Origin of the sequence: Kitasatospora phosalacinea, from assembly GCF_030268885.1 — a bacterium.
GTDB lineage: Bacteria > Actinomycetota > Actinomycetes > Streptomycetales > Streptomycetaceae > Kitasatospora > Kitasatospora phosalacinea_C.
In genome coordinates, this window is the sequence record NZ_BSSA01000034.1 from 1 (window position 1) to 96,740 (window position 96,740).

The window sequence follows — 96,740 nt, forward strand, 5'->3', positions numbered from 1 at the left end:
CCCGACAGGTCTCCCACACATTCGGTCCGACCAGATCCCCGGCCCATTCCCCCATCGCCACGAAACGAGTCTGGCCCCACCACTCACGCAGCGGGGCCAGAACCCAACATCTTCATCAGACTTCTAGACGAGTAGTTCCGATGTCGGTCAGTGGTCGTAGGCGATCAGTGAGCGGGTGAAGGGTCGGCCGGTGGTGCGGCTGTGCCAGATCGCGCAGGTCATTGCCAGGATCCGCTGGCCGATTCGGGCTGTGACGCCTTCGATGGTGCGTCCGCCGTGCTGTTCGAGTCCGAGTTGTCCTTTGAGGGTGTCGTTGACGGACTCGATCAGCTGGCGGACGGTTTTGAGCAGGCTCTCGCCGGGACGCGGGGTGCTGGTGCGGTAGGACGGTCGCAGCAGTTGGGTGCCGTACTGGGCGAGGAAGCGGTCGAGTTCGGCGGAGACGTAGCCCTTGTCGGCGAGGATCAGCAGGCCGGGCCGTTCGCGGACGAGGCCGGGTTCGGTCTCGACGAGGGCGGCCAGGACCTCGCGTTCGTCGATTTTCGGGCTGGCCAGGGCCCAGGTGACGGGCAGGCCGGCGGGGGTGCAGACCAGGTGCAGTTTCAGGCCCCAGAACCATCGTGAGTGGGAGCGGCTGTAGCCGTAGCCGGCCCAGCCGGCCAGTGCCGAGCGGCGGACGGTGTCGCGGGAGCGGCCGCACTCCACGGGAGTGGAGTCGGTGATCCACACCGGGTCGGACCACAGGTCGGTCGCCCGGGCCAGATCGCGGATGGCCTGCTGGAGCAACGGGCGTGCCGCGCGCAGACGCTTGTTGTAGCCGGGCCTCTCGGGCAGGTGGGGGAACATGCCGCTCAGGTGGGCGCGGGCGAAGCGGATCCAGCGGGCCTCGGAGTGGAAACCCAGCAGGGCTTGGGCCACGGCCAGGCAGACCAGTTCGGAGTCCGTCAGCCTTGGCGGGCGGCCCAGCCAACGCGTTCGGGGCAGGTGATCATCGATCTGCACGTAGAGTGCCGTCAGGAGGGTGTCCAGCTCTTCGGTCGTCACAACCCGAATGCTGGACACCCTCCCTGCATGCCCGGAGCCGAACGGCCAAAGACACCCGACTTCGGAACTACTCGTCTAGCCCCCCGGGCGGGCGGCGGCCCGGCGGCGCAGCGCCCGCAGCCGCAGCAGCCCGGCCGCCGCGACCGCCGCGCACAGCCCCACCGCCGACCAGGTCACCGGGCCCGGCCCGGAGGCCGCCGCGTGCGCCGCCCGCCCGCTCCCCGGGCCGGGCGCCGCGCCCGAGCTCGCGCCCGTGCCCGGCCCGCCCGCGCTCGGCCCGTCCGCGACCGGCTTCGCGGCGGGCGCCGGGGAGGACTGCTCCGCGCCGCGGTCCTCGGCGAGCACCCCCACCGGCTCGACCCTGCCCGCCGCGGCGAAGCCCCAGTCGAGCAGCGCCGCCGCCTCGTCGTACACCTTCGGGCTGCTCTCCGGGTGCATCACCGTCACCAGCAGCGTCCGCCCGTCGCGTTCGGCCGCGCCCGTGTAGGTGGCGCCCGCGTTGGTGGTGTAGCCGTTCTTCACCCCGATCAGTCCCGGGTACTTGCCCAGCAGCCGGTCGGTGTTGGCGATGCCGAAACTGCCGCGCTGCCCGGTCTTCTTGTCCACCGCGCCCGGGAACTGCGCCGAGCGGGTCGCGCAGTACGCCCGGAACTCCGGATTGCGCAGGCCCGCCCGGGCGAACAGGGTCAGGTCGTACGCCGAGGTGACCTGCCCGTCCATGTCGTAGCCGTCCGGGCTGACCACGTGGGTGTCCCGGGCCTGCAACTGCTCCGCCCGGGCCTGCATGTCGGCGACGGTCTTCGCCACGCCGCCGTTCATGTTCGCCAGCACGTGCACCGCGTCGTTGCCGGAGGAGAGGAACACCCCGCGCCACAGGTCCTCGACCTTGTAGTCCAGGTCCTCCTTGATGCCGACCAGGCTGCTGCCCGCCCCCATCCCCTGCAGCTCCGACCAGGTCACCCGGTGCACGTCGGAGGCGTTGAAGCGGGGCAGCACGGTGTCCGCGAACAGCATCTTCAGGGTGGACGCGGGCGGCAGCTGCGCGTGCGCGTTGAACGAGGCCAGCACCTGACCGCTGCCCGCGTCCGCGACCACCCAGGACTTCCCGGTCAGGTCCTTCGGCAGCGCCGGGGCCCCCGCCGCCACCTGCACCCCCGCCGCGCCCAGCCGCTCCCCGCCGACCACCGCGGACGGCGGCGGCGCGTCCCCCGGCGCGGCGGCCGCGGCGGGCGCGCCGGACAGGACGGGCACCAGCAGCAGGGCGGCAGCGGACGAACCGTGGAGAATCCGGCGGATTATCAGCATTCCGGGAAAGTAACCCGCCCCCTCCCGGTCGCCCGCCGACGCGACCGCGCGCCACCACGAACGTGTACCGCCCGCTGCTCCGATCGGCGGGCCCCGCATACTGGACGGGCACCCCGTCTGCCGCGAAGGACCTCCGCCATGAAGCTCAGCCGCCCGGTCTCCTGGTTCCTCACCGCCTTCGGCGTCTGGTCGGTCTTCATCTGGACCACCTTCGTCAAGAACCTCTGGAAGGACTCCGGCGGCCAGGCCTTCGTGAACGGCGACCACTCCCAGCCCACCGCCTTCTTCTGGGTCCACCTGCTGCTCGCCGTCACCTCCCTGCTGCTCGGCCTCGCCATCGGCTGGATCGGCGTCCGCGGCCTGCGCGCCCTGCGCCGCGGGGCGTCCGCCGCCACCGCCACCGGCACCGCCGCCGAGTAGCCGCGGCCGGGGCCGGGCCAATCCGCTTGCGTCCCACCCCCGTTCCGGAGCAGGATGCGCCGCCGGGCGACGACTCGTACGCCCGCACACCGTCTTCCTGGGGGGTTCCTTGTCCCGCTCCGTCCCGCCGCGGCTGCTCGCCGCGTGCGCCACGGCCGCCCTCGCCACGGGCCTGTTCGCCGCACCCGCGGCGCAGGCCGAACCCGGCCCGGCCGTCACCGGCCCGACCGTCCTGCCCGGCACCTACCTGGACACCGGCCGCACCGACGGCTGCAACGCCACCGGCACGCCCGGCTGGATCGGCATCAGCTACCCCGGCCCCGAGCTGTTCGCGCACACCACGGCGCCCGCCGCCCGCTTCAAGGTGTGGGACGCCACCGGCGCGAAGGTCCTCGACACCACCGCCGACGCCGACCTCGGCGCCGTCCGGACCCCGCTCACCACGCTCCCCGAGGGCGCCGGCTACACCTGGCAGGTCTGGCCGCAGTACCGGCCGGGCTCCGGGCAGCCCACCGAGACCTGCCGCTTCGGCATCGACACCGTCCAGCCCGCGGCGCCCACCGTCCACTCGGACGACTTCCCCGAGAGCGGCGGCGGCAAGTACGCCGGGCAGCCCGGCACGTTCACCTTCTCCGCCTCCGACACCGGTTCCGGCCTGGCCTGCTTCCGCTACGTGCTGGACGGCACGGAGAGCGTCGGCGGCTGCGACCCGGCCGACCGCGACGTGGTCCTGCCGGACGCGAACGGCACCGCCACCGTGACCCTCAAGCCCGCCGGGTGGGGCACCCACGACCTCCAGGTCCAGGCCGTCGACCACGCGGGCAACGTCACCTATCCGGTCCGTTACAGCTTCTACGCGCCGTGGAACCCCAACCCGCCCAAGGCCCTCGGCGACGTCGACAACGACGGCGTCCCCGACATCCTGCTGCCCGACTCCGGGGGCAACCTGCTGGTGATCAGCGGCGACGCCGCGGACACCACCCCCACCACCGTCGTCCCCGCCGCGCGGGCCCCGCTCGACGGCAGCTGGAGCGGCCTGCAGGTGGTCCACAAGGGCTGGGGGAGCAACAGCGAACCGGCCGACACGATCCTCGTCCGCAGCACCGTCCCCGGTGCCGGCGACTACCTCTACATGTACGCCAACCAGGGCGCGTTCCCGATCGGCACGCGCAGCCCCGCCCTGGTCCGGCACCCCAGCTCCTGCACCGACCTCGCCAACCTCCCGACCACCTGCCCGGACGGGCGCAGCACCACCTACCGGGACGTCCAGCAGCTGGTCGCGTTCGGCTCGATCGACCAGGCCCGGCCCTACGGCCTCAACCTGCTGGACGTCGAGCAGGGCGACCTGTGGCTGCAGCGCGACCCCTCCCGGTTCGGCAAGTCCACCCGCCTCACCACCAGCGGCGCCTGGAACGGCTACGACCTGATCGCCCCCGGCCCGGACGCCGACGGCAACCTCGCCCTGTGGTCCCGCGAGCAGTCCACCGGCCTGCTGCGTGCGCACGCCGTGCCGAAGCTCGCCGACGGCGGCTACGACTTCTCCGGCCTCGCCGACCCGGCCGCGGGCACCGTCCTCGGCACCTTCCCGGTCGCCGACTACCCGACCCTCGGCAGCTCCGGCGACCTCGACGGCGACGGGCAGCCCGACCTGTACGCCGTCACCGCCGACCGGCACCTGCTCGCCTACCACGGCGCCGCCGCCCCGAAGGACCGCGGCCCGCTCGCCTGACCTCCGCCGGGGCCCGGGGCGTTCCGCCGTCCCGGGCCCCGGGCCGGGGCCGACCGCCGGAGCGCCGGGCCCCGGCCACTGACGGGTGCATATGCATGCCCTCTTCAAATGGCCGAATCCCGCTGCTAGCCTGCCCGGCACGAACTGTGGGGGAGGGCTTCGGCGTGAGCACCAGTACCACCCTCGACGAGGTGCGCCCGGAGTGGGCGCGGCGCCAGGAGCGGGCGCGGCGGCACCGGCGGGCCAAGTCCCGGCTGCGGCTGCCGTTCGCGGTGGCCGCGGCCTGCTGGGCGGTGCTGCTGCTCTGGTGGGCGGCGGTGTACCCGGCGTACACCGGCCCGGTGCCCGACGGCTCGGCACCGCTGTACGCGGCGGCCGTGCGGGCCGTGCACGCCGGGCCCGCGACGCTGCTGCAGACCGCGGCGGCGGCCTTCGCGCTCGGGTACCTGGTGGCCGCGCTCGCCCGGTTCGGGGTGCGCGGGCGCCACAGCGGACCGGTCGCGCTCGCGCTGGCCGCGCTCCCGCCGACCGCGACCCTGGTGGTCTCGGCCACGCCCGGAGCGGTCGCCACCGTCGCCGCGCTGCTGCTCACCGGAGCGGGGCTGCGGCTGCTGGTCCGGCGGGCCGAGGGCAGTCTGCACCTCGGCGGGCCCGTCCAACGGCTGGATCTGGCCGTGCTGTTCTCGGCCGTCTGCGCCCTCGGACTGACCGGCACCCGGGGCGCCGGGACGGCGCTGGTCGCGGTCGCGGTGCTGCTGCTGGCCCTGCCCGGGGCGCGGGTGCGCCTGGTGCTGCTGGCCTCGTTCGCGCTCGCGGTGCCGATCGCGCTCGGCCTGCTCGGCCACCCCGCCGACCGCGGCGGCGACCTGCACACCCTGCGGGCCGCCGACCTGGCCCTGGCCCAGCACCGCGCCCCCGCCCCGCTCGGCCCCGCCCTGACCGCCGCCGCCCCGCCCGCGGCCTGGGACGCGGCGGGCGCCGACTGCTCCGCGAGCGCCGCCCTCACCGGGCAGTGGGACGCCGCCGCGGCCCGCCGCTCGGAGGGCGAACTCGCCGCCGCCTGGCGCCGGTTGCTGCGCGACCACCCCGACCGGGTGCTGGACGCCCGGCTCTGCCGGGGACGGCTCGCCTGGGGCGTCTGGGCGGGCGGCAGCGGCCCGCACGCCGCCACCGAGGTGCCCGGCCCGGCGGTCGGCTCCCGCGGCCTGTGGCACCCCCTGCACGCCGCCGCGAGCTGGAGCCGCACCCTGCTGCGCGCCCCGCAGCTCGACTGGCTGCTGTGGCGCGGCGCCCTGTGGGCCTACCTGGGCCTGGCCGCCGCCGTCCTGTACGCCTGGCGGCACCGGCTGCCCGCCCTCGTCCCGGTGGCGGGCGCGGCCGTCCTCGGCACCCAGCTCGCGCTCACCGCCTCCGCCGCCGACCAGGACTACCGCACCATGGCCGCCGCCCTGTTCCTCGGCCCGCTGCTGCTCACCCTCGCCACCGTCCGCACCCGCCGCACCGACTGAACGCCCGCCGCACCGTCCGGACGCCCGCCGCACCGCCCGGACGCGCCCGGCAACGCCGCAGGGCCCGCCCGGAGCGCACTCCGGACGGGCCCTGCGGACGGGTCGGACTAGAAGCGGCGCGTGACGAGCGCCCGCTTCACCTCCTGGATCGCCTTGGTGACCTCGATGCCGCGCGGGCAGGCCTCCGAGCAGTTGAAGGTGGTGCGGCAACGCCACACGCCCTCACGGTCGTTGAGGATCTCCAGGCGCTGCTCGCCGCCCTCGTCGCGCGAGTCGAAGATGAAGCGGTGCGCGTTGACGATCGCCGCCGGGCCGAAGTACTGGCCGTCGTTCCAGAACACCGGGCACGAGGAGGTGCACGCGGCGCACAGGATGCACTTGGTGGTGTCGTCGAAGCGCTCGCGGTCGGCCTGCGTCTGCAGGCGCTCGCGGGTCGGCTCGTTCCCCGAGGTGATCAGGAACGGCATGACGTCCTTGTACGCCTGGAAGAACGGGTCCATGTCCACGATCAGGTCCTTGAGGACCGCCAGGCCCTTGATGGCCTCGATCGTGATGGGCTTCTCCGGGTTGACGTCCTTGATCAGGGTCTTGCATGCCAGCCGGTTGCGCCCGTTGATCCGCATGGCGTCCGAACCGCAGATGCCGTGCGCGCAGGAGCGACGGTACGTGAGGGTGCCGTCCTGCTCCCACTTGATCTTGTTGAGCGCGTCCAGGACGCGCTCCTTCGGGTCCATCAGGAGCTGGTAGTCCACCCACACCGGCTCCGGGTGCTCCTCCGGGTTGAACCGGCGGATCCGGAAGGTGACGTTGATCAGCTGGACGCTGCCCGACTCGGCCGCGTCCAGCGCGGCGGAGTGCGTCTCGACGGTCGGAGTGGACATCAGTACTTACGCTCCATCGGCTGGTAGCGGGTCTGCACGACCGGCTTGTAGTCGAGGCGGATGGAGGTGGTGCCGTCCTCCGCCACCTCGCGGTACGCCATGGTGTGCTGCATGAACTTCACGTCGTCGCGGGTCGGGAAGTCCTCGCGGTAGTGACCGCCGCGGGACTCCTCGCGGGCCAGCGCGGAGACGACCAGGACCTCGGCCAGGTCGAGCAGGTTGCCCAGCTCGACGGCCTCCAGCAGGTCGGTGTTGTAGCGCGAGCCCTTGTCCGCGATCGACACGTTCTTGAAGCGCTCCTTGAGCGCCGCCACGTCCTCGAGCGCCTGCTGCAGGGTCTTGCCGGTGCGGTAGACGGACACGTTGGTGTCCATCGACTCCTGCAGCTCCTGGCGGATCTTGGCGACCGACTCGGTGCCGGTGGACTCCCGCAGGCCCTCCACCAGCGCCTCGACCAGCGCGCCCGGGTTCTCCGGGAGCGGCACGAAGTCGTGCTTCTCGGCGTACTCGGCGGCGGCGATGCCCGCCCGGCGGCCGAACACGTTGATGTCCAGCAGCGAGTTGGTGCCCAGGCGGTTGGCGCCGTGCACCGACACGCACGCGACCTCGCCCGCGGCGTACAGGCCCGGGACGACGTCGGTGTTGTTCTTCAGGACCTCACCCTCGACGTTGGTCGGGATGCCGCCCATCGCGTAGTGCGCGGTGGGCTGGATCGGGATCGGGTCCGTGTAGGGCTCGATGCCGAGGTAGGTGCGCGCGAACTCGGTGATGTCCGGCAGCTTGGCGTCCAGCTGCTCCGGCGGCAGGTGGGTCAGGTCCAGGTAGACGTGGTCGCCGTCGGGGCCGCAGCCGCGGCCGGCCCGGATCTCCGAGTAGATCGCGCGGGAGCACACGTCACGGGACGCGAGGTCCTTCATGACGGGGGCGTAGCGCTCCATGAAGCGCTCGCCGTCCTTGTTGCGCAGGATGCCGCCCTCGCCGCGGGCGCCCTCGGTGAGCAGGATGCCCATCCGCCAGATGCCCGTCGGGTGGAACTGGAAGAACTCCATGTCCTCCAGCGGCAGGCCCCGGCGCAGCGCCACGGCCTGGCCGTCGCCGGTCAGGGTGTGCGCGTTCGAGGTGACCTTGAACATCTTGCCGGTGCCGCCGGAGGCGAACACCACGGCCTTGGCCTGGAAGACGTGGATCTCGCCGGTGGCGAGCTCGTAGGCCACCACGCCCGCGGTGCGGCCCTCGTTGATCAGCAGGTCGAGGACGTAGAACTCGTTGAAGAACTCGACGCCGTGCTTGACGCAGTTCTGGAACAGCGTCTGCAGGATCATGTGGCCGGTGCGGTCCGCGGCGTAGCAGGACCGGCGGACCGGGGCCTCGCCGTGGTTGCGGGAGTGGCCGCCGAAGCGGCGCTGGTCGATCCGGCCCTGGTCGGTGCGGGAGAAGGGGAGGCCCATCTTCTCCAGGTCGAGGACGGCGTCGATGGCCTCCTTGCACATGATCTCGGCGGCGTCCTGGTCGACCAGGTAGTCACCGCCCTTGACTGTGTCGAAGGTGTGCCACTCCCAGTTGTCCTCCTCGACGTTGGCGAGCGCGGCACACATGCCGCCCTGCGCCGCGCCGGTGTGGGACCGGGTCGGGTAGAGCTTGGTCAGGACCGCGGTGCGGCTGCGCTGCGTCGACTCGATGGCCGCGCGCATGCCGGCGCCGCCGGCCCCGACGATGACGGTGTCGTACTGGTGAATCTGCATGGGGGTCAGTCGCCTCTGGTGGCTCGTCAGATGTTCGGGTCGAAGGTGAAGATCACCAGGGTGCCGAGGAGGACCGTGAAGACGGTCGCGACGCCCAGGAGACCCTTCAGCCACAGACGAGTGGCGTCCTTCTCCGCGTAGTCGTTGATGACGGTGCGCATGCCGTTGGCGCCGTGCAGCATCGCCAGCCACAGCATCAGCAGGTCCCAGCCCTGCCAGAACGGGGAGGCCCAGCGGCCCGCCACGAAGGCGAAGCTGACCCGGGAGACGCCGCCGTCCAGCATCAGGTTGATCAGCAGGTGGCCGAGGACCAGCACCACCAGGACGACACCCGACAGGCGCATGAACAGCCAGGCGAGCATCTCGAAGTTGGTGCGGGTGCGGCGCGGGGTCTTCCGGGTGCGCGTCCGGGCGGGCTCCACCACGAAGGCGTCGGCGGGGTTGCCGGTGCCCAGGCCCTTGCCGGTGTGGGCGTGGACCGAGGGGACCACCAGGTCGTTGGTGTCAGTGGACATCAGGATCAGCCCCCGAACCAGGTGCGAAGGGTGTGCTCAAGGACGGGGTAGAACGAGCCGGCCATCAGGACGACCCAGATGCCCACGACGGTCCACAGCATCTGCTTCTGGTACTTCGGGCCCTTGGCCCAGAAGTCCACCGCCACGACCCGCAGGCCGTTCAGGGCGTGGAACAGGATGGCGGCCACCAGGCCGTACTCCATCAGGTTCACCAGCGGGATCTTGTACGTGGCGATCACCGAGTCGTACGCCTCGGGCGACACCCGCACCAGGGCGGTGTCGAGAACATGTGCGAACAGGAAGAAGAAGATCAGGACGCCGGTGACTCGGTGAGCCACCCAGCTCCACATGCCTTCCCGGCCGCGGTACAGCGTTCCAGCCGGCACGGAAAACCCTCCGGAAGCGGTTCGGGGGCTCGGCCGGCTTCGGTGTCGGTCAGCCCGGCCGGATACGGTCCACCGGCCGCCAGCATCCTATCGACGCGCCGTCGACAACCGGCCCCGGGGGGCCCTGGTGTGATCAATCAGGCACGCACGGCCTAATCGGGGCGGGAACTGTGACGCAGGGTGACCGTGCGACTGCGCTAAGGTGCGCCTCCCGCTCCAGTCGCCCAGCAGAGAGACCCGCCGTGCGATCCCTGCCCGCCCTCGCCGCCCTCGGCGCCCTGGCCCTCGCGGTCGGCTGCGCGACCGCCCCGCCCGCCCCCTCGGCGGACACCGCCGCCGCACCGCCGGGGTTCGGCACCGGCGCGACGCCCGAGTACGACGCCGCCGCGGTGCGCGCCCTCGCCGTCACCGACGCCGATCTCGCCCCCGGCTGGCACGTCACGCTGATGCAGCCCGGCCAGAACGACATCTCCAGCCCCCCGGAGACCGCCGACGTCCCGGCCTGCCAGCCCGTCCTGGACGCGCTCACCCCCTCCAAGGGCGCGGCCGGGCCGCTCGCCGAGGCCGACCTCGACATCGCCCGCGCCGGGGACGGCCCGGCCGCCCTCTACACCGCGATCCTGGCCTTCCGGCCCGGCCGGGCCGTCGCCGTCCACACCGGGCTCGACCGGGTCCTGGAACACTGCCGGGCGTTCACCTCCACCGCGGGCCGCCACCGGCTCGCCCGGGTCGACACGCCCACCCCCGAAGGAGCCGACGCCGCGACCGCGTTCACCCTCACGGATGAAACCGGCGGCACCACCATCGCCCAGCGCGCCCTGGTCGCCCGCAGCGGCGACGTCCTCGCGGTGTTCACCACCCTCGACGCGACCGGACGCCCGGCCCCGGAGCCGGACCGGGGCGTGGTGCGGGCGCAGCTGGCGAAGCTGAAGGCCCGGTAGGGCCGTGCGGCTCCACCGGGCCTTCGACGGGGGCGGGCTCAGCCCTTCACGGCCACCAGGTGCTCCAGGCGGCTGAGTGCGATCCGCCGCAACTCCTCGGCGGAGACGAGGCGTTCCTCGTCCGGGTCGTTGGCCAGCCGGGTGCGGATGGAGGTCAGCACCGCGTCGAGCATCTCCTCCGGGTCGACCCCGTCGAGGCAGACCACGAAGACGTGCCCGAAGCGGGCCTCGTACGCGGCGTGGGCGGCGCGCAGCGCGGTGCGCGCGGCCTGGCTGCCGGGGGCGCGCATGCCGAGCAGGGGCTGGGGCATCCAGCTCTCGTCGGCGAGGGCCTCCGCGAGGTCCGCCGGGCGCAGGTCGTAGCTGGCCTCGCTGGCCGCGGCGAGCAGGGACTCGATGTCGGGGTACGGGCGGTGGGCGGTGAGGCGCAGGGCCCAGCGGTGGCTGCCGCAGCAGGCGAGCAGCGCCTCCTCCACCGCACCGGAGTCGGCTTCGTTGAATCGGTGAAGTCCCAGGAGGGACGGCTCCGTCCGCACGTCCAGGCGCTGCGGCGGGATGTCGCTGGCCAGCGGATCCTCCTCGTGAGGGCGGGAAGGGGGAATGCTCCAGAGACGGGAGTGAACCCGGGAGGGCGGGGGTGCGGCAATGCCGCCGCTCGGGGCTGACACAGCTCGGCGGGGCAGCGCCTCCACGGTAGTTGAGCACTCATCAGTTGGGGAGGCGGCGGGCCGATTTCACTCGATCGAGCTATCAAGTTGTGACCCGCCGCCCTTTCCGTTCACGCGGAGCGGATCAACTGACCCGGTGCACCTTGTGGTTGGCGGCCTGGGCGCGGGGCCGCACCACCAGCAGGTCGATGTTCACGTGGGGCGGCCGGGTCACCGCCCAGGAGACGGTGTCGGCGACGTCCTCCGAGGTGAGCGGCTCGGCGACGCCCGCGTACACCGCCTCCGCCTTCTCCCGGTCGCCGCGGAAGCGGGTCAGCGCGAAGCCCTCGGACTTCACCATGCCGGGCGCGATCTCGATCACCCGGACCGGCTCGCCCACGAGTTCGAGGCGCAGGGTCTGGGCCACCGAGTGGACGGCGTGCTTGGCCGCCACGTACCCGCCGCCGCCCTCGTACGCGGCCAGCCCCGCCGTCGAGGACATGATCAGCACGGTGCCGTCACCGGTGGCGCGCAGCGCGGGCAGCAGCGCCTGGGTGAGGTGCAGCACACCGAGCACGTTGACCTCGTACATGGTGCGCCAGTCCGCCGGGTCGCCGTGCTCCACGCTGTCCGCGCCCAGCGCGCCGCCCGCGTTGTTGACCAGGACGTCGACCCGGCCCACCTCGGCCGCGAAGGCGTCCACCGCGGCCCGGTCGGTGACGTCCAGGGTGCGGGCGCGGCCGCCGATCTCCTTCGCCAGCGCCTCGATCCGCTCGGTGCGGCGGGCGGTCAGCACCACCTCGAAGCCGTCCGCGGCCAGGCGGCGGGCGGTCGCCGCCCCGATGCCGCTGCTGGCGCCGGTGACCACGGCCACCTTCTGCTCGGTCATGTCGTGCACTCCTCGTGTGTCCGGTCGGTGCACCGATCATCCCAAGGGGTGGGGCGCGGGTGTTGTGAGCAAGCTCCCAGCCGTGGCATCTGTCTGCTCCCGGGGGGCACGACTACATTGCGTATCCAGCTGACCCGTTAATCAGCGCTAACCCTCACTCCTTTCCCGCGGAGGACACCCATGGCAGCCGAGCCCCGCCGCACCGAGTCGGGCCTGCCGATCGAGCCGGTGTACGGCCCCGAGACCCTGGCCGACTTCGACGCCGCGACCCGCCTCGGCGCGCCCGGGCAGTACCCGTTCACCCGCGGCGTCTACCCGACCATGTACACCGGCAAGCCGTGGACGATGCGCCAGTACGCGGGCTTCGGCACCGCCGCCGAGTCCAACGCCCGCTACAAGCAGCTGATCGCCAACGGCACCATGGGCCTGTCGGTCGCCTTCGACCTGCCGACCCAGATGGGCTACGACTCGGACGCCGCGATCTCGCACGGCGAGGTCGGCAAGGTCGGCGTCGCGATCGACAGCGTCGAGGACATGAACGTCCTGTTCGGCGGCATCCCGCTCGGCGAGGTCTCCACCTCGATGACCATCAACGCGCCCGGCTCGCTGCTGCTGCTGCTCTACCAGCTGGTCGGCGAGGCCCAGGGCGTGCCGTCGAACCGGCTCACCGGCACCATCCAGAACGACGTGCTCAAGGAGTACATCGCCCGCGGCACGTACATCTTCCCGCCCAAGCCCAGCCTGCGGCTGATCGCCGACGTGTTCCAGTACTGCCGGGCCGAGATCCCCAAGTGGAACACCATCTCCATCTCCGGCTACCACATGGCCGAGGCCGGGGCGAACCCCGCGCAGGAGATCGCCTTCACCCTCGCCAACGGCATCGAGTACGTCCGCACCGCGGTCGCCGCCGGGATGGACGTCGACGACTTCGCGCCCCGGCTCTCCTTCTTCTTCGTCTCCCGCACCACGCTGCTGGAGGAGGTCGCCAAGTTCCGTGCCGCGCGCCGGATCTGGGCCCGCGTGATGAAGGAGGAGTTCGGCGCGAAGAACCCCAAGTCGCAGATGCTGCGCTTCCACACCCAGACCGCGGGCGTCCAGCTCACCGCCCAGCAGCCCGAGGTCAACCTGGTGCGCGTCTCGGTGCAGGCGCTCGCCGCGGTGCTCGGCGGCACGCAGTCGCTGCACACCAACTCCTTCGACGAGGCGATCGCCCTGCCGACCGAGAAGTCCGCCCGGCTCGCGCTGCGCACCCAGCAGGTGCTCGCCTTCGAGACCGACGTCACCGCCACCGTCGACCCGTTCGCGGGCTCGTACGTGGTCGAGGCGATGACGGACGAACTGGAGGCCGCCGCGCTGGAGCTGATGGCCAAGGTCGAGGACATGGGCGGCGCCGTCGCCGCCATCGAACAGGGCTACCAGAAGGGCGAGATCGAGCGCACCGCGTACCGCATCCAGCAGGAGCAGGACTCCGGCGAGCGCACCGTGGTCGGCGTCAACCGCTTCCAGCTCGCCGAGGAGGAGCCCTACGAGCCGCTGCGGGTCGACCCGGCGATCGAGGCCCAGCAGGCCGAGCGGCTGGCCCGGCTGCGCGCCGACCGCGACACCTCGGCGGTCGACCGGGCGCTGTCGCAGCTGCGCAAGGCGGCGGAGGGCACCGACAACGTGCTCTACCCGATGAAGGAGGCGCTGGCGGCCCGGGCCACGGTCGGCGAGGTCTGCGACGCGCTCCGCGGGGTGTGGGGGACGTACGTGCCGGTCGACCGCTTCTGAGGCGCGCGGCGCCGCGGGAACGGCCGAGGGGCTGCCGGGGAGGTTCCCCGGCAGCCCCTCGGCCGTTGCGGCGCGTTACTTCTTGATGGTGAAGGACTTGAAGAAGTTCTTGCCCGGGGAGCCCAGGCCGGTGGCCGTGTCGTAGCCGCGGTTCGCGGAGAGGCCGTAGTCGGCGCCGATCTTGTAGAGGCGGACGCGGAGCGAGCCGCTCACCACGCCGAGGTCGACGACGTTGCCGCGCTTGCTGTGGTTGGCGTCGTCGTTGACGTCGTGGAAGGCGCTGGTGCCGGCGCGGTCGTAGAGGGCCGGGTTGGCGAAGCCGAGGGCGCGGCCGCCGCGGGACTGGATGGCGTTGGCGAACATCGCGGCGGTCTCCGGGGCGGAGACCGAGGTGCCGCCGTAGCCGCCCTCGCTGTAGGTGCCGCCGTCGGTGTAGCCGACCAGGGTGGCGGCGACCAGGTCACCGCTCATCGCGATGTCGGGGGTGGCGCGCAGCGGGGTCGCGGACTTGGTGCCGTCGGCCGCGGTCTTCGCGATGTCGTCGGAGACGACGCCCTGCTGGTACCAGGGCTGGGCGAAGTCCTTGGAGACACCGCCGCCGCCGCCGAAGTAGAACTTGCCGGGGAACGGGCTCCAGGACTTCTGGTCGGCGGAGAGCACCGAGCGCAGGTCGCCCATCGAGACCTCGCTGCCGTACTTGCCGGACTTGTCGCCCAGCTGCAGCGCGGTGCCGCCGACCGAGGTCACCCACGGGGAGGCGGACGGCCAGTCGGCCTGGGCCTGGTTGGTGTCGGCCTGGCAGTTGACGCCGGTGGCGGCCGCGCCGGGGGAGCTGTCGCCGCAGTCGCCGGAGGAGAAGGTGAAGCCGATGCCGGTCACCGCGCCGAGCTGGAACACCTGGTTGTCGGCCGCGACCACGGCCGGGTCGATGTCGCCCCCGGTGCCGTGCATGATCTCGCCCCAGGAGTTGGAGACCACGTCGGCCAGGTGCTCGTCGACGACCTTGGCCATCGCGTCGTACAGGTCCTCGTCGTAGCAGGAGTTGCCGCCGACGTAGACGACCTGGGCGTCGGGCGCGAGGCCGTGCACCATCTCGACGTCGAGGGCCTCCTCGCCCGCCCAGCCCGCGGGGCCGCCGCACTCGTCCTGGTGGGTCCACTTGTCCGGGGTGACGTACTCGGTGTACTGGCCCGGCTTGAACGGCTGGTCGCCGTGCAGGGTGGAGAAGTGGTTCGCGTCCTGCTCCATGGTGGACAGGCCGTAGGCGTCGATGATCGCGACCCGGGCGCCCTTGCCGGTGACCTTGGCGTCGCTGACGCCGTACGCCTTGCGCAGCTGGGCCGGGACGTACGAGCAGGGGGCGAAGGGCTCGTTCTTCTCGTAGCCGACCGGGGCGCCCTCGGCGGTCTTGGAGCCGTAGCCGTCCTCGGAGCAGGTCGGCACCTCCGGCAGGGTGGCCGGGGCCTTCTTGTCGGGGGTGGCGAGCCGGGAGGCGGCGGCCGCGCGCTCCTCGGCCGCGCGGACCGAGGTGGCGTCCGAGCTGTTCTTGTGGATCGCGTCGGCCAGGCCGGAGACGGCGAGCACCGAGTCGGCCACCGCGGCGGGGACCTTCGCGTCGGAGGCCGGGGCGCGGTGGGTGCCGTCGGCGGTGCGGTAGTTGTGGAAACCGGTGCCGAAGGCCTTGGCCATCGCGGCGGTGGAGCCGGAGACCTGCACGTAGTGCGCGGTGGAGGCCGAGACGCTCAGGCCCGCGCCGGTCACCCAGTCGGTGACGGCCTTGACCTGCTCGGGGGTGGCGCCGAACTTCGCCCGGACCTGGTCGGCGCTGAGGTACTGGCCGTAGGAGGAGGAGTCCGGGTCGGAGACCGCCTTGGCGAGCGCGGCCAGGCCGCTGGCGTCGCGGCCGGCCAGGTAGATCCGGGCGGTGACCGGGGCGGCGGCGTCGGCGGTGCCGGCGTCGGCCTGCGGGGTGGCCCACTCGGGGTGGGTGCCGGGCAGGGTCCGGGCGCTGTCGCCCGCCGGGGTGGCGGCGGAGGCCGGGACGGCCGCGCCGAGGGTGGTGAGGATGAGTGCGGCGGCGACGGTGGCCGGAGCGATGCTCTTGGCGAGCTTGTTGCGCGCGATGGGCACGTCGGTCCCCCCTTCTCGTTCGATGGAGCGTCAGCTGCCCCTCGTGAGGGCGTGACGGGGCGCGCCGCGGGCGGAAGACCCCCCACCGCGGCACCGCAGTTGACTGTGCGAAAGCTGTCTATTCGGACTGATGTACGCCACTCAAGAGCAGGCCCGAAAGCTTTACTCCGGCATGACCCGATCGGGGGGAAACGTTTGGCCGCCGCGCTCCGGGGCCCGCACGGAGCAACCGCCGTGTCCGATCCCCGGTGCAGGTCGTTGCACAGCGCGGAACCCGGAGCCGGAAGGGCGGGGCGAAACGAAATGGCATACCCATCTCAGCGGCCGCTATGCACCCATCCGGTGCGGAGTTCTCCGGAAGCCGGGCCAAATCCCCACCACCGGCCTACCCTTGTCAAGGTGAACGATCCCCAGTCGGCAGCCGCCGCCACCGTCACCGCCGCCCGCCCCGTCGCCGACCTGCGCGCCCGGGTGGCGTCGTACCAGGCCGAGTTGATCGAGCTGCGCCGTGACCTCCACCGGCACCCCGAGCTCGGTCGCCAGGAGTTCCGCACCACCCGCCTGCTGCGCGAGCGGCTGGCCGCCGCCGGGCTGGAGCCCCGGGTGCTGCCGGGCGGCACCGGACTGCTGGTGGACCTCGTTCCGCCGGGCACCGCGCCCGGCACCCCGCTGCTGGCCTTCCGCGCCGACATCGACGCGCTGCCGATCGACGACGCCAAGCAGGACGTGCCGTACCGCTCCACGCTCCCCGGCCGGGCGCACGCCTGCGGGCACGACGTGCACACCGCGGTGGTGCTCGGCACCGGGCTGGTGCTGGCCCGGGCGCTGGCCGCGGGCGAGCTGGCCCGCCCGGTGCGGCTGATCTTCCAGCCCGCCGAGGAGATGATGCCCGGCGGCGCGCTGGACGTGATCGCGGCGGGCGGCATGGAGGGCGTCGGCCGGATCTTCGCCGTGCACTGCGACCCCAAGGTGCCGGTCGGCCGGATCGCGCTGAAGACCGGGGCGATCACCTCGGCCTGCGACAAGGTGCGGATCGCGCTGGACGGCCCGGGCGGGCACACCGCCCGCCCGCACCTGACCACCGACCTGGTGAGCGCGGTCGCCAAGCTGGCCGCCGAACTGCCCGCCGCGCTCTCCCGCCGGATGGACCCGCGCTGGGGCGTCTCGCTGGTGTGGGGCCGGATCGCGGCCGGGTCCGCGCCGAACGTGATCCCGCAGCACGCCGAGCTGGAGGGCACCGTCCGCTGCCTGGAGCTGGCGGGCTGGCGGGAGGCGCCCGAGGTGCTGGAGGAACTGGTCGCGCACCTCGCCGAGACGTACCGCGCCAAGTGGACGCTGGACTACCACCGGGGCGTCCCGCCGGTGGTCAACGAGGCGTCCTCGATCGACCAGCTGGAGGCCGCGATGAACGCCCGGTTCGCCGACGGGCGCGGCCCGGTGGTCGAGCCGACCGAGCAGAGCCTCGGCGGCGAGGACTTCTCCTGGTACCTGGAGCACGCCCCCGGCGCGCTGGCCCGGCTCGGCGTGCGCGGCCCGGACGAGAAGGGCCCGCGGGACCTGCACCAGGGCGACTTCGACGCCGACGAGCGGTCGATCGCCGTCGGCGTGGAGCTGTTCGCCTCGCTCGCCCTGGAGCACGCCCGGATCTGAGCCGGGTCCGAACCGGACCGAACCGGGACGAATGCCGGAGTCCCTCCCGCCGGGAGTTGCTGCGTGGTCGAATCGTCGGCGCAAACGATCACCCAGGGGAGGGACCGAACCATGCACAGCACCCGTCGCGGGCTCCTGTTCGCCGCCGGGGCAGCCGGGGCCGCTGCCGCCGGACTGGCCGCCGCACCGGCCGCGGACGCCGCCGAGGACCCGGCCGCGCCGCCGGTCGACTGGATCAGCGTCAAGGCGCACGGGGCGAAGGGCGACGCCGCCACCGACGACTGGCAGGCGATCACCGACGCCGTCGCGGCCTGCCCGCCCGGCGGGGTGGTGTACTTCCCGGCCGGGCAGTACGTGGTCACCAGGACGCTGTCGGTGCCCGCCCACGTCACGCTGGCGGGCAGCACCGGCAGCCGCTGGTTCGGCTACCTGCCGAAGAACGCCCAGGGCAACCCGGTGCCGCCGGTGTTCATCAAGCCGCTGTGGGGCGGCTTCACCGGCTCCGCGCTGGTCGAACTGACCGGCCACGGCGCCCGGTTGCGCGACCTGGTGCTGGCCTCCGGCCGCGCCACCAGCACCACCGGGGGGAACGTCGACGGCCTGGTCGCCAGGGGGCAGGTCAAGGCCGTCCGGCTGCAGAACGTCGGCGTCTTCAACTTCCAGGGCTACGGCGTGCACACCGACAGCACCGCCGACGGCTTCCCCGGCGGCTGGGAGGTCTCCCACCTGAGCCTGGAGGCCAACAAGCTCGGCGGCTGGCGCTCGGAGAACACCGGCGGGGCGGCCTTCTCCTTCGCCGACTCGGTGCTCGACTCCTGCGAGGCCGGCGCCAACGGCGGCGACGGCTGGTCCTTCGACGGCATCGGCGCCACCGGCTTCGTCGGCGTCCGGGCCACCTGGAACGAGGGCAACGGCTTCCACCTGACCGGCAAGTGCGGGACGGTCGGCTTCACCGAGTGCCAGACCGACCGCAACCGCCGCAACGGCTGGCTGGTCGAGAGCGCCCAGAACGACCCCACCCGCGCGCCCGCCCCGCACGTGGTCACCCTGACCGGCTGCCAGGCCAGCCGCGACGGCCGCAACGACAACGCCGTCCCCGGCGGCTACGCGGGCTTCCGGATCACCGCCCCGGAGGGCGGCGCCGCCCTCCCGGTCGCGCTGACCGGCTGCGCCACCCACGTCTCCGGCGACGACGTGCCCGGCGGCCTGCTCGCCCCCGACTACGGCGTGTACGCCGACCGCGCGCTGCGGGTGCTGCTCACCGGCTGCGTGCTGGTCGGCACGGTGGCCAGCGTGCGCGACGACGCGGGCGCGGTGGTGGACACCGGCACCACCATGCACAACCGCACCACCAAGGACGGCGTGTCCTACGACGTCCCCCCGCCCGCGGTCACCCCGGTCGGCAACGCCCCGCAGCCCGCCGACTCGGGCTACGGCACCTGGTCCTTCGACCCGGCCGTCGCGAGCGACCTGAGCACCCGGCTGACCTCGGGCAACGTCTACCTGGTGCGGGTGGAGACGCACCAGCCGGTCACCGTCTCGGCGGTCTCGGTGCTGCTGGCCGCCCCCGGCGCCGGGTTCACCGCGGGCAACCTGGCCGGCGTGTACGACCGCACCGGCCGACTGCTGGCCCGCACCGCGGACCAGTCGACGGCCTGGGCCGGCACGGCGAACCGGCTGTGCCGGATGCCGCTGTCCGGGCCGGTCACCCTGGGCCGGGGCTTCCACTGGGTGGCACTGCTGGCCAACGCGGCCACCCCGCCGTCCTTCGCCCGCGGCTCGACCTTCCCCGACCCGGGGGCCTTCCTGAACGCCGGGCTCACCCCCGCCACCTACCGGGTCGCCCACCTGGCCGGCTCCGCCGCCGCGCTGCCGGACTCCTTCGGCCCGGCGCAGAACCGGAACACCACGGTGCAGATGTTCTGGGTCGGCCTGAGCTGACCGGCCCGGGGGTGCCGCGCCGACGGGAGCGGCGCGGCACCTTCTCGGCGATCGGGGGGAGGCGTACCGTGGTGGCCCGATACCAGCCGGTAAGGAACACCGGGTTGACCGTGTGTGCGGCTATGTCCGGATTTGCCTGGGCGTACGACCACATTTTGATAACAACCCGGATGCCTCCGCAGGCCGTAACACAACCGTGTTCTACGCGCGTTACGGTGGCGCTCGACCACGCCAACCGGGTGTGTGAGAAGGAGAAACTCCCTTGCGCCGTTCACTCAAGCTCGCCGCGGTCGTGCTCTCGGGTTCCCTGGGCATCGCCTCGCTCGCCGCCTGCGGCGCAAAGAGCACCGACAACAACTCCACCTCGGCCGGTGCCGGCAGCTCGTCGTTCAAGGTCGGCATGGCCTACGACATCGGCGGCCGCGGCGACCAGTCCTTCAACGACTCCGCCGCGCGCGGCCTGGACCGGGCCAAGACCGAGCTGGGCGCGACCATCAACGAGGCCGAGGCCAAGTCCGGCGAGTCCGAGGGCGACAAGGAGCAGCGCCTCAAGTCCCTGGTGACCAGCGGCTTCAACCCGGTCATCGCGGTGGGCTTCGTCTACCAGGACGCGGTGAACAAGGTCGCCAAGGAGAACCCGAACGTCAAGTTCGCGATCATCGACTCCTCCTCGGCCGACCAGCCGGAGAACGTCACCTCGCTCACCTTCTCCGAGGAGCAGGGCTCCTACCTGGCGGGCGTGGCCGCCGCCAACAAGTCGAAGACCAAGCACGTCGGCTTCATCGGCGGCGTGCAGTCCGAGCTGATCAAGAAGTTCGAGGCCGGCTACACCGCGGGCGCCAAGTCCGTCGACCCGAACGTCCAGGTCGAGGTCACCTACCTGACCACCCCGCCGGACTTCACCGGCTTCGCCGACCCGGGCAAGGGCAAGCAGGCCGCCCAGGGCCAGCTCGACAAGGGCGCGGACGTCATCTACTCGGCGGCCGGCTCCTCCGGCTCCGGTGCGATCGAGGCCGTCGCGGGCGCCGGCAAGTGGGCCATCGGCGTCGACTCCGACCAGGCCAAGCAGCCCGCCCTGGACAAGTACAAGGACCACATCCTCACCTCCATGGTGAAGAACGTGGACACCGCCGTCTTCACCTACATCAAGTCGGTCAAGGACGGCAGCGCGCTGACCGGCGTGAAGAACTTCGACCTGAAGGAAGGCGGCGTGTCGCTGGCCACCACCGGCGGCTACATCGACGACATCAAGGCCAAGATCGACGCCGCGACCCAGCAGATCACCAGCGGCGCCACCAAGGTCCCGACCGCTCCGTAAGGCCGATCGGGCCCGCCGCGCCGCCCGTCCGCCGGGCGGCGCGACGGCGGTTCCACCAGATCGCACGGCAGGGGCCCGGACGGAATGCGCCCAGGCGCGTCCGTCCGGGCCCCTGCCGGTTCCGCACCGGTCCGCCCCCTCCCCCCCCCCGGGTTTCCCCCTGAGCCCTCAGCGCGACGAAGCGCCCGACGACCAGCAGGAGATCGCCATCACCCCCTCCGACTCCGTCCCGACGGACGGCACCCCCCGCGCGGGGACGGCGACACCTGCCGTCGAACTGCGCGGCATCACCAAGCGCTTCCCCGGCGTGGTGGCCAACCACGACATCGACATCACCGTGCAGCGGGGCACCGTGCACGCGCTGATGGGCGAGAACGGCGCGGGCAAGTCCACCCTGATGAAGATCCTGTACGGGATGCAGAAGCCGGACGAGGGCACCATCGCCATCGACGGCGAGCAGGTGGAGTTCTCCACCCCGGCGGACGCCATCGCGCGCGGCATCGGCATGGTCCACCAGCACTTCATGCTGGCCGACAACTTCACCGTCTGGGAGAACATCGTCCTGGGCGGCGAGCACCTGCACGGCATCGGCGCCAAGGCCAAGGCCAGGATCCGCGAGCTGTCCGACCAGTACGGCCTGGGCGTGAAGCCGGACGCGCTGGTCGAGGACCTGGGCGTGGCCGACCGGCAGCGGGTGGAGATCCTCAAGGTGCTCTACCGCGGCGCCCGGATCCTGATCCTGGACGAGCCGACCGCGGTCCTCGTCCCGCAGGAGGTCGACGCGCTGTTCGACAACCTGCGCGAGCTCAAGGCCGAGGGCGTCACCGTCATCTTCATCTCGCACAAGCTGCACGAGGTGCTGTCGGTCGCCGACGCGATCAGCGTGATCCGCCGCGGCACCACCGTCGGCGACGCCGACCCGCGCCGGGTCACCGCCCGGCAGCTGGCCGAGCTGATGGTCGGCGCCGAACTGCCCTCCCCGGAGAGCCGCGAGTCGACCGTCACCGACACCGAGATGCTCGCGGTCGAGGGACTGCGGATCGCCAAGCCGGACGCCGAGGGCGTCGAGCGCGTCGTCCTGGACGACGTGTCGCTGCGCATCCGCAAGGGCGAGATCCTCGGCATCGCCGGCGTCGAGGGCAACGGCCAGGCCGAACTGGTCGAGGCCATCATGGGCATGCTCCCGCTGGACGCGGGCACCGTCACGCTGGACGGCACCGACCTGACCGGCACCCTGACCCGGGCCCGCCGCGAGGCCGGGATCGGCTACATCCCCGAGGACCGCCACCGGCACGGCCTGCTGCTGGAAGCCCCGCTGTGGGAGAACCGGATCCTCGGCCACGTCACCGAGCGGCCCAACTCCAAGGGCGTGCTGCTCGACCCGGCCGGCGCCCGGGCCGACACCCAGCGGATCGTCGAGGAGTACGACGTCCGCACCCCCGGCATCGAGGTCACCGCGGCCTCGCTGTCCGGCGGCAACCAGCAGAAGCTGATCATCGGCCGGGAGATGAGCCACTCCCCGAAGCTGCTGATCGCCGCCCACCCCACCCGCGGCGTGGACGTCGGCGCGCAGGCGCAGATCTGGGAGCAGATCCGCTCCGCCCAGCGCGAGGGCCTGGCGGTGCTGCTGATCTCCGCCGACCTGGACGAGCTGATCGGCCTGTCCGACACCATCCGGGTGATCTACCGCGGCCGCCTGGTCGCCGACGCCGACCCGGCCACCGTCACCGCCGAGGACCTGGGCAGCGCGATGACCGGCGCCGCCACCGGCCACATCGAGTCCGACCCGGAGGCCCTCGCCGAGGCCCAGGCCGTCGCCGCCGAGGGCACCGAGGCCGCGCACGCCGCCCCGGCCGACGACGCGCCGTCCGACGCCCCGTCCACCGACACCGCCGACGACGAGCAGGCGGGGGAGTAGCCACATGACCAGTCCCAACCCCCCGGTCGCGCCCGCGGCCAAGCGGTCGCTGCGCGAGCGCATCGACCTGGAGCGGATCGGGCTCGCCCTGGCCGCCCCCGTGCTGGCGGTGCTGCTGTCGCTGATCATCGCCGGCGGCCTGCTGGCGGTCTCCGGCCGCGACCCGTTCGACGCGTTCTCCATCATGTGGAACTACGGCACCGCGTCCGACGGACAGGTCGCCGTGCTGAACAAGGCCACCGTGTACTACCTGGCCGCGGCCGCCGCCGCGTTCGGGTTCCGGATGAACCTGTTCAACATCGGCATCGAGGGCCAGTACAAGCTGGCCATGATGTTCGCCGCGTTCGTCGGCAGCCAGGTCGACCTGCCGGCCTTCCTGCAGATCCCGCTGCTGCTGGTCGTCGCGATGTGCGTCGGCGGCCTGTGGGCGTCGATCGCCGGTCTGCTGAAGGTCTACCGGGGCGTCAGCGAGGTCATCTCGACCATCATGCTGAACGCCATCGCCACCGCCGTGATCGGCGTGCTGCTGGTGCCCGGCATCTTCGCGCCGAAGACCGGCGGCACCACCAACTCGATCCAGACCGAGAAGATCTCCGACTCCAGCCACTTCTTCTCGATCGAGACCCAGGGCGGCACGCTGTGGGGCTTCATCGTGATCGCGGTGCTGGTCGGCGTGGCCTTCCAGTTCACCCTGAACCGCACCCGGTTCGGCTTCGACCTGCGCGCCACCGGGCGCTCGGAGAGCGCCGCCAGCGCCTCCGGCGTCAACGTCAAGCGCATGGTGATCACCTCGATCGTGGTCTCCGGCGCGCTGGCCGGCCTGGTCGGCCTGCCCGAACTCATGCAGAACACCCCGTACTTCGGGCAGAACGTGCAGACCGGCCTCGGCTTCATCGGCATCTCGGTGGCGCTGCTCGGCCGCAACACCCCGATCGGCATCGCGTTCTCCGCGCTGCTGTTCGCCTTCCTGGACGCCTCCGGCGCCCAGCTGCCCACCCGGGGCGACTACCCGTCCGAGATCATCCCGGTGATCCAGGGCACCATCGTCATCTGTGTCGTCGTGGCCTACGAACTGGTGCGCCGCTACGGCCTCAAGCGCCAGCAGCAGAAGGTCGGCGCCGAGCTCGCCGCGCAGGCTGCCGCGGCCGCCCAGAAGGAGGTCGCGGCATGAGCACCGCTGTCGTCGGCAAGCCCAAGTCGCCGGTCGCGTCCGCGAAGCGGACCAAGCTCACCTGGCCGGTGGTGCTGCTGCTGATCGCGCTCGCCCTGGTGCTGTTCGCCGCGGTCGGCGCCGCCACCGGCAACCACGGCCTGACCTCCTCCGGCCAGATCAGCGCCGCGCTGGCCTCCGCCGTCCCGATCGCGATGGCCGGTCTCGGCGGTCTGTGGTCGGAGCGCGCGGGCGTGGTCAACATCGGCCTCGAAGGCATGATGGTGGCCGGCACCTTCTGCGGCGCCTGGGGCGGCTTCCTGGTCAACCCGTGGGTCGGCCTGCTGGCCGGCATGGTCGGCGGCGCGCTCGGCGGCCTGCTGCACGCGCTGGTGACCGTCACCTTCGGCGTCGACCACATCGTCTCCGGCGTCGGCATCAACCTGCTGATCCCCGGCATCTGCGCGTACGTCAACCGGATCTACTACAAGGACTACGTGGCCGACGGCGCCGGCGCCAACCAGTCGCCGCCCTCGGACTCGCTGCCCACCTTCACCTTCCCCGGCCTGTCCGGCTGGCTGGGCGACGTCGAGCAGCACCACTGGTTCCTGGTCTCCGACGTGGCCGGGATCGTCCGCGGCCTGGTCACCGACCTGTCGGTGGTCACCCTGATCGCCGCCGCGTTCCTGGTCGCCAGCTACTTCCTGCTCTGGCGCACCGTGTTCGGCCTGCGGCTGCGCTCCTGCGGCGAGAACCCGACCGCCGCCGAGTCGCTGGGCGTCAACGTCTACAAGTACAAGTACCTCGCGGTGATCTCCTCCGGCGCCTTCGCGGGCCTCGGCGGCGCGTACCTCTCGCTGGTCGCCGCGCACTTCTACCGGGACGGCCAGACCCAGGGCCGCGGCTTCATCGGCCTGGCCGCGATGATCTTCGGCAACTGGATGCCCGGCGGCCTGGCCGCGGGCGCGGGCCTGTTCGGCTTCACCGACAGCCTCCAGCTGCGCGACGCCGACTCGGTGCACGTGCTGCTGCTGGTGGTCGCCATCGCGATGGCGCTGCTGGCCGTCTGGCAGTTCTACCGCCGCAAGCTCACCGCCGGCGTGATCAGCACCGTCGTCGCGGGCGGCGTCGCCACCTGGTACGCCTGCACCGACGAGGTGCAGCGCCCGCTGATCGTCGCCACCCCGTACGTGATCACCCTGGTGGTGCTCGCGCTGGCCTCGCAGCGGCTGCGGATGCCGAAGGCGGACGGCCAGGTCTACCGCAAGGGGCAGGCCAAGTGACGGCGGTCGCGGCCGGGGAGGTCGACTGGGAGGCGCTGCGGGAGGCCGCCCGGGAGGCGATGCGGCACGCGTACGCGCCCTACAGCAAGTACCCGGTCGGGGCCGCGGCCCTGGTCGAGGACGGCCGCACGGTGGTCGGCTGCAACGTGGAGAACGCCTCGTACGGCCTGGGCCTGTGCGCCGAGTGCGGCCTGGTCTCCGCGCTGCACGCCTCCGGCGGCGGCCGGCTGGTCGCCTTCACCTGCGTGGACGGCGGCGGCGAGCTGCTGATGCCGTGCGGGCGCTGCCGCCAGCTGCTGTACGAGCACGGCGGGCCCGAGCTGCTGGTCGAACTGCCCTCCGGGGTGCGGCCGATGAGCGAGGTGCTGCCGGACGCGTTCGGGCCGGACAAGTTGTAGCTGTTCGGACGGTTACGCGCGTAGAGTGTCGCGGGAGGACATCCCGCGGCACTCTTCGCATTTCCCCTCCCACCGCCACCTCTTCTGGAGCACGTGCAATGGACGCCATCTCCGTCATCCGGGCCAAGCGCGACCGGGGCGAGCTGACCGACCCCCAGATCGACTGGGTCATCGACGCCTACACCCGCGGCGAGGTCGCCGACGAGCAGATGTCCGCCCTGGCGATGGCCATCCTGCTCAACGGCATGACCCCCCGGGAGATCAGCCGCTGGACCGACGCGATGATCCGCTCCGGCGAGCGCATGGACTTCTCCTCGCTCGGCGTCCCCACCGCCGACAAGCACTCCACCGGCGGCGTCGGCGACAAGATCACCCTCCCGCTCGCCCCGCTGGTCGCCGCCTGCGGCGCCGCCGTCCCGCAGCTCTCCGGCCGCGGCCTCGGCCACACCGGCGGCACCCTCGACAAGCTGGAGTCGATCCCCGGCTGGCGGGCCCTGCTCTCCAACGAGGAGATGCTCGCCGTCCTGGGCTCCGCCGGTGCGGTCATCTGCGCCGCCGGGGACGGGCTCGCCCCCGCCGACAAGAAGCTCTACGCCCTGCGCGACGTCACCGGCACCGTCGAGGCGATCCCGCTGATCGCCTCCTCGATCATGTCCAAGAAGATCGCCGAAGGCACCGGCGCCCTCGTCCTGGACGTCAAGGTCGGCTCCGGCGCCTTCATGAAGAACCTCGACGACGCCCGCGAACTCGCCCGCACCATGGTCGGGTTGGGCCGCTCCGCCGGCGTCGCCACGGTCGCCCTGCTCACCGACATGTCCACCCCGCTCGGCCTCACCGCGGGCAACGCGCTCGAAGTCCGCGAGTCCGTCGAGGTGCTGGCCGGCGGCGGCCCCGCCGACGTCGTCGAACTCACCCTCGCCCTCGCCCGCGAGATGCTCGCCGCCGCGGGCGTCCACGGCAAGGACCCGGCCGACGCCCTGCGCGACGGCTCCGCCATGGACCACTGGCGCCGCATGATCGCCGCCCAGGGCGGCGACCCCGACGCCCCCCTCCCGGTCGCCCGCGAGCAGCACGTCGTCCCCGCCCCCGCCACCGGCGTCCTCACCGCCCTCGACGCCTACGCCGTCGGCGTCACCGCCTGGCGCCTCGGCGCCGGGCGCGCCCGCAAGGAGGACCCGGTCCAGGCCGGCGCGGGCGTCGAGCTCCACGCCAAGCCGGGCGACCACGTCACCGCCGGCCAGCCGCTGCTCACCCTGCACACCGACACCCCCGAGCGCTTCGGCTACGCCCTGGAGGCCCTGGAGGGCGCCGTCACCGTCGCCCCGGCGGGCACCGCGTTCACCCCGGCGCCGATCGTGCTGGACCGGATCGCCTGACCGCCCGTCGGCGTCCTGCGCACCGCTCAGCCGGAGTAGGTGCGCAGGACGCCGGTGTCGAGGGTCCAGGGGCCGACGGTGATCGGGTCGCCGAAGACGAAGTTCCTGCGGTCGGTGTAGCCCGGTTCGGAGTGGATGACGCCGGTGCCCAGGCGGGGGTCGACCAGGACGTAGAGCGGGATGCCCATGGCGGCGTAGTCGCGGACCTTGGCGTGGTGGTCGGTCTCCGGGCTGTGGGGGGAGACGACCTCGACGACCAGGAGCGGGCGGGCGGCCGGGGCCGGGAGGACGGCGAGGTCGGGGCGGCGCAGCAGGCCCAGGAGCGGGGCTTCCAGGAGCGGGTCCGAATACACCCGTTCGGGGCTCTCGATCCGGGCGACGAGTTGACGGTGGATCAGTTCGACGGTGGCGTCGTGCTGCGGACCCGGGGCGAGCGCGAGGTGGACCATGCTGTCGGCGATCTCCGGGGCCCGCAGGCCCGGCACCGCGGGCAGCAGGTCGGCGATCGCCCGCAGTGCCGGGTGGTCGTCGGTCATGCCCGGACGGTAGCGGTCTCCGTGCGGCGGGCCGTCACGGCGCGGTGGGTGGCGTAGAGGGTGACGGCGGCCGCGCAGGCCATGGCGGTGAGGGCGACGGCGGCGGTGCCCGACCAGCCGGTGGAGTGGTAGGCGTCGGCGCCCAGGGTGCCGCCGAGGCTGTTGCCCAGGTAGTAGGCGATCAGGTAGAGCGCGGAGGCCTGGGCGCGGCCGGTGGTGGCGGTGCGGCCGACGGCGGAGGAGGCGGTGGCGTGGCCGGCGAAGAAGCCGGCGGTGATCAGGACCAGGCCGAGGACCGCGCAGAGCAGGGAACCCGCCAGGGAGAGCAGCAGGCCGGCCGTGGTGGTGGCGATCGCCAGGTAGAGGGTGCCGCGGCGGCCGCAGCGGGCGGTCAGGCGGCCCGCCGAGGCGGAGGACGCGGTGCCGACCAGGTAGACCACGAAGATCGACGCGGCCACCGACTGCGGCAGGTGGAAGGGCGCGGCGGTCAGCCGGTACCCGACGGTGTTGTAGACCGCGCCGAACACCGCCATGAACAGCATCCCCAGCGCGTACAGCCGCAGCAGCAGCGGGTTGCGCAGGTGACCGGCGACGGTCGCGGCCAGCGCCCGGGCGTCCACCGGGGCGCGGCGGAAGTGCCGGGCGCGCGGCACCAGGGCGCGGAAGGCCAGCGCCGCGAGCAGCGCCAGCGCCGCCGAGACCACCAGCCCCCAGCGCCAGCCCCAGGCGGCCGCGGCCCAGCCGGACACCAGCCGTCCGCCCATCCCGCCGATCGAGTTGCCCGCCACGTACAGCCCCATCGCGGAGGCCAGCGCCGTCGGGTGCACCTCCTCGGCGAGGTAGGCCATCGCGGTGGCGGGCAGCCCGGCCAGGGCCGCGCCCTGGAGGGCGCGCAGCACCACCAGCGTGGTGAGGTCCGGGGCGAACGGCAGGGCCACCGCGAGCAGCGCGGCGGCCAGGGTGGACGCCGTCATCACCGCGGTGCGCCCGTAGCGGTCGGACAGGGCGCTGGCCGGGAGCAGGGCGAGGGCGAGGCCGAGGGTGGCGGCCGAGGCCGTCCAACTGGCCTGACCGGGCGTCAGGCCGAGGTCGGCGGAGAGGATCGGCAGCAGGCCCTGGGTGGAGTACAGCAGGACGAAGGTGGCCACGCCCGCCGCGAACAGGGCGAGGTTGGCGCGGCGGAAGTCCCGGCTGCCGGGGCGCAGGCGCAGGTCGGAGGGAGTGCTGACGGGGGCGGGCGCGGACGCCTCGGTACTGGCGGGCTGCATGGTGTCGACGCTAGGACCGGGCGGCCTGATGCGTCCAATGCATCAATGAGCGAGAATCGATGCCGTGACGCATGAGAGCAGCTCCGCCCCCGTCCGGCTCGCCGAACTTGGCCCCGACGCCGATGTGACGCTCCTCGCACCGCAGTTGGCCGAGTTCGCGGCCGTCGCCCGGCTGGAGCACGTCACCCGGGCCGCCCAGCTGCTCGGCATGCCGCAGCCCACCCTCTCGCGCGCCGTCGCCCGGCTGGAGGCCGAGCTCGGCGTCGACCTGCTCGCCCGCCAGGGCCGCACCGTCCGGCTCACCCGGGCCGGCCGGATCCTGCTGGACGCCGTCGAACGCGCCCTCGCCGAGGTCGAGCGCGGTGTCGAGGCCGCCCGCGCTGAGGCCGATCCGGCGGGCGGCCGGGTCGCCTTCGGCTTCCTGCACACCATGGGCAGCGACGCGGTGCCCGCCCTGCTGCGCGGCTTCCGCGCCGGCCACCCCCGGGTGCGCTTCCAGCTCGTCCAGGACTACGGCGCCGCGATGCTGGAGCGCCTGCGCGCCGGCGAGCTCGACCTCTGCCTGGTCTCCCCGCTCCCCGACGCGCCCGACCTGGCCGCCCGCCCGCTCGACGAGCAGCGGCTGTTCCTGGCCGTCCCCGCCGAGCACCGCCTCGCGGCGCGCCGCCGGATCCGGCTCGCCGAGGTCGCCGACGAGAGCTGGGTGACCGTCGAGGAGGGGTACGGGCTGCGGCACATCATGGAGGGCTTCTGCGCCGAGGCCGGGTTCGCCCCGCGGATCGCCTTCGAGGGCGAGGAGGTCGAGACCCTGCGCGGCCTGGTCGCCGCGGGCCTCGGCGTCTCCCTGCTGCCGCCCGCGCTCGTCCCCCGCCCCGGCGTCGTCGAACTGGAGGTCACCGCGCCCCGCACCCGCCGCGCGATCGGCCTCGCCTGGCACGCCACCCGCCCGCTCACGCCGCCGGCGGCGGCCTTCCGCGACTTCGTGCTCTCGCGGCGGGGGAGCATCCTGGCGCACGACTGAGGGCCTCCGCTGCGCCGGGGAGCGGTCGAGTTCGGCGTGGTGGTAGGCAATCTACGCGCGTAGGGGCTATGCTCCGGCAATGGAGAAGCAGATCACTGCGATCGCGGGCACCACGGCCCCGCGCGTTCCCACGTCCGACCAGATCGCCCGGGCCCCGAAGGTGCTGCTGCACGACCACCTGGACGGTGGACTGCGGCCGGAGACGGTCGTCGAGCTCGCCGCCGACTGCGGCTACGAGGGCCTGCCGACCACCGACCCGAAGGAGCTCGGGCAGTGGTTCCGGGAGGCGGCCGACTCCGGTTCGCTGGAGCGGTACCTGGAGACCTTCGCGCACACCTGCGCGGTGATGCAGACCCGGGCGGCGCTGGTGCGGGTCGCGGCGGACTGCGCCGAGGACCTGGCCGCCGACGGGGTGGTGTACGCCGAGGTGCGGTACGCGCCGGAGCAGCACCTGGAGGGCGGGCTGAGCCTGGACGAGGTGGTGGAGGCCGTCAACGAGGGCTTCCGGCTGGGCGAGGCGAACGCCCGGGCGCGCGGGCACCGGATCCGGGTCGGGACGCTGCTGACCGCGATGCGGCACGCCGCCCGTTCGCAGGAGATCGCCGAGCTGGCGAACCGGCACCGGGACCGCGGCGTGGTCGGGTTCGACATCGCGGGCGCCGAGGCGGGCCACCCGCCGACCCGGCACCAGGCCGCGTTCGACTACCTCAAGGGCGAGAACAACCACTTCACCATCCACGCGGGCGAGGCCTTCGGCCTGCCGTCGATCTGGGAGGCGCTGCAGTGCTGCGGCGCGGACCGGCTCGGCCACGGCGTGCGGATCGTGGACGACATCACCGTCGGTGCGGACGGCCGGGTCGAGCTGGGCCGGCTGGCCGCGTACGTGCGGGACAAGCGGATCCCGCTGGAGATGTGCCCGACCTCGAACCTGCAGACCGGCGCGGCGGCCTCGTACGCGGAGCACCCGCTCGGGCTGCTGGCCCGGCTGAAGTTCCGGGTCACCGTCAACACCGACAACCGGCTGATGAGCGGCACCTCGATGAGCCGCGAGTTCGCGCACCTGGTGGAGGCGTTCGGCTACACCCTGGGGGACCTGGAGTGGTTCACCGTCAACGCCATGAAGTCGGCGTTCCTGCCGTTCGACGAGCGGCTGGCGATGATCAACGACGTGATCAAGCCGGGGTACGCCGAGCTGAAGGCGGAGTGGCTGTTCGGCCCGTGCGACCAGTAGGCCGGCGCGGTCGCGGCGTCCACGGTGATGGTCGGACTTATCACTCTCCGGAGTGGTCGGGCTTTGGAGGGTGCGCGGTCCGCTCACTACGGTGGGCCGGTCACTGCTGACTCGGTGTGACGGCGACGTCCCCGACCCCTCGGGCGTCCGCCGGTGCACCGGCCCGACCAGGACTGAGGACGCACACATGAAGCAGGCCACTCTCAAGGCCGCCGGTACCGCCGCGCTCGGCGTCGCCTTCGCCGCGGTCGCCGCGGGCTCCGCCGCCGCCGCGCCGGTCGCTCCCGGCGGCCTCGGACTGCCGACCAGCGCGCTCACCAACCCCGGTGTGACCGGCGCGGCCACCGGTGCGGTGAGCAAGCTCCCCGGCGGCGACCAGCTCGGCACCGTGACCGGCACCCTCAACCCGGCCGCCGGTGCCCCGGCCGCCGCCCCCGCCGAGGAGCAGGCCCCGCCGGTCGCCGAGCAGACCGGCCCGGGCGGCGTGGACCAGGAGCAGGGCGCCCCCGCCGCGGCCAACCGGGTCGGCGGACTGGAGTCCGTCCCCGGCGGCCAGGGCCTGTCCAGGACCCCGGTCGGCGGCGTGGTCGGCACCCTGACCAGCCTCTCCCCGACCGGCGGCGGCGCCCCGGGCCTGCCCAGCCTGCCGGGCCTGGGCGGCTGACCCGGCGGTAGGCGTGCCGGAGGGGCCGTTCCCGCGTGCGGGAGCGGCCCCTCCGGCGTGCCCGGGGGCGGGGGCCGGAACCGCGGGGGGGCAGAGCCGCAGACCGAACCGGTCCGGCAGGCTGCGGGTCCACTCCCGCAGCTCGGGGTGCTCGCCCGCGGCGACGCGCTCCAACGCCCCGGCGAACTCCCGTCGTTCGGCGGCGTCCATCCCGTCCAGGGTGTCGCCGATCTGCTCCAGGGTCTTCAGCGCGATCCGGGGCTTCAGGCCGTCCGGGGCGCCGACGGCGTCCTCCAGGGTGGCGACGGCCGTGCACAGCGCACGCAGGACGTGGTCGGCGGTCATCGGGACGGGCCTCCTCGGGGCGGGGCGCCCCATGCTACGGGCGGCGGCTCACGGCTCCTGCGGGAGCAGCAGCCACAGCGCCAGGTAGATCAGGCACTGCGGGCCGGGCAGCAGGCAGGACACCAGGAAGATGGCGCGGACCGTCCACGGGGTGAGGCCGAAGCGCTGGGCGAGGCCGGCGCAGACGCCGGCGATGACGCGGTTGTGACGGGGACGGGCGAGGCTGCTCATCGTCTCCTCCGAGGAGTGGGCCCGGTGCGGTCGGTCCGCCCGGGTGATGTCTCCATCCTCCCGTCGTGACCTGCGGCTTCGCGTCCGCCGCGAAGCCGATCCGGACCCTGGTCCGCTCCCCGGGCGGGGGGACGCCGGACTCGGGGTCGACTCCGGGACCACCCCGAGTTTGGGCCGGTCCGGCGGGACGGCGGGGCGGGGGCCGGGAGGAGCGACCTCGACGTGCCGGTGCAGGTGGCCGCGCCGAGGGCCGGCCGGGTCGTCGCCCCGGGGTCGTTCGGGGGCGCCGAGAGCTGACCGCTCAGCCGCGCGGCGCGGCCGTCGAGCCGAGCACCGACAGTGCGGGGGCCGGGACGGGGCGCGGACGCGGGCCCTCCCGGCCCTCGGTGCGCCCCGCAGCCGCAGCCGGGGCCGCAGCCGCAGTCGGGGCCGGGGCGGTGGCGGGGGTCGTCCGGTGCCGTTCCAGGGCGCGCAGCGGCGGGACCAGCAGCAGGTGGGCCAGCGCGGCGCCCGCGGTGCCGAGCAGGATGTCGTCCACGTCCAGGACGTGGCCGGGCGCCCAGCCCTCCAGGATCTCCAGTGCGGTGCCGAGCAGCGCGGCCGCGGCGGTGGTGCGCAGGAAGGACGGCAGCCAGGAGCGCGACGGCGAGCCCACCGCCAGCGGCAGCAGCACCCCGATCGGGGCCAGCGGCAGCAGCCCCGAGGCCAGTTGCCGCAGGGCGGTCGCACCGCCGAGGGACAGCGCCTGGTGCACCGAGGCGAACGGGGTGAGATTGGGCGGGCTGGTCCAGGCGGCGGGCACCGGGCGCAGGCTCAGCCAGCCGAGCAGCAGCAGTTGGAGGCCCAGCAGCACCCGGGACGCCGCCCGCCACCGGTACGGCACCGCCCGCCCGTCCGTCGGACGGGAGGCCGTGCGGTCGGCGGTGGCGTGGTCGCTCGGTGCGGTGGTGTGCACACTGCCGGGGACGCAGCTTCCGTCCGGAGCGGTTCCCGGGCCCCGCCCGGGTGGGCGGAACCGGGGCCCGGGTCCGGGGCTCAGGTGCAGTGGTCCGGGGCCGGGGAGGGGGCGACGAAGGCCTCGGCCGGGGAGGCGGAGACGGAGGCAGCGGCGGTGGGGGCCGGGGGCCTGGTGGGGGCGGCGCCCGGGGTCGCGGCGGGGGCGGGGGTGCCCGGGGCCCTGGGGGCGAGGAGCTCGCTGGGGCAGGCGGTACGGCTGGCCGGGGCCCCGGCGTCGACCGGGACCTCGGTGGGGCGGATGCCGCAGCCGGTCAGCAGGGCGGGGGCGAGCAGGCCGCCGGCCAGCAGGGCCAGGGGGCGGAACCGGCGGGTGCTCGGGCGGGCGCTCATCGGGCCTCCTCCGGGCCGGGGGCGGGCGGTTGGGTGAGCGGGAGGGTCAGGGTGAAGACCGCGCCGACGCCGTCCGGGTTGTTGGCGGCGGTGATGGCGCCGCCGTGGATGCGGGCGTTCGCCTCGGCGATGGACAGGCCCAGGCCGCTGCCCTCGGAGCGGGCCCGGCCCTTGTCGGCCTTGTAGAAGCGGTCGAAGACGTGCGGCAGCACGTCCTCCGGGATGCCGGGGCCGCCGTCGGAGACCGAGACGACGACGGTGTGCGCCTCGTCGTCCTGACGGACCTTCACCCTGACCGGGGAGCCGCCGTGCTTGAGCGCGTTGCCGATCAGGTTGGCGAGGACCACGTCCAGCCGGCGGGGGTCGACCACGGCCAGGATGCCGCGCGGGGCGTCGAGTTCGACGGCGTCGTACCAGGCGCGGCCGTCGATGCAGGACATGATCAGGTCGGCCATGTCGACCTCGTCGGCGACCAGCTTGGCGGTGCCCGCGTCGAAGCGGGTGACCTCCATCAGGTTCTCCACCAGGTCGGAGAGCCGCCGGGTCTCGGAGACCACGAGCCGCACGGCCGGTTCGATCATCGGGTCGAGGAGGTCGGCCTCGTCCTCCAGGATGTCGGTGACGGCGGTCATCGCGGTCAGCGGGGTGCGCAGTTCGTGCGACATGTCGGCGACGAAGCGCCGGGACTGCGCCTCGCGTGCGCTCAGCTCCGCGACCTGCTCCGACAGCGACTCCGCGGTGCGGTTGAACGTCCTTGCCAGGTCGGCGAGTTCGTCGTTGCCCTCGACGTCGAGCCGGGTGTCGAGCTCGCCCTCGCCGAGCCGCCGGGCGGCGTCCCCGAGGCGTCGCACCGGCCGCAGCACGGTCGCCGAGGCGGCCTGGGCCAGCAGCGCCGAGCCGACCAGGGCCAGCAGGGTGGCGATGGCCAGCGACCAGCCGAGGGTGTTCAGGTCGGCGCGCTCGTTCTGCAGCGACTTGAACACGTACGCGGTCGGGCCGCCCGGCACCACCTTCGTCCCGCCGACCACGTACGGCCCGGCGAGGTTCACCCGCTGCCAGTACAGGTGGTACTCGTACGGGTTGCCGGGGCCGGTCTCGCGCGGCTTGTTCACCGCGGTGAGCAGGGCCGCGGGCACCTGGCGGACGGTGAACGCGATCGGGTCGGAGGAGGCGGTGCAGCCGGGCACCGAGTCGTCGACCACCACCACGTCGTAGGCCAGCCCGGAGCTGGCCACCTGGGTCGCCAGCGCGGTCAGGTCCTGGCAGGTGGGCTGCAGCGGCAGTTGCGAGACGTTCCGGGTCAGCGACCCCCGGAAGTCGTTCAGGGCGGTGTCCTGGGCGCGCTTGAGCACCGCGTCGCGGTTCAGCCAGTAGGCGATGCCGGACGCGGAGACGGCGGTCACCAGCGCGACCGCGGCGAACACCGCGATCAGCCGGACCCGCAGCGAACTGAGCCGTCGCCAGGACGCCGAACGGGCCCGGCGCGGCGCGGTCTGGAGGTCGGTCAAAAAACTCTCACTGCTCGGAGGGGAGGGGTCACACGGGCGGGTCGAGACGGTACCCGACACCCCGGACGGTGCGGATCAGGGTCGGTGCGGAGGGCACGTCCTCGACCTTCGCCCGCAGCCGCTGGACGCAGGCGTCCACCAGCCGGGAGTCGCCCAGGTAGTCGTGCTCCCACACCAGCCGCAGCAGCTGCTGGCGGGACAGCGCCTGGCCGGGGCGGCGGCTGAGCTCCAGCAGCAGCCGCAGCTCTGTCGGGGTCAGCTGCAGGTCCTGCCCGTCCTTGGTGACGGTCATCGCCGAACGGTCGATCACCAGGCCGCCGTACGCCGCCGAGTCCGAGCTCTCCCGCTCGCCGCGGCGCAGCACCGCCCGGATCCGGGCGTCCAGCACCCGCGGCTGCACCGGCTTGACCACGTAGTCGTCGGCGCCGGACTCCAGGCCCACCACCACGTCGATGTCGTCGGAGCGGGCGGTCAGCAGGATGATCGGCAACTGGTCGGTGCGCCGGATGCGGCGGCACACCTCGAAGCCGTCGATGCCGGGCAGCATCACGTCCAGCACGATCAGGTCGGGGCGCTGCTCCTTGAACAGGCGCAGGCCCTCCTCGCCGGACGCGGCGGCGGCCACCCGGTGACCCTGGCGGGTGAGGGCGAGTTCGAGGCCGGTGCGAATGGCGTCGTCGTCCTCGATCAGAAGCAGGAAAGACACGGGGGTCATTGTGTCCCACCCGGCCACCGGAAGCACCCACCCGGGTGACCTCCGGGGCACCGGGAACCGGAGGGCGCTGCTCCGGCGTCCGCAACCGGGGAGCACCCGAACGCCCCGGAACGGTCGCTGCTGTGACAGCCCTGTGACAGTCGACGGACACCGCCATGACGCGCGGACGGCAGGATTTTCCCTGTCGCCGCGAGAGGCCCCCGGAACACCGCCGGAGCCGCCGCGGCGAGGAACCGCTCGTACCGACCATGGGGGTGCCCGATGACCGCAACGCTGACGACCCGAAACGCCGGGCCGCGTTCCGCCGTCCTCGGCACCAACCGGCCGCGTCACGAGGAGGAGAACTCCGGCACCGTGCTCGTACGGGGGTGCGCGCACAACGCCGGGACCCGCCGCCCGGTCGTGGGGACCAGGAGCGGGGACACCACCCACGGCCGGACGGGGAACCCGGTCGCGGGACGGACGCTGCGGCTCGCGCCGCAGACCTTCCGGGGTGAGCAGGCCGACCAGGGAGGCGCGCAGGGGGAGCACCCGGCCGCCGCGACGGACGAGGCGCGCGACATCGCCGAGTTCACCGCGTACGTGCGCGAGCGCCGCGCCTCCCTGTACGCCACCGCCTACCACCTGACCGGCGACCGGTACGAGGCCGAGGACCTGCTGCAGAGCGCCCTCTTCTCCACCTACCGCGCCTGGGGCCGGATCACCGACAAGGCCGCCGTCGGCGGGTACCTCCGCCGCACCATGACCAACCTGCACATCTCCGCCTGGCGCCGCCGCAAGGTCAACGAGTACCCGACCGAGGAGCTCCCCGAGCAGGCCGGCGACACCGACGCGATGGGCGGCACCGAGCTGCGCGCCGTGCTCTGGCAGGCGCTGGCCAAGCTGCCCGAGAACCAGCGCACCATGCTCGTGCTGCGCTACTACGAGGGCCGGACCGACCCGGAGATCGCCGACATCCTCGGCATCAGCGTCGGCACCGTGAAGAGCTCCATCTGGCGCGCGCTGCGCCGGATGCGCGAGGACGAGCAGCTCAACCGCTCCGGCGACACCGTGCACGCCTTCGGCGAGCTGGTCGCCTGAGGCGGACAGGACTCCCGTCGGGGGACGGGCGGTGGGGGGAAGAGGGGGGACAGGGCACGGGACGCGACGGCCGACTCGGGGGAGACGGCCGCGGGGGGAGTCCCGGGCCCGGACGCGAGGGCGGGGCCCCGGTGCGGGGGGAACGGCACCGGGGCCCCGCCCTTCCGTCGTGCGCGGGCCCGGCGCGCGGGCTCAGTGCGCGTCGGCGGTGTGCAGCACGTCCTGAGCGCGGTTCAGGCCGCGCAGCACGAACGCCTCCACGGCGTCCGCGCAGCGCTCCAGCAGTTCCGGCATCCGCTGCCGCTCCTCCTCCGAGAAGCGCTCCACCACGAAGTCGCTGACCTTCACGCCCTTCGCCGGGCGCCCCACGCCCACCCGCAGCCGGGCGTAGTCCGCGGTGCCCAGCGCCGCGTGCACCGAGCGGGCGCCGTTGTGGCCGCCCGGGCCGCCGCCGCGCTTCAACCGGGCCGCGCCGAACGGGAAGTCCAGGTCGTCCTGCACCACCAGCAGCCGTTCCACCGGCACCCCGTGCCGGCGCAGCAGGGCGGCCACCGGGCGCCCCGACAGGTTGATCGACCACTGCGGCTCGGCCAGCAGCACCGTGCGGCCGTCCAGCTCGAACGAGGCGGTGCGGGTGGTCAGGCCGCGCCAGCGGGCGCCGTGCCGCTCGGCCAGCCGGTCGGCGACCAGGAAGCCCGCGTTGTGCCGCGTCCCCGCGTACCGGCGGGTCGGATTGCCCAGCCCCGCCACCAACCAGCGCTCACCCAACGCCCCGCGCCCCTCTCAGACCAGTTCGGCGGGCAGCTGGCGGGCCACCGCGGCGATCCGCCGCCCCGCCTCCACCCCTGAGCAGGCGTACGAGCCCAGTTCGACCTGCCGGGCGACGATACCCCGTTCGGCCCGCATCAGCCGCACCCCCCGGCGCACCAGGTACGGCACCGACTTGCGGCCCTCCCGGACGTCCCGGCGGAAGCGCCGCCAGGCCGTGGTGGACGGCTTGTTGCGCAGGCACAGCGCGTCGCCCAGCAGCCCCTCGGCCCGGCAGCGGCGCACCAGCTCGGCGGCGAAGATGCCCTCCGCGACGAAGCCCGCCGCGCCGTCCAGCAGCAGCACCCGGCTGCCCGAGCGCCCGTTGTCCGGGATCGAGTACACCGGCACCTCGGCCCACCCCTCGAAGGCCAGCGACCGGATCGCCGCCAGCGCCTGGTCCGCGTGCCAGGACAGCGGCGAGTCCCAGTCCGGGCCGCCCCCCTCCGGCAGCTGCGGCAGCGTCGGGTCGTCGCCGTCCTTGTAGAAGTCGTCCAGCTGCAGCACCGGCAGTCCGCTGCGCTCGGCCAGCGAGGACTTCCCCGACCCCGAGGGGCCCGACAGCAGGATGACGCGGGATATCGGGCGGCGGTTCAGCGGGATGTCACTCACGGGGAACCAGTCTGAGGCATCGGAGGGGCAGCTCGGAACCCGCCGGTCGTCCCCTTCACGCTGCGTGCGGGCATGGGGACGGGCCCGCACCAGGGGGGGAGAAGTGCGGGCCCGTCACGGCCGTCCGGGCCCCGGGGGGGTAGGGCGCTGAGGACGGCCGGTCTGTGTGGAGTTGGCCGGTCGGAGGCGGGCTAGATGCCCATCGGGTGCCAGACCGTCTTCGTCTCCAGGAAGGAGAGCAGCCGCCCGGTGCCGGGCGCGGCCGTCCAGTCCTCCGCGGACGGGTCGGCGGCCGGTCGGACCACTCGCTTCAATGTATCGGCCGCCGCGGCCTCCAGCGCCGCCGCCGCGCCGGGCCCCTCGGGGTCGATCGCCCCGGCCAGGTCCAGCGCGTTGACGTCCTGGTGCGAGGCCAGCGTCGGGGCGAGGTCCGCGGTGCGGCCGGAGAGCAGGTTGACCACGCCGCCCGGCACGTCGGAGGTGGCCAGCACCTCGCCCAGCGACAGCGCGGGCAGCGGGGCCTGCTCGGCCGCCGCGACCACCACGGTGTTGCCGGTGGCGATCGCCGGGGCGACCACCGACACCAGGCCCAGCAGCGAGAAGCCGTACCCGGCCCGCGGCGCCAGCACGCCCACCACGCCGGTCGGCTCCGGCGTCGACAGGTTGAAGAACGGCCCCGCCACCGGGTTGGCGCCGCCCGCGACCTGCGCGACCTTGTCGGTCCAGCCCGCGTACCAGACCCAGCGGTCGATCGCCGCGTCCACCAGCGCCGCCGCCTTCTTCGCGCCGACGCCCTCGGCCGCCGCGACCTCGGCCGCGAACTGCTCCCGGCGGCCCTGCAGCATCTCGGCCACCCGGTACAGCACCTGGCCGCGGTTGTACGCGGTGGTGCCCGACCAGCCCTTGACCGCGGCGCGGGCCGCGAGCACGGCGTCCCGGGCGTCCTTGCGGGTGCCCAGCGGGGCGTTCGCCAGCCACTGGCCCTTCGTGTCGGTCACCTCGTACACCCGCCCGCTCTCCGAGCGCGGGAACTTCCCGCCGACGTACAGCTTGTAGGTCTTGCTGACCTGAATTCGTGCAGGGGTGTCAATGCGCAGGGCAGTCTCAGACATCGAGGTACGCCTCCAGGCCGTGGCGACCGCCCTCGCGGCCGTAACCGGACTCCTTGTACCCGCCGAACGGCGAGGTCGGGTCGAACTTGTTGAAGGTGTTCGCCCACACCACGCCCGCCCGGAGCCGGTTCGCCATCCACAGGATGCGCGAGCCCTTCTCCGTCCAGATGCCCGCGGACAGGCCGTACGGGGTGTTGTTGGCCTTCTCCACCGCCTCGGCGGGGGTGCGGAAGGTCAGCACGGACAGCACCGGGCCGAAGATCTCCTCGCGGGCGATCCGGTGCGCCTGCGAGACGCCGGTGAACAGCGTCGGGCGGAACCAGTAGCCCGCGCCCGGGAGTTCGCACTCGGGGGCCCAGCGCTCGGCGCCCTCCTGCTCGCCCGCGGCGGCCAGCTCGGTGATCCGGGCCAGCTGCTCGGCCGAGTTGATCGCGCCGACGTCGGTGTTCTTGTCCAGCGGGTCGCCGACCCGCAGGGTGCCCATCCGGCGCTTGAGCGCGTCCAGCAGCTCGTCCTGCACCGACTCCTGCACCAGCAGGCGGCTGCCCGCGCAGCACACGTGGCCCTGGTTGAAGAAGATGCCGTTGACGATGCCCTCGACCGCCTGGTCCAGCGGCGCGTCGTCGAACACGATGTTCGCGGCCTTGCCGCCCAGCTCCAGGCTCAGCTTCTTGCGGGTGCCCGCCACCTGCTTGGCGATGGCCCGGCCGACCGGGGTCGAGCCGGTGAAGGCGACCTTGTCCACGTCCGGGTGGGCGGTCAGCGCGGCGCCGGTGCGGCCGTCGCCGGTGACGATGTTCACCACGCCCTTCGGCAGGCCCGCCTGGCGGCAGATCTCGGCGAAGCGCAGGGCGGTCAGCGGGGTGGTCTCGGCGGGCTTCAGCACCACCGTGTTGCCGGTGGCCAGCGCCGGGGCGACCTTCCAGGCCAGCATCAGCAGCGGGAAGTTCCACGGGATGACCTGCGCGGCCACGCCCAGCGGCCGCGGGTTCGGCCCGTAGCCGGCGAAGTCCAGCTTGTCGGCCCAGCCTGCGTAGTAGAAGAAGTGCGCGGCGACCAGCGGCAGGTCGACGTCGCGGGTCTCCCGGATCGGCTTGCCGTTGTCGATCGACTCCAGCACGGCCAGTTCGCGGCTGCGCTCCTGGACGATCCGGGCGATCCGGAACAGGTACTTGGCGCGCTCGCTGCCCGGCAGCGCCGACCAGTCGGCGAACGCCTTCCGGGCCGCCCGCACCGCGCGGTCCACGTCCTCCCCGGTGCCCTGCGCGAACTCGGCGAGCACCTGCTCGGTCGCCGGGTTGACGGTCTTGAGCGCCTCCGAACCGGAGGAGTCGACGAACTCGCCGCCGATGAAGTGGCCGTAGCTGGTGGCGATCTCACCCGCGGCGGCGGGGGACTCGGGGGCCGGGGCGTACTCGAACAGGCCGGATCGCCGCACGGGCCCGGTCGGGGTCTCGGTCTCGGTCTTCTTGGTCTTGGCCATCGTCCTCAGTCCACCGTCACGTAGTCGGGACCGGAGTACCGTCCGGTGCTCAGCTTCTGGCGCTGCATCAGCAGGTCGTTCAGCAGGCTGGAGGCGCCGAACCGGAACCAGTGCGGGCTGAGCCAGTCGTCGCCCAGCGTCTCGTTCACCATCACCAGGTACTTCATCGCGTCCTTGGTGGTGCGGATGCCGCCGGCCGGCTTCACGCCGATCTGCACGCCGGTCGCCGCGCGGAAGTCCCGCACCGCCTCCAGCATCAGCAGCGTCACCGGCGGGGTCGCGTTCACGGCGACCTTGCCGGTGGAGGTCTTGATGAAGTCCGCGCCCGCGATCATCGCCAGCCAGGACGCCCGGCGGACGTTGTCGTACGTCTGCAGCTCGCCGGTCTCGAAGATCACCTTGAGGTGGGCCGAGGTGCCGTCGGGGCGCTCGCAGGCCGCCTTGACGGCCCGGATCGTCTCGAACACCTCCAGGTAGCGGCCGGAGAGGAACGCGCCCCGGTCGATCACCATGTCGATCTCGTCCGCGCCCGCGGCGACCGCCTCCGCGGTGTCCGCCAGCTTGACCGGCAGCCCGGCCCGGCCGGAGGGGAAGGCGGTGGCCACCGAGGCGACCTGGACGCCGCTGCCGCGCAGCGCCTCCTTCGCGGTGGCGACCATGTCCGGGTACACGCAGACCGCCGCGACCTGCGGGGTGGAGCGGTCGGACGGGTCCGGGTTCAGGCCCTTCGCGCACAGCGAGCGGACCTTGCCGACCGTGTCCGCGCCCTCCAGCGTGGTCAGGTCGATCATCGAGATGGCGAGATCGATGGCGAACGCCTTGGCGGTCGTCTTGATCGACCGCGTGCCGAGGGTCGCGGCCCGCGACTCCAGGCCGACCTGATCGACCCCGGGCAGGCCGTGCAGGAAACGGCGCAAGGTGGCCTCGGACGCCGCGACGTCCGAGAGGCCGCCGCCCGCGGCGCCGGGGGCGTTGGCTGCAAGAGTGGACATAGTCACCAGAGCAGCATATCTACGCGCGTAGGAAGCCGGTAGGGCGGGGCGGTTTCGAGTCCTGACCGAAATGTGCCCCGTCCCGCCGGGCGGCTACCGCGGGAAGGGCGCGCGGGCCACCAGCCGCGGCTGCGGCGGGCCGGACGGCGGCGGGGCGTTCAGCTCCACCGGCGGATCGACCAGCAGCACCACCTCGTACCGGCCCGGCTCCGCCCACACCTGCGACCACCGCACCGAGGGGCAGAGCCCGTCGCGCGCGCCCAGCGGCACCCTCAGCGGCGAGTCCGGCGTCAGGTGGTAGACGTAGCCGACCGCGTCCACTCCCGGCTCGTAGCGGTCGCCGGGGCGCTTCAGCACCGGGCCGCCGCCGACCACCACGCCGTCGCGCAGGTACAGCACCTCCAGGTAGTTCGGCGGCGAGCCGATCGCCTCGAAGGCCCGGTCCGTGCGGAATCCGGCCTCGATCACCGGACCCGCGTCGTGGCCCGCCCTGCGGACCGAGGCCACCGACAGGGTGACCCCGTTCGCGGTGGCGGGCCCCGCCAGGGGCGGGCGCCGGCCGCAGGCGTACGGGTCGTCCGACGGGCCGGCGGCGTCGGCCCCGCCGCCGGGGCCGGACCAGCGCACCGCGCCCAGCACCGCCGCGGCCGCCAGCGCCAGCGCCGTGCCGCCGGTCAGCGCCCGCCGGGCCAGGCGGCCGCGGCGGACCCGGCGCACCAGCAGCGCGGTGTCCAGCTCCGGCGGCTCGGCCAGCTCGGCGGCCCCGGGCAGTTGCTCGCGGAGTTCCTCGGGGTTCACGCGCCACCACCTTCCTCGGGCGCCCGTCGGTCCGTCCCCAGCGCCGCGCCCAGGCGCGCCAGCCCGTCGCTGAGGTGCCGCTTCACGGTGCCCTCGCGGCAGCCCAGCCGGTCGGCGACCCCCGCGACCGGCAGGTCCTCGTCGTAGCGCAGCACCACGCAGGCCCGCTGGGCGGGCGAGAGCGCGTCCAGCGCGGTCAGCAGCCGCAGCCGGTCGGCGACCGGACCGCTGTGGTCGGCGTCGGCCTCCGGCCCGGCCACCCGGGGCACCAGCAGGGCGTAGCGCCGCCGCCGCCGGTGCTGGTCGAGGAAGCGGTTGAGCATCGTCCGGCGGACGTACCCCTCCAGCCGTCCGAGCTCCCAGGAGCGGTGCGGCCGGGCGAAGACCCGCACCAGCGCCTCCTGCACCAGGTCCGCGGCCTCCGCCCGGTCCCCGGTCAGCAGGAAGCCGTACCGGTTCAGCTCGGCGCCGCGCACCGCCACCAGTTCGGCGAGCAGGCCCGCCCAGTCCGCCACCGCTTCCCCCTCCGTCGTCCCCCACCCGGTACCACGAACCGGTGGACGGTTTCGTTGGGGGGCGGAGCACGACGGGGGCGGAGCACGGCCCGCGCGGCGGGGACAATGGCGGGATGGACGGCGGAACGAAGGCGCGGGGGCGGCGGCCCGGGGGCGAGGACACCCGGGGGGCGGTGCTGGCGGCGGCCCGGGCGGAGTTCGCGGCGCGCGGCTACCAGAAGGCCAGCATGCGGGCGATCGCCCGCGGCGCGGGGGTGGACGCGGCGCTGCTGCACCACTACTTCGGCACCAAGGACCGGCTGTTCATGGCGGCGCTGGAGTTCCCGCTGGACCCGCGGGCGGTGGCGGAGAACGTGTTCGCGGGCGACCCGGCCACGGTCGGCGAGCGGGTCGCGGGCTTCGTGGTGGGGCTGTGGGAGCAGCCGGAGGTCCGGGAGCGGCTGCTGGCGCTGGTGCGGACCGCGGCGACCGACGAGGAGGTGGCGGCCCTGATGCGCGGCTTCATGGTGGCCGAGCTGGTGGGCCGGGTGGCGTCCCAACTGGAGTGCGCCGAGCCGGAGTTGCGGGTGGAGATGGCGATGTCGCAGATCATCGGGCTGGCGATGGCCCGGTACGTGATCGCGGTGGAGCCGCTCGCCTCGGCACCCCCGGAGGCGATCGTCCCGCTGCTGGGACGCGCGCTCCAGGGGTGCCTGACGGGCTGAGCGGTCAGACCTGGCCGCCGCCGAAGCGCTCGGTCCAGGCGGCCAGGTCCTCGTCGGTGATCTTGGCGAACAGCACCGGCGGGACGGTGAAGCCCGTCCCGGCCGGGACGAGGGCCAGCGCGCGGGCCTCCTCGGCGGAGACCCAGGTGCGGGTGTCGCCCTCCAGCGCGAAGGACCGCCGGATCGCCCCGGCCGCGGCCGGGATGAACGGCTCGGAGACCACCGCGTACAGGTGGATCAGGTTGATCGCGGTGCGCAGGGTGCGCGCGGCCGCCTCCGGGTCGGTCTTGATCGCGGTCCACGGCGCGGTGACGTCCAGGTACGCGTTGCCCGCCGACCACAGGGCGCGCAGCGCCTGCGCGGCCTTGCGGAAGTTGAGCGCGTCGAGCTGGGCCTCGTACTCGGCGAGCAGCTCGGCGATCTGGGCGCCCAGCTGCTGCTCCGCCTCGCCGTTGGCCGCGCCCGCCGGGACCTCGTCGCCGAAGCGCTTGCGGCTGAAGGACAGCACCCGGTTGACGAAGTTGCCCAGGGTGTCGGCGAGGTCCTTGTTGACCGTCGCCGCGAAGAGGTCCCAGGTGAAGCTGGAGTCGTCGGACTCCGGGGCGTTCGCCATCAGGTAGTAGCGCCAGTAGTCGGCGGGCAGCAGCTCCAGCGCGACGTCGGTGAAGATGCCGAGCTTCTGGCTGGTGGAGAACTTCCCGCCGTAGTACGTCAGCCAGTTGAACGCCTTGACGTAGTCGACCTTCTTCCACGGCCGGCGCGAGCCCAGGATCGTCGCCGGGAACATCACCGTGTGGAACGGGACGTTGTCCTTCGCCATGAACTCGGTGTACCGGACGGTGTCGTCCGCCTCGTACCACCAGGAGCGCCAGTCGCCGCCGGTCGCGTCCGCCCACTCCTTGGTCGCGCCGATGTACTCGATCGGGGCGTCGAACCAGACGTAGAACACCTTGCCCTCGGCGGCCAGTTCGGGCCACACGTCGGCCGGGACGGGGACGCCCCACTCCAGGTCGCGGGTGATCGCGCGGTCCTGCAGGCCCTCGGTCAGCCACTTGCGGGCGATCGAGGAGGCCAGCACCGGCCAGTTGTCGCCGTTCGCGGCGATCCACCGCTCGACCTCGTCGGTCAGCTTCGACTGGAGGAGGAAGAGGTGCTTGGTCTCGCGGACCTCCAGCTCGGAGCTGCCGCTGATCGCCGAGCGCGGCTCCAGCAGGTCCGTCGGGTCCAGCACCCGGGTGCAGTTCTCGCACTGGTCGCCGCGCGCCTTGTCGTAGCCGCAGTGCGGGCAGGTGCCGACGATGTAGCGGTCCGGCAGGAAGCGGCCGTCCGCGATCGAGTACACCTGGCGGATCGCCCGCTCCTCGATGAAGCCGTTGGCGTGCAGCTCGCGGGCGATCTCCTGGGTGATCTCCCGGTTCTGCGGGGAGGAGGAGCGGCCGAAGTAGTCGAAGGACAGCTGGAAGCCGTCGTAGACCGCCTTCTGCTGGTCGTGCGCGCGGGCGCAGAACTCGGCCACCGGCAGCCCGGCCTCCTGCGCGGCCAGCTCGGCGGGGGTGCCGTGCTCGTCGGTCGCGCAGATGTACAGCACCTCGTGGCCGCGCTGGCGCAGGTACCGGGCGTAGACGTCCGCCGGGAGCATCGACCCGACCATGTTGCCCAGGTGCTTGATCCCGTTGATGTAGGGAAGCGCGCTGGTGATCAACTGCCGAGTCATCCTGGGGGACTCCCATGCTCTCCGGCGGGTGCCCCGGGGCGCCCGCGGGCTGGTTCGGAAGAGCCGGTGCGGGGCGTTTCGGCTGCCGTCCGGCCGGACGCCAATCGTACCCAACCGGGGTGTCCCGGCCGTACCGCTTATCGGGAGGCTGTCAAGGGGGCCCGGCACGGGGGCGGGCGGCGCTCAGATCGCGTACCGCCAGGTCGTCAACAGGTAGGCGCCGTACCAGGATCCGAACAGCGCCGCGCCGCCCAGCACCACCCACCGGGTGGTCCGCCGGGCCCGGGCCAACGCCAGGGCCGCGGGCAGCAGCACCACCAGCGCCGGGGCCAGCAGCCGCGGCTTGCAGTGGTAGTAGTTGCTCTGCGCCAGCGCCAGCACCACCACCAGCGCCCCGTACACCAGCAGCGGCGGCCAGACCGACCGGCGCACCGCCAGCCCCGCCGCCAGCAGGTGCGCCACCAGCAGGACCGCGACGCTCACCTCCACCCAGCCGTTCCCGCGGTGCAGCGCGGCCACCGCGAACTCCCAGGACGACCGCCCCAGTCCCAGCGGGTGTCCCAGCCCGCCCGCTGCACCGCGAACCACGCGTCCGGCGATCCCAGGCGCTCGGCCACCCACGCCAGGTACAGCGGCGTCCCGGTGCACGCCAGCAGCACGGCCGCCACCGGCCGCACCCGGCGTCCCGGACGGCGGCGCAGCCCGCCCGCCGCGGCCACCGCCAGCGCGACCACCACCGCGACGCCCGCGGGCCGGGTCAGCCCCGCCAGGAACGCGCACGCCCCGGCCGCCGCCCAGTGCCCGCGGCGCGCCGCCAGCAGCGTGCCCGCCGCCAGCGCCAGGAACAGCGACTCGCTGTACGCCATGAAGAACACCAGCGACATCGGCTGCGCCGCCACCAGCAGCACCAGCACGACGGTCGCCGCCCGCCGCGAGTGCAGCCCGGCCACCAGCCGGTGCACCAGCACCAGCGCGAGCAGCAGCGCCAGCTGGGCCGTCAGCACCGCCGCGCCCGACCAGCCCAGGCCGGTGACGGCGTGCACGGCACGGACCAGCAGCGGGAACAGCGGGAAGAACGCCAGGTCGTTGCCGGTGAGCTCGCCGTCCGGGGTGTACGTGAAGCGGTCCGGGTAGCCGTGGGCGGCGATCTCGACGAAGTGCCGCCCGTCCCACGCGGTCAGGCGCTCCAGCAGCGGGGTGCCGGGCTCCGCCATCGCCGCGAGCAGCGCCAGGTGCAGCACCAACGCCCCCGCGTGCACGGCTGACGCCGGGCCCGCCGCGCGCTTGAGGCGGCGCGCGAACGGGGGCCCGGCGGGCGGGCGCGGTGCGGGCAGGGTGGGGAGCGGGGGGTCGGCCAGGGCGCTGCGGGGCACGGACGGGTCCTTTCGGCAGACGAAGGGGAACAGACCGGGGGCTCGGGGAACGGCGAGTCCGTGCTGCTGGTGGCCGGAGCCCATCGGTGTGTCCGTACTGCTTCGGGCCGCGGTGACAGAACCCGAAGCCGATGCGCGCACCGGCAGTGCACCGGGAGCAGACTCGTGCCCGCCGTTCCCCGGGCCCCTGACGGGACCCTCGTGACGGGGCTCTCTTCAGCGGCCGGCGGGGGTCCGGCTGTAGCTGTAGGCGGCGGTGGGCGGGGTGGTGGCGCTGGGGGTGGGGGCCGGGGTCTCGGAGGGGGTGGGGCCGGGGGCGGTGGCGGGGGTGAGGGGGGAGGTGGCGGGGGGCGGGCCCGGGGCGAGGGCGGTGCCCAGGGCGAGGGCGCAGGCCAGGGCGCCGGTGGCGGCGGCGACGCGCAGGTGGCGGCGGCGGCGTCCGCGGGCGGCGATCCGGGCGGGGGGCGGGGCGGTGGCGGAGGTGGCCGCCGCGCCCGCGGCCTCGCGCAGGAGGGCGGCGATCCGCCGGTCAGTGGAGGTCATCGGCGTGTTCCCGGAGCTCGGAGGGGTGGTCCAGGTGCTGGGCGAGGGCGGCCCGGGCCCGGGACAGGTGGGCCTTGACGGTGCCGGGGGCCAGGCCGGTCTCCTCGGCGATCCGGGCGAGCGGCAGGTCGCAGACGTAGAACAGGGCGGCGCACAGCCGCTGGCGTTCGGACAGGCGGCGGAGGGCGACGGCCAGGTCGACCGAGGTCGGGTCCGGCCCGTCGGCCGCGGCCGGGTCGCCGTGCCGCCGCCAGGCCCGGGCGGCGGTGCGGGCGCGGCGCCAGCGGCTGATCGCGAGCCGGCCGGCGACGGTGCGGACCCAGGCTTCCGGGGCGCGGTCGCGGTCCAGGCTGCGGCGGTGGCCCCAGGCCCGGACGAACGCCTCCTGGACGACGTCCTGGGCCTCGTGCAGGTCGCCGGTGACCACGTACAGCTGGCCGGTGAGCCGGTGGACCGAGTGGCGGTAGAACTCGGTGAACTCCTCCTCGGTCAACGGTCGGCTCCTCGTGGGTTCTCGGGTACTTACCTCCGCTACGAGCCGCGGGCCCCGTCCGGTTGACGCGGGTGACGCAGGTCACGGTCGCGGCGGTCGCGCGCCTTGACGGGACGGGCCCGCGGCGCAAAACTCATCACATGATGAATTCTTCGGCGGGGTCGTCCGGCGACCCCGCGGTCCGGATCGACGGACTGGTGGTGCGGCGCGGCGGGAACACCGTGCTGCCCGGGCTCGACCTCGTGGTGGAGCGGGGCAGCGTGACCGGGCTGCTGGGGCCCAGCGGGTGCGGGAAGACCACCCTGCTGCGCAGCGTCGTCGGGGTGCAGCGGACCACCGCGGGCACCGTCACCGTGCTCGGCCGCCCGGCCGGGTCCGCCGCGCTGCGCGACCGGGTCGGCTACGTCACCCAGGCCCCCTCGGTGTACGGGGACCTGACGGTCGGCGAGAACCTCGACCACTTCGCCGCGATCCTCGGCGCCCCGCCCGGCGACCCGGCCCGGGTGATCGCCCAGGTCGGCCTGGACGCCCACCGCCGCACCCCCGTCGCCCGGCTCTCCGGCGGCCAGCGGGCCCGGGTCTCGCTCGCCGCCGCCCTGCTCGGCCGCCCCGAGCTGCTCGTCCTGGACGAACCCACCGTCGGCCTCGACCCCGTGCTGCGGCAGGAGCTGTGGCGGCTGTTCCGGGAGCTCGCCGCGGGCGGCGCCACCCTGCTGGTCTCCAGCCACGTCATGGACGAGGCCACCCGCTGCGACCGCCTGCTGCTGATGCGCGAGGGCCGCCTGCTCGCCCACGACACCCCCGCCGCGCTGCTCGCCGCCACCGGCGCGCCCGACGTCGAGACCGCCTTCCTCACCCTCGTCCGCACCGCGCCGGAGGCCGTCCGATGAGCGCCGCCGCCCGCCGCACCCTCGCCACCGCCGCCCGCGTGCTGGCCCAACTGCGGCACGACCCGCGGACGGTGGCCATGCTGCTGTTCGTGCCCTGCCTGCTGCTGGTGCTGCTGCTGCGCTACATGTACGACGCGCAGCCCGCCACCTTCGACCGGATCGGTCCCGAGCTGCTCGGCGTCTTCCCGCTGCTGGTGATGTTCCTGGTCACCTCGGTCGCGATGCTCCGCGAACGCACCGGCGGCACCCTGGAACGCCTGCTCACCATGCCGCTCGGCAAGCTCGACCTGCTGCTCGGCTACGCGCTCGCCTTCGGCGCCGTCGCCCTGCTGCAGGCCGCCCTCGCCTCCGCGCTCACCATCGGCGTGCTCGGCCTCGACGTCGCCGGGCCGACCTGGATGCTGTTCGCCGTGGCGGTCGCCGACGGGCTGCTCGGCACGGCACTGGGCCTGCTGGTCTCGGCGTTCGCCGCCACCGAGTTCCAGGCCGTCCAGTTCCTGCCCGCCGTGCTGCTGCCCCAACTGCTGCTCTGCGGGCTGTTCGTGGCCCGCGACGACATGGCGCCGGTGCTGCGGCTGCTCTCCGACGTCCTGCCGCTCTCGTACGCCGTCGACGCGATGGGACGGATCACCACGCAGGGCGGCGTCAGCGGACGCGTCCTCGCCGACCTGGCCGTGGTCGCCGGGAGCGCCCTGCTCGCCCTCGGCCTCGGCGCCGCCACGCTGCGGCGGCGCACCGACTGACGGCGGCCCGACGGCGACGGCGTTCGTGACCCTCCCGTGCCCGGGTCGTCATCGGGGCGGCCCGGGCCCTGGGGCAGAATCGACGGCATGACCGAATCCGACCGGACACCCCACCAGGGTTCCGCCGCCGACGAGCCCGTGTACGCCGACCGCGTCTACCGCTCCGTCCCCAGCGTCATCGCGGGCGTCATGATGCTCGCCGTCGCCGCCTGGCTGATCATCGACGCCGTGGTGTCCGGCACCGGGGCCACCCCGTGGGTCGCGCTCGCCGCCGCGCCCGTCTTCGCCTTCCCGGTGATCGCCTACACGCTGCGGCCCGTGGTGCGCGCCAACGACCGGCGGCTGGTCGTCCGCAACCCGCTGCGGACGATCGTCGCGCCCTGGTCCACGGTCGAGGGGCTCAAGGCCGGGTACTCGGTCGAACTCTTCGCCTCCGGACGCAAGTTCCAGGTCTGGGCGATCCCGGTCTCGCTCCGCCAGCGCAAGAAGGCCACCCGCCGGGCGACCCGCGCCGCGGCCGAGGGCGACCCCGCGCTGCGCAGCCCCGACCGCCCCGGCCGGGCCCCCCGCACGCCCCGTCCGGACGAGCTCGACCCCACCCGCGCCTGGTCCGACGCGGTCGTCAACGCGCTCCAGGAGCAGGCCGAGCGCAACGCGCACAAGCCCGCGGCGAGCGGCGAGCTCCAGGCCACCTGGTGCTGGTGGATCATCGCGCCGACCCTCGCGGGGCTGGTCGCGCTCGTCGCGGTGATCGCGGCGACCTGAGCGGAGCGCGCGCGTCCAGGGGCTCGGGGAACTCTTCGGCAGACGAGCATGCACAACAGGGGCTCGGGGAACGGCGGGTCCGAGCTGCTGGTGGCCGGAGCCCATCGATGTGTCCGTGCTGCTTCGGGCCGTAGGAACAGAACCCGAAGCCACCGCACGCGCCGGCAGCGCACCGTGAGCAGTCCCGGGCCCGCCGTTCCCCGGGCCCCTGAACACGCGCCCTCCCGCTCAGGGGACGAGCAGGAGGCGGCCGCGCAGAGGGCCGGACTCCAGGCGGCGGTGGGCGTCGGCGACCCGGTCGAGGGGGAGCGTTCCGGCCGTGCGGGGAGTGAGGCCGGCGGCGGCGAGGGCGGCGAGGCGGGGGCCGTCGGCGCGGATCCAGACCCGGGTGACCCGGGTGCCGCGCAGCGGGGCCGGGCCGGTGCCGAGGACGGCGACCAGGGTGCCGCCGCCGCGGACGGCGTCGAGGGCGGTCGGGCCGAGCGAGGCGGCGTCGAGGGCGGCGTCCACCCCGGAGGGGACCGCCCCGCGGACGGCCGCCGCCAGGTCCGCCGAGCGCGGGACGAAGGTCTCGGCGCCCAGTCCGCGCACCAGCGCCTCGTCGGCGTCGCCCGCCGCGGCGACCACCCGCAGCCCGGCCCGGACGGCGAGTTGGACGGCGAAGCCGCCCACCGACCCGGCCGCGCCGGTGACCAGGAGGGTCGAGCCGGGGCGCAGGTCCGCCAGGTCGAGGGCCTGGGCAGCGGTGAGGGCGCCCAGCGGCAGCCCGGCCGCGGCGACCGGGTCGAGGCCGTCGGGGAGCGGGGCCAGCGCGTCCGCGTCGAGGACGACCTGCTCGGCCTGCGCCTTGAGCGGGAGGCCCAGCCGGTCGGACAGGCCGAGGACGGGCTCGCCGCGCCGGAAGCCGGTGACGCCGGGGCCGAGCGCGTCGACGGTGCCGGAGACGTCCCAGCCGAGGCCGGTGACCGCGCGGGCGGGCAGCAGTCCGGCGGCGGTCAGCGCGCCCGAGCGGGTCTGCAGGTCGACGGGGTTGACGGCGGCGGCGGTCACCCGCACGCGCACCTGGCCGGGCCCCGGTGCGGGCACCGGGACGTCGGCGACCTCCAGGACGTCGGGGCCGCCGAAGGAACGGAGGATCACAGCTCTCATGACGGCCACGCTAGGCGGCGCTACTCTCTCCGGGGAAGTAGGTACCTGGAAGTGCGCAACCCACCGGAGAGTGCCCGATGCCGACCCGCACCGCCGCCCAGCGCCGCGAGCAGGAGCGCGCCCGCTACGACGCCTACCTGGCCCAGTGCCCCGCCCGGCAGCTGCTGGAGCGGATCGGTGACAAGTGGGTCAGCCTGGTCCTGAACGCCCTGGCGGACGGGCCGCTGCGCCACGGCGAGCTGAACCGGATCGTGGCCGGGGTGAGCCAGAAGATGCTCACCCAGACCCTGCGCGCCCTGGAGCGCGACGGCCTCGTGACGCGGACCGTCACCCCGGCGGTGCCGGTCCGCGTCGACTACGGGCTCACCGCGCTCGGCCGCTCGCTGCTCCCGGTGGTCGCCGCGGTCAAGGACTGGGCGGAGACCCACATCGAGGAGGTGCACGCCGCGCGGCGCGCCTACGACGGCTGACCCGGCGCGACCACGTACTTGCCCTCGCCGCGGCCGGCGGCGAGCAGGTCGTGGGCGGCGGGGACGGCGGCCAGGCCGTCCAGGACGGTCACCGGGGTGTCGAGGCGCCCGGCGGCCAGCAGGTCGAGGGCCCGGCGGATCGCGTCGGCGACCTTGGCGGGGGCGTGGGTGAGCAGGCTGCTGTGGCTGAAGCCGGTGAGGGTGGCGTTGGCGCCGAGCAGCCGGGGGAGGGGCGGCAGCGGGTCGGGGGCGCCGCCGCCCGCGTTGCCGAAGAGGACGACGCGGCCGCCGGGGGCGAGCAGGTCGAGGTCGAGGGCGAGGGCGGCGGTGCCGAGCGGGTCGAGGACGAGGTCGATGCCGCGTCCGTCGTTGTCCGCGCGCAGGCGGGCGGCGAGCTCGGCGGGGTCGGTGCCGCGGGCGTGCACCGCGTGGTAGCCGTTGCGCAGGGCGGCGGCGGTCTTCTCGGGGCGGCCGACGGTGCCGAGCAGGCGGCCGCCGCCGAGGTGGGGGAGCAGGCGGGCGACGGCGGTGCCGACGCCGCCGCCGGCCGAGTGGACGAGGACGCTCTCGCCGGGGGCGAAGCGTCCGGCGTCGGTCAGCAGCAGGAGCGTGGTGGCGAGGCCGAGCGGGGCGGTGGCGGCGACGTGCAGCGGGACGCCGGCGGGGACGGGGACGGTGAGGGCCGCGTCGGCGAGCGCGACCTCGGCGAGGCCGCCGGCCCGGGTGGCGGCGACCACGGGGGTGCCGACGGCGAGGTGGGTGACGCCCTCGCCGAGGGCGCGGACGGTTCCGGCGACCTCCTTGCCGGGGTGGTGCGGCCAGCTGCCGGTGTAGGCGGCGTCGCCGCGGCGGGCCATCACGTCGACGAAGTTGAGTCCGGCGTAGGCGACGTCGACCGCGACCTGGCCGGGGCCCGGCCGCGGCGGTTCGAGGTCGAGGACGCGGCTGTGTTCGGCGCCGCCTGCTTCGGTCATCACGAGTGCGCGCACGGTGGTCCCCCTGGGCGTGTTTCGAGATACGATGTTCTACGAACGTCGAAATTAGTACCACGCAACTTCGACATCTGTCGAACATCCCTGGAGGAGGCGCCCGTGCCCCGTCCCAGCCGCCGCCGCGAGGCCCCCCACTACCCCGAGACCGCCGACATCGACCTGCTGGACGTCCTGCACGCGCTCTCCGACCCGACCCGGATGACCATCGTGCAGACCCTCAGCGCGGAGCCCGAACGCGCCTGCGGCACCTTCCCGGTGGACGTCGCGCCCTCCACCCTCAGCCACCACTTCAAGGTGCTGCGCGAGGCGGGCCTGATCCGGCACCGCGAGGAGGCCAACCGCCGCCTGACCACCCTGCGCGCGGCCGACCTGGAGGAGCGCTTCCCCGGCCTGCTGGGCACGGTGGTCGCCGCGTACCGCGGCGGCGGCCGGGCGTCCTGAGCCGTCAGGCCAGGCCCGCGGCGGTGGCGAAGTCCTGCTTGAGGGCGTCCAGCAGGGCCTGGGCACGGAGGCGGGCGGCGGGCAGGTCGGCGGCGGTGGCGACCGGGAGGACGGCCTCCAGGTAGCACTTGAGCTTGGGCTCGGTGCCGGAGGGGCGGACGACGACCCGGGCGGAGGTGACGGACGGGCCGGTGAGGAGGTAGCGCAGGCCGTCGGTGGGCGGCAGGTCGGCGCTGCCCGCGGACAGGTCGTCGGCGCGGGTTACGGTGAGGCCGGCCAGTTCGGTCGGGGGCTTGTCGCGGAGGGTGGCCATCGCGTCCGAGATGACGGAGAGGTCGTCGACGCGGACCGAGAGCTGGTCGGTGGCATGCAGGCCGTGCGCGAGGGCGAGTTCGTCCAGCAGGTCGGTGAGGGTGCGGCCGTCGCGCTTCAGCCCGGCGGCGAGTTCGGCGATCTGGAGGGCGGCGGTGACGCCGTCCTTGTCGCGCACGCCGTCCGGGTCGACGCAGTAGCCGAGCGCCTCCTCGTAGCCGTAGCGGATGCCCTCGGTGCGGGAGATCCACTTGAAGCCGGTGAGGGTCTCGGCGTAGCCCAGCCCGGCCGCGGCGGCGATCTTGCCGAGCAGGGTGGAGGAGACGATGGTGGTGGCGAACACGCCCGGCGCGCCCTTGGCGGCGACGGCCGCGCCCAGCAGGGCGCCGACCTCGTCGCCGCGGAGCATCCGCCAGTCGCCATCCGGGGTGGGGACGGCGACGGCGCAGCGGTCGGCGTCCGGGTCGTTGGCGATCACCAGGTCGGGGCGGGCCGCGCGGGCGGCGGCGAAGGCGAGGTCCATCGCGCCGGGCTCCTCCGGGTTGGGGAACGCGACGGTGGGGAAGTCCGGGTCCGGCTCGGCCTGTTCGGCGACCACGGTCGGCGCGGGGAACCCGGCGGCGGCGAACGCGGCGAGCAGGACGTCGCGGCCGACGCCGTGCAACGGGGTGTAGACGGTGGTGAGTTCGCGCGGGCCGACGGGGTCCAGCACCGAGACGGCGCGGGCGAGGTAGGCGGCGAGCACGTCCTCGCCGAGCACCTCCCAGCCGCCCTCCGCGCGCGGGACGTCGGCGAGCGCGCCCAGCGCGTCGATCTCGGCGGCGATGTCCGCGTCCGCGGGCGGGACGATCTGCGAGCCGTCGCCCAGGTACACCTTGTAGCCGTTGTCCTGCGGCGGGTTGTGGCTGGCGGTGACCACCACCCCGGCCGCCGCCCCCAGGTGCCGGATCGCGAACGCCAGCACGGGGGTCGGCAGCGCCCGCGGCAGCAGCGCGGCCCGCAGCCCGGCGCCGACCACCACGGCCGCGGTGTCCAGCGCGAAGTCGTACGACTTGTGCCGGGCGTCGTAGCCGATCACCACCAGGTCGCCGAGCCCGGGGTGCTTGCGGACGTACGCGGCCAGGCCCGCCGCGGCCCGGATCACCACGGCCCGGTTCATCCGCATCGGCCCGGCGCCCAGCTCGCCGCGCAGTCCGGCGGTGCCGAACTGCAGCCGCCCGGCGAAGCGTTCGGCCAGCCGGGACCAGGCGATCCGCTCCTCCGCCTCGGCCTCCGGCCCCTCGGCGGCCGCCAGCAGCGCGGTCAGCTCGGCGCGGGTCTCCGGGTCGGGGTCCTCGGCCAGCCAGGTGCGGGCCCGGTCGAGGAGGTCGTTGGTGGGTGCCTGCGGCATGCGGCCCGCTCCCTGGGTGTGTGAGGACGAGGGGTGAGAGGTGTGAGGACGAGGCGTGCGGCACGTGCGGAGGGTGCGACGGGCGGGCGGGCAGCGTGCGGGCGGCGGGCGGGTCGGGAACCGGCCCTCCCGGTTCCCGACCCGTCCGGCCGCCCCGCGCTCCTCGTCGCCACGTTCCCGATTCTCCGTCAGCCGCGCGCCGCCGCGGGGGAGTCCGGCCCCCGCCGGGGTGTCAGATCCGTTCCAGGACCTTCGCCAGCAGCGCGCCCATCCGCTCGGCGGACGCCTTGCCGGCCGCCAGCACCTCGGCGTGGTTGAGGGGCTCGCCGGTGATGCCCGCGGCCAGGTTGGTGACCAGCGAGATGCCGAGCACCTCGGCCCCGGCCTCGCGGGCGGCGATGGCCTCCAGGGTGGTGGACATGCCGACGAGCTCGCCGCCGATCACCCGGGCCATGTTGACCTCGGCCGGGGTCTCGTAGTGCGGGCCGCGGAACTGCACGTAGACGGCCTCGTCGAGGGACGGGTCGATCTCGCGGCAGAGGGTGCGCAGGCGCTTGGAGTACAGGTCGGTGAGGTCGACGAAGTTGGCGCCGACGATCGGGGAGTCCGCGGTCAGGTTGATGTGGTCGCTGATCAGCACCGGCTGGCCGGGGACCCAGCCCTCGCGCAGGCCGCCGCAGCCGTTGGTGAGCACGACCGTCCGGCAGCCCGCCGCGGCGGCGGTGCGCACGCCGTGCACCACGGTGGCCACGCCGTGGCCCTCGTAGTAGTGGTTGCGGCCGAGGAAGACCAGGGCCCGGCGTTCCTCGCCCGCGCCGGGGATCCGCACCGAGCGGATGGTGCCGGCGTGGCCGGCCACCGAGGGGGCGGGGAAGCCGGGCAGGTCGGTGACCGGGAACTCGGCCAGCGTCTCGCCCAGGGCGTCGGCGGCCGGCACCCAGCCGGAGCCCATCACCAGGGCGACGTCGTGGCGCTCGGCGCCGGTGAGTCCGCGCAGCCGGTCGGCAGCGGCCCGGGCGGCGGCGTAGGGGTCGGCGGAGACGACCGTCTGAGGAGATGCGTTCACGCGGTCGAGGATAGGTCAAATCTGCCTACGCGCGTAGACAGCACGCCCAGGCCATGCCGGATCGTTACCCGGATTGCGCGGAAGCACGGCATTCGTCCCCGCGGCGGCAAGGGTTCCCGGCGGAACCCACAGCGGCCCGGCGAGGGCGGCCGTCAACCGGCGCGGCCGTCAGCAGGGGCGGCGGCGCAGGTCCAGCACGTAGTCGTCGGGGGCGCCGGCGCTCTCCGCCGCGTCCGCGATCAGGCCCAGGTAGCGGGCGGCGGGCAGCCCGCCCTCGTAGTCGTTCAGCACGTACGTCCAGACCGCGACCTCGCCGTCCAGGGTCTGCGCGCGCAGCTTCACCTTGCGGTAGATGCCGAGCTGCACGCCCTCCCAGCGGTCCAGGCCGTCCTCGTCCATCGGGGCGACGTCGTAGAGCGAGACGAAGACCTGCTCCTTCTCGTCCTCCACCACGGTGGCCAGCGAGCCCTCCCAGCCGAGCTGCTCGCCGCCGAAGGTCAGCCGCCAGCCGGGCAGCCAGCCGGTGCCGCGCAGCGGGGAGTGCGGGGCGCGGCGGGACATCTGCCGGGCGTCGAGGTTGGTGGCGTAGGCGGCGTAGAGCGACATGGCGCCAGCCTACGGGAGCCGGACGGTCCACCGGGCTGCGTGTCCGGAGCGGGCCTACCGTGGAGGGAGGTCTCACCCCGCGGGCGAACCCGCCGGGTCGGGGGCGGGGTGCGCGCCGGACGGGAGCGTCCTGATGCGACAACTACCGGTGGTGGCGGGTGTCCCGGTCGTGGCGGCGGTGCTGCTGGCGACCGCGGTCGGCTGCGGGTCCAACGGCGGCGGCGGCCAGGCGGGGGCCAGTCCGCCGGGCGCGGTGACCGTCACCGCGACGCCCACCCCGACCGTCACCGTCACGCCGACGCCGACCCCCACGGTCACCGTCACGCCGCAGACGGTCACCGCCACGCCGAACCCGACCGTCACGGTCACCACCGCGAAGGGCGGCAACCCGACGCTCACCAGTGCGATCGCCGTGGTGCAGCAGTACTACGAGGACATCAGCAACCACGACTACGCGGCGGCCTGGGCGCTGGGCGGCAGGAACATCGGCGGCAGCGACTACAACGGCTGGGTGAAGGGCTACGCCACCACCGCCAGCATCTACCTCGGCACCACCAGCACCTTCGGCTCCAACCAGGTGCGCGCGGTGATCTACGCGGTGCAGACCGACGGCAGCACGAAGACCTACGAGGGCACCTACACGGTGTCCGGCGGGGTGCTGGTGTCGGCCTCGATCCAGCAGACGGGCTAGCGGCGGGGCCGCAGCGGGGCCGGGGTAGGGCCGGGGGAGGGCCGGGGGAGGGCCGGGGTAGGGCCGGGCGGGGCTACAACAACGGCCCCGGCGTGGAATCGGTTCCGGCGTGCGGGACAATGGAGCACGTGACTCGGATCGTGATCATCGGTGGCGGACCAGGCGGATACGAGGCGGCCCTCGTGGCCGCCCAGCTCGGCGCGGAGGTGACCGTCGTCGACCGCGACGGTCTGGGCGGATCGGCGGTGCTGACGGACTGCGTGCCGTCCAAGACGCTGATCGCCACCGCCGAGGTGATGACCAGCTTCGACAGCTCCTACGAGGAACTCGGCATCCTGGTCGCGGACGGCACGCCGGACCCGGCCGACCCGGCCCGGGTGGTCGGCGTCGACCTCGGCAAGGTCAACCGGCGCGTGAAGCGCCTGGCGATCGCGCAGTCCCACGACATCACCCAGGCGGTCACCCGCGCCGGGGTCACCGTGCTGCGCGGCCGCGGCCGGCTCGGCGGCGGCGGCCAGGCGATCGACGGCTCCCGCGAGGTGCTGGTCGACCTCGCCGACGGCGGCACCGAGTCGGTGCGCGCCGACGCGGTGCTGATCGCCACCGGCGTCCGCCCGCGCGAGCTGCCCGACGCCCAGCCGGACGGCGAGCGGATCCTCGCCTGGACGCAGGTGTACGACCTGGAGGAGCTGCCGCGCGAGCTGATCGTGGTCGGCTCCGGCGTCACCGGCGCCGAGTTCGCCGGCGCCTACCAGGCGCTCGGCTCGAACGTCACGCTGGTCTCCTCGCGCGACCGGGTGCTCCCGGGCGAGGACCCGGACGCCGCCGAGGTGCTGGAGGACGTGTTCCGCCGCCGCGGCATGAACGTGATGAGCCGCTCCCGGGCCGAGAGCGCCAAGCGGATCGGCGACCGGGTGGAGGTGACCCTGGCCGACGGCAAGGTGATCACCGGCACGCACTGCCTGATGGCGGTCGGCTCCATCCCCAACACCGCGGACCTGGGCCTGGAGGAGGCCGGGGTCGCGGTCAACGACTGGGGCCAGATCAAGGTCGACCGGGTCTCCCGCACCTCCGCCCCCGGCGTGTACGCGGCGGGCGACTGCACCGGCGTCTTCATGCTGGCCTCGGTGGCCGCCATGCAGGGCCGGATCGCGATGTACCACGCGCTCGGCGACGCGGTGCAGCCGCTGAACCTGAAGACCGTGGCGTCCAACGTGTTCACCGACCCGGAGATCGCCACCGTCGGCTACACCCACGCCGACGTGTCCTGCGGGAAGATGGACGCCGTCGAGGTCAAGCTCCCGCTGCGCGGCAACCCGCGGGCCAAGATGCAGGGCATCCGGGACGGCTTCGTGAAGCTGTTCGCCCGCCCCGGCACCGGCATCGTGGTCGGCGGCGTGGTGGTCGCCCCGCGCGCCTCCGAGCTGATCCACTCCATCTCGCTGGCGGTGGACAACAACCTGACGGTGGAACAGGTCGCGAGCGCCTTCACGGTCTACCCGTCGCTGTCCGGCTCGACCGCCGAGGCGGCCCGCCAGTTGCACATCCGCAAGCGCGAGGGCGCGGGCTCCTAGGGGCGCGCGGGACGTACGGGAACGAGCCGGGCGCGCACTGCCCGGCTCACCCGGTCGGAGGGGCGCGCATTGTACGGTCGTGCGCCGTTCCGAGGTGAGCAAATCCCGTTACCAGGTGCAAACGCCTGAAAGCAGACGGTCACTCGGGTTACCGTCGGTCCTGTGTTTGCAGCAGAACGTCGCCAGTTGATCCTAGAGATGGTGCGCGCCAACGGAGCCGTGTCGCTCCGTGAACTGGCCCGCGTCGTCCAGACCTCCGAAGTCACCGTCCGTCGGGACGTCCGGGCGCTGGAGTCCGAAGGGCTGCTCGACCGCCGCCACGGCGGAGCGGTGCTGCCCGGCGGGTTCAGCCGTGACCCGGGCTACCCGCAGAAGACCCACCTCGCCACCGCCGAGAAGAGCGCCATCGCCGACCTCGCCGCGGACCTGGTCGAGGAGGGCGACGCCATCGTGGTCGGCGCCGGCACCACCACCCAGGAGCTGGCCCGCCGGCTCGCCCGGGTGCCGGGGCTGACGGTGGTCACCAACTCGCTGCTGGTCGCCCAGGCGCTGGCGCACGCCAACCGGGTCGAGGTGGTGATGACCGGCGGCACCCTGCGCGGCTCCAACTACGCCCTGGTGGGCAGCGGCGCCGAGCAGTCGCTGGCCGGGCTGCGGGTCACCAAGGCGTTCATCTCCGGCAGCGGCCTGACCGCCGAACGCGGCCTGTCCACCGCCAACATGCTCTCCGCCTCGGTCGACCGGGCGCTGGTGCAGGCCGCCAACGAGGTGATCGTGCTGGCCGACCACACCAAGCTCGGTGCGGACAGCATGTTCCAGACCGTCGCCACCGAGGCGATCACCCGGCTGGTCACCGACGAGCGCACCATGCTGGACGACCTCACCTCCCGCGAACAGCACGCGCTCGCCGACTGCGGGGTGCAGGTCTCGGTGGCCTCGCTCGGCCTGACCGCCGAGCCCGGGGCTCACCCGCAGGCCGCCCGCCGCCCGTCCGGGCCGCCCGGCCTGGCCCCCGGCAGCCCGCTGCCCGGCCAGCGCCGCCCCGCCCCGCCCGGCGCTCTGCCGCCCGCCGCCCGGCTCGCCGAGCGGATCCGCTGACGGCGCTCCGGCCGACCGCCCCCGGGGCGCCCCGCTGACCGGTTCCGGCCCGCCCGGTGCCGACCCCTGGCCGCCCCGACCGACCCGCTTGTAGCGTCTGCCCCCATGGACGCAGCGAGCGAAACACTCGACCGCACGACCGAACTGACGGTGCGTCAGGCCCGCGGCGGCCGCGGCCCCGCGACCTGGGGGCAGCGCGCCATCCACTCCGCCCTGCTCCGGCTCGGCAGCGACGCGCCCCGCTACAACCTGCGGCTGGCCGCCCCCGTCGCCCCCGGCCTGGCTCCGGACGCGGTGCTCCGCGCCTACACCGAACTGCTGCACCTGCACGACGCGTTGCGCACCCGGCTGCTCACGGAGGACGGCGACCTGGTGCAGGTCGTCGACGCCGACGGCGTCCTCCCGGTGGCGCTGCTGCACCGGGACACGCCCGAACTGGCCGCCGCGGCCGCCGCGGAGCTGGTCGCCGAGTACGCCGCCGAGCCCTTCGACCCGGCCCGCGAGTGGCCGGTGCGACTGGCCCTGGTGCTGGTCGACGGCCTGGTCCGGCAGGCCGTGATCGTGCTCTCGCACACCGCCGCGGACGGCTGGGGGATGCGCCGGATGGTCCGCGACCTGATGCTGCTCTCCGCCGGGCGCACCGCCGAAGAGCTGCGCGCCGAACGGGAGTTCGCCCAGCCGCTGGAGGAGGCCGCCGAGCAGTGCTCGCCGCGCGGCCGCCGCCGGGACGCCGCCGCCCGGCGGCACTGGCGGGAGAAGCTGGCGCTCGGCCCGCGCGCCCTGCTGCCCCGCCCGGCCGCCGAGCCCGACCCGGAGCGGCCCTTCCCGTACGCGGTGCTGCGCTCCCCGGCGCTGGCCGCCGCGCTGCCGGTGGCCGCCGCCCGGCTGCGCAGCAGCGACGCCACGGTGCTGCTGGCTGCCGCCGCCACCGAGTTGGCGCGGCTCGGCGGACAGCGCGGCTTCCTGTGCCAGGTGGTGGTCGGCAACCGGTTCACCGAGCAGTCCGCCGAGGCCGTCACCACGCTGGCCCAGGAGGGGCTGTTCCACCTCCCGGAGATCGCCGAGGACTTCGCCGAGACCGTCCGCCGCGCCCAGGGCCCGGCGCTCACCGCCTACCGCCACTCCGGTTACGACAAGCCGCAGTTGGACGCCGATCTGGAGCAACTGCGCTCCTCGGGCGTCGAGTTGGCCGACCACTCGGTGTTCTGGAACGACACCCGGGATCCGCTGGCCGCGCTGATGTCCGACGGATCGGAGCAACCGGGCTCGGCGGAGCGGGAGTTGAGCTTCCCCGGCGCGTTCCCGGCCCGCCCGGGGGTGTCCGTCGCGGTGGACGTGGTGGTGGTGCCCGGCGCGGTGGAGCTGCGGATGGTGGTGGACGGCGCGCTGCTGGGCCGGGAGCAGATGGTGCAGTTCCTGTGCGGCGTCGAGGAGTTGGTGCTGGGCGCGGCCGGATGACCGGAAGGGCGGCGGGAGTCCGTGGACTCCCGCCGCCCTTCCGTCACGCGTCCCGTGCTCAGACGTCCTTGATCTCGCAGAGCGCGGCGCCGCTGGAGACCGAGGCGCCGACCTCGGCCTTGAGGCCGACGACGGTGCCGGCCTTGTGGGCGTTCAGCGGCTGCTCCATCTTCATCGCCTCCAGGACGACGATCAGCTCGCCCTCGGCGACGACCTGGCCCTCCTCCACGGCGACCTTCACGATGGTGCCCTGCATCGGCGAGGCCAGGGTGTCGCCGGAGACCGCCGAGGCGGCCTTCTTGGTGCCCGCCCGGCGCTTGGCCTTGGCGGCGGACGCCCCGGCCGCGGGGGCCGCGGCCACGCCCAGCGAGGAGGGCAGCGAGACCTCGATCCGCTTGCCGCCGACCTCGACGACCACGGTTTCGCGGCCCTCGGGCTCCTCGCCGTCGGCGCCGGCGCCGACGAACGCCGGGATGGTGTTCTCGAACTCGGTCTCGATCCACCGGGTGTAGACCGTGAACGGCTCGGTGGAGCCGGTCAGTTCGGGGGCGAAGGCGGGGTCGGTCACCACGGCCTGGTGGAACGGGATGGCGGTGGCCATGCCCTCGACCTTGAACTCCTCCAGGGCGCGCTTGGCGCGCTGCAGGGCCTGCTTGCGGTCGGCGCCGGTGACGATCAGCTTCGCCAGCAGGGAGTCCCAGGCGGGGCCGATCACCGAGCCGGACTCGACGCCGGCGTCCAGCCGGACGCCCGGGCCGGACGGCGGGGCGAACAGCGTGACGGTGCCGGGCGCGGGCAGGAAGTTGCGGCCCGGGTCCTCGCCGTTGATCCGGAACTCGAAGGAGTGGCCGCGGATCTCCGGGTCGTCGTAGCCGAGCTCCTCGCCGTCCGCGATCCGGAACATCTCGCGGACCAGGTCGATGCCGGCGACCTCCTCGGAGACCGGGTGCTCGACCTGCAGGCGGGTGTTGACCTCCAGGAAGGAGATCAGGCCGTCCTGGGAGACCAGGAACTCGCAGGTGCCGGCGCCGACGTAGCCCGCCTCGCGCAGGATCGCCTTGGAGGCGCGGTACAGCTCGGCGTTCTGCTCGGGGGTGAGGAACGGCGCGGGCGCCTCCTCGACCAGCTTCTGGTGGCGGCGCTGCAGCGAGCAGTCGCGGGTGGAGACGACCACCACGTTGCCGTGCTGGTCGGCCAGGCACTGGGTCTCCACGTGCCGCGGCTTGTCCAGGTACTGCTCGACGAAGCACTCGCCGCGGCCGAACGCGGCGACCGCCTCGCGGACCGCCGACTCGTACAGCTCGGGGATCTCCTCCAGCGTGCGGGCGACCTTCAGGCCGCGGCCGCCGCCGCCGAACGCCGCCTTGATGGCGACCGGCAGGCCGTGCTCGGTGGCGAAGGCCACCACCTCGTCGGCGCCCGAGACCGGGTCGGCGGTGCCCGCGACCAGCGGGGCGCCGGCGCGCTGGGCCACGTGCCGGGCGGTGACCTTGTCGCCGAGGTCGCGGATGGCCTGCGGCGGCGGACCGATCCAGGTCAGGCCGGCGTCGAGCACGGCCTGCGCGAACTCGGCGTTCTCGGACAGGAAGCCGTACCCGGGGTGGACCGCGTCCGCGCCCGAGTCGGCAGCGGCCTTGAGCACCTTGGCGATGTCCAGGTAGCTGGTGGCCGGGGTGTCGCCGCCCAGCGCGTAGGCCTCGTCGGCCGCCCGCACGTGCAGCGCGTCCCGGTCAGGCTCCGCGTACACCGCGACGCTGGCGATACCGGCATCCCGGCAGGCCCGGGCGACGCGGACGGCGATTTCTCCGCGGTTGGCGATGAGCACCTTGCGCACTGTGGCTCCCTTCTCGAACCTCGTCGAGTCTATGGATTGGAGGGCGCTACCGGCGAGTAGTCCCTGGTGGTGAGCGTGCTCACACGCTCGGTGGTCGGACTCCCTTGCGGGCGGCGGAGGTTGGCGCCGCGCCGCAGGCAGCGGGCGCGTGGCGCCCGCGCGCCGGGGTGCGGGAGGGTTCGCGGGGGCGGGGTGGCCTTGGCCACACCGGGTCGGTTCAGACGGCCGCCGGCTGGGGACGGGTGGTCGCCGCGGCCGTCACGTCGGCCTCGAACTCGACCACGTCCGGCCCGTAGGCCCGGGCGTTCACCAGGCGCAGCACCACCGCGAAGGTGCCGTCCCGGCCGTGCTTGCGGGCCAGCGTCCGGTGGTGCGCGGCCAGGTAGCGGGCCGCGGCGTGGTTGGACACCGCGGTCTGCCCGGCTATCACGAACACCGGCCGGCTGCCCGCCCGCAGGTGTATGCGGGCCAGCAGCACGTACGCCCGCTGGCCGGGCTCCTCCGCCGACGTCCGGAACCGGAACTCGCGCGCACCGGCCAGCAGGGTCTGCACCGGGTGCCCGGCCTCCTGCGGCGGCTCGACGAACGAGACCCCGGGCAGCCAGGACGCCAGGTGCGCGGCCGTCCGCTTGTTGCTCACCGGGCCGCCCACGCAGAACTCGGTCTTGTCGCCCAGCCCCTGCCGGACCTCGTCGTGCCCGGTCAGCGTCGCCTGCGCGCCGCAACCGCGCACCAGCGCGGCCAGCTCCATCAGCGCGTACACGTCGTCGCGGGCCACGCTCGCCCGGTCCGGCGCCCCGGCCTGACGGTTGACCACCAGCAGTGCCTCGCCGGCGGCCGGGAGTCCGAAGAAGGCCCGCTCCCGCTCCAGCCGGCGCCGTCGGCGCACCGACTGGGCCAGCCAGCCGAGCGCACCGCTGATCGCCGAAGCGACCACTCCCAGAACGACGTTGAGCACACCATCGGTCATCTTCCGCTCCTCGTCGCTCCTCTCCGGCCCGGCTGCGTCAGCCTAACCGGGCCCCGGTGGCAGGGGAGTGGAACTCTGTGACAGATGTGCGGGCCCGGTTCTGTCCGATTCCGCACCCCGGAAGCGGAATCGATCGCTCCATTTCCCTCCGGCGCCCCCCGCGACGACCGAATGGTCCGGACCATTGACCCCGGCCCGCCCGCTCCCTAGCGTCTCAGCCACAAGCGCACCACCCGCACGATTCACGGGGGAAACGTGAAGCGTTCCGCACTGCCCGTCGCGCTGGCCGCGACCGTGCTGCTGCTCACCGCCTGCTCCAGCGGCTCCGGCTCCGGCTCCGGCGGGGTCGCCGCCCCGCCCGGCCCGAGCGTCGACACCTACGGCTGCCTCACCCGGGACCAGGCCGCGAAGGGGGCCTTCACCCTCGACGGCGGCAGTGCCGCCGGGAACCGGCTGGACGCCTACTACCGGGACTCCGACGCCGGGCACGCCAAGGTCGGCGTGATCTTCTCGCACCAGGCCGACGGCTCGCTCTGCGAGTGGGTCCCGGTCCTCGACCGGTTCACCGGGGCCGGGTACGCGGTCCTCGCCGTCACCTGTTCGGGCGACGTCACCGAGGCCATCAAGGCCGCCGAACGCCACTACCAGGGCAAGGGCGTCACCCAGGTCGCCCTGGTCGGCGCCTCCAAGGGCGCCGCCGCCTCGCTGGTCGCCGCCAAGCTCGACAACCCGCTGCCGGTCAAGGCCGTGGTCTCGCTCAGCTCGCCCCGGGCGACCTCGCTGTACAACGCCGGTCTCGCGGTCACCGTGGTGAGGACGCCCACCTACTTCGCCGCCGAGCAGCTCGACTCCCCGTTCGCCGAGAACGCCCAGGCCCTCTACGACGCCTCCGTCGCCGAGGACAAGCAGCTCAAGATCTACCCCGGCGCCAACCACGGCGCCCCGCTGCTCCAGGACGGCGCCCTGCCCGACGTGCTCGGCTACCTGGCCGAGCACGCCCCCGCGGGGGGTTAGGCCCTCCGGGCCCCCGTCGTCCAGAGGTCGGTGATGCGCACGTCCAGCTCGGAGAGCAGGCGGCGCAGCAGCGGCAGCGACAGCCCGATCACGTTGCCGGGGTCGCCGTCGATCCCCTCCACGAACGGTGCCGAACGGCCGTCCAGGGTGAACGCCCCGGCCACGTGCAGCGGTTCGCCGGAGGCGACGTACGCGGCGACCTCGGCGTCGTCCGGCGTCCCGAACCGGACGGTGGTGGAGGCGGTCTCGGCGGCCCGCTTCCCGGTCGCGGTGTCGATCACGCAGTGGCCGGTGCGCAGCACGCCCGAACGCCCCCGCATCGACCGCCAGCGGGCCACCGCCTCCGCCGCGTCGGCCGGCTTGCCCAGCGCGGCGCCGTCCAGCTCCAGCACCGAGTCGCAGCCCACCACGAGCGGCGGCTCGCCCGGCTCGGCGGCCAGCTCCTGCGCGACCTTCTCCGCCTTCGCCACCGCCAGCACCAGCGCCAGCTCCCCGGGCGTCGCGGCGCTCAGCGCGTCCTCGTCCACCCCGCTCACCCGCACCAGCGGATCCAGGCCCGCCTGCCGCAGCAGGCCCAACCGGGCGGGGGAGGCGGACGCGAGAACCAGCGGACGGCGAGCGGTCATGCGACCAAGCCTAGCGGCCTACACCAGCACCAGGGCGGCCCCCGCGAGCGCCAGCAGCGCGAGCACCAGCGCCGTCCGCCGAAGCCTGCGCAGCACCTCGCGGGCCTCTTGCGACGGCTCGTCGCGGGGGTCTGACCAGAGCACCTCACCAGCCTGCAACGGGAGGGGCGGGCGCGCCTGAGTATCCGTACTCAGTCCGGCGTAGCGGAAATGGTTCGGGTGCCCGCTTGACGTCCGGGCCCCGGTTCCCTGCAATGGAGCAACTGGATTGTCGGGTCCATGATCGGCGGCGTGCGGGCCGTCGGAGCGCTCCTGCGCCCGGCACCGGGTCCCCCCATGGTCAGGGCACGCGCACGCCTCCAGAACCACCCCACTGGTTTCGGCAGAGGAGAAGCCCCGTGTCCCAGTTCCTCACCACCGCGCGGACCACCACCGACGCGGCCCGCCCCCACCTCATCGCGCTGTACCGCGTCGTCGTCGGCCTGCTCTTCGCCTGCCACGGCGCCGCCTCCCTGTTCGGCGTCCTCGGCGGGGCCCACGGCGGCGGCACCGTCGAGGCCGGGACCTGGCCCGGCTGGTACGCCGCCGTCATCCAACTCGTCTGCGGCGCCCTCGTCGTGCTCGGCCTCGGCACCCGCGTCGCCGCGCTCGTCGCCTCCGGCTCCATGGCCTACGCCTACTTCTCCGTCCACCAGGAGAACGCGCTCCTCCCGATCCAGAACGGCGGCGAGCCCGCCGTCCTGTTCTGCTGGGCCTTCCTCCTGATCGCGGCCCTCGGCCCGGGAAGTTTCACGCTGACCGGCCGCCGGGACGCCTAGGCCCGGCGCTCCCCGTCGCCGGGGGCGCCGGTGCGGAAGAAGCGGGCGGTGGTGTCGTCGGCGGGGAAGTACGCCTCGACGGCGAGCTCCTCCAGCGTGACGTCGAAGGCGGCGCCGAACGTGGTGATGGTGTTGACGAAGCACAGCTCGGTGCCGCGGTGGTCGATCCGGACGGGCAGCGCGATGGCGGCGGGGTCCGGCGGCGGTGGATCGGCCGCCGGGCCGTAGGAGAGCAACTCCTCGTGCAGCGCGTGCAGTTCGGGGTCGCCGCTGCGGGCGGCCTGCCGGGCCAGCCGGGGCAGCAGGTGGGCCCGGACCTGCTCCAGGTTGCGCAGGCGCGGCGCGAACCCGCCGGGGTGCAGGCCCAGCCGCATCATGTTGACCGGCGGCCGCAGCAGCGCCGGGTCGACGCCGTCCAGGAAGACGTCGACCGCGCCGTTGGCGGACAGCAGGTTCCAGCGGCTGTCCACGGCCAGCGCCGGGTACGGCTCGTGCCCGCGCAGGACCTGCTCCAGGACGGCCCGGGCCGGGGCCAGCTCCGGGTCGTCCAGGGGCCGTTGGCGGACGACGGGGGCGTGCCCGGCCGCCACCAGCAGGCGGTTGCGGTGCCGCAGCGGGACGGCCAGGTGCTCGGCCAGGCGCAGCACCATCGCACTGCTGGGGACGGTCCGCCCGGTCTCCACGAAGCTGACGTGTCGCGCGGAGACGCCCGCCTGGATCGCCAGGTCGAGCTGGCTGAGCCCCCTGCGGTGCCGCCACTCGCGCAGCAGTTCACCGACCGGCCGGTCCTGGATCATGTGCGGATTCTCGCCGGTCCCGGCCGTCCGCGTCGATGACGAGGGAGGTAATCGACGCGGCCGGGCGCCCCCGGCGAGGGTGGACGGCATGGACGACAACAGCACGGCCGCCCGCAACAGGCGCCTGGTCATCGACGGCTTCACCCGGTTCGCGGCGGGGGACACCGAGGTCCTCCGCACGCTCCTGCACGAGGACTTCGTCGAGCACAGCCCCGGCAACCCCTCCGGGCGGGACGCCTTCCTCGCCTTCGTCGCCGCGGCCCCGGTGGCCCGCGCCCGGCTCGACCTCAAGCGGGTCGTCGCCGACGAGGAGCACGTGGTGGTGCACTACTGCATGACCACGGACGAGGACCCGCGCGGCACCGCCGTCATCGACGTCTGGCGGTTGGCCGACGGTTTGATCGTCGAGCACTGGGACGTGGTTCAACCGGTGCCGGACGAGGAACAGGTGCCGCACGGGATGTTCTGAGACCCGCGCACCCCGCCCCCCACGCCCCTCGAAGGGAAGCTCCCGTGAGACTCGCCCCCCACCTGCACCGCCTCGGCAACGACACCGTGGCCTGCTACCTCGTCGACACCGACGAGGGCGTCACCCTCGTCGACGCCGGACTGCCCGGCCACTGGCGCGACCTGCAGCGCGAACTGCGCTCCCTCGGCAAGTCCGTCGACGACGTCCGCGGCCTGGTCCTCACCCACGGCGACTCCGACCACCTCGGCTTCGCCGAACGCCTGCGCAGCGCCCACGGCGTCCCGGTGTACGTGCACGCCGCCGACGCCGAGCGCGCCCGCACCGGGAAGAAGCCCCCCGTCGCGACCGGCCCCTGGCGCCTCGGCCCGGCGCTCGGCTTCCTCGGCCACGCCCTGCGCAAGAACGGCCTGCGCACCCGGTACCTCGGCGCCGTCACCGAAGTCTCCGACGGCGACGTGCTGGACCTGCCGGGCAGCCCCGTGATCGTCGGCCTGCCGGGCCACTCCCCGGGCAGCGTGGCCGTGCACGTCCCGCTCGCCGACGCGCTCTTCGTCGGTGACGCGCTGACCACCCGTCACGTCCTCACCGGACGCCGCGGCCCCCAGCCCGCCCCCTTCACCGACGACCCCGCCGGGGCGCTCGCCTCCCTCGACCGGATCGCCGACCTCCCGGCCTCCTGGATCCTGCCCGGCCACGGCGCCCCCTGGCGCACCTCACCCGCCCGGGTCGCCGAGGCCGTCCGGGCGGGTGGGGCGTAGGCCCTCAGCGGGCCCAGAAGCTGGTGCGCCAGGCGTGCGGGCCCGGGGGCGGGAGCGGGCGGGCGGTGCGGGTGGTCCAGGCGGTGGCCGGGCCGCGGGCGGGGCCTTCGGCGGCCCGGGTCGCGGCCCGGGAATGGACCACCGCCAGGACGGTGGCCAGCTCCTCGGGGGTCGGCTGCCCGTGCAGCACCTGAATGGGCGTCATGGTGCGGTGGTCCCTTCGGGGGTCAGAGCGGGATGTTGCCGTGCTTCTTGGGCGGCAGCGCCTCCCGCTTGCCGCGCAGCGCCCGCAGCCCGCGGACGATGTGCCGCCGGGTCTCGCTGGGCGCGATGACCGCGTCGACGTAGCCGCGCTCGGCGGCCAGGTACGGGTTGAGCAGGGTGTCCTCGTACGAGGCGAGGAGCTCGGCGCGGCGCTCCTCGCCGAGGCCCTGGGCCTCGGCGGCGGCGATCTCGCGGCGGTGCAGGATGTTGACCGCGCCCTGGGCGCCCATCACGGCGATCTGGGCGGTCGGCCAGGCCAGGTTGAGGTCGGCGCCGAGGTGCTTGGAGCCCATCACGTCGTACGCGCCGCCGAAGGCCTTGCGGGTGATGACGGTGATCAGCGGCACGGTGGCCTCCGCGTAGGCGAAGATCAGCTTGGCGCCGCGCCGGATGATGCCGTCCCACTCCTGGCCGGTGCCGGGCAGGAAGCCGGGCACGTCGACGAAGGTCAGCACCGGGATGTTGAAGGCGTCGCAGGTGCGCACGAAGCGGGCCGCCTTCTCGCTGGCGGCGATGTCCAGGCAGCCGGCCAGGTCCATCGGCTGGTTGCCGACCACGCCGACCGGGTGGCCCTCGACCCGGCCGAAGCCGACCACGATGTTCCCCGCGTACAGCGGCTGGACCTCCAGGAAGTCCCCGTCGTCCAGGACGTGCTCGATCACCCGGCGGATGTCGTACGGCTGGTTCGCCGAGTCCGGGACGATGGTGTCGAGTTCGAGGTCCTCGGCGGTGACGGTGAGGTCGGCCTGCTCGGGGTAGGCCGGCGGGTCGGTGAGGTTGTTGGAGGGCAGGTACGACAGCAGCGCCTTGACGTACTCGATCGCCTCCTTCTCGTCGGCGGCCAGGTAGTGCGCGTTGCCGGACTTGGTGTTGTGGGTGCGGGCGCCGCCGAGCTCCTCCATGTCGACGCTCTCGCCGGTGACCGTCCTGATCACGTCCGGCCCGGTGATGAACATGTGGGAGGTCTTGTCGGCCATCACCACGAAGTCGGTCACCGCGGGGGAGTAGACCGCGCCGCCCGCGCACGGGCCCATGATCAGCGAGATCTGCGGGATCACGCCGGAGGCGTGCACGTTGCGGCGGAAGATCTCGCCGTACAGGCCGAGCGAGACCACGCCCTCCTGGATCCGGGCGCCGCCGGAGTCGTTGATGCCGATCATCGGGCAGCCGGTCTTCAGCGCGAAGTCCATCACCTTGACGATCTTCTCGCCGAACACCTCGCCCAGCGAGCCGCCGAAGACCGTGAAGTCCTGCGCGAACACGGCGACCTGACGGCCGTCCACGGTGCCGTAGCCGGTGACCACGCCGTCGCCGTACGGGCGGTTCTTCTCCTGGCCGAAGTTGGTGGAGCGGTGCCGGGCGAACTCGTCGAACTCCACGAAGGAGTCCTCGTCCAGCAGTTCGGCGATCCGCTCGCGGGCCGTCAGCTTGCCCTTGGCGTGCTGCTTCTCCACCGCCGCGGCCGAGCCGGAGTGCACCGCCTCGTCGATCCGTCGGCGGAGGTCGGCGAGCTTCCCGGCGGTGGTGTGCGGGTCCTGCGGTGCCTGGGTCATTCCGGTGGCTCTCCCTGCGTCCTCGGCCGCCGGCCCGGCGCGCGAGGGGGGCGGGCAGGGCGGCGCTGCGGTCTACCGCCCAGCAGCGTATCCAGGACGGGGACGTTCGTGGTTATGGCCATCGACACATCGTCCACCTGCCCGTGGTGCGGGACGATGATGCGGCATGTGGCCGCTGCACGTGCCCCTAGGCTGGCCGGGTGACCACTCCCGACAGCCCCCGCCCCCGCCGCTCCGGCCTGCGCGGCTTCGGCCACGACGGCCCCTCCCCGTGGACCGACCTGGAGCGCCCGCCGCTGGACGAACGGGCCCTGCGGCTCGACCTGCTGCGCCCCGGGGCGCTGTGGACCTCACTCGATGTGGTGAGCGAGACCGGCTCCACCAACGCCGACCTCGCCGCCCGCGCCAGGGAGGGCGCGCCCGAGGGCGGCGTCCTGGTCGCCGAGTCGCAGCACGCCGGACGCGGCCGCCTGGACCGCCGGTGGAACGCGCCGCCGCGCTCCGGGCTGTTCCTGTCGCTGCTGCTGCGCCCGCAGGGCGTGCCGACGGAGCGCTACGGCTGGCTGCCGATCCTGATCGGCACCGCCGTCTCCGCCACCCTCGACCGGGTCGCCGGGGTGAGTACCGGCCTGAAGTGGCCCAACGACCTGCAGACCGTCGTCGACGGGCAGGAGCGCAAGCTCGGCGGCATCCTCACCGAACTGTCCGGCGGCGCCGTGGTGGCCGGCCTCGGCCTGAACGTCTCGCTGCGCGCCGACGAGCTGCCCGTCCCCACCGCGACCTCGCTCGCCCTGGCCGGGGCGGGGACCACCGACCGGTCCACCCTGCTGCGCGCCGTGCTGCGCGAGTTCGCCGAGCTGTACGGCGAGTGGACCGCCGCCGCGGGCGACCCGCACGCCAGCGGCCTGCTGCCCGCGTACACCGCCCGCTGCACCACGCTGAACCGGCAGGTGAGGGTCCAGCTGCCCGGCGAGCGCGAACTGCTCGGCGAGGCCGTCGCGGTGGACGGCGACGGCCGCCTGGTGGTGCGCACCCCCGACGGGGCCCGGCACCCCGTCGCCGCGGGGGACGTGGTGCACGTGCGCCCGCAGGACTGAGGACGGCCGCGCCGGTCTCACCCAGCGGGACCGGCCGACCGGCTGCCGGGCGGATGCCCCGGATTACGCGATTCCGTGCGAACATTCCACCTGGCAGCGGTGTGAGGCTCGCCACTACCCCCGCGGTGGTCGGCTGCCCGCACCTCGGAGACGGCAAGACACAAGTGCGGCCCACCGCACGGGGACGGACCGGTGACAGACAACGGCGGCGCCACGACGGGCTCCGGCAGCGGCGCGACGGACGAGACCACCGTCGCCACCGACCTGGAGCGGCTGATCCTCGACGCGCCGCGCAAGTACACCCCGTACCAGGCCGCGCGGGCCGCCGAGGTCCCGATGGACCTCGCCACCCGGTTCTGGCGCGCCATGGGCTTCCCCGACATCGGCCAGTCCCGCGCCCTCACCGACAACGACGTGATCGCGCTGCGCCGCCTGGCCGGCCTGATCGAGTCCGGGCTGCTCAGCGAACCCATGGCGATCCAGGTCGCCCGCTCCACCGGCCAGACCACCGCCCGGCTGGCGGGCTGGCAGATGGACACCTTCCTCGACAACCTCACCCAGCCCGTCGAACCCGGCATGAGCCGCTCCGACGTCGCCTACCCGCTGGTCGAGCTGCTGCTGCCCGAACTGGAGCAGTTCCTGGTCTACGTCTGGCGCCGCCAGCTCGCCGCCGTCACCGGCCGGGTCGTCCAGGCCGCCGAGGACCACGAGGTCACCTCCGGCCGCCTCGCCGTCGCCTTCGCCGACCTGGTCGGCTTCACCCGGCTCTCCCGCCGGCTGGAGGAGGAGGAGCTCGGCGAACTCGTCGAGGGCTTCGAGAACACCTGCTCCGACCTGATCGCCGGCCAGGGCGGCCGGGTGGTCAAGACCCTCGGCGACGAGATCCTGTTCGTCTCCGAGGACCCGGCCACCGTCGCCGAGATCGCCCTCTCCCTGGTCGAGACGCTCGCCGAGGAGGACAACATGCCCGCCCTGCGGGTCGGCATGGCCTTCGGCACCGTCACCTCCCGGATGGGCGACGTCTTCGGCACCACCGTCAACCTCGCCTCCCGGCTCACCTCCATCGCCCCCAAGGACGCCGTCCTGATCGACGGCGAACTCGCCGCCGCGCTCGACCAGCACGGCACCGCGAGCCTCCCCGACGCCCCGCCCGCCCCCGGCCACCGCTTCAACCTCCAGCCGATGTGGCGCCGCCCCGTCCGCGGCCTCGGCCTGGTCGAGCCCTGGCTGCTCACCCGGGTGCCCACCACCGACTGAACTCCGCACTTCACCCGAAAACCGCACGGACCGACCTAGGCTGGGTAAGGGGTCACGCGGGCAGAGGAGAAGGCTTACGGTGAGTGAGGCGACCATGGACGAGCGGGCCTCGTTCGAGGCGGCGGCGCCCGACCTGCGGCTGCAGGCCGTGGTGGAACTCGCCCAGGACATGGCGGGCGCGATGACCCCGCTGGAGGCCGTCCGGGCCGCCGCCGCCCGGGCGGTCTCCGCGCTCGGCGCCACCATGGCCGCCGTCTCGGTCTGGGACCGCGAGTCCGGGCGGCTGCGGGTGCTGGTCAACCACGGCGAACTCGCCCCCGGCGAGGAGGAACTGCCGGAGGACGAGTCGTACCCGGTCGCCGACTTCCCCGAGATCGTCACCTACCTGGAAGAGCACTGGAGCACCGGCCGCCTGCCCCGCGCCTGGACCCAGACCGCCGAGGACGTCGGCCCGCCCACCGGCCACCCGCCGCACGGCGGCGGCGCGTTCTGCCGCCAGCGCGCCGCCGGACTGCGCCGCCGCGGCCGCGGCTGCTGCCTGGTCGCCCCGATCGTCCTGCACGGCCAGGCCTGGGGCGAGCTCTACCTCGCCCGCGGCACCGGCATGCCGTACTTCACCGACGCCGACGCCGAGTACGCCACCCTGCTCGCCGCCCAGGTCTCGGCCGGCCTCGCCCAGACCGAACGCGTCGCCGACCTGCGCCGTCTCGCCTTCACCGACGCCCTCACCGGCCTGGCCAACCGCCGCGCCGTCGACGCCCGCCTCGACGCCGCGCTCAAGGCCCACAACCGGGAAGGCGCGGTCGTCTCCCTGGTCGTCTGCGACGTCAACGGCCTCAAGCGGGTCAACGACCAGCTCGGCCACGAGATGGGCGACCGGCTGCTCGAACGCTTCGCCCACCAGCTCTCGCTGTCCGCCGCGAAGCTCCCCGGCAGCCTGGCCGCCCGGCTCGGCGGCGACGAGTTCTGCCTGCTCGCGGAGGGCCAGTCGGCCGACGAGGTGGTCGCCGTCGCCGAGGAACTCTGCGCCCGCGCCCTGGAGTTGACCGACGGCGAGGGCGTCGCCTGCGGCATCGCCTCCACCGGCGACTCGATCGGCCCGGTCACCACCCCCGACCGCCTGTTCCGCCTCGCCGACGCCGCCCAGTACCGCGCCAAGGCCGGCCGCGCCGCCCACCCCGTCGTCGCCGGACGCAGCCACGGCCCCGCGTACGCCCCCGACCCGACCGTGCAGCTCGCCGACGCCGCCGACCCCCAGCGCAAGGCCCCCGGCGGGCGGCAGAACGGCGACCGCCGCCGCTTCCGCGGCTCCGCGCACAGCGCCGACCCCGGCCAGCTGATCACCGCCGTCCTCGCCGCCCTCGACCAGGGCGGCGGCACCCACCCCGCCGACACCCTCGGCCGGCTCGCCGTGGTCGCCGAGACCGCCGCCCGGCTGCTCAACGCCGTCGGCTGGTGGATCTCCTACGTCCCGCCCGGCTCCCCGCTGATGCGCACCGCCCGGCACGCGGTCTACCGGATGACCGGCGGTCCCGCCAGCGCCCGCGCCCAGACCCAGCGCGCCCAGATCGAAGCCCCCGACGCCGTCTTCGACCTCAGCCACTACCCCCTCACCTCCCGCACCGTCACCGGCGGCTCCTTCGCCCTCCGGGCCGGCGCCCCCGGCAACGACGCCGCCGAGGAGGCCGTCATGGTCGTCTCCGGCTACCGCGCGATGGCCGCCGCGGGCGGCTGCAACCCGGCCGGGGGCTGGCTCCTCGAACTCTTCGCCGACGACTCCACCCTCCCCCTCACCCAGGCCGCCCCCGCCCTGCGGACGCTGGTCGCGGTCGCCCTGGCCGGCCCCTGCTCACCGCCTCCGGCGTGAGCGGCCGGGAGCCCCGGGCCTGACGGGCCTCAGCCGATCCGGTCCGGGCGGGTGTAGACGTTCGCGGTGCGGTCGCGGAGGAAGCCGACCAGGGTGAGGCCGAGTTCCTCCGCGAGGTCGACGGCGAGGGAGGAGGGGGCGGAGACCGCGGCCAGCAGCGGGATCCCGGCGAGGGCGGCCTTCTGGGTGAGTTCGAAGGAGGCGCGGCCGGAGACCGCGAGCAGGTGGCCGGTCAGCGGCAGGCGGCCCTCGCGCAGCGCCCAGCCGACGACCTTGTCGACCGCGTTGTGGCGGCCGACGTCCTCGCGGACGCACAGCGGCGTCCCGTCCGCGGCGAAGAGCCCGGCGGCGTGCAGCCCGCCGGTGGTGTCGAAGGCGCGCTGGGCGGCGCGCAGCCGGTCGGGGAGCTCGTACAGGACGGCCGCGGGCACGGTCAGCGGGTCGGGGGCGACGTCCCAGCGGGAGCGGGTGCGGACGGCGTCGACGGTGTCGCGGCCGCACAGGCCGCACGCGCTGGTGGTGAGCAGGTTGCGGTGGGCGGAGAGCGCCGGGCGGGCGCCGCGGACGGTGGCGTCGACCACGTTGTACGTGTTGGCGCCGTCCGCGTCCGTCCCGGCGCAGTAGCGCAGCGCGGCCAGCTCCTCGGTGGCGCCGACCAGCCCCTCGCCGACCAGGAACCCGGCGACCAGGTCGAAGTCGTGGCCGGGGGTGCGCATGGTGACGGTCAGCGCCTCGCCGCCGATCCGGATCTCCAGCGGCTCCTCGGCGGCGAGGCTGTCGGGCCGCACCGCGCGCTCGCTCCCGTCCAGCCGCACCACTCGTCGTCGTTCCGTCGCCCGCGCCATGCGTCTCGCACCTCCGCGGGCCAGTCAACCACCTGCCGGAGCGCGGGGGCCCGCAGCCGGACCGCAACCCTGCTTGTCACATTGCCATTCACCTGATGAGATTGTGCATATGGATATGCACAGTGTCGTCGTCCAGGTCGGCAAGGCCGACGTCAGCGCCGAGGACGTCCTCGCCGTCGCCCGCGGCGGGGCCCGGGTGGAGATCGGTCCGGACGCGCTCGCCGAGATGGCGGCGGCCCGGGCCCGGATCGACGCGCTGGCGGCCGAGCCGCGGCCGGTGTACGGGGTGTCGACCGGGTTCGGCGCGCTGGCGGTGCGGCACATCAGCCCGGAGCTGCGGGCCCAGCTGCAGCGCTCGCTGGTGCGCTCGCACGCGGCGGGCATGGGGCCGGTGGTGGAGACCGAGGTGGTCCGGGCCCTGGTGTTCCTGCGGATGAAGACCCTGGCGTCCGGCCGCACCGGCGTGCGCCCGCTGGTCGCCGAGACGATGGCCGCACTGCTGAACGCGCACATCACCCCGGTGGTGCGGGAGTTCGGCTCGCTGGGCTGCTCCGGCGACCTCGCGCCGCTCTCGCACTGCGCGCTGGCGCTGATGGGCGAGGGCACCGCGTTCGGGCCGGACGGGGTGGAGCGGCCGACCGGCGAACTGCTCGCCGAGGCCGGGATCGCCCCCGTCGAACTGCTGGAGAAGGAGGGCCTGGCCCTCATCAACGGCACCGACGGCATGCTCGGCATGCTGGTGATGGCGCTGGCCGACCTGCGCCGCCTGTACGCCACCGCCGACGTCACCGCCGCGATGACGCTGGAGGCGCTGCTGGGCACCGACAAGGTGCTCGCCCCCGAGCTGCACGCCCCGATCCGCCCGCACCCGGGGCAGGCCGCGTCCGCCGCCAACATGCTGGCGGTGCTGCGGGGTTCGGGCCTCACCGGCCACCACCAGGACGACGCGCCGCGGGTGCAGGACGCGTACTCGATCCGCTGCGCCCCGCAGGTCGCGGGCGCCGGACGGGACACCCTGGCGCACGCCGCGCTGGTCGCCGAGCGGGAGCTGGCCGCCTCGGTGGACAACCCGGTGGTGCTGCCCGACGGCCGGGTCGAGTCGAACGGCAACTTCCACGGCGCGCCCGTCGGCTACGTGCTGGACTTCCTGGCGATCGCCGCCGCCGACCTGGCCTCGATCTCCGAGCGGCGCACCGACCGGCTGCTCGACAAGGCCCGCTCGCACGGCCTGCCCGCCTTCCTGGCCGACGACCCGGGCGTGGACTCCGGCCTGATGATCGCCCAGTACACCCAGGCCGCGCTGGTCAGCGAGAACAAGCGGCTGGCGGTGCCCGCCTCGGTGGACTCCATCCCGTCCTCGGCGATGCAGGAGGACCACGTCTCGATGGGCTGGTCCGCGGCCCGCAAGCTGCGGCAGTCGGTGGCCAACCTCGGACGCGTGCTGGCGGTGGAACTCGTCGCCGCCGCACGGGCGTTGGAGATCCGGGAGCAGGCCGCCGAGCGGCCGGGCGTGCTCGCCCCGGCGACCGCCGCCGCCGTCGCCGCCGCCCGCGCGGCCGGGGTCGGCGGCCCCGGCCGGGACCGCTTCCTCTCCCCGGACCTGGAGGCCGCCGCCGAGCTGGTCGCCTCCGGCGCCCTGCTGGCCGCGGTCGAGGAGGTCACCGGACCGCTCGCCTGACGCCCTGGCGGGACGGGCGGGCGCACCCGCCGGAGCCGGATCACCGGCCTCCGGACCCGCCCGTCCCGCCAGTCGAAACGCGATTGCCCACCTGCCGGGACTGCGCCACAGTCGTCCCACCGTCGAAGCCACCGGCGACCGCCCGACCGAGCGTGGAGGTACCGCACATGACCGCCCTGGACGAGACCGGCACCACCACCGGCCCCTCCGCCCGGCTGCTCCACCTCTTCGAGGGCCACCGGCTGACCCCCACCCAGCGGCGGATCGCCCACTCGCTGGTCCGGCACGCCACCGAGGCGCCGTTCCTGTCCAGCGTCGAGGTCGCCGAGCTCGCCGGGGTCAGCCAGCCCTCGGTGACCAGGTTCGCGGTCGCGCTCGGCTACGACGGCTACCCGGCGCTGCGCAAGCAGCTGCGCGAGCTCGGCGTCGCCGACGGCGGCGCGCCCGAGAGCCACGACGAGGTGGTGCGCAACGAGCACCAGCAGGCCGTCCTCGCCGAGATCGAGCACCTGCGGCACCTCGCCGAACTGCTCGCCGACCCCGCCCCGATCGTCCGGGCCGCCCGGATCCTGGCCGCCTCCCGCCCGCTGCCGGTGCTCGGCCTGCGGGCCGCCTCCGCGCAGGCCCGCGGCTTCGCGTACTTCGCGGGCAAGGTGCACCCCGACGTCCGGCTGCTCGACGAGGGCGGCTCGATGCTCGCCGACCGGCTGGAGCAGGCCGCCGCCGCCGGGGCCACCGCGCTGCTCTGCTTCGCCCTGCCGCGCTACCCGCGCGAGCTGATGGACGCCCTCGCGGTGGCCCGGGAGTGCGGGCTGACCGTGCTCACCGTCGCCGACTCGGCGTTCGCCCCGGTCGCCAAGCTCTCCGACGTGCTGCTGCCCGCCGCCGTCGGTACCGGCCTGGTCTTCGACACCGCCTGCGCCCCGATGATGCTCGGCCGCGTCCTGCTGCAGACCATGTGCGACGAACTGCCGGGCGCCGAGGCGCGGCTGGAGGCCATCGAGCAGTCCGCGACGTCCCGTCAACTCTTCCTGGAATGACATCCGTTGTTTGCCGAATGACACCTTCTCGTCGGGTTGACGACGGGTGCTGAGCGGGCATCCCTCTCCGTAGGGAGAACGACAGCTTGGACGGGGGAAGTCCAATGCCACCGCCGATCCACCAGATGAGACTCACCGGACGGCTCGGTTCCGGGGCCGACGAATGGTCCTGCCCGCTCTGCGGCCGCCGCATCGCGCTGCGCCGTCCGCCGCGCCCCGAACTGACCGTCCTCGACCCCGGTGACGAGGAGGCCGTGCACATCGGCGTCCTGGAGCCCGGGGACGGAGCGGCCGAGGAAGCCGCCGCCCGCTACGGCGTCGGCCCGGTCCAGCACATCCCGCGCCCGCCGGCCCGCCCCGGCCAGCCGACCCCCGAACCCGACGCGGCGGACCGCCGCTGGCTGGCCGAGATCGGCATCGACTGGGACGGCGACGAGGCCGCCTGACGGCGGCTCAGGGGCGCTGACGTGTCCGCCGGAGGAGACGGCGGACGAAGGTGCGGACGATCGCCGGGCGGGGGTGCGCCGGGTTCGCGGTGCCGGCCGAGGCCGCCGTGGCCCGGGGGAGCCACGAGTCCCGCTCCGGCGGCCCCGCCGGCGTGCCCGCTGCTCGGCAACCGGCCGGTGCGGCAACTGGCGAAGGCCGGTCCGGCCCTGTTCGTCGCCGGGGCGGCGGCGCCTGCACCGGGACGCACCGGGCCGTTCCCTCCCGGGGAACTCTGGCTGCCGTGGCACTGTTTGGATATATTCAGTCTCGTTGATCGTGAATGAATTCCATCCGGCAGGAGGCTGGACCGTGGCAGAGCAGACGAGCGGCCCGCGCGAGGTCCGCGCGGCGCGGGGGAGCGGGCTGAGCGCGCAGGGCTGGCAGCAGGAGGCGGCCCTGCGGATGCTGATGAACAACCTGGACCCGGAGGTCGCCGAGCACCCGTCCAAGCTGGTCGTCTACGGCGGCACCGGCAAGGCGGCCCGGGACTGGCGCTCCTTCGACGCGATGGTGCGCACCCTGCAGGGGCTCAAGCAGGACGAGACCATGCTGGTGCAGTCCGGCCGCCCGGTCGGCGTGATGCAGACCCACGAGTGGGCGCCGCGGGTGCTGATCGCCAACTCCAACCTGGTCGGCGACTGGGCGAACTGGGAGGAGTTCCGCCGCCTGGAGTCGCTCGGCCTCACCATGTACGGGCAGATGACCGCCGGGTCCTGGATCTACATCGGCACCCAGGGCATCCTGCAGGGCACCTACGAGACCTTCGCGGCGGTCGCGAACAAGAAGTTCGGCGGCAGCCTGGAGGGCACCATCACCCTCACCGCGGGCCTCGGCGGCATGGGCGGCGCCCAGCCGCTGGCCGTCACCATGAACGGCGGCGTGGCGATCTGCATCGACTGCGACCCGTCCCGGATCGCCCGCCGGATCGAGCACCGCTACCTCGACGTCGAGGCCACCGGCCTCGACCACGCCCTGCAGCTGGCCACCGAGGCCCGCGACCGGCGGCAGCCGCTCTCGATCGGCCTGCTCGGCAACGCCGCCGACCTGCTGCCGCAACTGCTGGCGATGGACGCCCCGATCGACGTCGTGACCGACCAGACCAGCGCCCACGACCCGCTCGCCTACCTGCCGTCCGGCGTCGCCTTCGAGGACATGGCCTCCTACGCGGCCGAGAAGCCCGCCGAGTTCACCACCCGGGCCCGCGAGTCGATGGCCCGGCACGTGGAGGCGATGGTCGGCTTCCAGGACCGCGGCGCGGAGGTCTTCGACTACGGCAACTCGATCCGCGGCGAGGCCCAACTCGCCGGGTACGACCGGGCGTTCGCCTTCCCCGGGTTCGTCCCCGCGTACATCCGGCCGCTGTTCTGCGAGGGCAAGGGCCCGTTCCGCTGGGCCGCGCTCTCCGGCGACCCGAAGGACATCCACAAGACCGACCGGGCCGTCCTCGACCTCTTCCCGGAGAACGAGTCGCTGCACCGCTGGATCACCATGGCCCAGGAGAAGGTGCACTTCCAGGGCCTGCCCGCGCGGATCTGCTGGCTCGGCTACGGCGAGCGCGACAAGGCGGGCGAGCGGTTCAACGACATGGTGGCCTCCGGCGAGCTGTCCGCGCCGATCGTGATCGGCCGCGACCACCTGGATTGCGGCTCGGTCGCCTCCCCCTACCGGGAGACCGAGGCGATGCTCGACGGCTCCGACGCGATCGCCGACTGGCCGCTGCTCAACGCCATGGTCAACGTGGCCTCCGGCGCCTCCTGGGTGTCGATCCACCACGGCGGCGGCGTCGGCATCGGCCGCTCGATCCACGCCGGTCAGGTCACCGTCGCCGACGGCACCCCGCTGGCCGGGGAGAAGATCCGCCGCGTCCTCACCAACGACCCCGGCATGGGCGTCATCCGGCACGTCGACGCGGGCTACGACCGGGCGGCCGAGGTCGCGCAGGAGCGCGGGGTGCGCGTCCCGATGAACGAGCTGTGAGCTTCGACGCGATGTGGGCGGAGCTGCTCCCGGTGGGCCGCTCCGCCGCCACCGGCGGCTACCGGCGGCACGCCTGGAACTCCGCCGACGCCGAGTGCCGGGCCTGGTTCGAGCAGCAGGCCCGCACCCGCGGCCTGGCCTACCGGACGGACCGCAACGGCAACCAGTGGGCCTGGCACGGGGACCCGGCCGCCGGGAACGCCGTGGTCACCGGCTCGCACCTGGACTCCGTCCCGGACGGCGGCGCCTACGACGGGCCGCTCGGGGTGGTCTCCGCCTTCGCCGCGTACGACGAACTGCGCTCCCGCGGCGCCGGGTTCACCCGCCCGCTGGCGATCGTCAACTTCGGCGACGAGGAGGGCGCCCGGTTCGGCGTGGCCTGCGTCGGCTCCCGGCTGGCCACCGGCGCGCTCGACCGGGAGGCCGCGTACGCGCTGCGCGACGCCGACGGGGTGCGGCTGCCCGACGCGATGGAGCGGGCCGGGCACGACCCGGCGCTGATCGGCCCCGACCCCGAACTGCTGGGCCGGATCGGCGCGTTCGTCGAACTCCACGTCGAGCAGGGGCGCTTCCTCGCCGAGCGGCAGCCGGTCGGGGTGGCCGGGGCGATCTGGCCGCACGGCCGGTGGCGGTTCGACTTCCACGGCGAGGCCAACCACGCGGGCACCACCCTGCTCGCCGACCGTCGCGACCCGATGCTGACCTACGCCACCACCGTGCTGGCCGCCCGCAAGAAGGCCCGGCTCGCCGGGGCGCTGGCCACCTTCGGCAAGGTCGCCGTCGAACCCAACGGCACCAACGCCATCGCCTCGCTGGTCCGCGGCTGGCTGGACTCGCGCGCCCCCGACGAGCGGACCCTCGGCCAACTCGTCGAATCCATCGGGCAGTCGGCCGTCGAGCGGGGCGAACGCGACGGCGTCCGGGTCGAGCTGACCCGCGAGTCGTACACCCCCGTCGTCGACTTCGACGCCCCGCTGCGCGACCGCCTCGCGAAGCTGCTGGACGCCCCCGTCCTGCCCACCGGCGCGGGACACGACGCCGGGATCCTGGCCTCCGCCGTCCCGACCGCCATGCTGTTCGTGCGCAACCCCACCGGGGTCTCGCACTCCCCGGCCGAGCACGCCGAACGGGCCGACTGCCACGCCGGGGTCCGCGCCCTGGCCACCGCACTGGAGGACCTCGCATGCCGTCCGTCGTGACGTACTGGGCCGAACACGCCTGGCTGCCGCACCCGAACGGCCCCGCCGTCCAGCCCGAGGTGCGGATCACCGTCGGGCCGGACGGCCGGATCACCGAGGTCGTCCCCGGCAGCGGGCCCTGCCCCGCCGGGGCCGTCCGGCTGGCCGGGCTCGCCCTGCCCGGGCAGGCCAACGCGCACTCGCACGCCTTCCACCGGGCGCTGCGCGCCACCGTGCAGGTCGGCTCCGGCACCTTCTGGACCTGGCGCGACACCATGTACAAGGTCGCCGCCGCGCTCGACCCCGACCGCTACCTGGCGCTCGCCACCGCCGTGTACGCCGAGATGGCGCTCGCCGGGATCACCGCCGTCGGCGAGTTCCACTACCTGCACCACGCGCCCGACGGCACCCCGTACGCGAACCCCAACGCGATGGGCGAGGCGCTGATCGAGGCCGCCGCCCGGGCCGGGATCCGGATCACCCTGCTCGACACCTGCTACCTGTCGGCCGGCTTCGGTGCCGAACCGACCCGGCACCAGCGGCGCTTCTCCGACGGCGACGCGGACGCCTGGGCCGCCCGGGCCGCCGCCCTGAAGGGCGCCGACCACGCCCGGATCGGCGCCGCCGTGCACAGCGTCCGCGCCGTCCCCGCCGAGCAGTTGGGCACCGTCGCGCAGTGGGCGGTCAGCCGCCGCGCCCCGCTGCACGTGCACCTCTCCGAGCAGACCGCCGAGAACGACGCCTGCCTCGCCGCGCACGGCGTCACCCCCACCCGGCTGCTCGCCGACCACGGCGTCCTCGGCCCGCGCACCAGCGCCGTGCACGCCACCCACCTCACCGACGAGGACGTCCGGCTGCTCGCCGGCTCCTCCACCACCGTCTGCATGTGCCCCACCACCGAACGGGACCTCGCCGACGGCATCGGCCCCGCCCGGCAGCTCGCCTCCGCGGGCTGCCCGATCAGCCTCGGCTCCGACAGCCACGCCGTCATCGACCCGTTCGAGGAGGCCCGCGCCCTGGAGCTGGACGAACGCCTGCGCACCCGCACCCGCGGCCACTGGACCGCGAACGAGCTGCTGCGGGCGGGCACGGCGGACGGCCACGCCTCGCTCGGCTGGCCCGAGGCCGGCCGCCTGGCGGTCGGCGCCCTCGCCGACTTCTGCGTCCTCGCCCTCGACACCGTCCGCACCGCCGGAGCGCCGCCCCGGCTCGGCGCCGAGACCGCGGTCTTCGCGGCGGGCGCCGCCGACGTCCGCCACCTGGTGGTCGGCGGACGGCACGTGGTCGCGGACGGCGTGCACCGGCTCGTCCCGGAGACCGGCCGCGCGCTCGCCGAGGCCGTCGGCGCGCTGCGGTGACGGCCCCGCGCCGACCACGTCCCCGTCCCCGACACCCTCGAAGGGCCCCGCGTCCATGAGCACGCTCGTCAGCAACATCGGTTCGCTCGTCACCAACGACCCCGCCCTCGGCGAGGGCCCGCTCGGCCTGCTCGCCGACGCCGCCGTGGTGGTGGACGGCGACCGCGTCGCCTGGGTCGGGCCGACCGCGGCCGCGCCCGCCGCCGACGAGGCGGTGGACGCGGGCGGGCGGGCGCTGCTGCCCGGCTTCGTGGACAGCCACGCGCACCTGGTGTTCGCCGGGGACCGCACCGCCGAGTTCCACGCCCGGATGTCGGGCCGGGCGTACAGCGCGGGCGGCATCCGCACCACCGTCGCCGCGACCCGGGCCGCCTCCGACGCCGAGCTGAACGCCAACCTGACCCACTTCCTGGCGGAGATGCTGCGCCAGGGCACCACCACCGTCGAGGTGAAGTCCGGCTACGGCCTGAGCACCGCCGACGAGGCCCGCTCGCTGCGGATCGCCGCGGGCCACACCGAGGAGACCACCTACCTCGGGGCGCACGTGGTCGCCCCCGAGTACGCCGACGACCCGGCCGGGTACGTGGAGCTGGTGACGGGCGAGATGCTCGCCGCCTGCGCGCCCTACGCCCGCTGGGTGGACGTGTTCTGCGAGCGCGGCGCCTTCGACGGCGACCAGGCCCGGGCGGTGCTCACCGCGGGCCTCGCGCAGGGCCTGCAGCCGCGGGTGCACGCCAACCAGCTGGGCCACGGCCCCGGCGTGCAGCTCGCGGTGGAGCTGGGCGCCGCGTCCGCCGACCACTGCACCCACCTGACCGACGCGGACGTCGCCGCGCTGGCCGGGAGCAGCACGGTGGCGACCCTGCTGCCGGGCGCCGAGTTCTCCACCCGCGCGCCCTACCCGGACGCCCGGCGGCTGCTGGACGCGGGCGCCGCCGTCGCGCTGTCCACCGACTGCAACCCGGGCTCCAGCTTCACCAGCTCGATGCCGTTCTGCGTGGCCGTCGCGGTCCGCGAGATGGGCATGACCCCGGACGAGGCGGTGCACGCCGCCACCGCGGGCGGCGCGCTCGCGCTGCGCCGCACCGACGTGGGCCGGATCGCCCCCGGCGCCCGGGCGGACCTGCACCTGCTGGACGCGCCCTCGCACGTCCACCTGGCGTACCGCCCGGGCGTCCCGCTGACCGCCGCGGTGTGGCAGGGCGGGGTCAGGAGGGTCTGACGCCGGTCAGCGGGCGTCGCCCATCAGCTTCCCGATCCGGCCGCGGGCGGCGAACAGGCCGACGCCCGCGGCCACCGCCAGCAGGCCCTGGACGGCGAAGTACCAGGTCGAGCCCACCACGTCGTCGCCGAGCAGCAGCTGGGCGAGCGCGGCCACGCAGTCGCCCGCGGTGACGGCGAGGAACCAGACGCCCATCATCTGGCTGGCGTACTTGGCGGGCGCCAGCTTGGTGGTGACGGACAGGCCGACCGGGGAGAGGGTCAGCTCGCCGGTGGTCTGGATCAGGTAGACCACGGCCAGCCAGAGCGGCGAGACCCGCACGCCGCCGGAGGCCGCCGCCATGGCGAGCATCATCACCAGGAAGGACGCGCCGATCATCAGCAGGCCGAAGGCGAACTTCGCGGTGGTGGAGGGGTTGCGGCCGCGCCGGGCGGCGGCGTTCCACAGCCAGGCGAAGACCGGGGCCAGCGCCATGATGTACAGCGGGTTCAGCGACTGGAACCAGCTGGACGGGAAGCCGAAGCCGAACAGGCTCCCGGCGGTGTTCTGCTCGGCGAACACGCTCAGGGTGGAGCCGGACTGGTCGTAGATCATCCAGAACACCGCGGCCGCCACGAAGAACCACAGGTAGCCGCCCATCCGGGAGCGCTCCGCCCCGGTCAGGTCGCGGTCCCGGCGGATCCGGACGAACACCAGGGCGGGGACGGCGATCCCGGCCAGCGACAGCGGCCAGATCGCCCAGGAGACGGTGAAGTGGCCGGTGCCGGCCACCACGCCGTAGAACAGCGCGGCGGCGGCCAGCCAGACGCCGGCCTTGCGCAGCACCGCGCGGCGCTCGTCCCGGCTCATCGGCGAGGCGACCACGCTGGAGCGCGGGCTCAGGTGGCGGCTGCCCAGCAGGTACTGGACCAGGCCGAGCGCCATGCCGACGCCCGCCAGCGCGAAGCCCAGGTGCCAGTCCACCTTCTGCCCGACGGTGCCGATCACCAGCGGCGCGAGGAAGGCGCCGAGGTTGATGCCCATGTAGAAGATGGTGAAGCCGCCGTCGCGGCGCGAGTCGTCGTCCTTGTCGTAGAGCTGGCCGACCATCGTGGAGATGTTGGCCTTGAGCAGGCCGGAGCCGACCGCGATCGGGACGAGGCCGAGGAAGAAGAACGCCTTGCCGGGGACGGCGAGCATGAAGTGCCCGACCATGATGACCAGCCCGCCGAGGGCGACGGTGCGCCGGGCGCCCAGCAGCCGGTCGGCGATCCAGCCGCCGGGCAGGGCGAGCAGGTAGACCATGGCGTTGTAGACCGAGTACACGGCGGCGGCGGTGGCCACCGGGAGCTCCAGGCCGCCCTTGGCCGCCGCGGTGGACATGTAGACCACCAGCAGGGCGCGCATGCCGTAGAAGCTGAAGCGCTCCCACGTCTCGGTCATGAAGAGGGTGGCCAGGCCGCGGGGGTGGCCGAGGAAGGTCCGCTCCGGGGTGGGGGAGGGCCGTACCTCGGACTCCAGGGTGGTCGAAGCCATGCTGATTCCTTGCCTGTTTGCTCGGGTTCCCCACCACTCTAAGTCGCGAGTTCAGGTGATCACGGAGCGTGAAAGGTATGCAGAAGGTAAAGTAAGACGGCTGTGTATCGTACATTTTCATGCCTCAGGCGGAAGATTGCCTGTGAAATCAAGGTCGATGCGAAGAATGTCCGTGAAAGTACAGTTGTTGCCGAAGCGGGCCCCGAAAACAAGTTGATCACCCACTGTGACGGTGTTCACAGCGGCCCGCCCGGGCGGGCCGGGAGGGCCCGAGACCCCCTGATCGGCGGCCCCCGCGCGGTCTACCATCGCCCCTATGACCTGTGTGCTGCTGGCCGAGGACGACCCGGCAATCTCCGAACCGCTGGCCCGCGCCCTGCGCCGCGAGGGCTACGAGGTGCTCGTCCGCGAGGACGGACCGGCCGCCCTGGGCGCCGGCCTCGGCGAGGACGTCGACCTGATCGTGCTCGACCTCGGACTCCCCGAGATGGACGGCCTGGAGGTGTGCCGGCGGCTGCGCGCGGACGGCAAGAGCTTCCCGGTCCTGGTGCTCACCGCCCGCGCCGACGAGGTGGACACCGTGGTCGGCCTGGACGCCGGCGCCGACGACTACGTCACCAAGCCGTTCCGGCTGGCCGAGCTGCTCGCCCGGGTCCGGGCCCTGCTCCGGCGCGGCAACGTCGACCAGCTGACCACCGGCGCGCACGGCGTGAAGATCGACATCGAGTCGCACCGCGCCTGGCTCGGCGAGGAGGAACTCACCCTCTCCGCCAAGGAGTTCGAGCTGCTGCGGGTCCTGGTGCGGGACGCCGGACGGGTGGTCACCCGCGAGGAGATCATGCGCCAGGTCTGGGACACCACCTGGTGGACCTCCACCAAGACCCTGGACATGCACATCTCCTGGCTGCGCAAGAAGCTCGGCGACGACGCCGCGAACCCCCGCTACATCGCCACCGTGCGGGGCGTCGGCTTCCGCTTCGAGAAGAACTGACCGGAAGCACCGCAGCGAACCGGACCCGACCGAAGGACCGCCCGGCGTGAAGCGCAGGATGATCAACTCACTGCTGGGCGTCGTCCTGGTGGTGGTCGCGGTGTTCTGCGTGCCGCTGGCCCTGATCGAGAAGCAGTCGATCGTCAACGCCGCCAACGACCGGGTGGACGCGGTGGCGGTCCGGGTGCTCGGCCTGGTCGAGAGCCGGCTCGCCGCGGGCGAGCCGGTCAGCGGCGAGAAGTTCGCCGCCGTGGTCACCGGGGACGACTACTACGTCACCGTGGACATCCCCGGACAGTCGCAGATCGCCCTCGGCCACCCCGTCCGGGGCGACGCGCTGACCGCCACCGAGACCGGCGCCAGCGGGGAGACCGTCACCGCCGTGCAGTCCCGCACCGCGCTCGACCACGAGATCGGCAACATGCTGCTGCTGCTCGGCGTGGTCGCGCTGCTCGCCGTCCAGGCCGCCGTGGCGCTCGCCGTCTGGCAGGCCAAGCGGTTGGCCCGGCCGCTCACCGACCTCGCCGAGACCGCCGAACGGCTCGGCTCCGGCGACCCGAGGCCGCAGGGCCGCCGCTACGGCGTCCCCGAACTCGACCGGATCGCCGAGGTGCTGGACACCAGCGCCGAGCGCATCGCCCGGATGCTCACCGCCGAACGCCGCCTCGCCGCCGACGCCTCGCACCAGCTGCGCACCCCCCTCACCGCGCTCTCCATGCGGCTGGAGGAGATCACCGCGCTCGCCGAGGACCCGGGCACCGTCCGCGAGGAGGCCGCGATCGGCCTCCAGCAGGTCGAGCGGCTCACCGACGTGGTGCAGCGGCTGCTCACCAACCAGCGCGACCCGGGCAGCCCCACCGCGGTGACCTTCGGGCTCGACGAGGTGGTCAAGCAGCAGGTCGAGGAGTGGGCCCCGACCCTGCGCGACAGCGGGCGGCGGCTGGACATCGAGGGCCTGCGCGACGCCCGGGTGACCGGCACCCCCGGCACCGTCTCCCAGGTGCTCGCCACCCTGATCGAGAACTCGCTGATGCACGGCGCGGGCACCATCACGCTGCGGGTGCGCCGCTCCGGCAGCTCGGTGGTCGCCGAGGTCCAGGACGAGGGGCAGGGCGTCCCGCGGGAACTCGGCAACCGGGTCTTCGAGCGGGCGGTCAGCGGTCGCAACTCCACCGGCATCGGGCTGGCCGTCGCCCGCGACCTCGCCGAGGCCGACGGCGGCCGGCTCGAACTGCTGTCGCTGCGGCCGCCGGTGTTCGCGCTGTTCCTCGCCCGCGGGGACGACTGACCGCCCCCGCCGCCGTCAGTTCGCCAGCGCGGGGCGCTCCTCGGCGGCCAGCAGCAGCTCCGCCTCCTGCACCACCTCGGGGTCCTCCAGCTCCGGCAGCGCCTTGAACACCCAGGTGCGGTAGGAGACGAAGCGGAAGACGGTGGCCACCACCAGGCCGAGGAACTTGCCGCCCAGCAGCTCCAGCGAGGTGCCCAGGCCGAGCACGTGCTGGGTGAACTCCAGGACACCGGTCTCGATCGCCATGCCGATGCCGCTGAACAGCAGGAACAGCGTGATCTCGCGCTTGCGGGAGGCGGCGTCGCGGTCCCGGTAGAGCCAGTAGCGGTAGCCGAGGTAGTTGGAGGCGATCGCCACCGCCGTCGCGCCCACGTTGGAGCGCAGCGGGGCCAGGCCGAGGACGTGGTTGAGGAGCCAGAACAGACCGAAGTTGACCACCACGCCGGAGGCGCCGACCAGGGCGAAGCCGATGGCTTCCATCCGCATCCCGCTCAGCCGCCGGAGCGGGGAGGGGCGCGTCTCGGTGGTGCTCGTCATCCGGGCTGTCTCCGTCTACGTCGACTTCACATGATCGGATTAGTAGGTGTCGTGCGATCCGGCCCACCAGGCTACCCGCACTCCACGAGTGCTCCCGCTCCGTCCCGGGCGCGCACCGCCCCCGCGCACGCCGTGACGGGCGCCCCCACCGGCCCGGATATCCTGGGGCGCGTGACTGTAGCGGGCAATGCGAACTTTCCAGTGGTCGGAGTCATCGGCGGCGGGCAGCTCGCCCGCATGATGCACCAGGCGGGCATCCCGCTGGGCATCCGCTTCAAACTCCTCGCCGACACCCCCCAGGAGTCGGCCGCGCAGGTGGTCGGCACCACCGTGCTCGGCGACTACCGCGACCTCGACACGCTGCGGGCCTTCGCCGCCGACTGCGACGTGATCACCTTCGACCACGAGCACGTTCCCACCGAGCACCTGCGCACCCTGCAGGCCGAGGGCATCGCCGTCCGCCCCGGGCCGGACGCCCTGGTCAACGCCCAGGACAAGGGCGTCATGCGGGCCAGGCTCGACTCCATCGGCGTCCCCTGCCCCCGGCACCGCCTGGTCGCCGACCCGGCCGACGTCACCGCCTTCGCGCACGAGGGCGAGGGCTACCCCGTCGTCCTGAAGACCGTCCGCGGCGGCTACGACGGCAAGGGCGTCTGGGTCGTCAAGGACGAGTCCGAGGCCGCCGCCCCCTTCCTCGCGGGCGTCCCCGTCCTCGCCGAGGAGAAGGTCGACTTCCTGCGCGAGCTCGCCGCCAACGTGGTCCGCTCGCCCAGCGGCCAGGCCGTCGCCTACCCCGTCGTCGAGTCCGTCCAGGAGAACGGCATCTGCGCCGAGGTCACCGCCCCCGCGCCCGACCTCGACCCGGCCCTCTCCGACGAGGCCCAGCAGCTCGCCCTCCGGATCGCCGGCGAGCTCGACATCACCGGCCACCTCGCCGTCGAGCTCTTCCAGACCCGCGACGGCCGCATCCTGGTCAACGAACTCGCCATGCGCCCGCACAACTCCGGCCACTGGTCCCAGGACGGCGCCGTCACCTCCCAGTTCGAGAACCACCTGCGCGCCGTCCTCGACCTCCCCCTCGGCGACCCCCGCCCCCGCGCCGGGTGGACCGTCATGGTCAACGTCCTCGGCGGCGACTACCCCGACATGTACCGCGCCTTCCTGCACTGCATGGCCCGCGACCCCGGCCTCAAGATCCACATGTACGGAAAGGACGTGAAGCCCGGCCGCAAGGTCGGCCACGTCAACGTCTTCGGGGACGACCTCGAAGACGTCCGCGAGCGCGCCCGCCACGCGGCCGCCTACCTGCGAGGAACGATTACCGAATGACCTCTCCCCTTGTCGGCATCGTGATGGGCTCCGACTCCGACTGGCCCGTGATGGAGGCCGCCGCGCAGGCGCTCGACGAGTTCGAGGTCCCGTACGAGGTCGACGTGGTCTCCGCGCACCGGATGCCGCGCGAGATGGTCGCGTACGGCGAGCAGGCGCACGGGCGCGGGCTGAAGGCGATCATCGCCGGGGCCGGCGGGGCGGCGCACCTGCCGGGGATGCTGGCGTCGGTGACGCCGCTGCCGGTGATCGGGGTGCCGGTGCCGCTGCGCTACCTGGACGGGATGGACAGCCTGCTGTCGATCGTCCAGATGCCCGCCGGGGTGCCGGTGGCGACGGTCTCGGTGGCGGGGGCGCGCAACGCGGGGCTGCTCGCGGTGCGGATGCTGGCCGCGTTCGACGCCGAACTCGCCGAGAAGATGGTGGAGTTCCAGGCCGAGCTGAACAACCAGGCCACCGAGAAGGGGCGCAAGCTGCGGGCCAAGGTCGCGGGGAACGACTCCTTCGGCTTCGGCAAGTAGTAGAACGGGGGGATGACCCCCGAACTGCTCGACCGCGCCCGGGCCGTCCTGCGCACCACGCCGGTGGTGGACGGCCACAACGACCTGCCCTGGGCGATGCGCGCCCAGGCGGGCTACGACCTCGACGCCGTCGACCTGACGGCCGACCAGAGCCACCGGCTGCACACCGACCTCGGCCGCCTGCGGGCGGGCGGGGTCGGTGCGCAGTTCTGGTCGGTGTTCGTGCCGGCCGAGCTGTCGGGGGACGGCGCGGTCAGCGCGACGCTGGAACAGGTCGACTTCGTCAAGGCGATGACCGCCCGCCACCCCGAGCACCTGAGGCTCGCGCTGACCGCCGACGAGGTGGAGGCCGCCCGCGCCGAGGGCCGGATCGCCTCGCTGATGGGCGCCGAGGGCGGCCACTCGATCAACTCCTCGCTGGCCACCCTGCGGGCGCTGTACGACCTGGGCGTGCGCTACCTGACGCTCACCCACAACTCCAACGTGCCGTGGGCGGACTCCGCGACCGACGAGCCCGTGCACGGCGGGCTGAGCGCGTTCGGCGAGGAGGTGGTGCGGGAGATGAACCGGCTCGGCATGCTGGTCGACCTCTCGCACGTCTCCGCCGACACCATGCGCGACGCGCTGCGGGTCTCCGAGGCGCCGGTGATCTTCTCGCACTCCTCCGCCCGCGCGGTCTGCGACCACCCGCGCAACGTCCCCGACGACGTGCTGGCCGAACTGCCCGCCAACGGCGGCGTCGCGATGGTCACCTTCGTGCCGAAGTTCGTGCTGCCCGCCGCCATCGAGTGGACGCTCGCCGCCGACGCCAACATGGCGGCCCGGGGCTTCCACCCGCTGGAGACGACGCCCGAGGCGATGGCCGTGCAGCGCGCCTACGAGGCCGAGCACCCCCGCCCGGTCGCCACCGCCGCCACCGTCGCCGACCACCTCGACCACGTCCGGGAGGTCGCGGGCATCGACCACGTCGGCCTCGGCGGCGACTACGACGGCACCGCCTTCACCCCGTCCGGCCTGGAGGACGTCTCCGGGTACCCGGTGCTGGTCGCCGAACTGCTGCGCCGCGGCTGGTCCGAGGCCGACCTCGCCAAGCTGAGCTGGCACAACGCGCTGCGGGTGCTGCGCGGGGCCGAGACGGTCGCCACCCGGCTGCGGGCCGAGCGCCGTCCCTCGACCGCCACCCGCGAGCAGTTGGACGGCGCGTGAACCACCCGCTTGACCCCGCCCCTGGGGCAGGCCGCAGCGTGACCGGTGTGGAGGAGGAACGGCTGCTCACCACCGGTGAGTTCGCCCGGCGCGGCCTGCTGTCGCCGAAGGCGCTGCGGCTGTACGACCGGCAGGGGCTGCTGCCGCCGGACCGGATCGACCCGGACAGCGGCTACCGGTACTACCGGCCGGAGCGCCTGGCCACCGCGCGGCTGATCGTCAGGCTGCGCGGCCTGGACATGCCGCTGGCCACGGTCGCCGAGGTGCTCGCCCTGCCGGGCCCCGCGGCGGCCGAGCGGATCGCCGCGTACTGGGCCGCCGTCGAACGGCGGACCGCCTCGCAGCGGACGCTGGCCGACCACCTCCGCGTCCAACTCAGCGGACTCGAAGGGATCGACGAGATGTACCGGATCGAACAGCGCGACGTGCCCGAGCAGCTGGTGCTCACCGAGCGGCGCCGGGCCGAGCCCCGGGAGCTGGACGGCTTCATCGGCGGCGCCACCGAGCGGCTGGTCGCGATCGCGGCGGCCCACGGCGGGGTCGTCGCCGCACCGTTCGTGGTCTACCACGGCCAGGTCGACGAGGACAACGACGGCCCGGTGGAGGTCTGCGTCCCGATCGACCCGGCCCGCGCCGAGGGCCTGACCGCGCCGCACCGCACCGAGCCCGCCCACCGGGAGGCGTACACCAGGATCACCAAGGCGCAGGTGGACTACCCGCAGATCCTCAGCGCCTACGACGCGGTCTGCGCCTGGGCGGAGCGCAACGGCACCCCGCGGGCCGGGGCCGGCCGCGAGGTGTACTTCGCCGACTGGGCGGCCGCCGGGCCGTCCGACGAGGTCTGCGACGTGGCCCTCCCGATCAGCGGCTGAGCCTCACAGCCTCGGCAGCTCGATCGCCGGGCAGCGGTCCATCACCATGTCGAGCCCGGCCGCGCGGGTGCGGGCGAACGCCTCCTCGTCGACCACGCCGAGCTGGAACCAGACGGCCTTGGCGCCCTTCGCCACCGCCTGGTCGGCGACCGCGCCGGCCAGCTCGGAGTTGACGAACACGTCCACCACGTCGACCGGGAAGGGGATCTCGGCGAGCGAGGCGTAGCCCTGCTCGCCGAGCACCGCCTCGGCCTTCGGGTGCACCGGCACGATCCGCTTCCCGGCCCGCTGCAGCACCCGGGCCACGCCGTACGCGGCACGCGCGGTGTTGGTGGACAGGCCGACCACGGCCCAGGTGTCGCCGGAGTCGGTGAGGATCTTCCGGACGGTGGCGTCGTCTCCGTAGCTCATGCCAGGGCCAACGGCGCCACCGCGCCGCCCATTCCGCGGCCGCCCGCGCGGTTCACCCGCCGACGCCACCCCCCGCCGACGCCACCCCCCGCCGACGCCACCCCCCGCCGAGGTCACCCCGCCGACGTCACTCCGCCGAGGGCCGGCCCATCGCCCGGTAGGTCCAGCCCGCGGCGCGCCAGGCCTCGCCGTCCAGCACGTTGCGGCCGTCGACCAGGCGGCGCTCGGCGACCAGCGCGCCGACCTCGGTCGGGTCCAGCTCGCGGAACTCCTGCCACTCGGTGAGGTGCAGCACCACGTGCGCGCCCGCGACGGCCTCCAGCGGGGTGGCGGCGTAGGAGAGGCTGGGGAACATCTTGCGGGCGTTGTCCATCGCCTTCGGGTCGTAGACCGTGACCTGGGCGCCCTGCAGCTGGATCTGCCCGGCCACGTTCAGCGCGGGCGAGTCCCGGATGTCGTCCGAGTTCGGCTTGAACGCGGCGCCCAGCACCGCGACCCGGCGGCCCAGGAAGCCGCCGCCGCACTGCTCGCGGGCCAGCTCCACCATCCGGGAGCGGCGCCGCATGTTGATCGAGTCGACCTCGCGCAGGAAGGTCAGCGCCTGGTCGGCGCCCAGCTCCCCGGCCCGGGCCATGAACGCCCGGATGTCCTTGGGCAGGCAGCCGCCGCCGAAGCCCAGGCCCGCGTTCAGGAACTTCCGGCCGATCCGCTCGTCGTAGGACAGCGCCTTGGACAGCTGCACCACGTCGGCCCCGGCGCTCTCGCAGACCTCCGCCATCGCGTTGATGAAGGAGATCTTGGTGGCCAGGAAGGAGTTCGCGGCGGCCTTCACCAGCTCGGCGGTCGGGAAGTCGGTCACCACGAACGGCACGCCGTCGGCGATCGGGCCCGCGTACACCTCGCGCAGCAGCCGCTCGGCGTTCTCGCTGCGCACGCCGACCACCAGCCGGTCCGGGCGCAGGGTGTCGCCGACCGCGAAGCCCTCGCGCAGGAACTCCGGGTTCCAGGCCAGTTCGGCCCGCTCGCCGACCGGGGCGAGCGCGGCCAGCCGCTCGGCCAGCCGGTTCGCCGAGCCGACCGGCACGGTCGACTTGCCGACCACCAGCACCGGCCGCTCCAGCAGCGGCGCCAGCGAGTCGATCGCGGAGTCGACGTAGCTCATGTCGGCGGCGAACTCGCCCTTGCGCTGCGGGGTGTTCACGCAGACGAAGTGCACGTCGCCGAAGGCCGCGACCTCCTCCCAGGAGTCGGTGAAGCGCAGCCGCCCGGTCGAACCCTCGTGGCCCGCGACGTGCTTGAGCAGCAGCTCCGACAGCCCCGGCTCGTACATCGGCACCCGGCCCGCGGCGAGCGCCGCCAGCTTGTCCCGGTCGACGTCGAGCCCCAGGACCTCGAAGCCGAGCTCCGCCATGCACGCGGCATGCGTCGCGCCCAGGTAGCCGGTGCCGATCACCGTGATGCGGGGAGCCACACGCGTTCCCTTCGGTCCGGGCCGTACCAGGGGGGAGCGACGGCCGCAGCCACCGATGGTAGCCGCCCCGCCGAGCGCCGGGGATGCGCGGATTTCACGGTTTCCGCTCGAAGGTCCGTACGGGAGGTTCACAATGCCGCCATGACTTCCAAGGGGCGGGGCGACGAGCCGGACGAGGACCCCGGACGGCTGAGCATCTTCGCGCGCGACGAGGACGAGGCGGACGGCGAGGCGGACGGGGGCGCGGACGGCGACGGGAGCGCGGGGGGCGGTGCGGGCGCCCCGGTCCGGCGGCGCCGGCGCGGGCGGCGGCTGCTGGTCTGGACGCTGGCGGTGCTGCTGGTGCTGTTCGGCGGGGCGTTCGGCGGCCTGCTGTGGGCCGCGGACCACTACGCCTCCTCGGTCGAGCGGATCCCGAACGCCTTCCCGACCCTGCCCGCGTCCGAGCAGCCCTCCGCCGTCCCGCACACCGGCCAGACCTTCCTGCTGGTCGGCCTGGACGCCCGCTCCGACCAGCCCACCACCGGCAAGGACGCCAAGGCCCCGGCCTGGCAGGTGGGGGCGCAGCGCAGCGACACCATGATGCTGATGCACATCTCCGCGGACCGGAAGTCGGTCTCGCTGGTCTCGATCCCGCGCGACACCTGGGTGCCCGTCCCCGGCCACGGCAAGGCGAAGATCAACGCCGCCTACTCCTGGGGCGGTCCGGCGCTGACGATCCAGACCGTCCAGGACCTCACCAAGATCAAGGTCGACCACATCGCGGTGATCGACTGGAACGGCTTCCGCTCCCTCACCGACGCGGTCGGCGGCGTCGACATCACCATCCCGCGCACCATCGAGGCCAAGGGCGACGCCCGCGAGTGGCTGGCCGGCACCCACCACATGGACGGCGCCGAGGCCCTGCTCTACGTCCGCGAACGCCACGGCCTGCCCAACGGCGACCTCGACCGCACCAAGCGCCAGCAGAACTTCCTGCGCGCCCTGATGCTCCGGACGATGAACTCCGGCACCCTCTCCAGCCCGTCCAAGCTCACCGGCCTGCTCGGCACCATCGGCGACGTCGCCAGCGTCGACGACCGCCTCAGCAACAGCGACCTGTACGACCTGGCCTGGAGCCTGCGCGACGTCCGCCCCGACAACGTGCACTTCATGAACGCCCCGTTCGGCGGCTTCGACACCATCGACGACCAGGCGGTGGTCCTGATGGACGACGGCGCCGCGAACGTTCTGTGGAACGCGATGCGCACCGACCGGATGGACGCCTACCTGGCCGAGCACCGCACCAGCACCGACACCCTCGGCGAGGACGTCAGCTGACCCCCCCGCCCGCTGTTGCCCCGGTCACCTGCCGCCCGGGCGGGCCCGGCACCTAGGATGAGCACTACTTAACGGTAATTAACGTGAGGGGCGAGCAAGATGGCGGGCAACTCCGGGGCGGACTTCGACCTCTACCGGCTCGGCGAGGAGCACGAGATGCTCCGGGAGTCGGTGCGTGCGCTGGCGGAGGCGAAGATCGCTCCGTTCGCGGCGGCGGTGGACGAGGAGGGGCGGTTCCCGCAGGAGGCGTTGGAGGCGTTGCGGGGGGCGGACCTGCACGCGGTGCACGTGCCGGAGGAGTTCGGGGGTGCGGGGGCGGACGCGCTGGCGACGGTGCTGGTGATCGAGGAGGTGGCGCGGGTGTGTGCGTCGTCGTCGTTGATCCCGGCGGTGAACAAGCTGGGGTCGTTGCCGGTGCAGTTGGCGGGGTCGCAGGAGTTGAAGGAGAAGTACCTGGGGGCGCTGGCGCGGGGGGAGGGGATGTTCTCGTACT

Annotated in this window: 93 protein-coding genes and 1 pseudogene; 49 read left to right on the top strand and 45 right to left on the bottom strand. The window is 74.0% G+C overall.

Annotated features, from left to right (window positions below; genetic code table 11):
* Positions 1-147: 147 nt before the first annotated feature.
* Together QSK52_RS33090 and QSK52_RS33095 are read right to left on the bottom strand one after the other, a co-directional pair.
* Positions 148-1,044 carry an IS982 family transposase gene (locus tag QSK52_RS33090; protein WP_285739929.1) on the bottom strand — a complete coding sequence of 299 codons (897 nt, stop codon included), beginning with the start codon at positions 1,042-1,044 and terminating at the stop codon, positions 148-150.
* A gap of 75 nt (positions 1,045-1,119) precedes the next feature.
* Positions 1,120-2,349, bottom strand: coding sequence for a D-alanyl-D-alanine carboxypeptidase family protein (locus tag QSK52_RS33095; RefSeq protein WP_285739930.1), 1,230 nt, complete (start codon positions 2,347-2,349; stop codon positions 1,120-1,122).
* A 138-nt stretch (positions 2,350-2,487) separates the two neighbouring features.
* Here QSK52_RS33095 and QSK52_RS33100 point away from each other — a divergent pair, with 138 nt between their 5' ends.
* From QSK52_RS33100 to QSK52_RS33110, 3 genes are all read left to right on the top strand, one after another.
* A complete protein-coding gene (locus tag QSK52_RS33100; protein WP_285739931.1) occupies positions 2,488-2,769 on the top strand; it encodes an SCO4848 family membrane protein in 282 nt (93 codons plus the stop codon).
* A gap of 109 nt (positions 2,770-2,878) precedes the next feature.
* Entirely contained in the window at positions 2,879-4,498 is a 1,620-nt protein-coding gene (locus tag QSK52_RS33105) for a hypothetical protein (protein WP_285739932.1), read from the top strand.
* Between the two features lie 164 nt (positions 4,499-4,662).
* Positions 4,663-6,006, top strand: a complete 1,344-nt coding sequence (locus QSK52_RS33110) for a hypothetical protein (protein ID WP_285739933.1) — start codon at positions 4,663-4,665, stop codon at positions 6,004-6,006.
* 107 nt (positions 6,007-6,113) lie between these two features.
* Here QSK52_RS33110 and QSK52_RS33115 read toward each other — a convergent pair whose 3' ends face one another.
* From QSK52_RS33115 to sdhC, 4 genes are read right to left on the bottom strand one after another with little or no spacing between them, the layout of a single operon-like run.
* Positions 6,114-6,887: a succinate dehydrogenase iron-sulfur subunit gene (locus QSK52_RS33115; protein WP_285739934.1), complete on the bottom strand. Its 774-nt coding sequence runs from the start codon at positions 6,885-6,887 to the stop codon at positions 6,114-6,116.
* Positions 6,887-8,629, bottom strand: a complete 1,743-nt coding sequence (sdhA, locus tag QSK52_RS33120) for a succinate dehydrogenase flavoprotein subunit (protein WP_285739935.1) — start codon at positions 8,627-8,629, stop codon at positions 6,887-6,889. Before sdhA ends, QSK52_RS33115 begins: the two co-directional genes overlap by 1 nt.
* A gap of 26 nt (positions 8,630-8,655) precedes the next feature.
* A complete protein-coding gene (locus tag QSK52_RS33125) occupies positions 8,656-9,144 on the bottom strand; it encodes a succinate dehydrogenase hydrophobic membrane anchor subunit (protein WP_285739936.1) in 489 nt (162 codons plus the stop codon).
* A 5-nt stretch (positions 9,145-9,149) separates the two neighbouring features.
* The gene (sdhC, locus tag QSK52_RS33130; RefSeq protein ID WP_285739937.1) at positions 9,150-9,530 is read right to left on the bottom strand and encodes a succinate dehydrogenase, cytochrome b556 subunit; all 381 of its coding nucleotides are present in this window, start codon (positions 9,528-9,530) and stop codon (positions 9,150-9,152) included.
* A 242-nt stretch (positions 9,531-9,772) separates the two neighbouring features.
* On the opposite strand from sdhC, the gene QSK52_RS33135 reads away from it, so the two are divergent.
* Positions 9,773-10,471, top strand: coding sequence for a hypothetical protein (locus QSK52_RS33135; protein WP_285739938.1), 699 nt, complete (start codon positions 9,773-9,775; stop codon positions 10,469-10,471).
* Positions 10,472-10,509: 38 nt separating this feature from the next.
* Here the strand turns inward: QSK52_RS33135 and QSK52_RS33140 are convergent, their stop codons facing one another.
* Entirely contained in the window at positions 10,510-10,947 is a 438-nt protein-coding gene (locus QSK52_RS33140) for a 2-oxo-4-hydroxy-4-carboxy-5-ureidoimidazoline decarboxylase (protein WP_435053422.1), read from the bottom strand.
* A 316-nt stretch (positions 10,948-11,263) separates the two neighbouring features.
* Positions 11,264-12,007 (bottom strand): SDR family oxidoreductase, encoded by a 744-nt coding sequence (locus QSK52_RS33145; protein ID WP_285739939.1) that lies wholly within the window; start codon positions 12,005-12,007, stop codon positions 11,264-11,266.
* A gap of 180 nt (positions 12,008-12,187) precedes the next feature.
* Between QSK52_RS33145 and QSK52_RS33150 the strand changes: the two genes are divergently transcribed.
* Positions 12,188-13,777: an acyl-CoA mutase large subunit family protein gene (locus QSK52_RS33150; RefSeq protein ID WP_285739940.1), complete on the top strand. Its 1,590-nt coding sequence runs from the start codon at positions 12,188-12,190 to the stop codon at positions 13,775-13,777.
* A gap of 75 nt (positions 13,778-13,852) precedes the next feature.
* On the opposite strand, the gene QSK52_RS33155 is transcribed toward QSK52_RS33150, so the two are convergent.
* A complete protein-coding gene (locus QSK52_RS33155) occupies positions 13,853-15,907 on the bottom strand; it encodes a S53 family peptidase (protein ID WP_285739941.1) in 2,055 nt (684 codons plus the stop codon).
* A 399-nt stretch (positions 15,908-16,306) separates the two neighbouring features.
* Between QSK52_RS33155 and QSK52_RS33160 the strand changes: the two genes are divergently transcribed.
* The 8 genes from QSK52_RS33160 (at position 16,307) to QSK52_RS33195 (ending at position 26,941) form a co-directional block, all read left to right on the top strand.
* Positions 16,307-17,557: an amidohydrolase gene (locus QSK52_RS33160; RefSeq protein WP_435053423.1), complete on the top strand. Its 1,251-nt coding sequence runs from the start codon at positions 16,307-16,309 to the stop codon at positions 17,555-17,557.
* A 111-nt stretch (positions 17,558-17,668) separates the two neighbouring features.
* Positions 17,669-19,498 (top strand): glycosyl hydrolase family 28-related protein, encoded by a 1,830-nt coding sequence (locus tag QSK52_RS33165; RefSeq protein WP_285739942.1) that lies wholly within the window; start codon positions 17,669-17,671, stop codon positions 19,496-19,498.
* A 262-nt stretch (positions 19,499-19,760) separates the two neighbouring features.
* Positions 19,761-20,816 (top strand): BMP family lipoprotein, encoded by a 1,056-nt coding sequence (locus tag QSK52_RS33170; RefSeq protein ID WP_285739943.1) that lies wholly within the window; start codon positions 19,761-19,763, stop codon positions 20,814-20,816.
* Positions 20,817-21,126: 310 nt separating this feature from the next.
* Entirely contained in the window at positions 21,127-22,734 is a 1,608-nt protein-coding gene (locus tag QSK52_RS33175; protein ID WP_285739944.1) for an ABC transporter ATP-binding protein, read from the top strand.
* Positions 22,735-22,738: 4 nt separating this feature from the next.
* The gene (locus tag QSK52_RS33180; protein ID WP_285739945.1) at positions 22,739-23,905 is read left to right on the top strand and encodes an ABC transporter permease; all 1,167 of its coding nucleotides are present in this window, start codon (positions 22,739-22,741) and stop codon (positions 23,903-23,905) included.
* Entirely contained in the window at positions 23,902-25,167 is a 1,266-nt protein-coding gene (locus QSK52_RS33185; RefSeq protein WP_285739946.1) for an ABC transporter permease, read from the top strand. Before QSK52_RS33180 ends, QSK52_RS33185 begins: the two co-directional genes overlap by 4 nt.
* Positions 25,164-25,565 carry a cytidine deaminase gene (locus QSK52_RS33190; RefSeq protein WP_285739947.1) on the top strand — a complete coding sequence of 134 codons (402 nt, stop codon included), beginning with the start codon at positions 25,164-25,166 and terminating at the stop codon, positions 25,563-25,565. Before QSK52_RS33185 ends, QSK52_RS33190 begins: the two co-directional genes overlap by 4 nt.
* 98 nt (positions 25,566-25,663) lie before the next feature.
* A complete protein-coding gene (locus tag QSK52_RS33195) occupies positions 25,664-26,941 on the top strand; it encodes a thymidine phosphorylase (RefSeq protein ID WP_285739948.1) in 1,278 nt (425 codons plus the stop codon).
* A 26-nt stretch (positions 26,942-26,967) separates the two neighbouring features.
* On the opposite strand, the gene QSK52_RS33200 is transcribed toward QSK52_RS33195, so the two are convergent.
* Both QSK52_RS33200 and QSK52_RS33205 read right to left on the bottom strand, forming a co-directional pair.
* The gene (locus QSK52_RS33200) at positions 26,968-27,477 is read right to left on the bottom strand and encodes a Uma2 family endonuclease (RefSeq protein ID WP_285739949.1); all 510 of its coding nucleotides are present in this window, start codon (positions 27,475-27,477) and stop codon (positions 26,968-26,970) included.
* Positions 27,474-28,745, bottom strand: coding sequence for an MFS transporter (locus tag QSK52_RS33205; protein WP_285739950.1), 1,272 nt, complete (start codon positions 28,743-28,745; stop codon positions 27,474-27,476). The genes QSK52_RS33200 and QSK52_RS33205 overlap by 4 nt, the downstream gene beginning before the upstream one ends.
* A gap of 64 nt (positions 28,746-28,809) precedes the next feature.
* On the opposite strand from QSK52_RS33205, the gene QSK52_RS33210 reads away from it, so the two are divergent.
* From QSK52_RS33210 to QSK52_RS33220, 3 genes are all read left to right on the top strand, one after another.
* Entirely contained in the window at positions 28,810-29,766 is a 957-nt protein-coding gene (locus tag QSK52_RS33210) for a LysR family transcriptional regulator (protein ID WP_285739951.1), read from the top strand.
* A gap of 79 nt (positions 29,767-29,845) precedes the next feature.
* Positions 29,846-30,997 (top strand): adenosine deaminase, encoded by a 1,152-nt coding sequence (locus QSK52_RS33215; RefSeq protein ID WP_285739952.1) that lies wholly within the window; start codon positions 29,846-29,848, stop codon positions 30,995-30,997.
* A 187-nt stretch (positions 30,998-31,184) separates the two neighbouring features.
* Positions 31,185-31,661 carry a hypothetical protein gene (locus QSK52_RS33220; RefSeq protein WP_285739953.1) on the top strand — a complete coding sequence of 159 codons (477 nt, stop codon included), beginning with the start codon at positions 31,185-31,187 and terminating at the stop codon, positions 31,659-31,661.
* Between the two features lie 393 nt (positions 31,662-32,054).
* Here QSK52_RS33220 and QSK52_RS33225 read toward each other — a convergent pair whose 3' ends face one another.
* The 5 genes from QSK52_RS33225 to QSK52_RS33245 form a co-directional block, all read right to left on the bottom strand.
* On the bottom strand, positions 32,055-32,237 hold the full coding sequence (locus tag QSK52_RS33225) for a PspC domain-containing protein (protein ID WP_285739954.1): 183 nt from the start codon (positions 32,235-32,237) through the stop codon (positions 32,055-32,057).
* Positions 32,238-32,538: 301 nt separating this feature from the next.
* Positions 32,539-33,192: a VanZ family protein gene (locus QSK52_RS33230; protein WP_285739955.1), complete on the bottom strand. Its 654-nt coding sequence runs from the start codon at positions 33,190-33,192 to the stop codon at positions 32,539-32,541.
* Positions 33,193-33,272: 80 nt separating this feature from the next.
* Positions 33,273-33,584 (bottom strand): hypothetical protein, encoded by a 312-nt coding sequence (locus QSK52_RS33235; RefSeq protein WP_285739956.1) that lies wholly within the window; start codon positions 33,582-33,584, stop codon positions 33,273-33,275.
* Positions 33,581-35,092 carry a sensor histidine kinase gene (locus QSK52_RS33240; RefSeq protein WP_285739957.1) on the bottom strand — a complete coding sequence of 504 codons (1,512 nt, stop codon included), beginning with the start codon at positions 35,090-35,092 and terminating at the stop codon, positions 33,581-33,583. The genes QSK52_RS33235 and QSK52_RS33240 overlap by 4 nt, the downstream gene beginning before the upstream one ends.
* Before the next feature lie 28 nt (positions 35,093-35,120).
* Positions 35,121-35,807, bottom strand: coding sequence for a response regulator (locus QSK52_RS33245; protein ID WP_435053425.1), 687 nt, complete (start codon positions 35,805-35,807; stop codon positions 35,121-35,123).
* A gap of 273 nt (positions 35,808-36,080) precedes the next feature.
* Between QSK52_RS33245 and QSK52_RS33250 the strand changes: the two genes are divergently transcribed.
* Entirely contained in the window at positions 36,081-36,887 is an 807-nt protein-coding gene (locus QSK52_RS33250) for a SigE family RNA polymerase sigma factor (protein WP_435053427.1), read from the top strand.
* Between the two features lie 192 nt (positions 36,888-37,079).
* Here QSK52_RS33250 and pth read toward each other — a convergent pair whose 3' ends face one another.
* The 7 genes from pth to QSK52_RS33285 form a co-directional block, all read right to left on the bottom strand.
* Entirely contained in the window at positions 37,080-37,655 is a 576-nt protein-coding gene (gene pth / locus QSK52_RS33255) for an aminoacyl-tRNA hydrolase (protein ID WP_285739960.1), read from the bottom strand.
* Between the two features lie 15 nt (positions 37,656-37,670).
* Positions 37,671-38,306 carry an ATP-binding protein gene (locus tag QSK52_RS33260; protein ID WP_285739961.1) on the bottom strand — a complete coding sequence of 212 codons (636 nt, stop codon included), beginning with the start codon at positions 38,304-38,306 and terminating at the stop codon, positions 37,671-37,673.
* Between the two features lie 191 nt (positions 38,307-38,497).
* On the bottom strand, positions 38,498-39,418 hold the full coding sequence (locus QSK52_RS33265; RefSeq protein WP_285739962.1) for an aldehyde dehydrogenase family protein: 921 nt from the start codon (positions 39,416-39,418) through the stop codon (positions 38,498-38,500).
* On the bottom strand, positions 39,411-40,901 hold the full coding sequence (locus QSK52_RS33270) for an aldehyde dehydrogenase family protein (RefSeq protein ID WP_285739963.1): 1,491 nt from the start codon (positions 40,899-40,901) through the stop codon (positions 39,411-39,413). Before QSK52_RS33270 ends, QSK52_RS33265 begins: the two co-directional genes overlap by 8 nt.
* Before the next feature lie 5 nt (positions 40,902-40,906).
* Complete coding sequence (deoC, locus tag QSK52_RS33275; protein ID WP_285739964.1) at positions 40,907-41,893, bottom strand: deoxyribose-phosphate aldolase; 987 nt, start codon at positions 41,891-41,893, stop codon at positions 40,907-40,909.
* A 93-nt stretch (positions 41,894-41,986) separates the two neighbouring features.
* Entirely contained in the window at positions 41,987-42,691 is a 705-nt protein-coding gene (locus QSK52_RS33280) for a hypothetical protein (protein ID WP_285739965.1), read from the bottom strand.
* Entirely contained in the window at positions 42,688-43,206 is a 519-nt protein-coding gene (locus QSK52_RS33285) for a sigma-70 family RNA polymerase sigma factor (RefSeq protein ID WP_285739966.1), read from the bottom strand. The genes QSK52_RS33280 and QSK52_RS33285 overlap by 4 nt, the downstream gene beginning before the upstream one ends.
* A gap of 113 nt (positions 43,207-43,319) precedes the next feature.
* Here QSK52_RS33285 and QSK52_RS33290 point away from each other — a divergent pair, with 113 nt between their 5' ends.
* Positions 43,320-43,910: a TetR family transcriptional regulator gene (locus tag QSK52_RS33290; RefSeq protein WP_285739967.1), complete on the top strand. Its 591-nt coding sequence runs from the start codon at positions 43,320-43,322 to the stop codon at positions 43,908-43,910.
* A gap of 4 nt (positions 43,911-43,914) precedes the next feature.
* Here QSK52_RS33290 and metG read toward each other — a convergent pair whose 3' ends face one another.
* From metG to QSK52_RS33315, 5 genes are all read right to left on the bottom strand, one after another.
* Complete coding sequence (gene metG / locus QSK52_RS33295; RefSeq protein WP_285739968.1) at positions 43,915-45,624, bottom strand: methionine--tRNA ligase; 1,710 nt, start codon at positions 45,622-45,624, stop codon at positions 43,915-43,917.
* 183 nt (positions 45,625-45,807) lie between these two features.
* Positions 45,808-46,143, bottom strand: coding sequence for a hypothetical protein (locus QSK52_RS33300; RefSeq protein WP_285739969.1), 336 nt, complete (start codon positions 46,141-46,143; stop codon positions 45,808-45,810).
* Positions 46,104-46,997: a mannosyltransferase family protein gene (locus QSK52_RS33305; protein WP_285739970.1), complete on the bottom strand. Its 894-nt coding sequence runs from the start codon at positions 46,995-46,997 to the stop codon at positions 46,104-46,106. Before QSK52_RS33305 ends, QSK52_RS33300 begins: the two co-directional genes overlap by 40 nt.
* 216 nt (positions 46,998-47,213) lie before the next feature.
* Complete coding sequence (locus QSK52_RS33310) at positions 47,214-47,540, bottom strand: hypothetical protein (protein ID WP_285739971.1); 327 nt, start codon at positions 47,538-47,540, stop codon at positions 47,214-47,216.
* Entirely contained in the window at positions 47,527-48,033 is a 507-nt protein-coding gene (locus tag QSK52_RS33315) for a SigE family RNA polymerase sigma factor (RefSeq protein ID WP_285739972.1), read from the bottom strand. The genes QSK52_RS33310 and QSK52_RS33315 overlap by 14 nt, the downstream gene beginning before the upstream one ends.
* Positions 48,034-48,173: 140 nt before the next feature.
* Between QSK52_RS33315 and QSK52_RS33320 the strand changes: the two genes are divergently transcribed.
* The 3 genes from QSK52_RS33320 (at position 48,174) to QSK52_RS33330 (ending at position 50,431) form a co-directional block, all read left to right on the top strand.
* A complete protein-coding gene (locus tag QSK52_RS33320) occupies positions 48,174-48,923 on the top strand; it encodes an ABC transporter ATP-binding protein (RefSeq protein WP_285739973.1) in 750 nt (249 codons plus the stop codon).
* On the top strand, positions 48,920-49,666 hold the full coding sequence (locus QSK52_RS33325) for an ABC transporter permease (protein ID WP_285739974.1): 747 nt from the start codon (positions 48,920-48,922) through the stop codon (positions 49,664-49,666). The genes QSK52_RS33320 and QSK52_RS33325 overlap by 4 nt, the downstream gene beginning before the upstream one ends.
* An 87-nt stretch (positions 49,667-49,753) precedes the next feature.
* Positions 49,754-50,431 carry a PH domain-containing protein gene (locus QSK52_RS33330; protein WP_285739975.1) on the top strand — a complete coding sequence of 226 codons (678 nt, stop codon included), beginning with the start codon at positions 49,754-49,756 and terminating at the stop codon, positions 50,429-50,431.
* Positions 50,432-50,659: 228 nt separating this feature from the next.
* On the opposite strand, the gene QSK52_RS33335 is transcribed toward QSK52_RS33330, so the two are convergent.
* Positions 50,660-51,580: an NADP-dependent oxidoreductase gene (locus QSK52_RS33335; RefSeq protein WP_285739976.1), complete on the bottom strand. Its 921-nt coding sequence runs from the start codon at positions 51,578-51,580 to the stop codon at positions 50,660-50,662.
* A gap of 77 nt (positions 51,581-51,657) precedes the next feature.
* Between QSK52_RS33335 and QSK52_RS33340 the strand changes: the two genes are divergently transcribed.
* Positions 51,658-52,050 (top strand): winged helix-turn-helix transcriptional regulator, encoded by a 393-nt coding sequence (locus QSK52_RS33340; protein ID WP_285739977.1) that lies wholly within the window; start codon positions 51,658-51,660, stop codon positions 52,048-52,050.
* Here QSK52_RS33340 and QSK52_RS33345 read toward each other — a convergent pair.
* Positions 52,038-53,024: a quinone oxidoreductase family protein gene (locus tag QSK52_RS33345; RefSeq protein ID WP_285739978.1), complete on the bottom strand. Its 987-nt coding sequence runs from the start codon at positions 53,022-53,024 to the stop codon at positions 52,038-52,040. The two genes, QSK52_RS33340 and QSK52_RS33345, sit on opposite strands and share 13 nt — an antisense overlap.
* Positions 53,025-53,141: 117 nt before the next feature.
* On the opposite strand from QSK52_RS33345, the gene QSK52_RS33350 reads away from it, so the two are divergent.
* On the top strand, positions 53,142-53,483 hold the full coding sequence (locus tag QSK52_RS33350; RefSeq protein WP_285739979.1) for an ArsR/SmtB family transcription factor: 342 nt from the start codon (positions 53,142-53,144) through the stop codon (positions 53,481-53,483).
* 4 nt (positions 53,484-53,487) lie between these two features.
* Here the strand turns inward: QSK52_RS33350 and QSK52_RS33355 are convergent, their stop codons facing one another.
* From QSK52_RS33355 to QSK52_RS33365, 3 genes are all read right to left on the bottom strand, one after another.
* Entirely contained in the window at positions 53,488-55,185 is a 1,698-nt protein-coding gene (locus QSK52_RS33355; protein ID WP_285739980.1) for a phospho-sugar mutase, read from the bottom strand.
* A 232-nt stretch (positions 55,186-55,417) separates the two neighbouring features.
* Positions 55,418-56,251, bottom strand: coding sequence for a purine-nucleoside phosphorylase (locus QSK52_RS33360; RefSeq protein WP_285739981.1), 834 nt, complete (start codon positions 56,249-56,251; stop codon positions 55,418-55,420).
* 168 nt (positions 56,252-56,419) lie between these two features.
* Positions 56,420-56,857, bottom strand: a complete 438-nt coding sequence (locus tag QSK52_RS33365; protein ID WP_030457274.1) for a gamma-glutamylcyclotransferase — start codon at positions 56,855-56,857, stop codon at positions 56,420-56,422.
* Positions 56,858-56,990: 133 nt separating this feature from the next.
* Here QSK52_RS33365 and QSK52_RS33370 point away from each other — a divergent pair, with 133 nt between their 5' ends.
* From QSK52_RS33370 to QSK52_RS33385, 4 genes are all read left to right on the top strand, one after another.
* On the top strand, positions 56,991-57,548 hold the full coding sequence (locus QSK52_RS33370; RefSeq protein ID WP_285739982.1) for a hypothetical protein: 558 nt from the start codon (positions 56,991-56,993) through the stop codon (positions 57,546-57,548).
* Between the two features lie 119 nt (positions 57,549-57,667).
* Complete coding sequence (locus QSK52_RS33375) at positions 57,668-59,122, top strand: NAD(P)H-quinone dehydrogenase (protein WP_285739983.1); 1,455 nt, start codon at positions 57,668-57,670, stop codon at positions 59,120-59,122.
* Between the two features lie 198 nt (positions 59,123-59,320).
* A complete protein-coding gene (locus tag QSK52_RS33380; RefSeq protein ID WP_435053428.1) occupies positions 59,321-60,220 on the top strand; it encodes a DeoR/GlpR family DNA-binding transcription regulator in 900 nt (299 codons plus the stop codon).
* A 105-nt stretch (positions 60,221-60,325) separates the two neighbouring features.
* Positions 60,326-61,678, top strand: coding sequence for a condensation domain-containing protein (locus tag QSK52_RS33385; protein ID WP_285739985.1), 1,353 nt, complete (start codon positions 60,326-60,328; stop codon positions 61,676-61,678).
* A 58-nt stretch (positions 61,679-61,736) separates the two neighbouring features.
* On the opposite strand, the gene QSK52_RS33390 is transcribed toward QSK52_RS33385, so the two are convergent.
* Together QSK52_RS33390 and QSK52_RS33395 are read right to left on the bottom strand one after the other, a co-directional pair.
* Positions 61,737-63,512 (bottom strand): acetyl/propionyl/methylcrotonyl-CoA carboxylase subunit alpha, encoded by a 1,776-nt coding sequence (locus QSK52_RS33390; RefSeq protein ID WP_285739986.1) that lies wholly within the window; start codon positions 63,510-63,512, stop codon positions 61,737-61,739.
* A gap of 217 nt (positions 63,513-63,729) precedes the next feature.
* Complete coding sequence (locus QSK52_RS33395; protein WP_285739987.1) at positions 63,730-64,482, bottom strand: hypothetical protein; 753 nt, start codon at positions 64,480-64,482, stop codon at positions 63,730-63,732.
* 255 nt (positions 64,483-64,737) lie between these two features.
* On the opposite strand from QSK52_RS33395, the gene QSK52_RS33400 reads away from it, so the two are divergent.
* Entirely contained in the window at positions 64,738-65,496 is a 759-nt protein-coding gene (locus tag QSK52_RS33400) for an alpha/beta hydrolase family protein (protein ID WP_285739988.1), read from the top strand.
* Here the strand turns inward: QSK52_RS33400 and QSK52_RS33405 are convergent.
* Entirely contained in the window at positions 65,493-66,122 is a 630-nt protein-coding gene (locus QSK52_RS33405) for a Maf family protein (RefSeq protein ID WP_285739989.1), read from the bottom strand. The two genes, QSK52_RS33400 and QSK52_RS33405, sit on opposite strands and share 4 nt — an antisense overlap.
* Before the next feature lie 18 nt (positions 66,123-66,140).
* Entirely contained in the window at positions 66,141-66,266 is a 126-nt protein-coding gene (gene mmpB / locus QSK52_RS33410) for a morphogenic membrane protein MmpB (protein WP_285739990.1), read from the bottom strand.
* A 254-nt stretch (positions 66,267-66,520) separates the two neighbouring features.
* On the opposite strand from mmpB, the gene QSK52_RS33415 reads away from it, so the two are divergent.
* Entirely contained in the window at positions 66,521-66,940 is a 420-nt protein-coding gene (locus QSK52_RS33415) for a DoxX family protein (protein WP_285739991.1), read from the top strand.
* On the opposite strand, the gene QSK52_RS33420 is transcribed toward QSK52_RS33415, so the two are convergent.
* Entirely contained in the window at positions 66,937-67,737 is an 801-nt protein-coding gene (locus QSK52_RS33420; protein ID WP_285739992.1) for a helix-turn-helix domain-containing protein, read from the bottom strand. The genes QSK52_RS33415 and QSK52_RS33420 overlap by 4 nt on opposite strands.
* A gap of 88 nt (positions 67,738-67,825) precedes the next feature.
* Here QSK52_RS33420 and QSK52_RS33425 point away from each other — a divergent pair, with 88 nt between their 5' ends.
* Positions 67,826-68,206: a nuclear transport factor 2 family protein gene (locus tag QSK52_RS33425; RefSeq protein WP_285739993.1), complete on the top strand. Its 381-nt coding sequence runs from the start codon at positions 67,826-67,828 to the stop codon at positions 68,204-68,206.
* A gap of 44 nt (positions 68,207-68,250) precedes the next feature.
* Positions 68,251-68,964 (top strand): MBL fold metallo-hydrolase, encoded by a 714-nt coding sequence (locus QSK52_RS33430; RefSeq protein ID WP_285739994.1) that lies wholly within the window; start codon positions 68,251-68,253, stop codon positions 68,962-68,964.
* Positions 68,965-68,968: 4 nt separating this feature from the next.
* Here the strand turns inward: QSK52_RS33430 and QSK52_RS33435 are convergent, their stop codons facing one another.
* Together QSK52_RS33435 and QSK52_RS33440 are read right to left on the bottom strand one after the other, a co-directional pair.
* Positions 68,969-69,169, bottom strand: a complete 201-nt coding sequence (locus tag QSK52_RS33435) for an acyl-CoA carboxylase subunit epsilon (RefSeq protein WP_285739995.1) — start codon at positions 69,167-69,169, stop codon at positions 68,969-68,971.
* 22 nt (positions 69,170-69,191) lie between these two features.
* Entirely contained in the window at positions 69,192-70,781 is a 1,590-nt protein-coding gene (locus QSK52_RS33440) for an acyl-CoA carboxylase subunit beta (RefSeq protein ID WP_285739996.1), read from the bottom strand.
* A 200-nt stretch (positions 70,782-70,981) separates the two neighbouring features.
* Between QSK52_RS33440 and QSK52_RS33445 the strand changes: the two genes are divergently transcribed.
* The 3 genes and pseudogenes from QSK52_RS33445 to QSK52_RS33455 form a co-directional block, all read left to right on the top strand.
* Positions 70,982-71,878, top strand: coding sequence for a biotin--[acetyl-CoA-carboxylase] ligase (locus QSK52_RS33445; protein ID WP_435053426.1), 897 nt, complete (start codon positions 70,982-70,984; stop codon positions 71,876-71,878).
* Between the two features lie 192 nt (positions 71,879-72,070).
* Positions 72,071-73,135 (top strand): adenylate/guanylate cyclase domain-containing protein, encoded by a 1,065-nt coding sequence (locus QSK52_RS33450; RefSeq protein WP_285739997.1) that lies wholly within the window; start codon positions 72,071-72,073, stop codon positions 73,133-73,135.
* A 94-nt stretch (positions 73,136-73,229) separates the two neighbouring features.
* Positions 73,230-74,444 (top strand): annotated as a pseudogene (locus QSK52_RS33455) (diguanylate cyclase domain-containing protein); the annotation flags it as partial.
* A gap of 587 nt (positions 74,445-75,031) precedes the next feature.
* On the opposite strand, the gene fdhD reads toward QSK52_RS33455, so the two are convergent.
* The gene (fdhD, locus tag QSK52_RS33460; protein WP_285739998.1) at positions 75,032-75,847 is read right to left on the bottom strand and encodes a formate dehydrogenase accessory sulfurtransferase FdhD; all 816 of its coding nucleotides are present in this window, start codon (positions 75,845-75,847) and stop codon (positions 75,032-75,034) included.
* 115 nt (positions 75,848-75,962) lie between these two features.
* Here fdhD and hutH point away from each other — a divergent pair, with 115 nt between their 5' ends.
* The 7 genes from hutH (at position 75,963) to hutI (ending at position 84,786) form a co-directional block, all read left to right on the top strand.
* Positions 75,963-77,525 (top strand): histidine ammonia-lyase, encoded by a 1,563-nt coding sequence (gene hutH / locus QSK52_RS33465; RefSeq protein ID WP_285740018.1) that lies wholly within the window; start codon positions 75,963-75,965, stop codon positions 77,523-77,525.
* Positions 77,526-77,692: 167 nt separating this feature from the next.
* On the top strand, positions 77,693-78,565 hold the full coding sequence (locus tag QSK52_RS33470; RefSeq protein WP_285739999.1) for a MurR/RpiR family transcriptional regulator: 873 nt from the start codon (positions 77,693-77,695) through the stop codon (positions 78,563-78,565).
* 104 nt (positions 78,566-78,669) lie between these two features.
* Positions 78,670-79,011, top strand: a complete 342-nt coding sequence (locus tag QSK52_RS33475) for a hypothetical protein (RefSeq protein WP_285740000.1) — start codon at positions 78,670-78,672, stop codon at positions 79,009-79,011.
* A gap of 349 nt (positions 79,012-79,360) precedes the next feature.
* Positions 79,361-81,028, top strand: a complete 1,668-nt coding sequence (gene hutU, locus QSK52_RS33480) for a urocanate hydratase (RefSeq protein ID WP_285740001.1) — start codon at positions 79,361-79,363, stop codon at positions 81,026-81,028.
* 11 nt (positions 81,029-81,039) lie between these two features.
* Positions 81,040-82,227 (top strand): allantoate amidohydrolase, encoded by a 1,188-nt coding sequence (locus QSK52_RS33485; RefSeq protein WP_285740019.1) that lies wholly within the window; start codon positions 81,040-81,042, stop codon positions 82,225-82,227.
* On the top strand, positions 82,212-83,564 hold the full coding sequence (locus QSK52_RS33490; RefSeq protein WP_285740002.1) for a formimidoylglutamate deiminase: 1,353 nt from the start codon (positions 82,212-82,214) through the stop codon (positions 83,562-83,564). The genes QSK52_RS33485 and QSK52_RS33490 overlap by 16 nt, the downstream gene beginning before the upstream one ends.
* Before the next feature lie 55 nt (positions 83,565-83,619).
* Positions 83,620-84,786, top strand: coding sequence for an imidazolonepropionase (hutI, locus tag QSK52_RS33495; protein ID WP_285740003.1), 1,167 nt, complete (start codon positions 83,620-83,622; stop codon positions 84,784-84,786).
* Between the two features lie 6 nt (positions 84,787-84,792).
* On the opposite strand, the gene QSK52_RS33500 is transcribed toward hutI, so the two are convergent.
* Positions 84,793-86,301, bottom strand: coding sequence for a peptide MFS transporter (locus QSK52_RS33500; protein WP_285740004.1), 1,509 nt, complete (start codon positions 86,299-86,301; stop codon positions 84,793-84,795).
* Positions 86,302-86,617: 316 nt separating this feature from the next.
* On the opposite strand from QSK52_RS33500, the gene QSK52_RS33505 reads away from it, so the two are divergent.
* Together QSK52_RS33505 and QSK52_RS33510 are read left to right on the top strand one after the other, a co-directional pair.
* Complete coding sequence (locus QSK52_RS33505) at positions 86,618-87,292, top strand: response regulator transcription factor (protein WP_285740005.1); 675 nt, start codon at positions 86,618-86,620, stop codon at positions 87,290-87,292.
* A gap of 46 nt (positions 87,293-87,338) precedes the next feature.
* Positions 87,339-88,580 carry an ATP-binding protein gene (locus QSK52_RS33510; protein WP_285740006.1) on the top strand — a complete coding sequence of 414 codons (1,242 nt, stop codon included), beginning with the start codon at positions 87,339-87,341 and terminating at the stop codon, positions 88,578-88,580.
* A gap of 15 nt (positions 88,581-88,595) precedes the next feature.
* Here QSK52_RS33510 and QSK52_RS33515 read toward each other — a convergent pair whose 3' ends face one another.
* The gene (locus QSK52_RS33515) at positions 88,596-89,117 is read right to left on the bottom strand and encodes a GtrA family protein (protein WP_285740007.1); all 522 of its coding nucleotides are present in this window, start codon (positions 89,115-89,117) and stop codon (positions 88,596-88,598) included.
* Between the two features lie 237 nt (positions 89,118-89,354).
* On the opposite strand from QSK52_RS33515, the gene QSK52_RS33520 reads away from it, so the two are divergent.
* The 4 genes from QSK52_RS33520 to QSK52_RS33535 are packed head-to-tail and all read left to right on the top strand — an operon-like array spanning position 89,355 to position 93,045.
* Entirely contained in the window at positions 89,355-90,446 is a 1,092-nt protein-coding gene (locus QSK52_RS33520) for a 5-(carboxyamino)imidazole ribonucleotide synthase (protein ID WP_285740020.1), read from the top strand.
* Entirely contained in the window at positions 90,443-90,967 is a 525-nt protein-coding gene (gene purE / locus QSK52_RS33525) for a 5-(carboxyamino)imidazole ribonucleotide mutase (RefSeq protein ID WP_285740008.1), read from the top strand. The genes QSK52_RS33520 and purE overlap by 4 nt, the downstream gene beginning before the upstream one ends.
* A gap of 12 nt (positions 90,968-90,979) precedes the next feature.
* Complete coding sequence (locus QSK52_RS33530) at positions 90,980-92,173, top strand: dipeptidase (protein ID WP_285740009.1); 1,194 nt, start codon at positions 90,980-90,982, stop codon at positions 92,171-92,173.
* 38 nt (positions 92,174-92,211) lie between these two features.
* Entirely contained in the window at positions 92,212-93,045 is an 834-nt protein-coding gene (locus QSK52_RS33535) for a MerR family transcriptional regulator (RefSeq protein ID WP_285740010.1), read from the top strand.
* A gap of 3 nt (positions 93,046-93,048) precedes the next feature.
* Here the strand turns inward: QSK52_RS33535 and QSK52_RS33540 are convergent, their stop codons facing one another.
* Together QSK52_RS33540 and QSK52_RS33545 are read right to left on the bottom strand one after the other, a co-directional pair.
* Positions 93,049-93,456, bottom strand: coding sequence for a CoA-binding protein (locus tag QSK52_RS33540; protein ID WP_285740011.1), 408 nt, complete (start codon positions 93,454-93,456; stop codon positions 93,049-93,051).
* A gap of 127 nt (positions 93,457-93,583) precedes the next feature.
* Complete coding sequence (locus QSK52_RS33545) at positions 93,584-94,927, bottom strand: UDP-glucose dehydrogenase family protein (RefSeq protein ID WP_285740012.1); 1,344 nt, start codon at positions 94,925-94,927, stop codon at positions 93,584-93,586.
* 141 nt (positions 94,928-95,068) lie between these two features.
* On the opposite strand from QSK52_RS33545, the gene QSK52_RS33550 reads away from it, so the two are divergent.
* Both QSK52_RS33550 and QSK52_RS33555 read left to right on the top strand, forming a co-directional pair.
* Complete coding sequence (locus QSK52_RS33550; RefSeq protein ID WP_285740013.1) at positions 95,069-96,247, top strand: LCP family protein; 1,179 nt, start codon at positions 95,069-95,071, stop codon at positions 96,245-96,247.
* A gap of 99 nt (positions 96,248-96,346) precedes the next feature.
* Positions 96,347-96,740 (top strand): acyl-CoA dehydrogenase family protein (locus QSK52_RS33555; RefSeq protein ID WP_285740014.1); only part of this gene is annotated, 394 nt, incomplete at its 3' end.

Coding starts and splice junctions, on each gene's coding strand:
- QSK52_RS33095 (WP_285739930.1), bottom strand. CDS start 2,349: ATGCTGATAATCCGCCGGATTCTCCACGGTTCGTCCGCTGCCGCCCTG.
- QSK52_RS33100 (WP_285739931.1), top strand. CDS start 2,488: ATGAAGCTCAGCCGCCCGGTCTCCTGGTTCCTCACCGCCTTCGGCGTC.
- QSK52_RS33115 (WP_285739934.1), bottom strand. CDS start 6,887: ATGTCCACTCCGACCGTCGAGACGCACTCCGCCGCGCTGGACGCGGCC.
- sdhA (WP_285739935.1), bottom strand. CDS start 8,629: ATGCAGATTCACCAGTACGACACCGTCATCGTCGGGGCCGGCGGCGCC.
- QSK52_RS33125 (WP_285739936.1), bottom strand. CDS start 9,144: ATGTCCACTGACACCAACGACCTGGTGGTCCCCTCGGTCCACGCCCAC.
- QSK52_RS33145 (WP_285739939.1), bottom strand. CDS start 12,007: ATGACCGAGCAGAAGGTGGCCGTGGTCACCGGCGCCAGCAGCGGCATC.
- QSK52_RS33150 (WP_285739940.1), top strand. CDS start 12,188: ATGGCAGCCGAGCCCCGCCGCACCGAGTCGGGCCTGCCGATCGAGCCG.
- QSK52_RS33165 (WP_285739942.1), top strand. CDS start 17,669: ATGCACAGCACCCGTCGCGGGCTCCTGTTCGCCGCCGGGGCAGCCGGG.
- QSK52_RS33180 (WP_285739945.1), top strand. CDS start 22,739: ATGACCAGTCCCAACCCCCCGGTCGCGCCCGCGGCCAAGCGGTCGCTG.
- QSK52_RS33185 (WP_285739946.1), top strand. CDS start 23,902: ATGAGCACCGCTGTCGTCGGCAAGCCCAAGTCGCCGGTCGCGTCCGCG.
- QSK52_RS33195 (WP_285739948.1), top strand. CDS start 25,664: ATGGACGCCATCTCCGTCATCCGGGCCAAGCGCGACCGGGGCGAGCTG.
- QSK52_RS33200 (WP_285739949.1), bottom strand. CDS start 27,477: ATGACCGACGACCACCCGGCACTGCGGGCGATCGCCGACCTGCTGCCC.
- QSK52_RS33205 (WP_285739950.1), bottom strand. CDS start 28,745: ATGCAGCCCGCCAGTACCGAGGCGTCCGCGCCCGCCCCCGTCAGCACT.
- QSK52_RS33215 (WP_285739952.1), top strand. CDS start 29,846: ATGGAGAAGCAGATCACTGCGATCGCGGGCACCACGGCCCCGCGCGTT.
- QSK52_RS33220 (WP_285739953.1), top strand. CDS start 31,185: ATGAAGCAGGCCACTCTCAAGGCCGCCGGTACCGCCGCGCTCGGCGTC.
- QSK52_RS33225 (WP_285739954.1), bottom strand. CDS start 32,237: ATGAGCAGCCTCGCCCGTCCCCGTCACAACCGCGTCATCGCCGGCGTC.
- QSK52_RS33235 (WP_285739956.1), bottom strand. CDS start 33,584: ATGAGCGCCCGCCCGAGCACCCGCCGGTTCCGCCCCCTGGCCCTGCTG.
- QSK52_RS33245 (WP_435053425.1), bottom strand. CDS start 35,807: ATGACCCCCGTGTCTTTCCTGCTTCTGATCGAGGACGACGACGCCATT.
- QSK52_RS33265 (WP_285739962.1), bottom strand. CDS start 39,418: ATGTCTGAGACTGCCCTGCGCATTGACACCCCTGCACGAATTCAGGTC.
- QSK52_RS33270 (WP_285739963.1), bottom strand. CDS start 40,901: ATGGCCAAGACCAAGAAGACCGAGACCGAGACCCCGACCGGGCCCGTG.
- deoC (WP_285739964.1), bottom strand. CDS start 41,893: ATGTCCACTCTTGCAGCCAACGCCCCCGGCGCCGCGGGCGGCGGCCTC.
- QSK52_RS33290 (WP_285739967.1), top strand. CDS start 43,320: ATGGACGGCGGAACGAAGGCGCGGGGGCGGCGGCCCGGGGGCGAGGAC.
- metG (WP_285739968.1), bottom strand. CDS start 45,624: ATGACTCGGCAGTTGATCACCAGCGCGCTTCCCTACATCAACGGGATC.
- QSK52_RS33310 (WP_285739971.1), bottom strand. CDS start 47,540: ATGACCTCCACTGACCGGCGGATCGCCGCCCTCCTGCGCGAGGCCGCG.
- QSK52_RS33320 (WP_285739973.1), top strand. CDS start 48,174: ATGATGAATTCTTCGGCGGGGTCGTCCGGCGACCCCGCGGTCCGGATC.
- QSK52_RS33325 (WP_285739974.1), top strand. CDS start 48,920: ATGAGCGCCGCCGCCCGCCGCACCCTCGCCACCGCCGCCCGCGTGCTG.
- QSK52_RS33330 (WP_285739975.1), top strand. CDS start 49,754: ATGACCGAATCCGACCGGACACCCCACCAGGGTTCCGCCGCCGACGAG.
- QSK52_RS33335 (WP_285739976.1), bottom strand. CDS start 51,580: ATGAGAGCTGTGATCCTCCGTTCCTTCGGCGGCCCCGACGTCCTGGAG.
- QSK52_RS33340 (WP_285739977.1), top strand. CDS start 51,658: ATGCCGACCCGCACCGCCGCCCAGCGCCGCGAGCAGGAGCGCGCCCGC.
- QSK52_RS33345 (WP_285739978.1), bottom strand. CDS start 53,024: ATGACCGAAGCAGGCGGCGCCGAACACAGCCGCGTCCTCGACCTCGAA.
- QSK52_RS33355 (WP_285739980.1), bottom strand. CDS start 55,185: ATGCCGCAGGCACCCACCAACGACCTCCTCGACCGGGCCCGCACCTGG.
- QSK52_RS33365 (WP_030457274.1), bottom strand. CDS start 56,857: ATGTCGCTCTACGCCGCCTACGCCACCAACCTCGACGCCCGGCAGATG.
- QSK52_RS33370 (WP_285739982.1), top strand. CDS start 56,991: ATGCGACAACTACCGGTGGTGGCGGGTGTCCCGGTCGTGGCGGCGGTG.
- QSK52_RS33375 (WP_285739983.1), top strand. CDS start 57,668: ATGGAGCACGTGACTCGGATCGTGATCATCGGTGGCGGACCAGGCGGA.
- QSK52_RS33380 (WP_435053428.1), top strand. CDS start 59,321: ATGGTGCGCGCCAACGGAGCCGTGTCGCTCCGTGAACTGGCCCGCGTC.
- QSK52_RS33385 (WP_285739985.1), top strand. CDS start 60,326: ATGGACGCAGCGAGCGAAACACTCGACCGCACGACCGAACTGACGGTG.
- QSK52_RS33395 (WP_285739987.1), bottom strand. CDS start 64,482: ATGACCGATGGTGTGCTCAACGTCGTTCTGGGAGTGGTCGCTTCGGCG.
- QSK52_RS33405 (WP_285739989.1), bottom strand. CDS start 66,122: ATGACCGCTCGCCGTCCGCTGGTTCTCGCGTCCGCCTCCCCCGCCCGG.
- QSK52_RS33420 (WP_285739992.1), bottom strand. CDS start 67,737: ATGATCCAGGACCGGCCGGTCGGTGAACTGCTGCGCGAGTGGCGGCAC.
- QSK52_RS33425 (WP_285739993.1), top strand. CDS start 67,826: ATGGACGACAACAGCACGGCCGCCCGCAACAGGCGCCTGGTCATCGAC.
- QSK52_RS33435 (WP_285739995.1), bottom strand. CDS start 69,169: ATGACGCCCATTCAGGTGCTGCACGGGCAGCCGACCCCCGAGGAGCTG.
- QSK52_RS33440 (WP_285739996.1), bottom strand. CDS start 70,781: ATGACCCAGGCACCGCAGGACCCGCACACCACCGCCGGGAAGCTCGCC.
- fdhD (WP_285739998.1), bottom strand. CDS start 75,847: ATGGCGCGGGCGACGGAACGACGACGAGTGGTGCGGCTGGACGGGAGC.
- hutH (WP_285740018.1), top strand. CDS start 75,963: ATGCACAGTGTCGTCGTCCAGGTCGGCAAGGCCGACGTCAGCGCCGAG.
- QSK52_RS33470 (WP_285739999.1), top strand. CDS start 77,693: ATGACCGCCCTGGACGAGACCGGCACCACCACCGGCCCCTCCGCCCGG.
- QSK52_RS33475 (WP_285740000.1), top strand. CDS start 78,670: ATGCCACCGCCGATCCACCAGATGAGACTCACCGGACGGCTCGGTTCC.
- QSK52_RS33485 (WP_285740019.1), top strand. CDS start 81,040: ATGTGGGCGGAGCTGCTCCCGGTGGGCCGCTCCGCCGCCACCGGCGGC.
- QSK52_RS33490 (WP_285740002.1), top strand. CDS start 82,212: ATGCCGTCCGTCGTGACGTACTGGGCCGAACACGCCTGGCTGCCGCAC.
- hutI (WP_285740003.1), top strand. CDS start 83,620: ATGAGCACGCTCGTCAGCAACATCGGTTCGCTCGTCACCAACGACCCC.
- QSK52_RS33500 (WP_285740004.1), bottom strand. CDS start 86,301: ATGGCTTCGACCACCCTGGAGTCCGAGGTACGGCCCTCCCCCACCCCG.
- QSK52_RS33505 (WP_285740005.1), top strand. CDS start 86,618: ATGACCTGTGTGCTGCTGGCCGAGGACGACCCGGCAATCTCCGAACCG.
- QSK52_RS33515 (WP_285740007.1), bottom strand. CDS start 89,117: ATGACGAGCACCACCGAGACGCGCCCCTCCCCGCTCCGGCGGCTGAGC.
- QSK52_RS33520 (WP_285740020.1), top strand. CDS start 89,355: ATGATGCACCAGGCGGGCATCCCGCTGGGCATCCGCTTCAAACTCCTC.
- purE (WP_285740008.1), top strand. CDS start 90,443: ATGACCTCTCCCCTTGTCGGCATCGTGATGGGCTCCGACTCCGACTGG.
- QSK52_RS33530 (WP_285740009.1), top strand. CDS start 90,980: ATGACCCCCGAACTGCTCGACCGCGCCCGGGCCGTCCTGCGCACCACG.
- QSK52_RS33540 (WP_285740011.1), bottom strand. CDS start 93,456: ATGAGCTACGGAGACGACGCCACCGTCCGGAAGATCCTCACCGACTCC.
- QSK52_RS33550 (WP_285740013.1), top strand. CDS start 95,069: ATGACTTCCAAGGGGCGGGGCGACGAGCCGGACGAGGACCCCGGACGG.